Here is a 111,429-nt window from a genome sequence, read left to right as displayed (position 1 = left end):
GGGATTCGGTTAACCAGTACAGATCAGGCAAGAAATCAGGATTCAGTGGCGGAATCGACAAAACTGTATTGAGTTAATACAGTTGTTTTGAATCTGTAATGCTTTTTCGCGCCCGCGCATCATGGAACCTCTGGCTACCCAAGTAAACAGGAGCATCCAAGATGAACGGTTTGAGCGATGTGCGGCTGACGTTACACAGTCAGGAACTGGCGGCAGGGCAGAACAACGGCACGCGGGAGGCGGGCATGCACAATGTGTCGTCCGGCCAGAGTCGTTGGGATCAGTTCTGGCGTCGGCTGCACACGCGCAAGGCGTTGCTGGCGCTGACGGTCGACCAGCTCAAGGATATCGGGCTGACGCGGGAGCAGGCGCGAGAGGAGGGGCTGAAGCCTTTCTGGAGGATCTGAGTTTTGCGACGGCCTCCCGGGCCTCTTCGCGGGCAAGCCCGCTCCCACAGGTTTCGGCGGTGTACACACATCTTGTGAACACTATCAATCACTGTGGGAGCGGGCTTGCCCGCGAAGGCGTCTGAGCTGACACCGACAATCTTTCAGACCAACTCTTTAAGCCGATGCCACAGCATCCCCAACGCCAGCAACGGCGAACGCAAATGTTTGCCGCCGGGGAAGGTGATGTGCGGCACCTGGGCAAACAGATCGAAGCCGCCACTGTGCTGGCCGCTGATAGCTTCGGCCAGTAGCTTGCCGGCCAGGTGCGTGGCATTCACGCCATGACCGGAATAGGCCTGTGCGTAGTACACGTTCGGCTGGTCCTTGAGTCGCCCGATCTGCGGCAGGCGATTGGCGCCGATGCCGATCATGCCGCCCCATTGGTAATCGATCTTCACTGCGCTCAATTGCGGGAAAACCTCGAGCATTTTCGGGCGCATGTACGCGGCGATGTCTTTCGGGTCGCGGCCCGAGTAATGGCAGGCGCCACCAAACAGCAGGCGCCGGTCCGCCGAGAGCCGGTAGTAATCCAGCGCCACCCGCTGGTCACAGACCGCCATGTTCTGTGGCAGCAGGGCGTGGGCCAGTTCTTCGCTCAATGGTTCGGTGGCGATGATGTAGCTGCCGGCGGGCAGGACTTTACCGCTGAGTTCCGGATTGAGGTTATTGAGGTAGGCATTGCAGCCCAGCACCAGGGTCTTGGCGCGCACCGAGCCCTCGGCGGTATGGACCTTGACCTCGGGGCCATAGTCGATGCGGGTCACGGCCGACTGCTCGAACAACTGGACCCCCAGTCGTTGTGCCGCGGCTGCTTCGCCCAAGGCCAGGTTCAGTGGATGCAGGTGCCCCGAACCCATGTCGATCAGGCCACCGACGTAACGCGTGGAACCGACCACGGTGTGCATCTCATTGGCTTGCAGCAAACGGGTCTCGTAGCGATAACCGAGGCTGCGCAGTTCTTCGGCATCCTCGGCGAAGCCTTCAAGGTCACGGGGCTTGTTGGCGAGGTCGCAGTAACCCCAGGTCAGGTCGCAGGGGATCTGGCAGCGCTCGACCCGTTGCCGGACGATTTCCACGGCTTCCAGGCCCATGAGTTTCATTTGCCGCACGCCTTCGACACCGATGACATTGGTGAACTGATCGAGGCCGTGGCCGACGCCGCGAATCAGCTGCCCGCCATTGCGTCCACTGGCGCCCCAGCCGATCTTGTGGGCCTCAAGCAACACCACGCTGAGGCCACGTTCGGCGAGCTCAAGCGCCGTGTTCAACCCCGAAAACCCGCCGCCCACCACACAGACATCGGCCAGCACTTCGCCTTTGAGCGCCGGAAGTTCGGGCTGCGGCAGGCTGCTGGCGGCGTAGTAGGAAGCAGTGTGGTTCAGAGCAGGCTGTTGAGCACGGGCATTCATGTGCGTGATCCTGATTCTTGCGTTTGGAAAACCTGACGGAGCATAAGCCGGACCTTTCCGGACGGGCAACATTGGTCGGCTGGTGCTGYCTGGATCGAAGCTTTTGCGTCAGAATCCGGCTCTATTCCGCTATTGGTCACCGCTTCAATGAGCTGCAACAGCCAGACAATCCGTACCCTGCGCCAGCAGATTCCCTCGTTCGAGTGCGTTCCCGGATGCCATGACTGCTGCGGGCCGGTGACCACCTCACCGGAAGAAATGTCGCGCCTGCCGCGCAAGACCCGCGCCGAGCAGGATGCCGCCATGGAAGAGCTCAACTGTGTGCATCTGGGACCGAATGGTTGCACCGTGTATGACGAGCGGCCGCTGATCTGCCGGTTGTTCGGCACCACCAAGACCTTGCCGTGCCCCAACGGGCGCGGGCCGGTGGAGCTGATTCATCCGCGGGTGGAGAAGCAGGTGTTCGAGTACATGGCCAGCACTCGGCAGGTGTTGGTTTAAGCGGCGGCGTACTTCAGCAGAACCGAGTCGACTTCATCGCGGGCAAGTCGGATCGCCGCACCGCCGCTCCCACAGGTGCTGCACCGACCCTGTGGGAGCGAGCTTGCTCGCGATGGGGTCTGAACAGACACCGGAAAATCCTCAATCCGGAATCGGCAAGGTCAGGCTCTCTTTCACCTCTTCCATCACGATATAGCTCTTGGACTCGCGCACATGGGGCAGCTTGAGCAGGATGTCGCCCAGCAATTTGCGGTACGAGGCCATCTCGGAGATCCGCGCCTTCACCAGGTAGTCGAAATCCCCTGACACCAGATGGCACTCCAGCACATGGGGTAATTTCAGCACCGCGCGTCGGAACTCTTCGAAAGTATCGCCGGATTTGTAGTCCAGGCTGATCTCGACGAACACCAGCAGACTACCCTTCAGGTGCTGCGGATTGAGCCTGGCGTTGTAGCCCATGATGATCCCTTCGCGCTCCAGACGCCGGACCCGCTCAGTACAGGGCGTGGTCGAGAGCCCGACCTTTTCTCCAAGCTCCGTAAAGGAAATCCGCCCGTCCGCTTGCAGGATCCGCAGGATGTTGCGGTCGATCTTGTCCAGCTCACGTTTGGTCTGAGTGTTGGTACGCATAGGGGATGCGCCTCCGTGAAAAGGGTTTTTGCCGAGAATTGTCGCCAAATATAGGCGCTTATATAGTGAAAAGCACTGGCAGATCTTTTTTACACTGCGCGCATCTGAAGCTCTGAATAACAAACGTCAGCGGTTAGCCGCGATGAGGGATATGAAAATGCGCGTCATGGTCTTGGGTAGCGGCGTCATCGGTACCACCAGTGCTTATTATCTGGCCCGTGCCGGATTCGAAGTGGTGGTGGTCGACCGGCAGCCGGCTGCTGCCATGGAGACCAGTTTCGCCAACGCCGGCCAGGTGTCGCCGGGTTATGCCTCGCCGTGGGCTGCGCCGGGCGTACCGCTCAAGGCCATCAAGTGGCTGTTGCAGCGCCACGCACCCTTGGCGATCAAGGCTACTGCCGACATCGACCAGTACCTGTGGATGGCACAGATGCTGCGCAACTGCACCGCCAGCCGTTACGCGGTGAACAAGGAGCGCATGGTCCGTCTGTCCGAGTACAGCCGTGACTGCCTCGACGAACTGCGCGCCGAAACCGGCATTGCCTACGAAGGCCGCAGCCTCGGCACCACCCAACTGTTCCGCACCCAGGCTCAACTGGACGGCGCCGCGAAAGACATCGCTGTGCTGAAAGAGTCCGGCGTGCCGTTCGAACTGCTCGACCGCGACGGCATTGCCCGCGTTGAGCCAGCCCTGGCCAGCGTCACTGACATCCTCGCCGGTGCCCTGCGCCTGCCGAACGATCAGACTGGCGACTGCCAGATGTTCACCACCAAGCTTGCCGAGATGGCCGCAAACCTCGGTGTGCAATTCCGTTTCGACCAGGACATTCAGCGCCTCGACTTCGCCGGTGACCGCATCAACGGCGTGTGGATCGACGGCAAGCTGGAAACCGCTGACCGCTACGTGCTGGCCCTCGGCAGCTACTCGCCGCAACTGCTCAAGCCGCTGGGGATCAAGGCGCCGGTGTACCCGCTCAAGGGCTACTCCCTGACCGTGCCGATCACCAACCCGGCAATGGCCCCGACATCGACCATTCTCGACGAGACCTACAAGGTCGCGATCACCCGTTTCGACAACCGCATCCGCGTTGGCGGCATGGCTGAAATCGCCGGTTTTGACCTGTCGCTGAACCCGCGTCGCAGGGAAACCCTGGAGATGATCGTCAACGACCTTTATCCTCAGGGCGGCGATCTGGCCCAGGCCAGTTTCTGGACCGGCCTGCGTCCGACCACTCCCGACGGCACGCCGATCGTTGGCGCCACCCCGTTCAGGAATCTGTTCCTGAACACCGGTCACGGCACACTCGGCTGGACCATGGCGTGCGGCTCCGGTCGCTTGCTGGCTGATCTGATGGCAAAGAAAAAGCCGCAGATCAGCGCCGAAGGCCTCGATATTTCCCGTTATGGCAACAAAACCCAGGAGCCTGCAAAGCATGTCAGTCCAGCGCCAGCTCACCAATGAGCGCATGAGTCAGATCGTCACCCATAACGGCACGGTTTACCTGGCCGGACAGGTCGGCGATGACCTGAGCGCCGGGATTGAACAGCAGACCCGTGAAACCCTGGCCAATATCGAGCGTTTGCTCGATCTGGCGGGCACCGACAAAAACAATCTGTTGTCGGTGACGATTTACCTGAAAGACATCGACGCGCATTTCGAAGGCATGAACGCGGTGTGGGACAAGTGGCTGCCAAAAGGCGTCGCCCCGGCCCGTGCCACAGTCGAATCGAAACTGTGCGAACCGCAAATCCTGGTCGAGCTGTCGGTTGTCGCCGCTCTGCCATAAGCTTTCAGACAGATCCCTCTCCCGGTGCTGCTGGCGGTTCACGCCGTCAGTCAGCGCCGGTTTTTCTTCCCGATAACCCGACCAGAAGTCTGCCGCCATGCGTCCTGCCCGTGCCCTGATCGATCTTCAAGCCCTGCGTCACAACTACCAAGTCGCCCGTGAACTCACGGGGGCCAAAGCCCTCGCGGTGATCAAGGCCGATGCCTATGGCCATGGCGCGGTGCGTTGTGCCCAGGCGCTGGAAGCCGAGGCAGACGGGTTTGCCGTGGCCTGCATCGAAGAGGCCTTGGAGCTGCGGGCGGCGGGTATTCGTGCGCCGGTGCTGCTGCTGGAAGGTTTTTTCGAAGCCGACGAGTTGTCGCTGATCGTCGAGCATGATTTCTGGTGCGTGGTGCATTCGCTGTGGCAACTCGAAGCCATCGAGAAAGCCACATTGAGCAAGCCGATCACCGTGTGGCTGAAACTCGATTCGGGCATGCACCGGGTGGGGCTGCATCCGGCGGATTATCAAGCGGCCTATCAACGCCTGCTGGCCAGCGGCAAGGTCGCGAAAGTAGTGCTGATGAGTCACTTTGCTCGCGCCGATGAACTGCATGAGCAGGCCAGTGCCGATCAGGTGGCGGTATTTGAAGCGGCGCGCAAGGGCTTGTCCGCCGAGGTCAGTCTGCGCAACTCGCCGGCGGTGCTCGGTTGGCCGCAGATTCCGAGCGATTGGGTGCGCCCAGGCATCATGCTCTATGGCGCTACGCCCTTCGAAGAAGCCAACGAAGCAGCATCGCGCCTGCAACCGGTCATGACCCTGGAATCGAAAGTGATCAGTGTGCGCGAGTTGCCGGCTGGCGAGCCCGTCGGTTACGGCGCCAAATTCATCACCCCTAAACCGATGCGCATTGGCGTCGTGGCCATGGGTTACGCCGACGGCTACCCGCGCCTGGCACCGACCGGCACGCCAGTGCTGGTTGCCGGGCAGCGCAGCCAGCTGATTGGCCGGGTATCGATGGACATGCTCTGTATCGATCTGACCGATGTGCCGCAGGCCGGCCTCGGTTCGACCGTCGAGTTGTGGGGCAAAAACATCCTCGCCAGTGATGTGGCCATGGCTGCCGGCACGATTCCTTACCAGATCTTCTGCAACCTGCGTCGGGTGCCACTGCTCTATTCCGGGGCTTAGTGCGCGGGGCTCCAGACCGGAAGTCGCCTCGCTGAGCAGGATTCAGGTCAAAGTGTTGTAAATACTGAACGCTGTCGCCATGATAACGCTCACTATTCCAACAACCTGAATCCTGGAGGCGCAAGCTTTGGACGTCGGTGAACGACTGCAATCCATCCGTAGGCTCAAAGGCCTTTCCCAGCGTGAGCTCGCCAAACGGGCGGGGGTCACCAACAGCACGATTTCGATGATCGAGAAGAACAGCGTGAGCCCTTCGATCAGTTCGCTGCGCAAGGTGTTGGGCGGGATTCCCATGTCCATGGTCGAGTTCTTTTCCGAAGAAATCCTGCAGGAAAAACCGACTCAGATCGTCTACAAGGCCAACGAGCTGATCGATATTTCCGATGGCGCCGTGACCATGAAACTGGTCGGTCGGGCGCACCCGAGCCGGGCCATCGCATTCCTCAATGAAATCTATCCGCCAGGCGCCGACACCGGTGACGAGATGCTCACCCATGAGGGCGAGGAAACCGGCATCCTGGTCGAAGGAAAACTCGAACTGGTGGTCGGTCTCGAAACTTTTGTCCTCGAAGCCGGCGATAGCTACTACTTTGAAAGTACCAAGCCACACCGTTTCCGTAATCCGTTCGATGTGCCGGCGCGACTAATCAGCGCAGCCACGCCGGCGAACTTCTAAGAAAAGAGGCGTCCTGCCAGCATCGCGGAGGCGCCCGGGCTGTTTTTCCGCCGCAGCCTAAGACCCCTCCGACTTTGGGGTTGTTTCAGTGCGACGGGCTTACCGCTATACTTGCGCCCGCCTGCGAACCGTGGCCGTAGGCGTGACTAGCCACCATTGAGGGTGAACGCGTGAACCTAATTATGAAAATGCTGGCTGCACCAGCAACCGTATTGGCCCTATGGGCAGTCAGTGTCAGCGCTCAAGCTGCGACCAACGACGAAATCGCCAAACGCCTTGAGCCAGTCGGCCAGGTTTGTGTTCAGGGTAAAGAGTGCAAGGGGATGGAAGTGGCCACTGCCGCTGGCGGCGGTGGCGGTGCAAAAACTCCGGATGAAGTGATTGCGAAACATTGCAACGCTTGCCATGGCACCGGACTGTTGGGCGCACCGAAAATCGGTGATGCCGCCGCTTGGGGCGAGCGCGCCAAGAAAGAAGGTGGTGTTGACGGCCTGCTCGCCAAGGCGATCTCCGGCCTCAACTCGATGCCGCCAAAAGGCACCTGCGCCGATTGTGCAGACGCCGAGCTAAAAGGCGCCATCCAGAAGATGTCCGGCCTGAAATAAGCCTGAGTCTTGCTGCTGAAAAGCCGCTTGCGAGCGGCTTTTTTGTGCCTGTGATTTCTGCTTTGGTTTGTTGTGAACTCTTGTAGGAGCGAGCTTGCTCGCGATGAGTTCGAATGCGCCTCGGGGTGTCAGGTTCCATGCGTTATCGTTGACGACCATCGTCGGAGCGCCGCCCGGAGCAAGCTCGCTCCTACAGGGCTGTTCATTGCGGTAAAGACCCGGCAAGCTCGGACCAACCCCAATTCATGGAACGTGAGGGAGGATCCGATGGTTCAGCTGTGTTCTATCGAGCAGGCGGTCGATGACGTACTGGCGCGGTTGCCGGTCCACATTCACATGGGCCTGCCCCTGGGCCTGGGCAAACCCAACCACTTCGTCAACGCGTTGTATCGACGTATCGCGCAACTGCCCGAGCGGCGGCTGACGATCTACACCGCGCTGTGCCTGGGCCGTCCGCCCTTGGGCGACGGATTGCAAAAGCGATTTCTCGAACCCTTTATCGAACGGGTGTTCGGCGATTATCCGGAGCTGGAGTTTCTCGCCGATCTGCGTCGCGACCAACTGCCGGGCAACATTCACATCCAGCAGTTCTTCATGCAGCCTGGCAGCTTGCTCAACAGTGCCACGGCGCAACAGGATTACGTCAGCAGCAACTACAGCCATGCGGCGCGGGACATCAATGCCGCCGGGTTGAATCTGGTGGCGCAGCTGGTGGCCAGCGATGCCGAACATCCCGACCGCTTGAGCCTGAGCTGCAACCCGGACATCACCCTTGACCTGTTGCCGATGATCGCCAAGCGCCGCGCCGCCGGAGAAACCATCCTGATGGTCGGCCAGGTGCACAACGATCTGCCTTACATGCCCGGCGATGCGGAGCTCGACATCGACACCTTCGACTTGCTGATCGACCAGAAGGACAACACCACGCTGTTCTCCACGCCGAACATGCCGGTAGGATTTCAGGATCATTTCATCGGCCTGCATGCCAGCACCCTGGTACGTGACGGCGGCACGTTGCAAATCGGCATCGGCTCCATGGGTGATGCGCTGACGGCGGCGCTGCTGGCGCGACAGGCCGACAACGACGCGTACAAGGCGTTGCTGGCCGAGGTGAACCTCCGTCAGTGGGCGCAACTGATCGAGCGCGAGGGCGGCCTCGAGCCGTTCGCCAGCGGCCTGTATGGTTGCAGCGAGATGTTCGTCAACGGCTTATTGGTACTGGCGGATGCCGGGATCGTGCGGCGCAAGGCTTACCCGGACGTGGCGACCCAACAACAGGCGAATGCCGGCACCCTCGACGAGACTGCGCAAACCGACGGCATCTCTGTCCATGGTGGCTTCTTTCTCGGCCCGCGCAGCTTCTATGACCGCTTGCGCGAGTTGCCCCAGAGCAAGCGGCTCGAATTCAACATGACCCGCATCAGCTTCATCAACGAGCTCTACGGCCAGGAAGAACTCAAGCGCTTGCAGCGCCTCGATGCGCGGTTCATCAACACAGCCTTCACCGTGACGTTGCTGGGGGCCGCCGTGGCAGATCAGCTCGAAGACGGGCGTGTGCTCAGCGGCGTAGGCGGGCAGTACAACTTCGTGGTTCAGGGCCATGCGCTGCAAGGCGCGCGATCGGTGTTGCTGCTGCGCAGCTGGCGTGAATCCGGCGGCGACGTCAGCTCGAACATCGTCTGGGAGTATGGCCACTGCACGATTCCCCGGCACTTGCGGGACATCGTGGTCACCGAATACGGCATCGCCGATCTTCGCGGCAAGACCGATGCGGCGGTGATCGAGGCCTTGCTCAACATCAGCGACTCGCGTTTTCAGCCGGGATTGATTGAGCAGGCGCAGAAAGTCGGCAAACTGCCCAAGGACTTCCGTCTAGATCCGCGCTTTACCGATAACAGTCTGCAGCGTTTGCAGGCGATTCAGGCGCGGCACCCGCAGCTGTTTCCGGAGTATCCGCTGGGCTGTGATTTCACCGAGGTCGAGCGTGATCTGTTGCGGGCGCTGAACTGGCTCAAGAGCAAGTTCAAACTGAGCGAGGTGCTGGAATTAGGCAGGGCAGCGCTGGATGCGCCGGAGCCTGCGTTGTTCCCGGAGCATCTGCAGCGCATGCAACTGGCCAACCCGGAGGGGATGAAGGAGGATTTGTATCAGCGGTTGCTGCTCACAGGCCTCAAGGCGACTGCGCAGTAACTGATCACCGAAAACAACTGTGGGAAACAACTGTGGGAGCGAGCTTGCTCGCGATGAGGCCATCACATTCAACATCAATGTTGTCTGTCAGGCCGCCATCGCGAGCAAGCTCGCTCCCACAGGGGATGTGCGTTATGGCGGCTTACTCGATAAAGGTCACGACACCTTCGGCCAGCGACTTCACGCGAGCCAAGGACTCTACACGATAACCCTGCGAATCCAGCTCCGCACGGCCACCCTGGAACGACTTCTCGATCACGATGCCCAGGCCCGCCACGGTGGCGCCGGCCTGTTTGATGATCGAGATCAGTGCCTGGGACGCCTTACCGTTGGCCAGGAAGTCATCGATGATCAGCACACGGTCGCTGCTGGTCAGGTGGCGCGGGGAGATCGCGACGGTGCTTTCGGTCTGCTTGGTGAACGAGTACACAGTCGCCGACAGCAGGTTTTCGGTCAGGGTCAGGGACTGGTGCTTGCGGGCGAAAATCACCGGCACGCCGAGGTTCAGGCCGGTCATGATCGCCGGCGCGATGCCCGAGGCTTCGATGGTGACGATCTTGGTGATGCCCGAATCCTTGAACAGCGTGGCGAATTCGTCGCCGATCAGCTTCATCAGGGCCGGGTCGATCTGGTGGTTCAGAAAGGCGTCGACTTTCAGGACCTGGTCGGAAAGCACGATGCCTTCTTCGCGAATTTTCTTGTGCAGGGCTTCCATGAAGCTGTCCTCTTTTGGCGCCTGTGCGCCGAAGGTCATATAAAAGTGGTCAATTCTAGCGCTTTAACATCGCGCGTATATCCGCCAAAGCGTTGTTGCCTCGCACGGCTTTGACTTCGGTCGGTGTGTCGTCGTTGCCTTCCCAGGCCAGATCGTCCGGCGGCAGTTCATCGAGGAAACGGCTCGGTGCGCAATCGATGATCTCGCCGTACTGCTTGCGCTTGGCGGCGAAGGTGAAGGCCAGGGTCTGGCGCGCGCGGGTAATGCCCACGTAGGCCAGGCGACGCTCTTCTTCGATGGTGTCGGCTTCGATGCTGGAACGGTGCGGGAGGATTTCCTCTTCCATGCCCATGATGAACACGTAGGGGAATTCCAGACCCTTGGACGCATGCAAGGTCATCATCTGCACGCCTTCGGCGCCATCTTCCTCTTCCTGCTGACGCTCGAGCATGTCGCGCAGGACGAGTTTGCCGATGGCGTCCTCGACGGTCATCTCGCCTTCTTCGTCTTTCTCCAGGGTGTTCTTGAGCGCCTCGATCAGAAACCAGACGTTACCCATGCGGTAGTCGGCGGCCTTGTCGCTGGAGCTGTTGGTGCGCAGCCAGTTCTCGTAGTCGATGTCCATGACCATGCTGCGCAGGGCCGAGATCGGGTCTTCGCCGGCGCACTGCTCGCGCACCCTGTCCATGAAGCGTTTGAAGCGCGACAGACGATCGGTGAAACGCGAGTCCAGATGCTCGCCCAAGCCGATCTCGTCGGTGGCGGCGTACATCGAGATCTTGCGCTCGGTCGCATAGTTGCCGAGCTTCTCCAGCGTGGTCGAGCCGATCTCGCGGCGCGGCACGTTGATCACCCGCAGGAAGGCGTTGTCGTCGTCCGGGTTCACGATCAGGCGGAAGTAGGCCATCAGGTCTTTTACTTCCTGACGTCCGAAAAAGCTGTTGCCGCCAGACAGGCGATACGGCACCTGGTGATGCTGTAACTTCAGCTCGATCAGTTTGGCCTGGTAGTTGCCGCGATACAGGATCGCGAAATCGCTGTACGGGCGGTCGGTGCGCAGGTGCAGGCTGAGGATTTCCATGGCCACGCGCTCGGCCTCGGCGTCCTCGTTGCGGCAGCGGATCACGCGGATCTCGTCACCGTGGCCCATTTCACTCCACAGCTGCTTTTCGAACTCGTGGGGGTTGTTCGAGATCAGCACGTTGGCGCAACGCAGGATGCGGCTGGTGGAGCGGTAGTTTTGCTCCAGCATCACCACCTTCAAGGACGGGTAGTCATCCTTGAGCAGCATCAGGTTTTCCGGGCGAGCGCCGCGCCAGGCGTAGATAGACTGGTCGTCGTCGCCTACCACGGTGAACTGGTTGCGTTTGCCGATGAGCATTTTCACCAGCAGGTACTGGCTGGCGTTGGTGTCCTGGTATTCGTCGACCAGCAGGTAACGCACCTTGTTCTGCCACTTTTCCAGGATGTCGGCGTGCTCTTCGAACAGCTTCACCGGCAGCAGGATCAGGTCGTCGAAGTCCACCGCGTTGAACGCCTTGAGCGTGCGCTGATAGTGGGTGTAGACGATGGCGGCAGTCTGTTCCTTGGGGTTGCGCGCGTTTTCCAGGGCCTGGGCCGGCAGGATCAGGTCGTTTTTCCAGGCGCCAATCATGTTCTTGATCTCGTCGACGCCGTCGTCGCCCGAGTATTCCTTTTGCATGATGTCGGTCATCAGGGCCTTGACGTCGGTCTCGTCGAAGATCGAGAAGCCCGGTTTGTAGCCCAGCCGCACGTGTTCCTTGCGGATGATGTTCAGGCCCAGGTTGTGGAACGTGCAGACCGTCAGCCCACGACCTTCACCGGCACGCAGCAGAGTGCCTACCCGTTCCTTCATCTCGCGGGCAGCCTTGTTGGTAAAGGTCATGGCGACGATGTACTGGGCGCGAATGCCGCAGTTCTGGATCAGGTGCGCAATTTTGCGCGTGATCACGCTGGTCTTGCCGGAGCCGGCGCCGGCGAGCACCAAAAGAGGGCCGCCGACGTAGCTCACGGCTTCTTGCTGCCGGGGATTGAGTCGGGACATAGGTAAATTCAGGAGTCAGTCACAAAATGGGCCGGCATTTTAACAGGCTCAGTAAATTGTGCTGCTCTGTCCGACTTGTGACGTACCACGCTATCTGTAATTGCCGGTTTTGTTACTTTCACGCAGGATGCGCAATGAATTTGCGGCTAATGTTCGTAATTCCAGATGCAAAGGGCCGATTTGATAACTGATGTCATTGTCATTGGTTATCGGAACGGCATAATGCCCGTCGCCTACATCTTTGCAGAGTCTAGGGAGCTAGCTTGTCTACGCCTGTCGAACCCTTGCGTTTGCTGCTACTGGCTGAAGAGCCAGCGTGGGCAGCGTTGTTGCGCGAGTGTCTGGCTCCTATGGGGAATTCGGCCGTGCTCATCAGTGCGCCGAGTTGGGAGTCGGTCAGCAGCCTGTTCGATGACAACCGCAGCGCGGTGTTATTGACCATCCCGCAACTTCAACCGGCGCCGGGCCGTTGCAGCCTGCCGACGGTGTTGCTGCTCGACCATGAGCCGCTGACCCCGCCCGACGGTGTGAGTGACTGGCTGGTGCGTGATCTGCTCGATACCGGCATGTTGCGCCGCTGCCTGCGCCATGTGCGCGAGCGTGGCGTCCTGGAAAACACTCTGCAACGCCTGGCCGAGCAAGATCCGCTCACCGGCATCGCCAATCGCCAGGGCTTCCAGACCCTGCTGACCGCACGGCTGGCGGAAAACGACGGTCGCGGCCTGGCCCTCGGTCATCTCGATCTCGACAACTTTCGTTATGCCAACGATGCCCTTGGCCATCAGGCCGGTGACCGTTTGATTCTGCAAGTGGTGGCGCGGCTCAAGAGCCAGCTTGAGGCCGGCGATCAACTGGCACGCCTGGGCAGCGATGAATTCGCTCTGTTGATCGACACCCGCCGCGCTCCCCAGCGTGCCGAGTGGATGGCCGAACGCATCAGCGAAGCATTGGCCGAGCCTTATTGGGTCGATGGCGAAAGCCTGCTGATCGGTTCCAGCCTGGGCATCGCCTACGCCCGGGCCCAGACCGATGCGGATCCGCTGATGTGGCATGCACATATCGCCATGCAGCAGGCCAAAAGCACCCAGGGCTGCACCTTTCACATTTTCAACGAACGCATCAACCGCAATGCCCGCAGCATCGCCGACCTCGAAACCGAGCTGCGCCGGGCGCTGCGCCGCGATGAGCTGGAATTGCACTACCAGCCACGGTTGAACCTCGAAGACGGGCAGATCGTCGGCCTCGAAGCTTTGGTGCGCTGGCGGCATGCCGAGCGCGGCCTGCTGGCACCGAGCGAATTCGTGCCGCTGGCCGAGCAAAGCGGTCTGATCGTGCCGCTGGGCTACTGGGTGATTTCCCGGGCCTTGCGCGACATGCAGGCGCTGCTTGAGCTGGGTTTGCCACCGTTGCACATGGCGATCAACCTGTCGTTCCGGCAGTTCCAGGACAGCCAGTTGTTGTCGACCCTGAGTCGCCTGATTGCCGAGCGTGGCGTCGAGGCGCAGTGGCTGGAATTCGAGCTGACCGAAACCGCGGTGATGCGCCGCAGCGATCTGGTCAAGCAGACCATGGACGCCCTCGGGCGTCTCGGTGTGCGCTTCTCCCTCGACGACTTCGGCACCGGTTTCTCGTCCTTCGTGCACCTCAACAGCCTGCCGATCACCTTGCTGAAGATCGACAAGAGCTTTGTCGGCGGCATGGAACAGCGTGAGGAAAACCGCAAGCTGGTCCACGCGATGATCAACCTGGCGCACAACCTCAACCTCGAGGTGGTCGCCGAAGGTGTGGAAACGCCGGAGCAACTGGATCTGCTGCGCGGGTTTGAATGCGATCAGGTGCAGGGATATTTGATCAGCAAGCCATTGCCGCTGGATGAGTTGGTGGAATATCTGATGTTTGGCTCCAGTCAGCAGCAAGTGCTGGAAGTGGTGAGCTAACCGGTTCTGGAAACCACCACGAATCCCTGTGGGAGCAAGCTCGCTCCCACAGGTTTCTCAGTCAGGCTGAGCCATCTGGAAACCACTCTCTGCCGAAGGCTCCCGCCGAATCATCCGCTTCATCTTCCACTCAAACCCCAGCGTCAGGCTCACCGCCGCGCACGCCAGCCCCAGCGCCAGGCCCCACCAGACACCCGTTGGCCCCCACTGCAAATGGAACGCCATCCACCACGCCGCCGGTGCGCCGATCAACCAATAGCAACCCAGGCCGACGAGGAAAGTAGTCTTGGCATCCTTGAGTCCGCGAATGCAGCCCATGGCAATGGTTTGCACGCCGTCGAACAGCTCGAACCAGGCGGCCACCGTCAACAGGCTCACGGCAAGATTGATGACATCGCGAAATGCCGGGTCATTGTGGTCGAGGAACAGTCCGACCAACTGGTTCGGCAACAGCCAGAAGACCATGGCGAAACACAGCATCGCCGCCGCCCCGAAGGCAATACCGACCCGCCCGGCCAGCCGCGCATCCAGCAGTTGTCCGGCACCGTAGTGCTGACCGATACGCATGGTGATCGCGTAGGAAATACCCGCCGGGACCATGAATGCCACCGAGACGATTTGCAGGGCGATCTGGTGCGCGCCCAGTTGCGTGCTGCCCATGGTGCCCATGCACAGCGCAGCGAAGGCAAACAGTCCGACTTCCACGGCATAGGTACCGCCAATCGGCAGGCCCAGACGCCACAGCTCCTTCAGGTACTGGCGGTTCAGCCGCGACAGGCCCTGACGCAGCGGATAGGCCTCATAAGCCGGATGCCGACGAATGTGCCACGCCAGCGCAAGTGCCATCAGGTTGGCGACAATCGCCGTGACCAGCCCGATACCCGTCAGCCCGAGTTTCGGCAGGCCGAACATTCCGGTAATCAGCGCATAGTTGAGCAGGAAATTGGCGACCGTACCGCCAAGGCTGATGACCATCACCGGTGTCGCACGGCCAATGGCGCTGGTGAACCCGCGCAGGGCCATGAAGCTCAGGTAGCCGGGCAGGGCGAACGGCAGGAAGATCAAAAACTGCCCGGCCGCATGGACGTTGGTTTCGGTCTGGCCGAACAGCAGCAGCACCGGTTTGAGGTTCCACAGCAGCAAGCCGGCAACCAGCGCCATCAGCCATGCCAGCCACAGCCCGGCCTGGGTCAGTCGGGTAGCGCCGACAATATCACCGGCACCCTGACGGATCGCTACCAGTGTGCCGACCGCCGCGATCACGCCGATGCAGAAGATCGACACGAACGAATAGGTCGCCGCACCGAGTCCGCCACCGGCCAGTGCTTCGGGACTCAGGCGCGCCATCATCAGGGTGTCGGTGAGGACCATCAGCATGTGCGCCAACTGCGAGGCAATCAACGGCCCCGCCAGCCGCAGGATGGCCCGGAGTTCAGTACGTGCTGGATGCTGCATGATCATCACGCTCGATTGTCAGAGAAAACAGGAAGCCTCGATTCTCGGCGCTCTGCGGGGTTTGCACAAAGGGATAAAAAGGATGGGTGGCATGATTAAAACTCATATGAGAGAGTTTCCGATAAATTGAAGCAATCGCGTTGTAGGAGCTTTCCTGATGTCACGTCGTCTTCCTCCCTTGTATGCCCTTCGAGCATTCGAAGCGGCGGCGCGGCATAGCTCGTTTACTCGCGCCGCCGAAGAACTGTCGATCACTCAAAGTGCGGTCAGCCGACACATTCGTACGCTCGAAGAGCATTTCGCCTGTCGGCTGTTTCATCGCAGCGGGCGCAACCTGCAACTGACCGAATCGGCGCGGCTGATCCAGCCCGGCATACGCGAAGGCTTCACTGCCCTTGAACGGGCCTGCAATACCTTGCGCGCCGAGGACGACATCCTGCGCATGAAAGCCCCGTCGACCCTGACCATGCGTTGGCTGTTGGCGCGGCTCAGTCGTTTCCGGCACCTGCGACCGGGGAACGAAGTGCAATTGACCAGCGCCTGGATGGACATCGATACGGTGGACTTCAACCACGAACCCTTCGACTGTGCCGTCATTCTCAGCAACGGGCATTTTCCACCGGACTGGGAGGCTACTTGCCTATTTCCCGAAGAGCTGATCCCGGTGGGCGCGCCGAATCTTCTGAAGGATCAACCGTGGGACGTTGAGCGCCTGGCCAGTACCGAGCTGCTGCATCCGACTCCGGACCGCCGTGACTGGCGCAACTGGCTGGAGCGCATGGGCCTGACCGATCGAATCTCGCTCAAGGGCGGGCAAGTGTTCGATACGCTGGAGCTGGGCATGATCGCTGCCGCTCGAGGTTACGGCGTGTCCATGGGCGATTTGCTGATGGTGGCAGAGGATGTTGCGCAGGGACGTCTGAGTTTGCCGTGGCCGACCGCCGTCGCAAGTGGTGAGCATTATTACCTGGTCTGGCCAAAAACCCGGCCCGGCGGCGAGCGTTTGCGTCGACTCAGCGATTTCCTGCAAGGCGAGGTCCGGGCCATGGAGTTACCGGATGTCGAACACCTGGGCTGAATCGATGGAGCCGCCGCAATGGCGGCCTTGAGCCATATCCCGGTTTATCACTCAAGTATTCAGTTTTGCCGCCGAAAATCTGCTGATGGAACCTTCGTGCCAGGCTCCACGTTTACCCCACTATCAGAAATTTTGCCGAGTGCGACGGGATAAGGATGATCCGGCCCACTGGGTCAGGAGCTGTCATGTCTCAACCTCGTGCTCGGATTGCCTCACAGCTGGGTCTTGCGCTTGCCGTGATACTGGCGGTTGTCATCAGCGGCAGCACCGTGTTTGCCCTGCGCTCGCTGGACGCTGCCAACCTCGCTACCCGCGAAGAGCACCTGGCCAGCGAGGCACGGCTGCTGGCCGATCAGTTGAGCACGTTCCACGGCACGTTGCGTGAAAGTACCCAGCGTCTGAGCGGTCTGTTCGAGAAGCGCTTCAGCGCCGGTTTGAGCGTGCACCCGGATGAGCCGGTGGCCGTGGCGGGTGTGCAGACCCCGGGCCTGCACCTGGGCAGCGAAGTACTGAACAACAACTTCAAGGAAGTGGACGAGTTCAAGCAAATGACTGCCGGCGTCGCGACGCTGTTCGTGCGCAGTGGCGAAGACTTCATTCGGGTCAGCACGTCCCTGAGCAAACAGGACGGCACCCGGGCCATCGGCACATTGCTGGATCACGCCCATCCGGCCTATGCGCGCTTGATGGCCGGGCAGAGCTACGTCGGTCGCGCCTTGCTCTTTGAACGGTCCTACATGACTCAGTACACCCCCGTACGCGACAGCGGTGGTAAGGTGATTGCCGTGCTGTTTGTAGGATTCGATTACACCGACGCACAGAATGCTCAGTTCGAAAACCTCAAGCGCTTCCGCATCGGCCAGACCGGCTCCCTGGCGCTGCTCGACGAGCAGAACAAATGGCTGGTGCCGATCGCCGGTGTGCAGGCATTGGACGTGGCAGTCCCGGCCATCGTCGGTCTGGCCAAGACACCGGGCAAGGGCGATTTCTGGAGCGACAAGTCGCAAGACTTCTACAGCATTGCCGTGCCGTTCGAAGGTGGGCCGTGGTCGGTGGTGGCGAGCATGCCGAAAGCCGAAATCCGCGCGGTGACCTGGAGCGTCGGCATTCGCCTGGCCATCGGCAGTCTGCTGGCGATGTTGCTGGCGGTGGGTTCGGCGGTCTGGTTGCTGCGCAGCAAACTGGCGCCGCTGGGTGATCTGGTGCGTCAGGCCGAAGCCTTGGGCGCGGGTGATTTGAGCGTGCGCCTGAACGTGTCGAGCAACGACGAAATCGGTCAGTTGGCCCGCGCCTTCAACCAGATGAGCCAGGCGCTGTCGACCATGGTCGAGCACATTCGTAGAGCCTCGGAAGAGGTCAACAACCGCGCCCAGGCGTTGTCCGGCTTGTCCGGTGGTGCCTATGAAGGGATGGAGCAGCAATCCGGCGAAATCACCAGCATGGCCGGCGCCGTGGAAGAATTCAGTGCCACCTCGCTGAACATTGCCGACAATATGGGCAGCACCCAGCGTCTGGCGCAGGAAAACGCACAACAAACCCGGATCGGTCGTACGTCGATGGACGAAGCGTCCTCGTCCCTGGAGCAAATCGCCGGTGCACTGAACAGCACCGCGACGGTAATCAACACCTTGGGCCAGCGCTCCCAGGAAATCGGCGGCATTGTCGGGGTGATCACCGCGATCGCCGAGCAAACCAATTTGCTGGCGCTCAACGCCGCCATCGAAGCCGCCCGTGCCGGCGAGCAGGGGCGTGGGTTTGCGGTGGTGGCCGATGAGGTGCGCAACCTGGCCTCACGTACTCGCCAGGCCACTGATGAAATTTCCGGGATGATCCACAGCATCCAGCAGGAAACCGGCAACGCGATCAGTACCATGGAGCAGGGTAACGTGCTGATGCAGGAAGGCTTGTCGCGCAACGCCAACGTAGCCTCGGCCCTGGCGCGTATCGATGAGCAAAGCCGTTCCGCCGGTCAGCAATTCGCCGCCATCACCACCGCGACCCAGGAACAAAGCAGCACCGCCACCTTGCTCAGCAGCAACCTGCAAAGCATCGCCCTGGCGAACAGTGAGCAGCGGGAAGTGGTTTCGAACCTGGCGGTGACAGCCAAAGAGCTGGAGAAGCTCGCCGCGGATCTGCGGCATGAGGTTGACCGGTTTCGTTGAATCGCTGCCCAAATCGCCATCGACTCGATTCTGCGCGTTATCCACAAGCCCCGTATCGACGATCTCTTGGCGTTTGCCACCGTTATTTCGATTTTTATGCTTGCTGAAACGTTTCTGCAAGTCTATAAAAATGGCACAAATCCAAGAAAGGCTGCTGCCATGACCCCGCTCAAACTCTTCGTTGCCCTCAGCGCACTGTCCGCTGCCTCCCACGCCATGGCTTGGGATTACGTCCTGCTCGACACCGACAAAGCCGCCCAGAACTGGCAAATCACCAGCCAGCAACTCGGCGTAAAAACCGACAAGCCTTTCAGCGTGACCCTGCGCACCTTGCATGGCGGTCGGCAGGAAGGCGTCAGCATCGTCGACATCGATAACGGCACGATGAAACTTTCGGTAGTTCCAACTCGCGGCATGAACGTCCTGCAGGCCTCTGTCGGTAACGTGCGCATGGGTTGGGATTCGCCAGTCAAGGAAGTGGTCAATCCGTCCTTCATCGAGCTCAACGGCCGTGGTGGCCTGGGCTGGCTGGAAGGTTTCAATGAGCTGGTCACCCGCTGCGGCTACGAATGGGTCGGCCACCCCGGCATCGACAACGGCGAACTGCTGACCCTGCATGGCCGCGCCGCCAACATCCCGGCCAACAAAGTCACGCTGCATCTTGATGAGAAGCCGCCATACGCCATCAGCCTGCGCGGCGAACTGAAGGAGCAGGCATTCAAGAAAGTCGACTTCTCAGTCGCGACCGAACTGGTCACCGAGCCCGGCAGCGTAGCGTTCGCCCTCAATGACACCCTGACCAACAATGGCGACTATCCGAAGGAATACCAGGCGCTGTATCACAGCAACTTCAGCACGCCGTTCCTGGAGCAGGGCGCCCGCTTCGCCGCGCCGGTGAAACAGGTGTCGCCGTTCAACGACAAAGCCAAAGGCGATCTGCCGGACTGGCAAACCTACCGCGCACCGACCAAGGACTACGACGAAACCGTCTACAACGTGGTGCCGTACGCCGATGCCAAGGGCGATACATTGACCGTCCTGCATAACAAGGCCGGTAGTCTGGGCGTCTCGGTCGGCTTCAACACGCAAACACTGCCCGTGTTCTCCCTGTGGAAAAACACCGATACCCAAGGGCAGGGCTATGTCACGGGGCTGGAGCCAGGCACGAGTTTTTCCTACAACCGCCGGTATCAGCGGCCACTAAACCTGGTGCCGACGATTGGGCCGAAGGAGCACAAGCAGTTCCGCATCAGCTACAGCTTGCTGGCGGATAAGACCGCTGTGGATAAGGCGCTGAAGCAGGTGAGCGAGATTCAAGGTGGGCGGGAGACTGAGGTGCGGCAGACGCCGTTGGTTGATCTCAGCAAGGGGTGATGTCCCGTTTTGGCGGACGGCTCTGACGGGAGAACGAGTCGGATTGACGGGCAGTTAGCGGCGGGGGAATGCACAAGCCTCCCAAAAAGCCGCTTGACACTGCCCTACCTGGTTTTCAGCGCATTGGCCAGGCGCAGCATGGCCGCTTCGATTTCATAAGCGGTCAAGGACGAGTAGCCCAATAACCAACCTTGTTTTTTCTCCTGATCGCCGGCGTATAGCCGGCTGAGGCCGGAAAGCTGCACGCCAGCGCTGGCTGCTTGGCGGATGGTTTTCTCTTCCGACCAGCCATCGTGCAGCAGGCAGGGAATTTGCAGTCCGCCTTGGGGGCGCAAGGCGGTGACGATGCCGTCCAGGTGCTTGCCAATGGCGTCGAGCATGATGGATCGGCGCCCGGCATAGAGCTTGCGCATGGCCCGGACATGGGCGTTGTAATGGCCGTCTTCCATAAAACGCGCCAGGGTCAGTTGCAGGATCTGTGGTGTATGGCCGTCCATCATGCTGCGCGCGTAGGTGAAGGCTTTGATCAACTCGTAGGGCAGTACCATGTAACCCATTCGCAGGCCGGGGTAGAGGGTCTTGCTGAAGGTACCCAAATAGAGGGTGCGCTGATATTTGTCCAGGCCCTGCACGCAGGCGGTCGGCTGCCCGTCGTAGTGAAACTCGCTGTCATAGTCATCTTCGATAACCCACTTGCCCTTTTCTGCTGCCCAGTTGATCAGCTCAAGACGACGTTCCAGCGGCAAGGTCGCGCCGGTGGGGTATTGATGAGACGGCGTGACATAGACGCAATTGGCGCCGCTGCGGTCGGCGTACAGCAGGTCGGTGCGTATGCCCAGTTCATCGACATCGATAGGCAGGACCTTGGTCTCGGCGGTTTCAAAGGCTTTCCTGGCGCCATAGTAACCCGGGTTTTCCAGCAGGATCGGTTTACCGGCATCCACCAGCAACTGCGCACACAGAAAGAGGGCCTGGCGAGTGCTGCTCAGCACCATGATCTGGTCGGGAGAGCATTTGGCCCCGCGCTCGAGGTTCAAGTAGGTGGCGATGGCCTTGCGTAGCGGCTCGGCGCCTTGCGGGTCGCCGTGCAACAGCACGTTGGCGCGATAGTCCTTCATCACCTGGCGCTGCAGGCGCTCCCAGACATCGGTGGGGAAGGTGCGGGTTTCCGGCAGGCCGGTCGCAAATGCCTTGATCACCTGCTGATCGTTCACGCCGCCACTGTCGAGGATCATCCGCCCGCGCTGGCTCAACCCCGCCCCCGGTGCCGCCTGGCTGCTTTTGACCGCTTGTGCCTTGATGCGTCGGCGCGTCGCACCGCGCAATTCGGTGCCCAGCGTTTGGCAGACATAACTGCCCGACCCCTCGCGCCGCACGATAAAACCGTCCCGGTGCAGTTGCACGTAAGCGTTCTCCACGGTATCGCGGGCGATCCCGAGTGACTTGGCCAGGCCCCGGGTCGCGGGCAGCTTCAAGCCCGGGTCAAGGGCACCCTCGAGGATCAATGCCCGCAATGCGCGCTGAATCCGTTGGTGCAGATCCAACAGCTGAAACTCAACATCGTTGAGGCGCATTTTCAGCGTTTCCAGCTCGAACGTGTTCGCCATGCGGTCTGCCTGATCTTAATAAATTGGCCTGCAAAGGCAGGCCATCCTATCCGTAGAATCCGCCGCTCGCCACTGCCTTTGCGCTCGGCGATCACGTGCATTGCGAGCAATTTTGAACAGGGGTTGACCGACTTCATGAAGGGTTTTGCCCGCGTGCATGGCTGAGGCAAGGATCGCTTCAGTCACAGCAAGCGGTCCGGTAAGTGGTCTGCTCCTCAGCGAGAAAGTGTAGGGACGAAACGTGCCATTTCAGCGCTATAAATCACCCCTCACCGAAGCCAGCGCCTCGTTTTGCAAGGAGCAAAGCAATCATGTCTTCTACAGCATTCCCATCGCCCCTGCGTCCACGCGACCTTCTGCATCCGATTGTCGCCGGGCTGATTTCAGTCATCGTCAACTATGGCGGCACGTTTATCCTGGTCTTTCAGGCTGCCAAGGTTGCCGGGCTCAGCCCCGAGATGACGGCGTCGTGGGTATGGTCGGTGTCAATTGGCGTGGGTATTACCGGGCTGTTTCTCAGTTGGGTGAGTCGTGAACCGATCATCACTGCCTGGTCAACGCCCGCCGCAGCCTTTCTGGTCGTCGCACTGTCCAATACGCCCTACGCCGAGGCAGTAGGTGCGTACATCATTTCAGCCGCCGCCTTCGTGCTGCTGGGTTTGTCCGGCTGCTTCGAAAAAGTCATTCGCCTGATACCGCCGGGTGTGGCTGCGGGCCTGCTGGCCGGTATCTTGCTGCAGTTCGGTATTGGCGCGTTTGGTGGCATGAGCCTTGACCCAGTGTTGGTCGGGTTGCTGATTGCCGCTTACGTTGTGCTCAAGCGCTTTACCGCGCGCTATGCGGTGGTGGGCATTCTGGTGCTGGGGCTGGCGTTTCTTCTGACGCAGGGCCGTGTAGAGCTGTCGGGGCTGGCGCTGCAATTCGCGGCACCGGTATTCACCCAGCCTGAGTTTTCGATCAATGCGCTGCTCAGTGTGGCACTGCCGCTGTTCCTGATCACCCTCACCGGCCAATACATGCCAGGCATGCTGGTGCTGCGCAACGATGGCTTCAGTACCAGCGCTAATCCCATCCTGACTGTCACGGGGCTGGGCTCCTTGCTGATGGCGCCATTCGGTTGTCATGCCTTCAACATTGCGGCCATCACGGCGGCCATCTGCACCGGTAAAGAAGCCTCGGAGGATCCGTCCAAGCGATGGATCGCCGGGGTTGCCGCAGGCGTGTTCTACATCTTCGTAGGGATTTTCGGGGTGACCCTCGCCGCAGTGTTCATGGCATTACCGGCCACCTTCATTACGACGCTGGCCGGGCTGGCCCTGCTCGGCACTATCGGCGCCAGCCTGGCCAGCGCCATGGCCGACGTCAAAACCCGCGAAGCCTCGCTGATCACCTTTCTGGCATCCGCCGCGAACATCACCTTGCTGGGGGTTGGTGGGGCGTTCTGGGGGGTGCTGATCGGTCTGGCGGCCTACGCCTTGCTCAATGCCCGTTTACCGCGTCGTGAGACGGTGGTCATTCCGGCTGCCGACGCTGTTGTGACGACCAAAGGAGTCACCCATTGATGCTCGATCAACTGGAAGAAACCGTCACCCTGCACGAGCGTCATGGCCGTTACCCACAGGCCACCAGCGTCGAAGATTTTCGCCGCAACCTGGCGGCCGTGCAGCAGCGAATCACTAACGCCTGTCAGCGGGTCGGACGTGACCCGGCGAGTGTGCGTCTGTTGCCGGTCAGCAAAACCTTTGACGAAGCTCATCTGCGTCTGGCCTACGCCGCCGGCTGCCGCCTGCTCGGTGAGAACAAGGTGCAGGAAGCTCAGCGCAAGTGGCAAGCCATGAGCGACATTGCCGACCTGCAATGGTCGGTTATCGGCCACCTGCAAATCAACAAGGCCAAGCAGGTGGCGCGTTTTGCCAGTGAGTTTCAGGCGCTGGACAGCCTGCGAGTGGCCGAGGCCCTGGATCGTCGCCTGCACATCGAGGGGCGCCAACTGGATGTGTTCATTCAGGTCAATACCTCCGGTGAAGCCAGCAAATATGGCTTGGCGCCCGAAGCCGTCGCGGACTTTTTGTACACCCTGCCGACGTTCTCGGCGTTACGAGTACGCGGGTTGATGACGCTGGCGCTGTTTTCGGCCGACGTGGTCCGTGTCCGCCCTTGCTTTGTACGGCTGCGCGAATTGCGCGAGCGTTTGCGCCAGCACGCTCCGGCGGGCGTCGGGCTGGAGGAACTGTCCATGGGCATGTCCGGTGATTTCGAAGTCGCCATTGAAGAAGGGGCCACTGTGGTACGTGTCGGTCAGGCCATCTTCGGCGCACGTGCCATGCCGGATGCCTACTACTGGCCGACCGCGGATGCCTGTCCGGGAAGTGATGAGTAGTCGCCGCTGACACCCCCTTAACATCTTTGATCCAGCTCTACAGGAAGCCAATCCGATGTACGACTCAACGCTGACCCTTGAAGCATTCGACGCCGAGCTGTGTGAGGCGATTCATAACGAAGAACATCGTCAGGAAGACCACGTCGAACTGATCGCTTCCGAAAATTACGCCAGCCCTTTGGTGATGAAAATCCAGAGCACCGTGCTCACCAATAAATACGCCGAAGGTTATCCAGGCAAGCGCTACTACAGCGGCTGTGAGTATGTCGATGTGGCCGAACGCCTGGCCATCGAGCGGGTCAAGGCCCTGTTCAACTGCGACTACGCCAACGTACAACCGCATGCAGGTGCGCAGGCGAACGCCGCGGTATTCCTGGCACTGATCAATCCCGGCGACACGGTGATGGGCATGAACCTGGCCCAAGGCGGCCACCTGACCCACGGTAACCCTTCAAACTTCTCGGGCCGTCATTACAAGATCGTTCCTTATGGCCTTGACCCGCAGACGGGCCTTCTCGACTACGACGAGATGGAGCGTATCGCCCTGGAAACCCGGCCGAAGATGCTGATCGGTGGTTTTTCCGCCTACTCCCGGTACAAGGACTGGGCGCGCATGCGGGCCATTGCCGACAAGGTCGGGGCCATTTTCTGGGTCGACATGGCCCACGTCGCAGGGTTGGTCGCCGCGGGAGAATACCCGGACCCATTGCCGCACGCCCATGTGGTCACCAGCACCACGCACAAGACCCTGCGGGGCCCACGGGGTGGCTTGATATTGTCCAAGGGGCAAGATGAAGCGTTCTACAAAAAGCTCGATTCTGCGGTATTCCCGGGTGTCCAGGGTGGCCCATTGATGCACCAGATCGCCGCCAAGGCCGTCGCCTTCAAGGAAGCACTGAGGCCCGAGTTCAAAACCTATCAGACCCAAGTGGTGATCAACGCCCGGGCCATGGCGGCCGTGCTGCAAGAACGCGGTTACAAGATCGTTTCCGGTGGCACCGATAACCATATGATGCTAATCGACCTGTCCGACAGGACTTACACCGGCAAGGAAGCCGATGCAGCCCTGAGTAGTGCCTATATCACTGCAAATAAAAACTCGGTGCCCAATGACCCGCGCTCACCGTTCGTGACCTCCGGGCTGCGCATCGGTACCCCAGCCATCACCACCCGTGGTTTCGGCGTGATCGAATGTGAACAATTGGCGGGCTGGTTGTGCGACGTACTGGACGCCCTGGAAAACGGCGACAGCGAGAGGGTCGGGCACCACGTGCGCGAACAAGTGGTGGAGCTCTGCCGCCGTCATCCTGTCTATCGTTAACCCTGTTACCCCGGGCTACTACCAGGCTGATGTCATCATTGGGCGAAAAACCAGTCGCGCGGCAAGGCACCCGGGATGTACGGGCGCACTCGATGCCAATCTGTCGAGTCTCTAGCTGGAGGCTGATGGCCGATATTGCAGTGCTTCGGCTACGTGGCTGCGACCGATAGCGTCTACTTGTTCCAGATCCGCCAGGGTACGGGCGACTTTCAGTAGACGGTGAGCAGCACGAAGCGAAAGGGTCAGTCGCTCGCAGGCGCTTTCCAGCCAGCCTTCATCTGCTTTGGACAGCGCGCAATGCTGGCGTAGCCCTGGCAGGTCGAGAAAGGCGTTGGCGCAGCCCTGGCGTTGTTGCTGGCGCTCCCTTGCCTGGGCGACCAGGGCAGAAGCGCTGGTTGTGTCGTCACCGGTTTTGATCGGATTCAGCGCCGTGCTTTCCCGGGCTACGGTCAGGTGCAGGTCGATGCGGTCCAGCAAGGGCCCGGACAACTTGTTGCGATAGCGCTGAACCATGTCCGGTGTACAGGAGCAACGGCCGCTCGGTTCGCCAAGATATCCACAGGGGCAGGGATTCATCGCGGCGACCAGTTGAAAGCGCGCCGGAAAACGCACGCGGTCCTTGGCGCGGGAAATCACGATGTGGCCGGACTCCAGTGGCTCTCTCAACACCTCCAATACCTTGCGATCAAATTCCGGGAGTTCATCGAGGAACAGCACGCCATGGTGAGCGAGGGTGATTTCGCCGGGTTGCGGTTTCGAACCGCCGCCCACCAGTGCCGGGCCGGAGGCAGAGTGATGAGGTTGGCGAAACGGTCGTTGCGGCCAATGACTCAGCGGCACACAACTGGCGACCGATTGAATCGCTGCAACTTCCAGTGCTTCGTTCTCGGCCAGAGGTGGCAGCAGCCCTGGCAATCGGCTCGCCAATAGCGTCTTGCCCGTACCCGGTGGCCCGCTGAACAGCAGGTTATGTGCACCCGCTGCCGCAATCAGCAGTGCGCGTTTGGCTGCCATTTGCCCCTGAACTTCATTCAAGTCGGGATAGGGTTTGCTGGCGTAGAGCAACCCATTGGAAACGTAAGGCTCGATAGGTGTGTGCCCATTGAAATGCGCCACTGCCTGCAGCAGATGGTCCACTGCGATGACCTTCAACCCCGACGCCAGGCAGGCCTCCTCGGCATTCGCCTGCGGTACCATCAACCAGCGCCCGGCCTTGCGCGCCGCCAATGCCGCCGGTAACACCCCGCGGACCGGCCGCACTGCGCCGGAAAGCGCCAACTCGCCCAAACACTCCACATCATCCAGTGTCAGCGTCGGCACCTGCACGCTGGCCGAGAGAATCCCCAGGGCAATCGCCAGATCGAATCGCCCGCCATCCTTAGGCAAATCCGCCGGCGCCAGATTCAACGTGATGCGTCGCGCCGGAAATTGCAGCCCCGAATTGATGATCGCACTGCGCACTCGGTCCTTGCTTTCCTTCACTGCCGCCTCGGGCAGGCCGACCATGGTCAGCGACGGCAAGCCATTAGCCAGATGGACTTCAACAGTGACGGCTGGCGCTTCCACGCCGACCTGAGCGCGGCTGTGTACGATGGAGAGGGACATGGTCGTTCCTTGAGCTAAACGGGGCCGCTTCCTGCGGGTTGTTGAAGGGTAGTCGTGGAGTCTGGTCGGAGAGTAGGGAAACGTTCGCAGAATGTTGCAGAAGCCACGATCTTTAACAGCAGCCAAACGCTGCGTTCGGCTGCGGTGGCAAACCCATCTCCTGAGCAATCGCACTCCTCAACACCGTTTGCGAATTGCATAAGGATCGCCTGCGAAACTTATCGCACGTATTTGACCTCTCGGATTTATTCAGTTTGTAAAATAAAATAACTTATGTTGCGACAGTTTCTTTGGAAGGAATTATGTTGTCGAACAAGCTGCTGTCACCCTCTATGATTTTTCTGGTGAAGCTCTCGGTATCCATCTTGTTTTTACCTTCCGCGATATGCGTAAAATAGTTGAAGTCCAAATCTATCCAGTCATTAAGCTTGGTTTCGTAGTTGTTTGGATACTGAGCTTGCTCCACTGGGGGCAGACCCTTGTAATGGTCGAGGACACTTTGGAAGAATTTGGTGAGCTTTCCAGTGTTGTTATATTCATATTCTGCTTCGGCCACCACTTTCTTTCGCCATGCGTACTCTTGTTTGGCTGATTCTTCCAGTGCTGCCCGTCTTTCATTGACGGTAAAGGTGTCGCTGTCATCGTAAGTGATTAAGGCTAGTTGATCCATGGGCATTCCAGAAAACGGATTTCTGCCGAGCCCGTTTGTATACTGTGTTGCATTTTTGGCACGCGCTAATAATGTGGGGTTATCTGAGTCGGGAGCTTCAGCATCGTATTTTGATTTGTTGGCAGTGTAATTGGCGCTCTCCAACTCGTTGAGTGTATTTCTAGCCATCGAACCCAGTTCCGCTCTAGTGAGGCGCACATCCCGGGCCTGTGCGCGTACTGAGGCTTCGCTCAACTGGTTCGCTAGCGTGGAAACGGTACTGCTGTCTCGTACGTCGCCAGATGGGCCTTGGGGTGTGCTTTGGTTGACAGCTGGTGTTTTGCTGGGAGTCGCTGTCAATGTTTTTGCTCCAGCCAGCGCTGTGCCGCTGTTAGCTGCAAAGTTGATTGGTGAATTAACCATTTATTGCCACTCCCTGCTCGAAGACTAAAATATGATATATCGTCTAATGATGTTGATGCTTTAGCAAAACCTTACGCGCACCTTAGAGGTCGCTATATGCTTTACTTCATGGTGATTTCTACTGACCAAGCATAGGAGGACGGATTTGTTTTAGTCACTTTTATGGTGCAGGTGGCCCCGCCACTAGGTGTGGCCGTATTATTCCATTTTGGAATTTTGCTCGCGCCTGAGCCAGTAGCGGCCACAAATGTAGCCAGGTAAACGCATTTTTTGTTGCCAATTTGATATCGTAAGTTAGCATGGTTGTAATCAGGCGATATCAGGCTTTGTATGGTGTAGGTGTCTGTGCTATTTGCGATCACGGACGCTTGTGGAGTAGGTGATGCGTTTGCTTTCGTTATAGCTTCGTTGTTGGATATAGGGGTGTACGTTGCAGTCTGGGTTCCAAGATTCTTAAATGTGACCGTTACAGGTGGTCCCGCGACAACTGGGCCTGTATAAAGTGCAGTCAATGTGAAAGCGGCAATCAGAGCCTTATAGGTTTCCATGGGCATTGCTCCTTGTGGTGTTATGAACATTCCTTTGGGTGTATCGCACTTGTCATAATCCATTATTCAAGCTGGACTGAATTTTTTCCGAGCGAGTGCAGCGCTCGCGCTTTGAGAAGTGAGCTTAGAAAGGGTGGCTTTGAGGCGCAATCAGACCGCGGACGAGAACGTTGTAGGGCATTGCCGGGATTACTGCGGGCGGAAAGATCTCAGGCTCGGCAATTCCTACAGGTAAATCTGAAGGTCGTTCCGACTTTATCGCAAGCAGGCTCGCTCCCACGTAGATCTTCGATCTCCACCGGATAATCGCCTGGAAGCGTTGGAGGGAAATCGAAAAGGTCAGTACAGCATCCGTATCAACGCTCAATGGCGAATTTGCTTCATTTGGGGGGGGCTAGCGGACCAGAGAATGTCGAATTCGTCGATTATCACTGATGTGAGTAATGACTAAGAATGGTATGCGCCCGGTTCACCCTGGCGAGATCCTCAAAGAGGAATACCTGGAGCCTCTGAGCCTTACGGCTGCAGCATTGGCCAGAGCGCTGAGCGTTTCGACACCCACGGTGAACGATATCGTGCTCCAGCGTCGAGGAATCAGTGCTGATATGGCTCTCAGGCTTTCTATTTGTCTGGACACGACCCCTGAGTTTTGGCTGGACCTGCAATCGACTTACGATTTGCGCAAAGCCGAAATCGAACGAGGGGCTGCGATCCGGGATCAGGTTGAGCGACTTGCGCACTGCGCCTGATTGTTGTCTTGGATTTATTGAACCCCACGCCGAAAGCGTGGGGGTTTTTATTCAGAATGCGTGAAGCATCTTCGCGGCTCTTTTCCACCAAGGCGCATTGATAGCAGGCCTGGGAGTAACCGGATCAGGCAATAGTTGCGGCACATCCTGCAACCGAATCCACGGCTGGTTGTTCCAGTGCAGCAAACTCAACGACATTTCCGGCCAGTTGAGCAGGCTCAGTTGCGGGCGTTCGGTTGTGGTGGGGTATTGGGCATCTCGCAGGGCGGGAACAACTTCGTGGGTGAGCCATTCACGTAACGCTCGGTACTCGGGGCAGTAGTGATAGACGAGCATGGCGTAGACGCCGGATTCGCTGATCAGCAGGGTGTTTTCGATGTGTCCGTGGATTAGGGTTTTGGCTGTTTGGTATTGGTCGGGATCGAGTTTTCGGAGTTGGCGGTCGTTGAGGTAGATGCGTAGCAGACGGCCCAGGTCGCGGGCGCTGAACCAAGGTTGGTTTTGTATCAGGAGGGCGTGGAGGTGGAGCTTGTGGCGGGTGAAGACATGAGGGATTAGATAGCTTTCTTTCATTTTGCAACTCCGGATGCGTATGAAGGAAGCTGCCTCTGTTCGTCGCCAAACGAAAGGGTGGCAGCTGCGCGCGGGTTGGCGAACCGGTGCATCCGGACAAACCGGCAGACCTGAAGGTCTCCCACGCACAGCCGCCATAATTCGAGATGGGATAATTCCCTGAATCGAATGTGGTCGCAGTGCGTCGGATGCTATCCAGGTCGCCAAACCCGGTGCTGAATATTCAGCTGGGGATGAGCTTAGAGATCGGATACTTCGCGACGCAATCGGACGGCGGTGTGATTTTTGTAGGACGTTGCCGGGATTGTTGCGGGGCTTGAGATCAAAAGATCGCAGCCTGCGGCAGCTCTACAGGTGAAGCGCAAGGTCGTTCCGACCTTCAATTGCGAGCAGGCTCGCTCCCACAGGGATCGTGGTGTTACTCGGCTGGTGGATTGAGCTTCGCTTCAAGCTCGGCGACTTTCGCTTCAAGACTTTCCAGCCGAGCCCGCGTGCGTGCCAATACAACCATCTGGCTATCGAATTCTTCCCTACTCACCAGATCCAGTTTGCTGAAGCCGCTCTGCAGCAACATTTTGAACTGGCTTTCGATTTCAGCTTTCGGCAGAGGCGTGTCGCCGCTGAAGAGGCGGGAGGCGGTGCCGGTCAGGGCGTCGAGGAAGTCTTTTGGCGCGAGCATGGGCAATGTCCTGGAAACAATGACGGGCAGTGTACCACGCAGTGTCTATAGTCATTTTCGCGGGCAAGCGGTGCACGCTTTTCGCGCATGGGGACGGACGGCCTCGCACCGTTGTTGTGCGTAACGTGCCGGGTGTTGTCGCTAAGTATTCACTATCCGCCGGTAAAGACTTGAAAACAGTCAGTTTTGTGGAGATGGCAAGCTTTCTGCTTAGATGCTGGTAACCCATGCACTGATGCAGTCGCTGTGACGAATGCAGTGCGCCAGGCGGAACGCGGGGAGTGTTTCGCAAGGAGCGGTTAGCTGGCGTCGGACGGGCAGGTAAGGCCGACGATGCGTTACAAAGCCAGGCACTGCGCTTAGACTTGAGACGGGTTTGTTTTCCTGGGGCAAGTCCACCAATTCGGGAGAGAGTTTTCATGAAGCTAGTCACTGCCATCATCAAGCCGTTCAAGCTGGACGACGTACGCGAGTCGCTGTCCGAGATCGGCGTGCAGGGCATTACCGTCACTGAAGTCAAAGGCTTTGGTCGGCAGAAGGGTCACACCGAGCTGTATCGCGGCGCGGAATACGTGGTCGATTTCCTGCCCAAGGTGAAGATCGACGTCGCCATCGACGACAAGGATCTGGACCGGGTAATCGAGGCCATCACCAAGGCGGCCAACACCGGCAAGATCGGTGACGGCAAGATCTTCGTGGTCAATCTGGAACAGGCGATTCGCATCCGTACCGGCGAAACCGATACCGACGCAATCTAAGCGGCCACAAACCCAACGCCCCAGGAGAAAACAATATGACTCTGCGTAAATTCGCAGGGCTAGGAGCCCTGTTGTCCCTCGTAATGCCCAGCCTGGCCATGGCGGCAGACGAAGTGGCGGCCCCAGTCCTCAACTCCGGCGACACCGCCTGGATGATGACCTCGACAGCCTTGGTGCTGTTCATGACCATTCCCGGCCTCGCGCTGTTCTACGGCGGTATGGTTCGGTCGAAAAACATTCTTTCCGTGATGATGCAGTGCTTCGCCATTACCGGTCTGATCAGCGTCCTGTGGGTCATTTATGGCTACAGCATCGCGTTCGACACCACGGGCATGGAGCAGGGCGTCGTCAACTTCAACTCGTTCGTCGGCGGCATGGGCAAGGCATTCCTCGCCGGCATCACGCCAGCCAGCCTGACCGGGCCTGCGGCGCTGTTCCCGGAGGCGGTGTTCGTCACCTTCCAGATGACCTTCGCGATCATCACCCCGGCGTTGATCGTCGGCGCCTTCGCCGAGCGGATGAAGTTCTCCGCGATGCTGGTCTTCATGGGCGTGTGGTTCACCCTGGTTTACGCGCCGATTGCGCACATGGTCTGGTCCGGTAACGGTGGCCTGTTGTGGGACTGGGGCGTTCTGGACTTCGCCGGCGGCACCGTGGTGCACATCAACGCCGGTGTGGCCGGTCTGGTTGCCTGCCTGGTGCTGGGCAAGCGCAAAGGTTTCCCGTCCACGCCGATGGCGCCGCACAACCTCGGTTACACCCTGATGGGCGCGGCCATGCTGTGGGTCGGCTGGTTCGGTTTCAACGCCGGTTCCGCCGCTGCGGCCAACGGCACCGCCGGTATGGCGATGCTGGTGACGCAAATCGCAACCGCCGCTGCGGCACTGGGCTGGATGTTTGCCGAGTGGGTCACCCACGGCAAACCTAGCGCATTGGGTATCGCATCTGGCGTGGTTGCCGGTCTGGTGGCAATCACCCCGGCTGCCGGCACCGTTGGCCCGATGGGCGCGCTGGTCATCGGTCTGGCGGCTGGCGTGGTGTGCTTCTTCTGCGCGACCACCCTGAAGCGCAAGCTCGGCTATGACGACTCCCTGGACGCCTTCGGTGTGCACGGTATCGGCGGTATCCTCGGCGCAATCCTGACTGGTGTGTTCGCTGCGCCGTCCCTGGGCGGCTTCGGCACTGTCACCGACATCGCCGCACAAGTGTGGATTCAGTGCAAAGGCGTGGGCTTTACGGTGATCTACACCGCGATCGCCACATTCATCATCCTCAAGGTGCTGGATGCGGTCATGGGCCTGCGCATCAACGAAGAAGAAGAAGCGGTCGGCATCGATCTGGCGCTTCACAACGAGCGCGGCTACAACTTGTAAGCACGCCCGTAAAAAACTTGCCCGGCTTGCCGGGCATTTTTTTGTCTGGAATTTGTCATTGAAAGCTGAGCTGAAAGGTTTTTTCCTATAGGTTTTGCGATGTTTGCGCCGGGTGTTTTTGTGCGGTCGAAGGCTTACAGGAATGAAGGAATATTAGGGCCTTTGTTTTTTCCCAGAGCGCGCTAGAATGCGCCCCGAACGTGCGGAGAACTGTATGTGGCAACAGACTCTGATTACCTTGCGGGCGAGGCCCCGGGGCTTTCATCTGGTAACGGACGAGTTACTCGCCGGCTTGCCTGAACTCAAGGCGTGTCGGGTCGGTCTGTTGCATTTGTGGCTGCAGCATACCTCGGCGTCGTTGACCATCAACGAGAACGCCGATCCGGCGGTACGTCGCGACTTCGAACGATTTTTCAATCGTCTGATCCCACAAGGAACAGGCGGCTATGAGCATAACGACGAAGGCCTGGACGACCTCCCGGCGCATTTCAAGGCCAGCGTGCTTGGCTGTCAGCTCAGTTTGCCGATTTCGGCGGGCCGGTTGGCGTTGGGAACCTGGCAAGGCGTTTACCTGGGCGAGCACCGTGATCATGGCGGTGCCCGTAAAGTCCTCGCCACCGTGCACGGTGAAGGGGCATAACCGCTGGTCAGCAGCGGCTGTTGATTTTTTTCCGGCAGCCTTCGACAGAGGGCAAAGCTGGGCTATAACTAATCTGCTTTTCGCAAGTCATGAGGTAGAACATGAGCGACGATGATCTGGAAAACGACGACCTCGAAGTAGGCGACGAAGACGAAACCGAAGAAGGTCTGGAAGCTGCGGCGGAAGACGTCGCTGAAGACGACGGCGGTGATGCGCCGGTTCCGACCGCCAAAGGCAAGGCCAAGGCAGCGGTATCGATCGATGAGTTGCCGAGTGTCGAAGCCAAGAACAAGGAACGCGATGCTCTCGCGCGGGCCATGGAGGAGTTTTTGGCCAAGGGTGGCAAGGTGCAGGAAGTGGAGGCCAATGTGGTCGCCGATCCGCCCAAGAAACCTGACAACAAGTACGGCAGCCGGCCTATCTGAGGCTGCTACCTGCTTGCTGAAAAAGCCCGCCGTCGCTGCGGGCTTTTTCGTGCCTGAAACAATATTTTCGGGTTGAATACAGTTCACTGTGGGAGCGAGCTTGCTCGCGATGGCAATAGATCAGACGCCGATATGGTGACTGTCAGACCGCTTTCGCGAGCAGGCTCGCTCCCACAGGTGCTGCGTATCACTCGGGGTCAGCGTTGGGTGTTCCACCGCGCCAGCAACGCCGGCAAATCGGTCAGGCTGCGAATCTCCGCATCGGGCAAGCGCTCGGCTTCCCAGACCTTGCCCGCCGGGTTGAACCAGATCGCCCGCATTCCCGCCTGCTGCGCACCGGCAATGTCATCGCCTGGATGATCGCCAATGTGCACCGCCGATTCAGCGGTCGCACCACCGCGCCGCAAGGCCTCCTGGAACAGTCGCGCATCGGGTTTGGCGATGCCGATGTCTTCGGCGCACAGCGCAAATTTGAAGTAATCCGCCAGGCCCAGTCGACGCACATCGGCGTTGCCATTGGTGACCACGCCAAGGGCGTAATGGTTGGCGAGGATTTCCAGGGTCGGTTCGACCTCCGGAAACACATCGATCTGATGGCGGGCGTGCAGAAACACTTCAAAACTCTTGTCCGCCAGATCCGACGCCTCGTCATGCCCGTAACCGGACTCTTCCAGCGCATGGAACAGCACCCGCCGACGCAACGCGCTGATGCGGTGCTTGAGGCTTGGCTCGTTGCTCAATACACGCTCGCGAATAGCCCACAGATGCTCTACCGGCACAGCCCCAAGGTTGGGCGCGTGCTCGGTCAGCCACTCACGCAAAACGGCTTCGGCACTGACGATCACGGGGGCGGTGTCCCACAGGGTGTCGTCGAGGTCGAAGGTGATCAACTGAATACTCATGAATCGTCGCCTTTCATGCGTTTGGCCCGTGGGTGGGCGCTGTCGTAGACCGCTGCCAGATGCTGGAAGTCCAGGTGGGTGTAGATCTGCGTGGTCTTGATGTCCGAGTGTCCGAGCAGTTCCTGCACCGCGCGCAGGTCCTGGGAGGACTCCAGTAAATGGCTGGCGAAGGAGTGCCGCAGCATGTGCGGATGCAGGTTTTGCCCCAATTCGCGTTCGCCGGCAGCCTTGACCCGCACCTGGATCGCCCGCGGACCGAGACGGCGACCTTGTTGGCTGACAAACACCGCATCGTCTGCCGGGTTGGCCATGGCCCGCAGTGGCAACCACTGCTCCAGGGCTTCGCGGGCCTTTTTTCCTACCGGCAGCAGACGGGTCTTGCTGCCTTTGCCGAGTACCTGGACCATACCGTCAGCCAGGTCGAGCTGGTCGAGATTGAGCCCCGTCAACTCCGACAACCGCAGCCCGGAGGAATAGAACAGCTCCAGAATCGCCTGGTCCCGACGTGCCAGAAAGTCATCCTCGACCCCGCCCTCAAGCAGTTGCAGTGCGCGGTCGGTGTCGAGGGTTTTCGGCAGGCGGCGTTCGCCTTTGGGCGGCGCGAGGCCATTGGCCGGATCGTGGTCGCACAGGCCTTCGCGGTTCAGGTAATGATAGAGCCCGCGAACGGCCGACAGCAATCGCGCCAGGCTGCGGGACGATTGGCCCTGGGCATGCAAGCGGGCAATCAGGCTGCGCAGGCGCTGGATGTCCAGCGCCGCCCAGCTGCCGATGTTCTGTTTGACGCACCAGCCCAGCACTTTATCGAGGTCGCGGCGGTAGGCCGATAGCGTGTGCGGCGACACCTGCCGCTCACTGCGCAGGTGTTCGCAGTAAGCGTCCAGTTGTCGTTCCATGTTCAGCGTACCGAGCGCAGGGAGTTGTTGACCCGTGGCAACACGCGACCCATGACTTCAGCGATGTAGCTCAGGAACAGGGTGCCCACCGAGCTTTTGTAGTGCTGCGGATCACGGCTGGCGATGGCCAGGATGCCGTGGATGCCTTGGTGGCTGATGACAACGACGGCGGTGGAGCCAATCTGCTTGCGCTGTTCTTCACCGAACAGGAAGTCCAGTTCGTGCTCGCGCAGGCTGCCGCTGACGCTTTTGTCTTCCGAGAGCAAGCCGCCGATGGCCACTTGTGCTTCGTCGTGAGTGGCCCAGCGGCCGACCGGCATGGCGTTGTCGCCGAGCAGGATGAGGCTGACGAAGGGCACCTGGAACTCCTGGCGCAGGCTGTCTTCGACGCACATCACCACGTCTTCCAGGCTGGCGGCATCCATCAACGCCAGGATCAGGCGACGGGTCTTTTCGAACAGCCGGTCGTTGTCCCGGGCCACGTCCATCAAATGCGACAGGCGATGACGCAGTTCAATGTTGCGGTCGCGCAGGATGGTCATCTGACGTTCGACCAGCGACACGGTATCGCCGCGTCGATGGGGAATACGCAGGGACGGGAGCAGTTCTTCGTGCTCGACGAAGAAGTCCGGATGAGCCTCCAGGTACGCGGCAACAGCCGCCGCCTCCAGGCTTTCGGACGGTGATTCGTCAGCTTGTCGTGCGGGTACCTGAGGCTTGTCGGTCATGGATTTCGCTCACTCAAAGACGCACTTGTCCTTCATATACGCGCACTGCCGGGCCGGTCATCATCACCGGTTGGCCAGGGCCTGCCCATTCGATGGAGAGACGCCCGCCTGGCAGGTCGATCAATAGCGGCGAATCCATCCACCCCTGGCTGATCGCGGCCACTGCGGCGGCACAGGCGCCGGTTCCGCAAGCCTGGGTTTCCCCGGCTCCACGCTCCCAGACGCGCAACTGCGCGCGGCTCCGGTCGATGACCTGGAGAAAACCGACATTGACCCGTGCCGGGAAGCGCGGGTGATGTTCGATTTTCGGCCCCAGTTCATGCACCGGCGCATTGTTGATATCGCTGACCCGCAGCACGGCATGGGGGTTGCCCATGGACACGGCAGCCAGATCGACCGGGATGCCGTCGACGTCGACCTGATAACTCTTGGCCTGCTCCGGCGCCTGGAACGGAATATCCGCAGGCACCAGACGCGGGGCGCCCATATTGACGCTGATCTGGCCGTCGTTTCGCACGTCCAGTTCGATAACGCCGCTTTTGGTCTCGACGCGGATCTGCCGTTTTGCGGTCAGACGCTTGTCCAGTACGAAGCGGGCGAAACAGCGCGCACCGTTGCCACACTGTTCCACTTCGGAACCGTCGGAGTTGAAGATCCGATAGCGGAAGTCCACGTCCGGGTTGCTCGGCGCTTCAACGATCAGCAACTGGTCGAAACCGATGCCGGTGTGCCGGTCACCCCATTGCTTGGCGTGCTTGGGCAGAATGTGTGCGTGCTGGCTGACCAGGTCGAGGACCATGAAGTCATTGCCCAGGCCGTGCATCTTGGTAAAACGCAGCAGCATGGTTTTACTCCGGCAGCAGGCTTTCGCCAGCAAACAACTCGGCTACCGTCTCGCGGCGACGCACTTCAAATGCCTGATCACCGTCCACCAACACTTCAGCGGTACGGCCGCGGGTGTTGTAGTTGGAACTCATGACAAACCCGTAGGCACCGGCCGAATGCACGGCCAGCAGGTCGCCTTCTTCCAGTGCAAGTTGACGATCCTTGGCCAGGAAGTCGCCAGTCTCGCAGATCGGGCCGACGATGTCGTAGGCGCGGGCAGCGGAGGTGCGCGGGCGCACGGCAGTGACGTCCATCCAGGCCTGGTACAGCGCCGGGCGGATCAGGTCGTTCATGGCGGCGTCGACGATGGCGAAGTCTTTGTGCTCGGTGTGCTTGAGGTATTCGACCTGGGTCAGCAATACACCGGCGTTGGCCACGATGAAGCGGCCCGGCTCGAACACCAGCGCCAGGTCACGACCGTCGAGACGCTCGCGCACGGCCTTGATGTAGTCGGCAGCCAGTGGCGGCTCTTCGTCCTTGTATCGCACGCCCAGGCCACCACCGAGATCGATGTGACGCAGGTAGATGCCGCAATCGCCGAGGCGGTCGACCAGGCCCAGCAGGCGGTCGAGAGCGTCGATGAATGGAGGCAGGGTGGTCAGTTGCGAGCCGATGTGGCAATCGACGCCAACCACTTCCAGGTTCGGCAGTTGCGCGGCACGCACATACACGTCTTCGGCGTCGGCGATGGCGATGCCGAACTTGTTCTCTTTGAGACCGGTGGAAATGTACGGGTGGGTGCCGGCATCGACGTCCGGGTTAACGCGTAGCGAAATCGGCGCGCGAACACCCAGTTCTGCGGCGACCACCTGCAGGCGCTCCAGCTCGTCGGTGGATTCGACGTTGAAGCAGTGCACGCCGACTTCCAGTGCGCGACGCATGTCGTCACGGGTCTTGCCGACGCCGGAGAACACAATCTTGTCGGCGCTGCCGCCAGCGGCCAGTACGCGTTCCAGCTCGCCACGGGAGACGATGTCGAAACCGGCGCCCAGGCGCGCCAGGACATTCAGCACACCCAGGTTGGAGTTGGCCTTGACCGCGTAGCACACCAGGTGCGGCGTGCCGGCCAGTGCATCGGCGTAAGCCAGGTATTGGGCTTCGATGTGCGCGCGGGAGTAAACGTAGGTCGGTGTACCAAAGCGCTCGGCGATGGCAGACAGGGCAACACCTTCCGCGAACAGTTCACCGTCACGGTAGTTAAAAGCGTCCATGAGGTTCCCTTATTGGTAGACGTCGTGCTTGTGTGCTTTCGATGCAGGCTGCTGTTGCGACGATATGGCCTGCTCGGCAGGGTCCTGATTTTCGTCAGGCAGATACAGCGGGCCTTTTTGACCACAGGCCGACACAAGGCAGGCAACCGCGACGATTGCAGCAAGGGAAGAGATCAGGCGCTTCATGGCGAAATCCTTGAAAAAGCATTAATTGCGCCGGAGTATACCGGCCACCCGGCAGCTTGCCTATGCAACGGACCGCCCGTCCGGCGGGGCTTGGCCGCAAGCACATCGCTCCCACAGGTCGTTATCCTTTGCAATCGACGGGGCTCGGTCGTATCTTGCGGCGCTTGAGCCTGATCAGACACTTTTTGAGGTTGCCGTAATGAGTTTGTCCGAAGCGCGTTTCCATGACCTGGTCGATGCCACCCAGCAAACCCTGGAGGACATCTTTGACGAGAGCGACCTGGATATCGACCTCGAAAGCTCGGCCGGTGTGCTGACCGTCAAGTTCGAGAACGGCAGCCAGTTGATCTTCAGTCGCCAGGAGCCGCTGCGTCAGCTGTGGCTGGCGGCGGTGTCCGGTGGTTTCCACTTCGACTACGACGAAGAAAGCGAGCGCTGGATGTGCGACAAGAGCGAAGAGCAGTTGGGTGAGATGCTCGAGCGTATCGTCCAGCAGCAGGCTGGTGTCGAGCTCGATTTCGAAGGCCTGTGAGATCGTGACCCAGCCTGCACCTGTCCGTGCTCCCAAGCCGCTCTACAGCAACGTCAGCCCGGCGGTACCGTCGCCCTGCAGCGGTGTGTGCCGGCTGGACGAGCGGAAAGTCTGCCTGGGCTGTTTCCGTCACGTCGAAGACATCCGCGAATGGCGTTCGGCCGATGACGAGCGTAGACGCGTGATTTGTGCGCAGGCCTCGCAGCGCAAACAGGGCTCCGGGCCATGACTTGTATATTTTTTGAGCTGTGATAGTGTCCGGATATGCCTCAACCCATCGAGGCTTGTGAAAACCCCGCCTTTTCTGGCGGGGTTTTGCTTTTTTCGTGCAGAAGAAAGGAGTCTGCCCTGATCATGACCGCACCTTCCATCACACTTACCCGTCTGGACGTTCAGCGTCTGGAGCGTCTGATCGACAGCCTGGATGACACGCTGCCGGGCGTTATCGCGTTGCAAACCGAACTGGATCGCGCCGATACACTGGTCGGCCACGATGAAGTGCCGGCGGATGTCGTGACCATGAATTCCCGTGTGCATTGCCGTGAAGAAGGCAGTGGCAAGGACTACCACCTGACCCTGGTGTACCCCAAGGATGCGAACGCCGACGAAGGCAAGGTCTCGATCCTGGCGCCGGTGGGCAGCGCGCTGCTTGGCCTGAAGGTTGGCCAGCACATCGATTGGCCGGCTCCGGGCGGCAAGACCCTGAAGCTGACGCTGCTGGAAGTCGAATCGCAGCCGGCCAATGGCGGCGCGTTCCCCGAGTGACACCCCCTCAGACCTGATCGAGCGCCTCGTTCAATGCGTGTTCCAGGTCAGCCTTGTAGCGCAGGTACAGATGAGTGGAACTCTGCCCTTCGCCGACCAGGCCTGACAGGTCGAGGTCAGTGATGTAGCCGCGGTAGCGTTCGGTCTCCCGGCGCTGCCCGACGATTTCCCGGGCGACCACGCGGAACAACCGGTCGCCATGTTCCAGCTCGGAAAACTCCCGTTGATTGCAATACAACGTCACCTGCACCTGACCCGGTGCGGCTTTGCCGACGATCGCCTGCACGTCGTAGAACGGCTTGTTCACCGGCGTCTGCGGTGTCGGCCGGGCTTCGATGCGGCGCGCCCGGCCAGGGCCTGACGGCAGCAGCTGGCAATACAGGGTGTCGAGGTTCAAGGGGTGGGCCGCCTCCATTGGCAACAGGGCATCGCGGCGATACTGGATCGATTGCAGGAAACGCTGCAGTGGCACCAGCAGGCTTTGCTCATCATGCCAGGGCAGGCGTTGCTGCCACAGGGCATTGAACTCATCGAGCACGTACAGATCGGCCTGATCTTCGTTGACTCGATAGAACACTTGTATGCAGTCCGGCTGGCCCGTCGGCAGGAACAGCGCTAGGTCGTGGTCTTCCAGTGCCTTCGGATCCAGGTGCAACGGGCTGTAGCTGGCCATTTCCTCGCCCAGGTAATCGATCAGCGCCGGTAGAGTAGCCAGCGCGACGTGCTGGACCTGGCCCGACACCAACTCCAGCACGTGGTAGTGCTGCTGGACCTGGATCAGGTAGCGATGATTGAGCCGGCTCAACAGCAGGTTCTGCGCGGTATCGAGGATTTCTTCCACTCGTTGGGCGATGAACTGCGCGCGGTTATGGCAGAAGCAACGTACCCGCAGCTTCGGCTGATGTGGCCCGGCCGGCAGGTTGTTGAGGTAATCGCGGATGCAGTCGAGCAGGGCGTGGGGGCCGTCGTAGCGACCGACCAGCACTTCGTTCCAGCTGTTGAGCGTGACCTGGTCCAGGGTCAGCACCAGGTTTTCCCGGACACCGGCGTAGCTCAGGGAGTCGGTGCGCTCGGTAGTCATCAGGATGTTCAGGTCGCGATGGTGCTTGAGCGGATCGATGCCGACATTCACCAGAATCAGCACTTCACTCGGCACGCTGGCGCGCAGCAGCGGTTCTTCGGCGACGGTGGGCAAGGGCAGGGCGATGGTCTGTTGCAGGCTGCCGAGCAGGTTGAACAGTTCGAATTCGCTCAAGTCGCTGGTGCCGGGGTGCAGGGCCAGGCGGGTACTGCTGTCGATCACGCCATTGCGGTGGCACCAGGTCAGCAGCTCGAGCAAGTGATGACTGCGTTTGATCGGCGCGAAATGCTCCCACTCCAGTGCCGTCAGGCTGCCGTTGTACAAGCCCCACTGGCTTTGCCCCGGCTCTTTCCTGTTCGGTGCGTGCACCAGCGTCAGGGTGTCTTCAGCCAGGTCCGGGGCGATACCGGGGTTGATGAACTCGACTTTGCCGGCCTTGCGCTCGAACGCGGCGTACAGGCGACGGCCGAGGACACTCAGGTCGCGCTTGTTGATGCGGCTGACCGTTTGTTCGTGACGGGCAAACTGGGTGAGGAAGCGGTAGCTGTAGTTCAGCTCGTTGACGAGTGCCCGCCGCTCGGAGCTGACCTGGCGGACTTTCCATTGGCTGCGGCTGTCGAGCAGGGTCAGTTGGCGCTGGTCCCAGTGCCATTCGTGGGCCAGGCGCTCGAGCAACGAGCGCTGCCAGCTCTGGGTGCGGCTGTTGCCAGTGAGTTTACGATTGACCTTCAGGTACAGCGCGCGACGCACCAGTTCCAGCCGTTCCGGTTCGTTGCGGGCGATCAGGTATTCCTCGATACGCCGGTACACCACGACATACGGATCCAGTTCGTCGAGGTCGAGCTGGTTGGCGAACACCGCTTGCTTGAAGCGCAGGCTCAGGCAATGGACCCTGGGGTGTTCACTGGCGTAAACCTCTGTCAGCAGCAGCTTGAGTACCGACTTGTAGGGTGACTCGATGCCCTTGAACAACTGCCAGAGCCCGGCGCCGATAAATTCACCGGGCGGGATGAAGGCCAGGTTGCCGAGGTCGAGGGTTTCATCGGCGCGGATAAAGCGTTTGGAGATCAAGGTATGGGTGTAGCGGTCGTAGCTCGACTCTTCGTAGACCGGCACCAACCACCAGATCGGTGTGCGCCCGGCGAGCCAGATCGCGGTGCGGTAAAACTCGTCCAGCAACAGGTAGTGCTGGGTGGTGCCGCAATCTTCCGAACTCAGCTGGGTATCGCGCTCGCCACGGACGAAACGGATCGGGTCGATCAGGAAGAAGTGCGCTTCGGCGCCCTGGCTGGCAGCCCAGGTTTCCAGCAACTGGCACTTTTTGCGCAGCTCGGCGAGTTCGTTCTCGGTCAAGTCCGGCCCATGGCAGACCCACACATCCATGTCGCTCTGGTCGGCCTGCGCCAGGGTGCCGAGGCTGCCCATCAGGAACAGTCCGTGAATCGGCCTTGGCGGGTTGCTGCCGTGGCGCGGTTTGTAGGAAAACGAGCGGGTCAGGCGCTGGGCTTCAGCGAGGACATTGGCATCCGGTTCGAAATTCGACAGCCCGGCCGGCGTACTGCCGGAAACGTAGCCGGGCAACAGCGGATGATTAACGTGGAAAAACAGCGGCAGCAAGGTCAAGACCCCTTGCTGGCGGGTCGACAACCCTTCCATGGCGCGAGCCATGCGCCCTTCGTTGAGTTTCAGAAAACGTGCGCGCAGCTGGCCGAGAACCTTGCGGTCAATTCCCTCGTCCAGATCGGGGCGGATTTCATGGGTGCGCGTCATGTCAGCTCAAACCGGCTCGCAGGGCTCGGACGTGGGGCTCTTCGGATGAGGGGCAGTTTAGCGCCTTGAGGCAAGGACCTTTAAGCTGATTTTGTTTTTCTGGCGTCAGATTTCTATCGATTGGAGACAGAAATCAGGGGAGTGTGCCCGCGGAAATCCCTGGGTCGGGGTCTCCGTGGGCGATGCGGCAGAATTCAGGCTGTTACTTCGGCGTTAAGAATGGTCAGCACGGATTGCACATTTTGCGCGGCGTCACGACCCAGGCTGGTCAGGTAACCGCCATCAGGCTGGTCGGTCAGTTCTTTTTCAAAGAGGCGTTTGGCGGCGGCAATGTGTTTCGGGGCAGCGGTCTGATGAATTTTCAGACCTTCCTGGGAACTGTCCAGGTTGAAGAGTGCGAGGACTTCCAGTTCGGCAACCAACTCAGGGGTAAGCGACATAAGGACTCCAGACTTTCTAGGAATTGGACGACAGCGCCCCTAAGGTGAACCCGCTTGTCCGGCATGTCCAGTGCTCGCGACAGGGTTTTTTCTCTGTAGGAGCAGCCGGTCGACGCTCGATTGCTCGCGAAGGTCGTCAACGATGACGCGTAAACCAGATGCCCCGTGGCGCTCTCGGGTTTTTCGCGAGCAATCGAGCGTCGACCGGCTGCTCCTACAGGGAGGGCGTGGGTTTATTGCTTTTCCGGCGGCAACTCGGGCAATGCGCGCAGGGCAGCTTCATACCATTGGGTGTTGAACGCGCGGTCTTCTTCGAGGATCGCGTCGATTTCTACCGCCAGAACATGAGCCATCAGGTTGAGGATTTCTTCGCGCTCATAGCCCACCAGCGTCAGCTTGTTGAACGTCGCTTTGGCAGCTGGCGGGTTGTCGCTTTCGATCTGGTTTTCGATGGCCTGGATCAGGGTACTTTCGGCGAACTCTTCTTCGTCGTTGTCGATATCGGTTGGCTCGCTCATGGCAGGCTCCTCAGGGAAAGGTGGCCAGTTTACCCGCATTCAGTCGCGTGATGCTGCTGGCAAGAATCCCGGCAGCGCTCTATAAACAGACACCGCCCACCCCGCACGGCCTGGAGGCTTTGTGATGTTTAAACTTTATGGATTCTGTGTCAGCAACTACTACAACATGGTCAAACTGGCGTTGCTGGAAAAAGGTCTGCCGTTCGAGGAGGTCATGTTCGTCCCGACCCAGACCCCGGAGTCATTGGCGATCAGCCCGCGGGGCAAGGTCCCGGTGCTGGGCGTCGAGCAGGGCTACATCAACGAAACCAGTGTGATTCTCGAGTACATCGAACAAGCTCAAAAGGGCAAGCCGCTGCTACCGAATGAGCCGTTCGAGCGCGCGCAGGTGCTGGCGTTGGCCAAGGAAATCGAGCTGTACATCGAACTGCCGGCGCGAGCCTGCTTCCCGGAGGCATTTTTTGGCATGACGGTGCCGGAGGCGATCAAGGAAAAAACCAAAGCCGAACTGTTGCTGGGGATGGCATCGCTGGGCCGGCACGGCAAATTCAGCCCTTATGTGGCTGGCGATAGTTTGAGCGTGGCGGATCTGTATTTTCTGTTCAGTGTGCCACTGGCGTGTGGCGTAGCGCAAAAACTGTTCGGCATTGATTTGTTGGCTGAAATGCCGAAGGCCAAGGCGTTGCTGGAACGGTTGGGGGGTAACCCGAACGTGCAGCGTGTGGCGGCGGACCGGGAGGCCGCGCTGCCGGCGTTCATGGCGATGATTGCTGCCAAGAAGTAGTTCTGTGGGGTCTTGAGGTCAGTCATCGTCGGAACGCCGCCCGGAGCAAGCCTGCTCCCACAGGGTTGGATGTGCGAACACTATCCAGTGTGGGAGCGAGCCGGCTCCGGGCGGCGATCCGACGATGCTTTTGGCTTTTAACGGCTGGCCAGCAACGACTGGCCACGAGCCACGGCAGCCTTCACCTGCGCCGGCGCGGTGCCGCCGATGTGGTTGCGGGCATTGACCGAGCCTTCGAGGGTCAGCACGGCGAACACGTCCTGATCGATCTGGTCGCTGAACTTGCGCAGTTCTTCCAGGCTCATTTCCGCCAGGTCCTTGCCGCTGTCCACACCGTACTTCACGGCATGACCGACAATTTCGTGGCAGTCACGGAATGGCAGGCCGCGACGCACCAGGTAGTCGGCCAGGTCGGTGGCGGTGGAGAACCCGCGCAGCGCCGCTTCGCGCATCATCGCGTGCTTGGGCTTGATCGCCGGAACCATGTCGGCAAAGGCGCGCAGCGAGTCGCGCAGGGTGTCGGCGGCGTCGAACAGTGGTTCCTTGTCTTCCTGGTTGTCCTTGTTATAGGCCAGAGGCTGGCCTTTCATCAGGGTCAGCAGGCCCATCAGCGCACCGAATACGCGACCGGTCTTGCCACGCACGAGCTCCGGCACGTCCGGGTTTTTCTTTTGCGGCATGATCGAGCTGCCAGTGCAGAAGCGGTCGGGCAGATCGATGAACTGGAATTGCGCGCTGGTCCACAGCACCAGCTCTTCGGAGAAGCGCGACAGGTGCATCATCGCGATGCTGGCGGCCGAACAGAATTCGATGGCGAAATCGCGATCGGAGACGTTATCCAGCGAATTGCCGCCAACCGCGTCGAAGCCCAGCAGTTGGGCGGTGTACTCACGATCGATCGGATAGGTAGTGCCGGCCAGCGCGGCGCTGCCCAGCGGCATACGGTTGGTGCGCTTGCGGCAGTCGACCAGGCGTTCGTAGTCGCGGCTGAGCATTTCGAACCAGGCCAGCATGTGGTGCCCGAACGTCACTGGCTGTGCAGTCTGCAGGTGGGTGAACCCCGGCATGATGCTGGCGGCTTCGCGCTCGGCCTGCTCCAGCAGGCCTTTTTGCAGGCGGGTGATTTCGGCCAGGATCAGGTCGATCTCGTCACGCAGCCACAGACGAATGTCGGTGGCGACCTGATCGTTACGGCTGCGGCCGGTGTGCAGTTTTTTACCGGTCACGCCGATGCGGTCGGTCAGGCGCGCCTCGATGTTCATGTGGACGTCTTCGAGGTCGATGCGCCAGTCGAACTGACCGGCCTCGATTTCGCCCTGGATGGTCTTCAGGCCATCGATGATGCTGTCGCGCTCGGCATCGGTCAGCACGCCGACCTTGGCCAGCATGGTGGCGTGGGCAATCGAGCCCATGATGTCGTGGCGATACAGGCGCTGGTCGAAGGTGACGGAGGCGGTGAAGCGGGCGACGAAGGCGTCGACGGGTTCACTGAAGCGGCCGCCCCAGGACTGATTGGTCTTGTCAGTGCTCATGAATTCGCTCGTATCGGCTTGAAGTAGGAAGGCGTGGAACGCTGGCGCGGATAATAACAGGGTTGCCAATCCTGTCGCTGACGCTGGTCGACAGGTTTTTTTTGGGGACGAGTCCAGGCTTGGGCAAGCCCCGCGCATTTTTGCGCAACGATATTTTCCAATTGAGCTGTATCGTCCCGGCAACCGTCTACAGTTGGACAGTAGGATCAGCGCACTTTTCGTTGCAGCCGCTGATTATAAAAAGAGGGGGGTGTTCAGATTGCGTAACAACAAACCCTGTGGCGATGTATCGCCAATGCGGGCCTGGGCCGCCAATCGCCCGGCAGATGAAAATTTAGCCGCCGGACCAGCGGCACTTTTTGACGCTCGCGCTAGTCTTAGCGTGGATCGCGGTGACGGACGTCACTTCACCTGTCTACGCTATCCTTGTGCGAGACTCACGCAGGAATCCAGCGCAATATGAATGTCCTGATCGTTGATGACGAACCCTTGGCCCGCGAGCGCCTGAGCCGAATGGTTGGCGAACTCGAGGGATACAGTGTCCTGGAGCCTAGTGCCACGAATGGCGAAGAGGCGTTGGCACTGATCGACAGCCACAAACCGGATATCGTGCTGCTTGATATCCGCATGCCCGGCCTCGATGGCCTGCAAGTGGCTGCGCGGTTGTGCGAACGTGAAACCCCTCCCGCCGTGGTGTTCTGCGCCGGGCCCGATGAATTTGCCGTGGAAGCCTTACAGGCCAGCGCCGTAGGCTATCTGGTGAAACCTGTGAGAACTGAACAATTACATGACGCATTAAAGAGAGCCGAGCGCCCCAATCGTGCCCAGCTCGCCGCCCTGACCCGCCCTGCTGCCGAAAGCGGCAACGGACCGCGCAGCCATATCAGCGCCCGAACCCGTAAAGGGATCGAGCTGATTCCGCTGGATCAGGTGGTGTATTTCATTGCCGACCACAAATACGTGACCTTGCGCCACGAAGGCGGCGAAGTGCTACTCGATGAGCCGCTCAAGGCCCTCGAAGACGAATTCGGTGACCGTTTCGTGCGTATCCATCGCAATGCACTGGTCGCCCGCGAGCGTATCGAGCGACTGCAGCGCACCCCCTTGGGACATTTTCAGCTGTTTCTCAAAGGTCTCAACGGTGATGCACTGATCGTCAGCCGGCGCCATGTGGCTGGCGTACGCAAAATGATGCAACAGCTTTAAACAGCTGTTCGCAGGCGAATTTCACACCCGATTGCCGGACATCCGGGGCCAGGGAGGCCGAGTAGTATCTGATACAAGTCAAAGTGGATTTGGCTGAGATGTTATTATCCGCCGTATCTATTCAGTACGGATTGATCCATGTCCTCTCGTCAGATCCGCATCGCCACCCGCAAAAGCGCTCTCGCCCTGTGGCAGGCCGAATACGTCAAAGCCCGTCTTGAAGTGGCGCATCCGGGCCTGCTGGTCACCCTCGTCCCCATGGTCAGCCGTGGTGACAAGCTGCTTGACTCACCGCTGTCGAAAATCGGTGGCAAGGGCCTGTTCGTCAAGGAGCTCGAAACCGCGCTGCTGGACAATGAAGCCGACATCGCCGTGCACTCCATGAAAGATGTGCCGATGGACTTCCCCGAAGGCCTTGGTCTGTTCTGCATCTGCGAGCGGGAAGACCCGCGCGATGCGTTCGTTTCCAACACCTACGCCAGCCTGGATGAGTTGCCCCGGGGCAGCATCGTCGGCACTTCCAGCCTGCGCCGCCAAGCTCAATTGCTGACCCATCGTCCGGACCTGGAAATCCGCTTCCTGCGCGGCAACGTCAACACTCGCCTGGCCAAGCTCGATGCCGGCGAATACGACGCCATCATCCTCGCCGCTGCCGGCCTGATCCGTCTGGGATTTGAAGATCGCATCACCTCGGCCATCAGCGTCGACGACAGCCTTCCAGCCGGTGGCCAGGGCGCGGTGGGTATCGAATGCCGCAGCGCCGACCGTGAAATCCATGCTCTGCTGGCGCCCCTGCATCACCAGGACACCGCCACCCGCGTGACCGCCGAACGTTCTCTCAACAAGCACCTCAATGGTGGCTGCCAGGTGCCGATTGCCTGCTACGCCGTGCTGGAAGGTGAGCAGCTGTGGTTGCGCGGGCTGGTGGGCGATCCAAATGGTGGTCTGCTGCTCAGCGCAGAGGCCCGCGCTCCTCGCGGCGATGCCGAAGCGCTGGGTGTGCGGGTGGCCGAAGACCTTCTCAGCCAGGGGGCCGACGCCATACTCAAAGCGGTCTATGGCGAGGCTGGTCACGAGTGATCGGCTGGCGCTTGCTGCTGACGCGTCCCGCCGATGAGTCGGCGGCGCTGAGCAGTCTTTTGGCTGAGCAGGGGATATTCAGTAACAGTCTGCCGCTTTTGGACATCATGCCGATTGCGGTCACTGACACAATGCGCCAGGTGATTCTGGCGCTGGACCAGTTCTGCGCGGTCATTGTGGTCAGCAAGCCAGCCGCCCGGATCGGCGTCGATCTGCTCCAGCGATATTGGCCAGTGCCCCCCGGTGTGAAGTGGTTCAGCGTCGGCGCGGCGACTGCGCAGATCCTCGAGGATCACGGATTGGACGTGAGCTTCCCGGCAGAGGGCGATGACAGTGAAGCCTTGCTCGAATTTTCCCGACTACGCGAGGCTATCGCACATCCCGATGCGCGAGTGTTGATCCTGCGCGGGGAGGGCGGGCGCGAGTTGCTGGCGGAGCGTTTGCGTGAGCTTGGTGCTAGTGTCGAGTATCTGGAGCTGTACCGCCGGGCATTGCCGATTTACCCGCCGACACTGCTGCTGCAACGGATCCAGGCGGAACGCCTGAACGGGCTGGTGGTCAGCAGTGGACAAGGTTTTGAGCACCTGCATCAATTGGCCGGCGACGCCTGGCCGCAGTTGGCGCGGTTGCCGTTGTTTGTACCGAGCCCCAGGGTTGCCGAAATGGCGCGTGCCGCCGGGGCCAAAACAGTTGTGGATTGTCGCGGCGCCAGTGCCGCGGCCTTGCTGACGGCGTTACGGGAGCATCCCGTACCCGTTTTCTAATGCAAAGGATGGATACGTGAGCGAAACAGCCTTGCCTAAAGATGACTCGCGACCGGTGCTTGATGCACCTGTTGATGCCCCTGTTGATAAAATGCCGCCACCACCACCTGCCGCCGAGCAGCGTCGAGGCAATGGTCTGGCAGTCATCGCGCTGCTGTTGGGTGCGGCCGGTGTCGCGGTGGGCGGTTGGGGTGTCTGGCAGGTGCGTCACCTGCAAGCCAATAATCAGCAGCAACTGAGCCAGGTGCAGGCGCTGAATGACCAGGCGCAAAACCTCAAACTCAATGAGGAGCGCCTGAGCGCACGCCTGGCGCAATTACCTCCCGCCGATGAACTGGAAGCACGTAGCCGTCTGGTCATTCAGTTGCAAGGTGATCAGCAGCGGTTGAACCAGCGCCTGGAAACCATACTCGGTGCCAGTCGCAAGGACTGGCGTCTGGCCGAGGCGGAGCACCTGCTGCGTCTGGCCAGCCTGCGACTGTCCGCCTTGCAGGACATCAGCAGCGCCCAAGCGCTGGTCCAGGGTGCCGACGAGATTCTGCGCGAGCAGAACGACCCAGGCGCCTTTGCTGCTCGCGAGCAGGTGGCCAGGACCCTGATTGCCTTGCGCAGTACCGAACAACCGGATCGCACCGGGCTGTTCCTGCGTCTGGGCGCGCTGCGCGATCAAGTGGCCAGTCTCACCGAGCTGGCGCCGGAGTACAAGGACCGTGGCGATTCGTTGCTGGGCCTGACCGCCGATGGCGACGGTGCCAGTCGCTGGGCGCAATGGTGGGATCAGATTTCGCGCTACATCCGTATCGATTTCAATGCTGACAAAAACGTTCGTCCATTGCTGGCCGGCCAGAGCCTGAGTCAGGTACGCCTGGCCCTGAGCCTGGCGCTGGAGCAAGCGCAGTGGGCCGCACTCAATGGCCAGGCGGCGGTTTACTCCCAAGTGCTGGACGAAGCGCGGGACATCCTCAAGGGCAACTTCAACCCGGACAACGCACAAAGCAAAGTGATGCTTGAGCAGGTGGCCGAGTTGAGCAAGCAACCCGTCACCGTAGTCACACCAGATATGACCGGCACCCTGAGCGCGGTGCAGGGGTATCTGGAACGGCGCAACGTCAACGCCGAGGACTCGGTCAAGCCAATGGCCAGGCCTGCCGCGAACGCTACGCCGGAGGCCACGCCATGAGACGCCTCTATGTGATCGTGTTCCTTGTGATCGCCGCTGCCGCTGCGCTGGGGCTGGCGATTGCCGAACACTCCGGTTACGTGCTGATTGCCTACAAGACCTTCCGCTATGAGTCGAGCCTGTGGGCTACTTTGGCGCTGGTGGCTGTGCTCTGGCTGGTTTTCTGGGGCATCAAGTCGCTGGTCGAACTGGTGATGGCTTCCAGTGGCGTGGTCAATCCGTGGTCGCGGCGTAACCGCAGTCGTCGGGTGCAGGTGGCGATCGAGCACGGTCAACTGGACCTGGCCGAGGGTCGCTGGGCCAGTGCGCAACGTCACTTGCATCGGGCCGCCGAAGCCGAGCGCCAGCCGCTGCTTTACTACCTCGGTGCGGCCCGTGCCGCGAACGAACAAGGCAATTACGAAGAAAGCGACAACTTGCTGGAGCGCGCCCTGGAGCGTCAGCCTCAGGCCGAGTTGGCTATCGCCTTGAGCCACGCTCAGTTGCAGACCGATCGCGGTGATACCGAAGGTGCCCTCGCCACCCTGCAAGCCATGCGTGAACGCCATCCTCATAACGCACAGACCCTGCGGCAGTTGCAGCGCTTGCTTGAGCAGCGTGGTGACTGGTCGGCAGTGATTCGCCTGCTGCCGGAGCTGCGCAAAGACAAAATCCTGCCGGCGGCCGAGCTCGCCGAGCTGGAGCGTCGGGCCTGGGGGGCGAACCTGTCTCTGGCAGCGCAACGGGAAGAAGACGGAACGGTGGGGCAGCAATCGCTCGAACGTGCCTGGCAACAACTGACCTCGGCACAGCGTCAGGAGCCGCAACTGGTGCTCGCGTATGCCGAACAACTGCGGCAATTGGGGGCTCAGGTCGAGGCCGAAGAAGTGCTGCGTACCGCTCTCAAACGCAGCTACGACAGTCATCTGGCACGACTCTACGGACTGGTTCGCGGCAATGATCCGGCCCGCCAGTTGCAGGCTGCCGAAGGCTGGCTCAAGGACCATCCGGCTGATCCGGGCCTGCTGCTGACACTGGGTCGTCTATGCCTGCAAAACAGTTTGTGGGGCAAGGCCCGGGACTATCTGGAAAGCAGCCTGCGTGTACAACGCAATCCGGAAGCCTGTGCGGAACTGGCGCGCTTGCTGGCGCAAATGGGCGATACCGAGCGCAGCAACCAGCTGTTTCAGGAAGGCTTGGGGTTATTGGATGAACGCTTGCTCGCGGCCCCTCTGCCAGTGCCAGCCCGCGCTTGACCCGTTCGCTGGCGCCAGGTTCCGGCGTCTGAGCGATGACCTGCGGCGAAGGAGCGATCGTCCTCGCCGCAGTGCGATGATGAGTTGAAATTCAGTTGCCGCATCTCGTCGCAGGCAAAGTCCTACAGAGGACTACACTTTATCCTCTCGTCTGCGTCGGGATTTCCCTACACCTGTGCTGAAGTCTCTGTGGGCACTTGCCTTGTAAGGCCGTCGCGCTTTCCTCTACCGTAATGGTCTGTCACTACTTTTACGGAAAAGCCATGTCTTTGGCCTGCTCACGTTCCTTGTTTTTCATGGCCTTCATTGCGGGCGCTCTGGCGATGGGCGTTTCCTACTACCTGGAATATGCAGTCGGCCTGCGGCCTTGTGGATTGTGTCTGTTGCAACGGTTTTGCATGGCGCTCTTTGCCGGTGTCTGCCTGTTGGCTTCGGTCCATGGCCCTGGTCGCATCGGAAACGTTCTGTATTGGCTGCTCAGTCTTTGTTGCAGTCTCGCCGGCACTGTCACCGCGTGGCGACAGGTCCTGCTGCAAAGCCTTCCGACGGAACAGACAGCGGCGTGCTCGACCCATCTGGCGGACCTGTTGGCCAGTTCTCCGTGGCTATCCGTCGTACAACAAATGTTCAAGGGCGCTGCCGACTGTGTGGAAATTTCCTGGACGCTGTTCGATCTGAGTCTCACCGAGTGGAGCCTGTTGTTCTTCGTCGCGATGATGATTCTGGCCGTTTACCAGTCGTTGCGACTGGTCTGGATCAGCGATCAACGACCACTCAGCGGCGAGTCGTCGCACCGGGCCTTTGCGGGCGATTAAACACTTGTATGAACTTTATCGCCTGCGTACCTTGAAGCCAGTGTCGTGCGGGCATAATCTGGCCCGCACGTGTCATTGGAATTATGTTGCTCGATGACGCTCTGCCTGAAATCGCCCCCGACGTAACAAGAGGGCGACGGGCATAGAGCAGCTGACCCACAAGGGAAGAGAGATCACCATGCTCGAAAGTTGTCAGAATGCTCAGGAACGCTGGGGTGGAGTGCACCTGCTGATCGATCGCTGGTTGCAGGAGCGCAAGGAGCTGATCGATGCATACGACAAGCTCGGTGCCGATCCAGAGGCACTGTCCACGAATCGCAAGCCCTTGCAGGAATTCTGCGGCGTGCTGGTCGATTACGTGTCAGCCGGCCACTTTGAGATCTACGAACAACTTACCGGGGAAGCCAAGGCTTTCAACGACAAGCGTGGTCTTGAACTCGCGGAGACGATCTACCCGCGTATCGACGTAATTACCGAGAAGCTACTGGCGTTCAATGACCTGTGCGATGAGGGCAAATGCGTCGCCGAGAAGTTCAAGGAACTGGGTGGCCTGTTGCACGAACGCTTCGAACTGGAAGATTGCCTGATCGAAGTGCTGCACACGGCTCACAAGGAAACCGATCCGGTTCAGGCCTGAAGCACTTCCTGCAAGACCCCGAAACGGCGTGCCAAGGCACGCCGTTTTTCATTTCCGCTGTCAGCTGGTTGCACCACGCAATTCAACCTCGAACACCAATGGAGTGAACGGTGCGATCACGTCGCCGGCACCGTCGGCGCCATAGGCCTGAGCCGATGGAATCACCAGTCGCCATTTCGCCCCGACCGGCATGTTTTGCAATGCACTGCGCCATCCGGCGATCACGCTGTCGAGACTGAACCATTGTGGCTGGCTGTTCTGATCGAACACTGTGCCGTCGGGCAAGCGACCGATGTACAGCACCTGCACTTTGCCGTTCGGTCCGGCCTTGGCGCCAGTGCCTGGCGTCAACTCCTTGAGCAACACACCATCAGCCAGTTCGCGCACGCCGGGCTTGGCCTTTTCTGTGGCGAGAAAACGCTGTTCCTTTTCCAGTGCCATTTCGCTTTGCGGCTCGGCTGACTGCATGGCGATCCGGGCTTCGTGCTCGGTCAATATCTGCTGGATCTGCTCGTCCTTCAGCGCCAGCGGTTTGCCCTGATAGGCCTGCTGCAATCCTTCGACCAGTGCCTTGAGTTGCAGGTCGGGAGCCTCCTGGCGCAAGCGTTCGCCAAGGCTCGCACCCAAGCTGTATGCGAGATCGTGGGCTTCATTTTCCTGCGTTGTTGCGGCGGCTTGGGCCACCGAAAAAAACACACACAGAGATAAAAAAAGGCAGCGCGACATGGGCATTCTCCGACCTGAATTGCGGGCGATTATGCCAGTGAGAATGCGCGCAACGGTGAACTGCTTTTGCGTCGCGGCAGAAGTTTTTCGATCCTTTGCAACGCGGGGCTTTCGATAGTGTCAACATGCCCTAGCGGCGGTTGCAGCAGAGGTCTAGTATGAGCCGCACTCACTTCAGCCAGGAGGTAAACCATGTCGGCCACCAAGAAGCCAGTAAACACTCCATTGCACCTGCTCCAACAACTATCGAGCAGCCTGCTCGAGCATCTGGAAACCGCTTGTTCCGAAGCCTTGGCTGATGCTGAAAAACTGCTCGCCAAACTGGAAAAGCAGCGCGGAAAAGCGCAAGAAAAACTGCACAAATCCCGTACCAAATTGCAGGACGCTGCGGCGGCCGGAAAAGCCAAGGCACAAGCCAAGGCCAAGGACGCAGTGGCCGACCTTGAAGAGCTGCTCGATGCCCTCAAGGATCGTCAATCGGAAACCCGCGGCTACATTCTGCAACTCAAGCGCGATGCTCAGGAAAGCCTGAAACTGGCCCAGGGCGTCGGTCGTGTACAAGAGGCTGTCGGCAAGGCGTTGTCCCTGCGTGCAGCCAAACCTGCTGCGGCACCTGCGAAGAAAGCCGCTGCCAAACCGGCTGCTGCAAAAGCACCGGCCAAGCCTGCTGCCGCAAAACCGGCAGCTGCCAAACCAGTAGCGAAAACTGCCGCAGCCAGACCTGCTGCAAAACCGGCTGCGAGAAAACCGGCTGCTGCCAGCACCGCAAAACCTGCGGCTAAAACCACGGCTGCCAAACCAGCCGCTGCACGACCTGCCGCTGCAAAAGCCGCTGCTGCCAAACCAGCTGTGGCTAGAACCGCCGCCGCTAAACCGGCTGCAAAACCAACTGCAAAACCGGCCGCTAAACCGGCAGCCCGGACCGCTGCGGCGAAACCTGCTGCCAAGCCGGCCGCCAAACCCGTCGCTGCAAAACCAGCAGCCAAGCCAGCGGCAAAACCTGCTGTAAAAGCGGCTGCCAAACCTGCTGTTAAACCAGCCGCAAAACCAGCTGCAGCGAAACCAGCAGCTGTCGCCAAGCCAGCCGCTGCCAAACCAGCTGCGGCCAAGCCCGCTGCAAAACCAGCGGCCAAACCCGCTGCAAAACCTGCAGTGAAAAAGCCGGTTGCCGCCAAACCAGCCACCGCACCGGTTGCCAAGCCAGTCGCTCCGGCTGCGTCAGCAGCACCTGCTCCGGCAGCCACTACCTCGACAGTCGCGCCAGCACCTACGCCGACCGCAACTTCGAGCGCTGTAACCACCCCAACCAGCGCTTCCTAAGTGCCGGTTACCGCGACGCGCAGCTGATGCAGCGCGTCGCGGTGCAGGTGGGCGACCTCAGTCGTCGCACCTTCCAGCCAGGCCGATAGATCGGTCTCGGCACCTTGCGGCCAACTCTGCGCCGCTCTCTCCAGCCGCAACAACAGATGCCGTTCGGCTTCCAGCTCCAGCGCCTTCACTTGTTCACGCAGGGTATGCAAATCAGTGTCTGCCGTGGCCGCGGCCTTCCATTGTGTGCGCAAGGCGCGTAACGGCCGCACGACATCGGTGTCCCACGAGACGGCCACGCTGCGTAGTTGCTGCAAGCGCTGCTCATCGCAGGCCACGCCTCGTTGTCCCAGCCACGCACAACACAGCAACAGGCACACATTGACCCCCGCCGACTGCAATTGCAGGCATGCCTGCTCAACGCCCGGGCGGGCGTAAATGGTCAGGGAAAAGCTCCACAGGTCAGAGGACATAGTGCTACTCGCGCCAGTTGCGAGCGAAGCTGGTAGACTCCGCCGCCATTATGATTCGACTTCAGAACCTGACTTTACAGCGTGGCCCGCAACGTCTGCTAGAAGACGCCGAGCTGACCCTGCACGCCGGCCACAAAGCCGGTCTCATCGGTGCCAACGGCGCCGGCAAATCGAGCCTGTTCGCCTTGCTTCGGGGCGAGCTGCACCCGGACTCGGGTGATTGCTTCCTGCCGGCCGACTGGCGTATCGCCCACATGCGCCAGGAGGTCGACACCCTCGAACGCCTGGCGGTCGACTACGTGCTCGATGGCGACCTGCGCCTGCGCCAGGTGCAACGCGACCTGGCGGCAGCCGAAGCGGCCCATGACGGTGCCGCACAGGCCCGCCTGCACTCCGAACTCGACAGCGCCGACGGTTACACCGCCGACGCCCGGGCGCGCAAGTTGCTGGCCGGTCTCGGGTTCACCAACGAGCAGATGGATCGTCAGGTCGGGGATTTCTCCGGTGGCTGGCGGATGCGCCTGAACCTGGCGCAGGCCTTGATGTGCCCATCGGACCTGCTGCTGCTCGACGAACCGACCAACCACCTGGATCTCGACGCCATCATCTGGCTTGAGGAATGGCTCAAGAGCTATCCGGGCACCTTGATGCTGATTTCCCACGACCGCGACTTCCTCGATGCCGTGGTCGATCACGTGGCCCACGTCGATCAGCGCAAGATCACCCTGTACCGCGGTGGCTACAGCGCCTTCGAGCGCGCCCGTGCCGAACGCCTGGCCCAGCAACAGCAGGCGTACGAGAAGCAGCAGGTGCAACGTGCGCACATGGAAAGCTACATCGCCCGCTTCAAGGCCCAGGCCACCAAGGCCCGTCAGGCCCAGAGCCGGATCAAGGCGCTGGAGCGGATGGAAGAGCTGACCGCTGCCCACGTCGATTCGCCGTTCGACTTCGTCTTTCGTGAATCGCAGAAAATCTCCAGCCCGCTGATCGACCTGTCCGATGCCCGCCTGGGTTACGGCGACAAAGCCGTGCTGGAGAAGGTCAAGCTACAGCTGACCCCGGGTGCGCGAATCGGTCTGCTCGGCCCGAACGGCGCCGGTAAGTCGACCCTGATCAAGAACCTTGCCGGTGAGCTCTCGCCATTGGCCGGCCGCTTGACCCGTGGCGAGAACACCGTGGTCGGTTACTTCGCCCAGCATCAGCTCGACTCTCTGGATTCCAAGGCCAGCCCGTTGCTGCACCTGCAGCGCCTGGCACCGACCGAGCGCGAGCAGACCTTGCGCGATTTCCTCGGCGGCTTCGACTTCCGTGGTGCGCGAATCGACGAGCCGGTGTTGAATTTCTCTGGTGGCGAGAAGGCGCGTCTGGCTTTGGCATTAATTGCCTGGGACCGGCCGAACCTGCTGCTGCTCGACGAACCGACCAACCATCTGGACCTGGAAATGCGTCTGGCGCTGACCATGGCCCTGCAGGAATTCAGCGGTGCGGTACTGGTGGTCTCCCACGACCGGCATTTGCTCAAAAGCACCACCGACAATTTCTATCTGGTGGCGGACGGCAAGGTCGAGGAGTTCGACGGTGACCTGGAGGACTACACCCGTTGGCTGGTGGACTACCGTCAGCGCAATGCCCCGGTCAGCAACACCCCGGTCAACCCGGACAAGACCGACAAGAAAGCCCAGCGTCAGGCCGCTGCTGCGTTGCGCCAGCAACTGGCGCCGCACAAGCGTGAAGCTGACAAGCTTGAAACCGAGCTGGGCAAGCTCCACGAAAAGCTGGCGAAAATCGATGCCAGCCTCGGCGACAGTGACATCTACGAACCGGCACGCAAGAACGACTTGCGTGATCTGCTGGCCGAACAGGCCAAACTGAAGGTGCGTGAGGCGCAACTGGAAGAAGCGTGGATGGAAGCCCTGGAATTGCTGGAAAGCATGCAGGCGGAGCTGGAGGCGCTGTCCTGATGGACGCCTTCAAGCTGCCGCTGCCGGCGGTGTGGGCCGAGCCGATCTGGCTTGGCGTGCAAATCCTGCTGATCCTGCTCGCCGGTTACTTCGCCCAGCGCTTTGTTGCCAAATGCCTGACTCGTCTCGGTGAGCGCTACCCGTTTCCGCCGCAGTTGCTGATGCCGCTGCGCGGGGGCCTGCGCTGGCTGATCATGGGCAGTGCGCTGATTTTCGTCCTGGAGCGACTCGGTGTATCGGCCACGGTGCTCTGGACCGCGTTGTCCGGTTTCGTTGCGGTCGCGGCGGTGGCGTTTTTCGCCATGTGGAGCGTGCTGTCGAACCTGCTGTGCGCGATCCTGATCTTTACCGTCGGCCCGTTCCGCATCGGCGACGTGGTCGAGCTGGTGGACACCACCGACAAGCCTGGCGTCAAAGGTCGGGTGGTGGCGATCAATCTGCTCTACACCACGTTGATCGAGGCAGAAGAGCTGGGTACTGGCAGCACCATGGTGCAAGTGCCCAACAGTTTGTTCTTCCAGCGTTCTGTTCGGCGCTGGCGCGGGACGGATGTGTTTCCTTCCAGCGGGTTTGAGAAGTAAGCCTTCTGTTGCCTGATACACCGCCATCGCGAGCAAGCTCTCTCCCACATTGTTTTGTGTAGCACCCGGATATTGCGTCCGCAGCAGATCCCTGTGGGAGCGAGCTTGCTCGCGATGGGGGCCTCAAGTCAGCAGTCGCCATGTCCTGCAAAAAATCGGTAGTCATCGGCCCAAAGCCGCATTAGCTTAGACATCTGTCACGAGTCTGAGTCGAGGTGTGAAATGGAGCTTCAAACATGGCTGGCGTTTTTTGCCGCTTGCTGGGTGATCAGCCTGTCCCCCGGTGCCGGCGCCATTGCGTCGATGTCCAGCGGTCTGCAATACGGATTCTGGCGCGGCTACTGGAACGCCCTGGGTCTGCAATTGGGTCTTGCAGTGCAGATCGCCATTGTCGGCGCCGGTGTGGGCGCGATTCTGACGGCGTCGGCCACAGCCTTCTATGCGATCAAATGGTTCGGCGTGGCGTACCTGGTCTACCTCGCGATCAAGCAATGGCGTGCGCTGCCCAGCGATATGAGCGATGACGCGGCGGTGCGACAGATCGGCAAGCCTCTGGCGCTGGTGTTCCGTGGTTTCCTGGTGAACATCAGTAACCCCAAGGCGCTGGTGTTCATGCTGGCGGTGTTGCCGCAGTTCATCGACCCCCATGCTCCACTGCTGATTCAGTATCTGGTGATCGGCGTGACCATGATCTGCGTCGACTTGATCGTCATGGCGGGCTACACCGGTCTGGCGTCCAGGGTGCTGCGTCTGCTGCGCACACCGAAACAGCAAAAACGCATGAATCGGACCTTTGCCGGACTATTCATCGGTGCGGCAGCATTCATGGCGACGCTGCGCAAAGCTGCGATCTAAGCCCGCGGAAATCCAGGAGGGCGACCCATGAGGTCGCCTTTTTCATTGGTGTATCAATACCTTGGAGAGCCCGTGATTTCACCGGAAGTCCCGACAATGCTTGAGCGAAACCCGTTGGGCGTTAACAATATGTAACTTCGTTTTTCCAACTGAGATTCATTCATGATTGCCCCCTCCCGTTTGCTGGCCTGGTTGCTGCTGCCGCTGTTCGCGGCGTGCAGCGTTCAACTGCTGGCCGCCCCCGCCGAAGGTGCGCCGCAGGCGCTGCACTTGCTCGATTACATCGGCGCGGATTACCCGGACACGGTGCAGGCGGGCAGCATCACGGACCAGGCCGGATTTCGCGCGCAGCAAGAATCGGTCAAGACGCTGGAAAGTCTGATTGAAGCCCTGCCAGCCAAACCGGAAAAGACGGTGCTGGAGCAAAGCCTGACCGCGTTGGGTAACTCCATCAGTACCCGTCAGGACGGTGCCGACGTCACTCGCCAGGCTCGGCAACTGGGCGCGAAGCTGGCCGTGGCCTATGAAGTCAGCCAGGCCCCGGTCATTACGCCAGATCCGTCGCGTGGGGCGCCGCTGTACGCTCAGCATTGCTCGGTCTGCCATGGCGATTCAGGGGCCGGCGACGGCCCGGCGGGTGTCGGCATGACGCCACCGCCATCAAATCTGCGCGATACCAGACGACTGGATCGGCTGAGCCTCTACGCGATCTACAGCACCTTGGGCCAGGGTGTCGAAGGGACTGACATGCCGGCCTTTGCCGATCAACTCGATGATCGTCAGCGTTGGGACCTTGCCACCTATATCGCCAGCTTCAGTGTTGATCCGGCGACGGCCAAGGCTGAAAAGACCTACAACATTGCCGACCTGGCTCGTCAGACCCCGGCCGAAGTACAGGCCGCCGAAGGCCCGCAAACCGCCGCGACCTTCCGTGCCCAGCGGGCGCAACCGCCGCAGGTCAAGCGTGGCCCGGCACAACTGCTCGACTACACCGCAGCCACTCTGGACAAGAGCATCGCGGCGTATCGTGCCGGTGAGCATGACCAGGCTTATGACTTATCGGTAGCGGCGTACCTGGAAGGCTTTGAACTGATTGAAAGCTCGCTGGACAACGTTGATGCCAACACGCGTAAAGACACTGAAAAATCCCTGATGGCCTACCGTCAGTCGTTGCAGGACGGTCTGCCGGTGAGCGACGTCGAACAGCGCCTGGAAGCGGCCAAGGCCAAGTTGAAGGCATCGGCCGGCCTGCTCGGCAACGACGGTTTGAGCTGGTCGCTGAGTTACATTTCCGGCCTGCTGATTCTGCTACGCGAAGGTCTGGAAGCGATTCTGGTGCTGGCGGCGATCCTGGCTTTCCTGCGCAACACGGGTCAACAGGCGGCGGTGCGCAGCGTCAACGCCGGTTGGGGACTGGCGTTTCTGGCGGGGCTGGGTACCTGGGCGCTGGCAGCCTATGTGATCGATGTCAGCGGTTCGCAGCGCGAATTGCTGGAAGGTGCGACGGCGTTGTTTGCCAGTGTCATGGTGTTGTGGCTGGGCGTGTGGATGCATGACCGTCGTCACGCGGCGGCCTGGCAGGATTACATCAAGACCAGCCTGGTGGGTGGCGGTGGGCGTTTCGGCTTTGCGACCCTGGCGTTTTTCTCGGTGTATCGCGAACTGTTCGAAGTGATTCTGTTCTACGAAACTCTGTGGTTGCAGGCGGGTCCGGCGGGGCATAACGCGGTGCTGGCCGGCGGGGCCACGGCGCTGGTGCTGCTGGTCGGCCTGGCCTGGGTGATTTTGCGCGGTTCGGCGAAGCTGCCGCTGGCGCTGTTCTTCAGCATCAACGCCGGTCTTTTGTGCGCCTTGTCGGTGGTGTTTGCCGGGCATGGCGTGAAAGCGCTGCAAGAAGCCGGGATCTTCGGCACGCGGCCGGTTCCGTTCTTTGACTTCGACTGGCTGGGGATCCATGCCGATGCGTATTCGCTGAGTGCCCAGGCTTCGGCGATCATTGCGATTGTCGTGCTGTATGGTCGTAGCCGGGTGGTTGAGGGGCAGCGGGTGCAGGTTTCCTGAAAAGCATTCGCTTCGCTCACTTTCGCGGGCAAGCCACGCTCCCACATGGGCGATGTGTATCCTGTGGGAGCGTGGCTTGCCCCGGGCGGCGTTCCGACGATGCTTTTCAACAGAGGAAAATTCAATGCGTGTGTGGATCGATGCCGATGCCTGTCCGCGGGCAGCCAAGGATCTGGTGGTGAAGTTCGCCCTCAAACGCCAGTTCGAAGTGGTGCTGGTGGCCGGACAGCCGCAGACCAAACCGGGGCTGGCACTGGTCAAGTTGATCGTGGTGCCGAGCGGTCCGGATGCGGCGGACGATTATCTGGTGGAACACGCGGTGCCCGGTGAGTTGGTGATCTGTAGCGATGTGCCGCTGGCCGATCGTCTGGTGAAGAAGGGCGTGGCGGCGCTCGATCCGCGGGGCAAGGAGTTTGATGCGCAGAACATGGGAGAGCGGCTGGCGGTGCGCAACCTGTTCACCGATTTGCGCGAACAGGGGCAAATGGGTGGTGGACCGGCACCCTTTGGCGAACGTGAGAAGCAGGCGTTTGCCAATGCGCTGGACCGGATTCTCACTCGTTTGGCGCGCAAATCTTAAGACCAGTGGTGGACCCTGTGGGAGCGAGCTTGCTCGCGATAGCGGACTTACAGACAACATCAATGTTGAATGTGCTGGCCCCATCGTCGGAACGCCGCCCGGACCAAGCTCGCTCCCACACTTTTAGACGGTGTCAGGCGTCGTCTTCGTGGGTCAGTTCCAGTACCCGGTCCACCAGTTTGTTGATCCCCGATGCGGCCTCACTGATCGATTGCGCCAGCATGTAAGCCGGTGTGCTCACCAGTTTGCGTGCCTTGTCCTCGACGATGTCACTGACCGCGCAATCGGCATGGGTGGCGCCCATCTTGTTCATCGCGGCAGCGGTGTCGGTGTCATTGCCGATGGTGCAGGTGACGCCGGGGCCGTAGATCTTTGCCGCCAGGGCTGGGGAGATACACATCAACCCCACCGGCTTGCCGGCCTCGGCAAAGGCTTCGGTCAGTGCCAGGACATCCGGTTGAACGGTGCAGCCAGCACCTTCGATGGCGAAGTTGGACAGGTTCTTGGCCGAGCCGAAGCCGCCGGGCACGATCAGCGCATCGAACTCATCGACGTTCGCGTCACGGATATCCTTGATGTTGCCCCGGGCTATCCGTGCCGACTCCACCAGCACGTTGCGCGATTCGGGCATTTCTTCGCCGGTCAGGTGATTGATCACATGCAACTGCGCGATGTTCGGTGCGAAACACTGCACCTGGGCACCGCGCTGGTCCAGACGCAGCAGGGTGATGACGCTCTCGTGGAGCTCGGCGCCGTCGTACACGCCACAACCGGAAAGGATCACTGCAACTTTTTTGCTCATGGGCTTTTCTCCAGATTCATGGCGTTAAATGTCCACTAATTTGTCACTCGTTGCCATAGGGTTAATTCACGGCTACACATAGCATCTGTCCTCAAGATTCCGGTCAGGGCGCGTCATGGACTTCATTCTGTATGCGGTGCCGTTTTTCTTTGTGCTGATCGCCGTCGAACTGCTGGCCGACCGTTGGCGCGGGGTAAGTAATTATCGGGTGGCGGACGCGATCAACAGCATCAGCACCGGCGTGCTGTCGACCACCACGGGGTTGCTGACCAAAGGCGTGGGGCTGGTGACCTACGCGTTCGCCCTCAAGTACCTGGCGCTGTTCGAACTGTCGGTCGACAGTGTGTGGGTCTGGGTGTTCGCCTTTGTCTTCTATGACTTCTGCTACTACTGGCTGCACCGCATGGGCCACGAGCGCAACATCCTCTGGGCCGCCCATTCGGTGCATCACCAGAGTGAGGACTACAACCTGTCCACGGCGTTGCGCCAGACCAGTACCGGATTCCTGCTGAGCTGGATTTTCTATCTGCCGATGGCGGTGTTCGGCGTGCCGCTGCTGGTGTTCGTCAGCGTCGCGGCGCTGAACCTGCTGTACCAATTCTGGGTGCACACCCGGCACATTCCCAAGCTCGGCTGGTTCGAATGGTTCTTTGTCACGCCATCCAATCATCGGGCTCACCATGCACAGAACGCTCTCTACATGGATCGCAACTACGGCGGCGTGTTCATTATCTGGGACCGTCTGTTCGGCTCGTTCCAGGAAGAAGACGACAACGAGCCGGTGATTTTCGGCGTGACCACGCCGCTGGCGAGCTGGAATCCTGTGTGGGCGAACGTGCAGTTCTACGCGCAGTTATGGGCAGATGCGCGGCGTGCCGAGAGCACCTGGGACAAGCTGCGGATCTGGTTCATGCGCACCGGTTGGCGCCCGGCGGACGTGGCGGCCAAATACCCGGTGAACAAGCCGGACCTGAGCCAGTTCCGCAAATTCGAGGTGCCGCTGGACGGGCGTCAGCAGCTCTACGTCTTGTTGCAGTTCTGCGCCTACATCGCGCTGGGCAGCTACTTGATGAATCTTGAGCCGAAACTGCCAGTCGCCGCCCTGATGTTGGGCTGGGGGGTGGTGGCGTTCGGTCTGTTTGTGCTGGGCGTGGCCCTGGAGAGTCGCCCGTGGGCGTTGAAGCTGGAGTGGGTGCGGCTGGCGTCGAATCTGCCATTGGTATGGCTGGCCCCGATGGTGGGGTTGTGGCCGGCCAGCGCGGTGGGCTGGGTCGGCCTGCTCAGTTACAGCCTGTTCAGCGGCATCGGTCTCTACTGTTGCAGGAACCGCATCACTCGGTTGGCGTCGTAGGGCCTTCGGTATTGGTCTGTGCAGCTTTCAGGGCTTGTTCGTCGGCATAGACCTGCTTGGCCAGGCGGGCATTCTTGAAGCGCCGGCGCAGCCACAACACGAAGCCCAGGGCCAACAGGGCACCGAGTACCCAGAGTTCGTACTTCTTCACACTGCCGAGCATGCCTTCGAGCACGGCGCCGAAATGGTACGCGGCCGCCGCCAATGCGGCGGCCCAGATCGCCGCGCCAATTCCGTTGAGCAGCAGATAACGGCCCGGCGGATAGCCTGACAGCCCGATGGCCACCGGCATCACCGTACGCAAACCGTAGACGAAGCGGAAGCTCAGCACCCAGATGTCCGGATGCTTGCGAATGTGTTCCAGCGCCCGGTCGCCCATCATTTGCCAGCGCGGTTTGCGCGCCAGCAACTTGCGCCCGTGCTTGCGCCCCAGGAAATACCACAGTTGGTCGCCGGCATAGCTGCCGAAGAAGGCCACGACCACCACCAGGTTGATGTCCATGTATCCACGGAACGCGAGGAAGCCCGCGAGTACCAGAATGGTTTCGCCTTCGAAGAACGTGCCTAGGAAAAGGGCAAAATAGCCGAAGTCATGCAGAAATTGTTGGAGCATTGTCTGGGTGCTGGCGAAATGAACGCGCAGCCTAACCCTTCGGACACATTCAGGAAAGTGTCCAAATGTGTCTCGACGTGAACATTTCCTACAAGGACAATGGAATGCGGCTACCTGTCGCAGCGTGCACATAACTGTCACACGTTCGTCATAATGGCCGCTTATAACTGTCACGCTCGCACGTCTGCGGGCTCAGGAGTCTGCCGTGAGCTTTACCCCCGCCAATCGTTTGTTCCCCGCAACCCGCCTGCGCCGCAACCGTCGTGACGACTTCTCGCGTCGTCTGGTCCGTGAAAATGTCCTGACCGTCGATGATCTGATCCTGCCTGTATTCGTGCTGGATGGTGAAAACCGTCGCGAAGCGGTGGCCTCGATGCCGGGCGTCGAACGCCTGACCATTGACCTGTTGCTGGAAGAGGCAGCCAAGTGGGTCGAACTGGGGATTCCGGCGCTGGCGCTGTTCCCGGTAACACCCTCGGAGCTCAAGTCGCTGGACGCCGCCGAAGCGTGGAACCCGCAAGGCATCGCCCAACGCGCGACCCGTGCGCTGCGTGCGCAATTCCCTGAGCTGGGCGTGATCACCGACGTCGCCCTGGACCCGTTCACTACCCACGGCCAGGACGGCATTCTTGATGAAGAAGGCTACGTGCAGAACGACATCACCGTCGACGCACTGGTCAGGCAAGCCCTGTCCCATGCCGAAGCCGGCGCCCAGGTCGTGGCGCCATCGGACATGATGGACGGCCGCATCCAGGCGATCCGCGAAGCCCTCGAGGTGGCAGGTCACGTCAACGTGCGGATCATGGCCTACTCGGCCAAGTACGCCAGCGCCTATTATGGCCCGTTCCGCGATGCGGTCGGTTCGGCGCTGAACCTGGGCAAGGCCAACAAGGCCTCCTATCAGATGGACCCGGCCAACAGCAACGAAGCCCTGCACGAAGTGGCGGCGGACTTGTCAGAAGGTGCAGACATGGTCATGGTCAAGCCAGGCATGCCGTACCTGGACATCCTGTGCCGGGTAAAAGAAGAATTCAAAGTGCCGACGTTTGTTTATCAAGTCAGCGGCGAATACGCCATGCACATGGCGGCAATCCAGAATGGCTGGTTGAGCGAAGGGGTTATCCTCGAGTCCCTGACCGCTTTCAAACGTGCAGGGGCAGATGGCATCCTGACGTACTTTGCCGTTCGTGCCGCTCAATTGTTACGAGAGCAGAAATAGCCCTCCCAGGAACATTCGATGAATACCGAAGTACTCACTGAAGTTGCCGTTAAAGACGCTCAACCCGTGGTGGAGCAGGTCGACGAGACCCCGCCGGAGCTGGAGCCAGCTCCGCCCGCGGCGGTCGTCGAAACCGCTGCCGCTGCGCCAGCGCCGGCGGTGGCCATTCCCGGTCTGGATGACAGCAGCCTGTACATCCACCGCGAGCTCTCGCAACTGCAGTTCAACATCCGCGTGCTGGAGCAGGCGCTGGACGAGTCCTACCCGTTGCTGGAGCGGCTGAAGTTTCTGCTGATATTCTCCAGCAACCTGGACGAGTTCTTCGAAATTCGTGTCGCCGGCCTGAAGAAGCAGATCACCTTCGCCCGTGAACAGGCTGGCGCCGATGGTCTGCAACCGCACCAGGCCCTGGCCCGCATCAGTGAACTGGTTCACGGTCACGTCGATCGCCAGTACGCGATCCTCAACGACATTCTGTTGCCGGAGCTGGAAAAACATCAGGTCCGCTTCATCCGTCGCCGCTACTGGACGACCAAGCTCAAGACCTGGGTGCGTCGTTATTTCCGCGACGAGATCGCACCGATCATCACTCCAATCGGCCTCGACCCGACGCACCCGTTCCCGTTGCTGGTGAACAAGAGCCTGAACTTCATCGTCGAGCTCGAGGGCATCGACGCCTTTGGCCGCGATTCCGGCCTGGCGATCATCCCGGCGCCACGCCTGCTGCCGCGCATCATCAAGGTGCCGGAAGAAGTCGGCGGCGCAGGCGACAACTATGTGTTCCTGTCGTCGATGATCCACGCCCACGCCGATGACCTGTTTCAGGGGATGAAGGTCAAGGGCTGCTACCAGTTCCGCCTGACCCGGAACGCCGACCTGGCGCTGGATTCCGAAGACGTCGAAGACCTGGCCCGCGCCTTGCGCGGCGAACTGTTCTCCCGTCGCTACGGCGATGCGGTGCGCCTGGAAGTGGCTGACACTTGCCCGAAACACCTGTCCGACTACCTGCTCAAGCAGTTCAACCTGAGCGAGACCGAGTTGTATCAGGTCAACGGTCCGGTGAACCTGACGCGGCTGTTCAGCATCACTGGCCTCGACAGCCAGCGCGAGCTGCAATACCTGCCGTTCACCCCGCAGATTCCGAAACTGCTGCAAAACAGCGAGAACATTTTCAGCGTGATCAGCAAGCAGGACATCCTGCTGCTGCACCCGTTCGAGTCGTTCACCCCGGTGGTCGACCTGCTGCGCCAGGCCGCCAAGGACCCGCACGTATTGGCGGTGCGCCAGACGCTGTACCGTTCCGGCGCCAACTCGGAAATCGTCGATGCGCTGGTGGATGCGGCGCGTAACGGCAAGGAAGTCACGGCGGTGATCGAACTGCGTGCGCGGTTCGACGAAGAATCCAACCTGCAACTGGCCAGCCGTCTGCAAGCGGCCGGTGCAGTGGTCATCTATGGCGTGGTCGGCTTCAAGACCCACGCCAAGATGATGCTGATCCTGCGCCGCGAGGCCGGCGAGATCGTGCGTTACGCGCACCTCGGCACGGGTAACTACCACGCCGGCAACGCCCGCCTGTACACCGACTACAGCCTGCTGACCTCCGACGATGCCTTGTGCGAAGACGTTGGCAAACTGTTCAGCCAGTTGATCGGCATGGGTAAGACGCTGCGCATGAAGAAGTTGCTGCATGCGCCGTTCACCCTGAAAAAGGGCATGCTCGACATGATTGCCCGCGAGACCCAGTTCGCCCTCGACGGCAAACCGGCGCACATCATCGCCAAATTCAACTCGCTGACCGATCCGAAGATCATCCGCGCGCTGTACAAGGCCAGCCAGTCAGGCGTGCGCATCGATCTGGTGGTGCGTGGCATGTGCTGCCTGCGGCCGGGTATCACCGGGGTTTCCCACAACATCCACGTGCGTTCGATCATTGGCCGCTTCCTGGAGCACACCCGGGTCTTCTACTTCCTCAATGGCGGTGACGAGCAGATGTTCCTGTCCAGTGCCGACTGGATGGAGCGCAATCTCGACAAGCGCGTCGAGACTTGCTTCCCGGTGGAAGGCAAGAAGCTGATCATGCGGGTCAAGAAAGAACTGGAGTTGTATCTGACCGATAACACCCACAGCTGGAGTCTGCAGTCGGACGGTCGTTATGTCCGTAACACGCCGACCGGCAACCAGAACCCGCGCAGCGCCCAGGCTACGTTACTGGAGCGTTTGGGCAGCCCGATCCTGGCCGTCCGGTAACGCATATACCCTGTAGGAGCGAGCCTGCTCGCGATAGCGGAGTGTCAGTTGACATCAATGTTGGCTGATCCGACGCCATCGCGAGCAGGCTCGCTCCTACAGGTTTAGCTGTGTCTGCAGAATCTCGAATACAAAAAAGGCCTTCCGAAGAAGGCGTTTTTCAATTTCAGCGTGCGTTCAGCACAATATCGACGCGAGTGAGCCATTCCGCTTCGATGGCGAAGTCGGCCTGGGTCAGCTGGTTTTCGTCCAGCCAGTTGTCCGGGAACACCACTTCCAGGCTGTTGCCATAGGCATTCAGTTCCACCTGAGGCATTTGCTGGGTGCCACGGATGTGGTGGAACAGGATCGCAAATCGCAGCAGCACGCACAGGCGAATCAGCTTGGTGCCGTCATCGCCGAACTCGGCGAACTTGTCCTTGGGAATGTTGCGACGATGGCCACGCACCAGTAGCGCGAGCATCAACTGGTCTTCGCGGGAGAACCCGGCGAGGTCGGAGTGCTCGATCAGGTAGGCGCCGTGCTTGTGGTACTGGTAGTGAGCGATGTCCAGGCCCACTTCATGGACCTTGGCCGCCCAGCCGAGCAGTTCGCGCCAGACGCCGTCTTCCAGATCCCAGTCCGCGGCCACCTGATCGAACGCATGCAGCGCCTTGCGCTCGACCCGTACCGCTTGCTCTTGATCGACGTGGTAGCGCTCCATCAGCGAAGTGAGGGTGCGCTCGCGCACGTCTTCGTGATGATGGCGGCCCAGCAGGTCATAGAGCACGCCTTCGCGCAGGGCGCCTTCGCAGTGATCCATGCGTTGCAGTTCGAGGGCATCGAAGATCGCTTCGAGGATCGCCAGGCCGGCCGGGAAAATCGCCCGGCGATCCGGTTTGATTCCTTCGAAATCGATTTTCTCGACATCGCCCAGCTTGATCAGTTTGCGCTTGAGCCAGGCCAGGCCTTCGGCATTGACCTCGCCGGTGCCGTGGCCGCCAGCCTTCAGCGCCAGACCGATGGCGCGGATGGTGCCCGAGGAACCGATGGCTTCATCCCAGGTCAGGCGGTGCAAGGCGTGCTCGATGCTCATGATCTCCAGCCGCGCCGCGGTGTACGCCTGGGCGTAACGGGCCGGGGTGATCTTGCCGTCCTTGAAATAGCGTTGGGTGTAGCTGACGCAACCCATCTGCAGGCTTTCGCGCAGCAGCGGTTCGAAGCGCTGGCCAATGATGAATTCGGTACTGCCGCCGCCGATGTCGGCCACCAGGCGCTTGCCCGGGGTATCGGCGAGGGTGTGGGACACGCCGAGGTAGATCAGGCGCGCTTCTTCACGACCGGAAATGACTTCCACCGGGTGGCCGAGGATTTCTTCGGCGCGACGGATGAAATCGGCGCGGTTGCGGGCTTCACGCAAGGCGTTGGTGCCGACGATGCGAACGGCGCCGGTGGGCATACCGCTGATCAGTTGGGCGAAGCGCTTGAGACAGTCGAGCCCGCGCTGCATGGATTCTTCGCTGAGATGGCGTTCTTCGTCGATGCCGGCGGCCAGTTGAACCTTCTCCCCGAGACGTTCGAGAATACGGATTTCACCGTTCTGGGCCTTGGCCACGACCATGTGAAAGCTGTTGGAGCCCAGGTCGATTGCGGCGATCAGGGACAGATTCTTGGCTTGGGATTGCGGCATGGTCAGGAGTCTCGGTCGATAACCTCGACATCGTGCCACGATCAAGGGCTGGCGCCAACGCACAGTGTTCAATGCCTTGATCCAGTGCAGCAAAGTCGGTGACCGCTGCGCGGTCAATCGCGAGCAAGCTCGCTCCCACCGTTTTTTGCGTCGGACACACAATCCTGTTCCAACATAGAACCCTGTGGGAGCGGGCTTGCCCGCGATGGGGCCATCACAGGCCCTCAAGAACTTTCAGACTGTCGCTTCCACAGTACCAATGAAATTCGCCAGCTCCGCCGTCTGCGGGTTGGCGAACAGTACTTTCGGATCCCCAACCTCATGCACCTTGCCCTGGTGCATGAACACCAGCTTGTCCCCAACTTCCCGGGCGAAGCGCATTTCGTGGGTGACCATGATCAGTGTCATGCCTTCCCTGGCCAGTTGCCGGACCACGCTCAGTACTTCATTGACCAGCTCCGGGTCCAGGGCTGAGGTGATTTCATCGCACAGCAGCACTTTCGGCGACATCGCCAGGGCACGGGCAATCGCCACCCGCTGTTGCTGGCCACCGGACAGCCGATCCGGGAAGGCATCGAACTTTTCCCCCAGCCCGACCCGTTCCAGCATTTGTCGCGCCAGTTCGGCGGCCTTGGCTTTCGGTACTTTTTGCACCACTTGCGGCGCGAGCATGACGTTTTCGCCCACGGTCAGGTGCGGGAACAGGTTGAACTGCTGAAACACCATGCCGACCTTCTGCCGCAGGCTGCGCAGATCGGCACGGGCAGCGTCGAGGTATTCGCCGTCGACTTCGATCACGCCGTCGTTGATCGACTCCAAGCCGTTGAGGGTGCGCAGCAGGGTGGATTTGCCCGAACCACTACGGCCGATGATCGCCACCACCTGGCCTTCCTCGATGCTCAGGTCGATGCCTTTGAGCACATGGTGATCGCCGTAGTATTTATGCAGGGCGGAAATTCTAAGCAGAGGCATGCAGTCTCCTTTCCAGGTAGCGCGCACTGAGCGACAAGGGATAACAGAGCAGGAAATAGCCGAGAGCGACGAGGCCGTAGACCATGAAGGGTTCGAAGGTGGCGTTGGCGAGCATGCCGCCGGTCTTGGTCAGTTCGGTGAAACCGATGATCGAGGTGACGGCGGTGCCTTTGATCACTTGCACGGAGAAGCCCACCGTCGGCGCCACGGCGATACGCAGGGCTTGCGGCAGGATCACGTAGCGCAACTGCTCCAACGGATTCAGCGCCAGGCTCGACGAAGCCTCCCATTGGCCGTTGGGAATCGACTCGACGCAACCGCGCCAGATCTCCGCCAGGTAAGCACTGGTGAACAGCGTCAGCGCGATTGCGGCCGCCATCCACGGCGAAATCTCCAGCCCGGCCAGCGCCACGCCGAAAAACACCAGGAACAGCTGCATCAACAGCGGCGTGCCCTGGAACAGTTCGATGTAAGTGCGGGCGAAACTGCGCGGCAATGACTTTTTCGAAATGCGCATGACCATGATCAGTAAGCCGATCAGCCCGCCGCCAATGAACGCCACCAGCGACAGCGCCAGCGTCCATTGCAGACCCATGAGCAGATTGCGCACGATGTCCCAGAAGGTGAAGTCGCTCATCGGCTGCTCCTTGTAATGAAGCGGTGGCCGATCCAGTTCAGCAACTGGCGGATCAGTAGCGCCATGCACAGGTACAGCAGCGTGGTCAGGGCGTAGGTTTCAAAAGCGCGGAAGTTGCGCGATTGAATGAAGTTGGCAGCGAAACTCAGCTCTTCGGTGGCGATCTGCGAGCACACCGCCGAGCCGAGCATGACGATGATGATCTGGCTACTCAGCGCCGGCCAGACCTTGCCCAGTGCTGGTAGCAGCACCACGTGGCGGAAGGCTTCGAAACGTGTCATTGCCAAAGCCGCCGCGGCTTCCAGTTGACCCCGGGAGATTGCTTGAATGCCCGCGCGGATAATCTCGGTCGAATAGGCGCCGAGGTTGATCACCATCGCCAGCACCGCAGCCTGCCATTCGGAAATCTGCACGCCCAGGGATGGCAAACCGAAGAAGATGAAAAACAACTGCACCAGAAATGGTGTGTTGCGGATCAACTCGACATAGAACGCGAAAATCCCCGCGAAAGGCCGGATGCTCCAGGCCCGCACCAGCGCCCCGACGATGCCCAACCCCACGCCGAGCACAGCGCCGATGGCCGTCAGCTCAAGAGTAAACAACGCACCACGCAGCAACAGATCGGTGTTATTCACCACCGGCAAGAAATCGAACTGATAAGCCATAGCGTGTCTCCTGCGCGCCGAATCAGAGATCGGCCGGCAGCGGTTCTTTGAGCCAGGTCAGGGCGTTTTTCTCCAGTGCGCCGTCGCTCTTGGCGGTGACGAGGATCTGGTTGACCTTATCCAGCAGCGCCGGCTCGTTCTTGTTAACGCCGATGTAGACCGGCGAATCCTTGAGCTTCACTTTCAGCGCCGGCACGCGTTTCGGACTTTTCTCGCTGATCGCCACCATCACCACGTTGCCGCTGGCGATCAGGTCGACTTGCCCGGCCAGATACGCGGCGATGGTCGAGTTGTTGTCTTCGAAGCGCTTGATGGTCACGCCTTCGGGGGCGACCTTGGTCAGCTCGATGTCTTCGATGGCGCCGCGGGTGACGCTGATGGTCTTGCCCTTGAGATCGCCCAGACCTTTGACATTGGCGTCTGGCGGGCCGAACACGGCGAGGTAGAACGGCGCGTAGGCGCGGGAGAAGTCGATGACTTTTTCGCGTTCCGGGTTCCTGCCGAGACTGGAGATCACCAGGTCGACCTTGCCGGTGGTGAGGAACGGGATGCGGTTGGTGCTGTTGACCGGGGTCAGTTCGAGTTTGACCTTGAGCTGGTCGGCCAGCAGTTTCGCGGTGTCGATGTCGAGTCCCCGGGGTTGCATGTCCGGGCCGACCGAGCCGAAGGGCGGGAAGTCCTGGGGCACGGCGACCTTGAGGACGCCGCGCTTGACCACATCGTCCAGACCGTCGGCGTGGGCGGGGACCTGGCTCAACAGCAGGCTGGCAAACAGGGCAGCGAGGAGGGCGCGGTAACGCTGGGTCATGGCAAATCTCCGAATCGGCGAGGAGTGATTTCTGCGGATCGACAGAGCATGGGCCATGCCAACTTAGGGTTTTGGGGGCGCCAGAGCGCGGTTTTGCTGGTGTCGAACGGTCTTACTGGTCTGAACAGTCAGGTTGTATTTCGCACCCCGATAGCGCAGCCAGGAAAATTGCCGAACCCCCATGGGGCACGACTTGCCGGGCGTAGTGAATAGCTTTACAACTGAGCGCACATTGTCTTGGTTCGTTTGGAAAACCATGAATTCGATCTCCCGTGCCGTACCTGAAGTGGCGCTGCAGGCCATCCGCAAACTGATTACCGAGCAGGGCTTCGGACCGGGGGATGCCTTGCCCTCGCAACGGGACCTGGCGGTGCAATTGGGGGTTAGTCGGGCGTCGTTGCGCGAGGCGTTGTCATCGTTGAGTGCGCTGGGCGTGATCAGCATCCAGCCGGGCAAAGGCGTGTTCGTGCAGGCGCCGGTGGAGCTGCCGCGAGGCGAAGCAGCGCCAGGCTGGCCGTTCGCGGCGCAGGCTTCTCCGCTGGATATCTTCCAGTTGCGCTACGCGCTGGAGGGGTTTGCCGCGGGGCTGGCGGCCGTGACCTTGAGCACCGATGAACTCGATGCGCTGCAAGACAATGTCGCCGCCATGCGCAACGAACTGAAAGCCGCCGACTTCGAAGCGGCGGCGCGGCTGGACTTTGAATTCCACCGACGCATCCTGCTGGCCAGCGGCAATCAGGCGATGCTGAGTATCCTGACTGCCAGTGCCGACATCTTCCTGGAGAGTCAGAAGCTACCGTTTATCCGGGCCGAACGGGCCATGGAAACCTGGCAGGAACACCGCAAGATCCTTCGCGCGCTGGCTCGCCGAGCCTCTGGCGCCGCGCAAAAGGCCATGCAAGAGCACGTACGCAATGCCGCGTTACGTACCGGAATCGCGTTCATCGCTCCCGTCACTTCATGACCTGAGCTATACCCAAACTCATGAATCACCATAGCGAGACTCAATCATCTGCACCTTCCTGAACGAGGGAAGGACCGCTATGATGGGCCACGTTTTTTTTGCTTACAACCCTGGAGAATTCCATGAGCAGCGATCTTATCAAACACGTTAGCGACGCTAGCTTCGAGGCCGACGTACTCAAGGCTGAAGGCGCTGTACTGGTCGATTACTGGGCTGAGTGGTGCGGCCCTTGCAAAATGATCGCTCCTGTTCTGGACGAAATTGCCGAGACCTACAAAGGCAAGCTGACCGTTGCCAAGCTGAACATCGACGAAAACCAGGAAACCCCGGCCAAGCACGGCGTGCGCGGTATCCCGACCCTGATGCTGTTCAAGAACGGCAACGTTGAAGCGACCAAGGTCGGCGCACTGTCGAAGTCGCAACTGGCTGCTTTCCTCGACGCCAACATCTAAGCGTCGCTGCAAAGTGTCCTGAATAAGCCCCGCAAATAGCGGGGCTTTTTGCGTATTCAGGGCTAGACGCTCCTAAACTCAGGTGGTACATTCGGCCCCGCACTGGTTTCTCCATTGCCCCCTGCTAGCCGTCGCCGACGCACTCCTTTTCGAATAAGTACGCGATCCTGTCGCCTTCTCCGCGGCGCGGCCTCATTAAGCCAAAAGCTTAATTTCCCCCCTCCATAAATGATTACGTCATTCCTATATGAATCTGACTGAACTCAAGCAAAAGCCGATTACCGAACTGCTCGAATTGGCCGAACAGATGGGCATAGAAAATATGGCCCGTTCGCGCAAGCAGGACGTGATTTTCTCCCTGCTCAAGAAGCACGCGAAAAGCGGTGAGGAAATCTCCGGTGATGGCGTGCTGGAGATTCTCCRGGACGGCTTCGGCTTCCTGCGCTCCGCTGACGCTTCCTATCTCGCCGGTCCAGACGATATCTACGTCTCGCCGAGCCAGATCCGTCGTTTCAACTTGCGCACCGGTGACACCATCGTTGGCAAGATCCGTCCTCCGAAGGAAGGCGAGCGTTATTTCGCGTTGCTCAAGGTCGACACCATCAACTTCGACCGTCCGGAAAACGCGAAAAACAAGATTCTCTTCGAGAACCTGACCCCGCTGTTCCCGACCGTGCGTATGAAGATGGAAGCCGGTAACGGTTCCACCGAAGACTTGACCGGTCGTGTCATCGACCTGTGCGCCCCGATCGGTAAAGGCCAGCGCGGTCTGATCGTTGCACCGCCGAAAGCGGGCAAGACGATCATGCTGCAGAACATTGCCGCGAACATCGCGCGTAACAACCCTGAAGTTCACCTGATCGTGCTGCTGATCGACGAACGTCCGGAAGAAGTAACCGAAATGCAGCGCACCGTGCGCGGCGAAGTGGTTGCCTCGACGTTCGACGAGCCGCCAACCCGCCACGTGCAGGTTGCCGAAATGGTGATCGAGAAGGCCAAGCGCCTGGTCGAGCACAAGAAAGACGTGGTGATCCTGCTCGACTCCATCACCCGTCTGGCTCGCGCCTACAACACCGTGATCCCGAGCTCCGGCAAGGTGCTGACCGGTGGTGTCGATGCCCACGCCCTGGAGAAACCGAAGCGTTTCTTCGGCGCCGCGCGGAACATCGAAGAAGGCGGCTCGCTGACCATCATCGCCACCGCGCTCGTAGAAACCGGCTCGAAGATGGACGAAGTGATCTACGAAGAATTCAAAGGCACCGGCAACATGGAGCTGCCGCTGGATCGTCGTATCGCTGAAAAGCGCGTATTCCCGGCCATCAACATCAACCGTTCCGGCACCCGCCGCGAAGAGTTGCTGACCGCCGACGACGAGCTGCAGCGCATGTGGATTCTGCGCAAGCTGCTGCACCCGATGGATGAAATCGCTGCCATCGAGTTCCTGGTCGACAAGCTGAAAACGACCAAGACCAACGATGAGTTCTTCCTGTCGATGAAGCGCAAGTAAGTCGAGCAGGCACAAAAAGCCGGGGAAACCCGGCTTTTTGCTATCCGATTTTTGATCAGGTGGCAGTTCGTGGTTCTGAACAGAAGGGTTCGGCGCTAAACTGCCTGCCCCGAACGCCACGGCCAACACGAGGCTCACGCATGCAGTATCGCGACTTGCGCGACTTTATCAGCGGCCTGGAACAGCGCGGTGAACTCAAGCGCATCCAGGTTCCGGTGTCCCCAGTACTGGAAATGACCGAGGTCTGCGACCGCACCTTGCGCGCCAAGGGTCCGGCCCTGCTTTTCGAAAAACCCACCGGTTATGACATTCCCGTGCTCGGCAACCTGTTCGGCACCCCCGAGCGCGTGGCATTGGGCATGGGCGCCGAGGCAGTCAGCGAACTGCGCGAAATCGGCAAGCTGCTGGCGTTCCTCAAAGAACCCGAGCCGCCGAAAGGCTTGAAGGATGCGTGGTCCAAGCTGCCGATCTTCCGCAAGATCATTTCGATGGCGCCGAAAGTCGTCAAGGACGCGGTGTGCCAGGAAGTGGTCATCGAAGGCGACGACGTCGACCTGGCCATGTTGCCGGTGCAGACCTGCTGGCCGGGCGACGTTGGCCCGTTGATCACCTGGGGCCTGACCGTCACCAAAGGCCCGAACAAGGATCGCCAGAACCTCGGCATCTATCGTCAGCAAGTGATCGGTCGCAACAAGGTCATCATGCGCTGGCTGAGCCATCGTGGCGGCGCGCTGGATTACCGCGAATGGTGCGAGAAGCATCCCGGCCAGCCGTTCCCGGTATCCGTGGCATTGGGCGCGGACCCGGCGACCATCCTTGGTGCCGTGACTCCGGTTCCCGACAGCCTTTCCGAATACGCTTTCGCCGGCCTGTTGCGCGGCAACCGCACCGAGCTGGTGAAATGCCGCGGCAATGACCTGCAAGTGCCGGCCACCGCCGAAATCATCCTCGAAGGCGTGATCCATCCGGGCGAAATGGCCGATGAAGGCCCGTACGGCGACCACACCGGTTACTACAACGAAGTCGACAGCTTCCCGGTATTCACCGTCGAGCGCATCACCCACCGGATCAAACCGATCTACCACAGCACCTACACCGGCCGTCCACCGGATGAACCGGCGATTCTCGGCGTTGCGCTGAACGAAGTGTTCGTGCCGATCCTGCAGAAGCAGTTCCCGGAGATCACCGATTTCTACTTGCCGCCCGAAGGCTGCTCGTACCGCATGGCCATCGTGACCATGAAGAAGTCGTATCCGGGCCACGCCAAGCGGGTAATGCTGGGTGTCTGGTCGTTTTTGCGACAGTTCATGTACACCAAGTTCGTTATCGTCACCGACGACGATATCAACGCCCGGGACTGGAACGACGTGATCTGGGCCATCACCACGCGCATGGATCCCAAGCGCGACACGGTGATGATCGACAACACGCCGATCGACTACCTGGACTTCGCTTCGCCGGTGTCCGGCCTGGGTTCGAAAATGGGCCTCGATGCCACACATAAATGGCCGGGCGAAACCACCCGCGAGTGGGGCAGGGTCATCGTCAAGGACGATGCCGTGACCCAGCGGATCGATGCCATCTGGAATCAGTTAGGAATAGATTGATGCGTGTAACCTTGCAGCCCTCCGGAGCAGTGCTTGAGATATTGCCCGGCGAGCGGATTCTCGATGGCGCACGACGTCTGGGCTACGAATGCCCGCAAAGCTGCCGCAACGGCAATTGCCACGTGTGCGCCGCGCTGCTGGTGGAAGGGCGGGTCGAGCAGGCCGGCAATGTGCGTGATCATGGCGAGTTCTACACTTGCATAGCGGAGCCGCTGGAAGACTGCATCGTGCTGTGGGATGGCGTGCTCGCCTTGGGAGAACTGCCGGTGCGCAGCGTGTCGTGTCAGGTCATTGAGTGCAAGGACGTGGGCGGCGACACCTGGCGCGTGCGTCTGCGGGCTCCGGCCGGTAAACCGCCACGCTACCACGCCGGTCAGTACCTGATGATCGAACGCGAGAACGGCGAAAAGTCCGCCTTCTCCCTCGCCTCGGCACCGCATGCGGGACGCGACCTGGAAATCCACGTGCTGGCGCGCGAATCCAGTGCGCTGGGTCTGATCGAACAGCTTCAGCGCAACAGCATGGTGCGGGTCGAGTTGCCGTTTGGCGATACCCACCTGGAAGAGTTGCCGGACGGTCCTCTCGTGCTGATCGCCGCTGGCACCGGCATGGGCCAGATCCATGGCCTGATCGAACATTGCCGGGCCTCGGGTTTCAAACATCCGGTGCACCTGTATTGGGGCGTGCGTCGTCCAGAAGACTTTTATCAAGTCGAGCATTGGGACGAATGGCTGAAGCTGCCCAATCTGTTCCTGCACAAGGTCGTCAGCGATCAATGCAACTGGGAAGGGCGTTGCGGCATGTTGCATGAAGCGGTCTGTGAAGACTTCCCTGACCTCAAGCCGCTGCACGTGTACGCCAGCGGCTCTCCGGCCATGGTCTACGGCACGCTGGATGCGCTGGTGGAAGCGGGAATGGATGCGCATCAGATGCGTGCCGACGTTTTTGCCTACGCACCACGCTCGTAGGTCAGCGAGGGGTCAGAAGCGCACGCCAGTGGTCACCATGGCGGCGTTGAAGCCGAGCAACACCAGCTCGGCTGCCACCGGACCGTAATGTGTGCCCAGTGAGGGGATGATCGCCGGTGCGACCCCGAAGCGATTCAGGGGGATCTTGTCCTTATGTTTGCCACGGTAGCCTTCCAGCAGGCCGCCCGTGAATTTGATATACACGGGATAGGAGGCGCTTTCGTAGCGTTTACCCGCGTAGACATAATGTGAGCGCTGACTGTACGAATTGCGAAAAGTGGCAGCGCCAAACAGCCAATCGGACGCATCGATACGTTCAAGACCAATAAGATCCTGATTGTTGTTGTGCCTGGGGTCGGGCGAATAGTGCTTCGTATAAACACTGGTCTGCAAATACCAGGAACCGGTGTCGTTTGAGCTTGCATGCTGTGCCAGCGCCAATGGCGCCAAGACCATCGACAGCACTGCGTAAAACCATGGTTTTTTCATCGGCGGCCCCCTGTGAAGGCAGTCTGGCTTGCGCCTGTGTGGCCGTTATACGCGACGCCCGATGGAGGCCGGAAGGCGACAAATCTGAAGGGGGAGTAGGACGTTTCTGGCAGGCGGCTTTATTCCCGGAAGGACTCAATGCTTATGCATATTTCATTCTGGTATTTAAGATATTTGCAGAATGACATTAGGGTATATAGACAGTCAGGTAAACGTCCTTTATCACTTTTAGTTTTACCTTTACTGCTATATGTTCTATTACATTAATAGTGTTTACATTTTGTAATGCTTGCGGGGCCGAACAACTGTTGCCATGAGCGCCATTGAATCTGCTTTTTTGAATCTGGCTTACCCTCCGCGGCTCGATCTGGGGCCGCAGCTCACTCACGAACAACTGCTCAGCTCGATGCAATCGACCATGGCGCGCCACAAGGGCGGGCCGGTGTGGCTGTTTGCGTATGGTTCGCTGATCTGGCGACCTGAATGCACGGCGGTTGAACGGGTTCGCGGCCGGGTGCATGGCTACCATCGCGGGTTATACCTGTGGTCCCACGAACATCGCGGCACACCGGAAATGCCCGGCCTGGTGTTTGGCCTGGATCGCGGCGGTTCTTGCAGCGGTTTCGCCTATCGCTTGCCCGAAGAGCAACTCGAAGCATCGCTTTATGCACTTTGGCAGCGCGAGATGCCATTCCCTTCCTACCGCCCGCACTGGCTCAACTGCCGTCTCGAAGATGGCAGCCAGGTACAGGCATTGGGTTTTGTGCTGGAGCGACACCTGCCCAGTTATGCCGGCAACTTGCCGGACCATGTTCTGAGCCATGTGTTCGAAAACGCCTGCGGGCGCTACGGAACCACTCGCGATTATGTCGAGCAGACCGCGCATGCCCTGCGCAGCCACGCCATGCCAGACCGGAATCTGGAGGCGCGGCTCAAGCGCTGTAAATCGAAGTCTGACCAGGCGAATGTCGCGCGGCCCTGACTGGAGACTGGTTCGCAACACATGAGCTTTTTGCCTGAAGATCTTCGCCAGTTGCTTTGATCTACGTGCCAATGAAAAGCGATCTGAATGACGTCTTTCGAAGTTCAGATCGCTTGCCTCGCTCAGCGAACCTGCACAACAACCTTCCCGACCGCCTTGCGTTGGCCAAGATCATTGATGGCTTGCGCCGCATTGCTCAATGGATAAACCCGCGACACCAGCGGTTTCAACTTGCCTTCGGCAAACCAGCCGAACAGTTGCTGGAAGTTCGCCGCGTTGTCTTGCGGCTGACGTTGGGCGAACGAGCCCCAGAACACGCCGAGCACTGCTGCGCCCTTGAGCAGGGCCAGGTTCACCGGTAGCTCAGGAATGCGCCCACTGGCAAAACCGACCACCAGCAGGCGGCCGTTCCAGGCGATGGCGCGGATGGCCTGGTCGAACAGGTCGCCGCCTACCGGATCGTAGATCACGTCAGCGCCCTGGCCGTCGGTCAGGCGCTTGATTTCGTCCTTCAGGCTGGTTTCGCTGTAGTTGATCAGTTCGTCGGCGCCGGCGGCCTGGGCCACGGCGAGTTTCTCTGCGCTGCTGGCTGCGGCGATCACCCGGGCGCCCATGGCTTTGCCGATTTCCACCGCCGCCAGGCCGACACCGCCGGAGGCGCCAAGCACCAGCAGGGTTTCGCCAGGTTGCAGGTTGCCGCGCTGCTTGAGGGCGTGCATCGAGGTGCCGTAGGTCATGCTGAAGGCGGCGGCGGTGTTGAAGTCCATGGACGGCGGGATCGGCAACACGTTGTAGCCCGGCACGACGACCTGTTCGGCAAAGCTGCCCCAGCCGGTCAGGGCCATGACCCGGTCACCGACTTTCAAGTGGCTGACCTTTTCGCCCACGGCGCTGACCACACCGGACGCTTCGCCACCCGGAGAGAACGGGAAGGGCGGCTTGAATTGGTATTTGCCCTCGATGATCAACGTGTCGGGGAAGTTGACCCCGGCGGCGTGCACGTCCAGCAGGATTTCATTCTTCTTCGCGACAGGACTGGCGACGTCTTCCAGCACCAGCGATTCGGCAGGGCCGAAGGCTTTGCACAGCACGGCTTTCATCAGGGCTATTCCTTTGGGAGTGATGGCCGATAAGTGTAGGTGTGTGAGTTGATGGGTCAACGAGCATGCCTGGCCCTGATAGTCAGCCATAAGCTTGTGCTGGCGTGACGGGTCGTTATGCTAGGCCGCAAACCGGATAAGGAGCGAATTTTGAAAGCGTGGATCATGTTGATGCTGGCCCTGTCTCTGCCTGTGACAGCGGTGGCCGAAGAAGCCAAAGAGGATGCAGCTCCGAAGGTCAGTTACATCACCCTGAGCCCGCCGTTCGTGGGTAACTACGGGCTGGACGGCACGCCGAAACTGAAGGTCTACAAGGCCGATGTGGCGTTGCGGGTGACCGGTGACGAGGCGGCCAAAGCGGTGAAGGCCAATGAGCCTTTGATCCGCAATCAATTGGTCGCGCTGTTCGCCCAGCAGACTACCGAGACGATGAACAACGTCGAGGCCAAGGAAAAGCTGCGTCAGGAAGCGTTGAAGCAGACCCAGCAGGTGATGAACGACGAAACCGGTAAGCCGGTGGTTGAGGACTTGTTGTTCAACAACTTGATCATTCAGTAAGTTTTTCGCTGCTCCTGCCGGCCTCATCGCGAGCAAGCTCGCTCCCACAGGGTTCTGTGATGGATATGTGATTGTGCTTCAACACAAATCCACTGTGGGAGCGAGCTTGCTCGCGATTAGGCCAGTCTTGGCGATAAATGACTCAAGGTTTTAAAGCGATCACCGCCGCCCACTGCTCCGGGGTTACTGGCATCACCGACAGCCGCGAACCTTTCTGCACCAGCGGCAACTCGGCCAGCGCCGTCTGCTGCTTCAGGTAATCCAGCTTCAACACCCGGACAAACGTCTCGACATGCGCGACATCGATCGCGCTCCAGGCATTTTTGTCCGGGGTGGCCTTCGGGTCAAAATAATGGCTCTGCGGCTCCAGTGCCGTCGGGTCCGAATACGCGGCTTCGATAATTTTGCCGATTCCGGCAATACCAGGCTCAGGGCAGCTGGAATGATAGAAAAAGAACTCGTCCCCCACCGCCATGGCCCGCAGGAAATTGCGTGCCTGATAGTTGCGAACCCCGTCCCAGCGCGCTTTACCGAGCTTTTCCAGTCCTTTGATCGAGAGTTCGTCGGGCTCGGATTTCATCAGCCAATAGGCCATGTCTGTTGCTCCTTGCGTGGTGATTGAGCAGCTTGTCGGCAATTTTATGACAAACCGACAGTCGGTTGACGTCAGCATTTGCGCAGCGGTTCACGTTGTCGCAAAATGCCGGCCTTTAAAGCTTGACGCTGCTGCACGGCCTACAAACGGAAACCGCTGCTGTCATCGTGTAGATATGCCTTTGGGGGGTAATCGATGAAACGCAAACCGGATTTACTATGGATTTTGGTCATTTTGTTTGGCCTTGGCGTCGTGACCACTGGCTATGCCCAAAGCCTGTGGGCCAGCAAGACCGATGCACCAGTCGAGCTCGCCCAATTGCAGCAACAGTCGACAGCCTTCAAGCGCTGATCCTGTTGCCTCGGCGTCGCTCTACCCTGCGTAATACCAGGCCTTGTCCGTCACCGTTCCTTGTAGCGGCACATCCCAGCTTGCCTGAGCCAATCGCCCCACCTTCTGACATTCATGGGCAAGTCCCAACAGCGTCGGCTTGCGCCAGTCGTTTCGTCGCGCCAGGTAGGCCAGGCTCCGATCATAGAAACCGCCGCCCATCCCCAAGCGTCCGCCGACATCGTCAAACCCCACCAAGGGCAACAACACCAGGTCCAGCGCCCAGATCTTGCGTTGCCGGGCGAGGTTGGCCCGTGGTTCGAGAATGCGGAAGCGGTTGGGTTTGAGCTTTTCCCCGGGTCGGATGCGCTGGAACACCATTTTGGTTCGCGGCCAGGCGCTCAGGACCGGCAGATAGGTGGCCTTGCCCCGGCGCTGTGCGGCACGCAGCAACAGGCGTGGATCGATTTCACCGTCGGTCGGCAAGTAGAGCGAGATGTGTCTGGCGCGGCGGAACAGCGGTTGCTGGGCCAATTGCCTGTACAGCCCGCGAGCGGCCTGGCGCTGCTGGCTGGGGGTCAGTGCGCGGCGGGCCTTGCGCAGCATGCGTCGAAGTTGCGGGCGGGGGAGCAGCGCAGGTTCGGTCATGTATTCGGGCTTCAACAGTGCGGATACGTGAAGCGTACCCGTAAAAACGCCAATGCCGGTATCAAAACCGGCATTGGACTGGAAATCAGGCTCCCCGAATGTGCCGCTGTCGACTTAGCCCTTGAACCCGAAAGTTCAAGGTGGAAGATGCAGTAGGCTTTAAGGCTTTCCGTCTAGCGGACATGCACACCAGCCCAACGTGCAACCTCCAGGGTATAGCAAATCGGCTCAGGGACATCGCCAACTGGCAAGCACCCCAGGGAGTGAGGGGATTATACCGCAAGCGGCGGCGCGAATCAGCCCTTGGTGACGTCCGGATCGGTGGCGAGCACCAGATCGACACGATCGAGCAGGTCACGCACCTGTTCGCGGGTCGAACCGCTGGCCTGGATATCCGGGCGTTCTTCCTTGTGTAGCAGGTCGTGGGTGATGTTCAGCGCTGCCATCACGGCGATACGGTCGGCGCCGATGACTTTGCCGCTGCTGCGGATCTCGCGCATCTTGCCGTCCAGATAACGGGCAGCGCTGACCAGATTACTGCGCTCTTCCTGAGGGCAGATGATCGAATACTCTTTGTCGAGGATCTGCACGGTGACGCTATTGCTTGAACTCATGAGTCTTGCTCCAGGGCCTTGAGGCGCGAAATCATCGATTCGACCTTACGCCGGGCGATTTCGTTTTTTTCAATGAGGTGCGCGCGTTCCTCGCGCCAGGTCTTTTCCTGAGCTAGTAAGAGTCCGTTTTGACTCTTAAGTTGCTCGACTCGTGTAATCAGCAGCTCGAGTCTGGCCATCAGCGCTTGCAGGTCGGTGTCTTCCATTGTCTTCACTGTCTGATGGGTGTTGGACTTGTAGGAGCGAGCTTGCTCGCGATGGTCGCCAACGTTAACGCCGGGTCCCTGACACCCCGTGGTGTTCTCGGGTTCATCGCGAGCAAGCTCGCTCCTACAGGGGTAGTCGATGTAGGATACAAGGCCTTCATTCTAGACATAGCGCCGTCTGGCGCCTAGCTGCCCATGACCATTCAGAATTCCCCGTACCAAGGCTTCGCCACCCTGCTGACTTCCAGCGGTCACAACGTCTCGCCTGCCGAACTGCATGGCCTGTTGCTCGGTCGCAGCTGCGCCGGCGCCGGTTTCGACGCCGAAGGCTGGCTGATCGACGCCGCCGAACTGCTCGAAAGCGAGCCGCAGGACAACGTTCGCAACGCCCTGATCGGCCTGCAAGAGATGGTCAAGGGCGAGCTCACCGGCGATGACGTGACCGTCGTTCTGCTGTTGCCGACCGACGACGCCCCGCTCACCGAGCGTGCCGTCGCACTGGGCCAGTGGTGCCAGGGCTTCCTCAGCGGTTTCGGCCTGAATTGCCGTGACAGCAGCATGCTGAGCACCGAGGCCACCGAAGTGTTGCAGGACCTCGCGGCCATTTCCCAGGTGCAGGATGCCCTGGAAGAGTCCGAAGACGGCGAGAGCGACTACATGGAAGTCATGGAATACCTGCGCGTCGCACCGCTGCTGCTGTTCTCCGAGACCAAAAAAGACGTGTCGGCCGCCGCCAAGCCGTCTCTGCACTAATCGTTTGCCAGGGAACGCCATCTGCCCATGATCCACATCCCGAAATCGGAATACAGCCGTYGCCGCAAGGCCCTGATGGCGCAGATGGAACCCAACAGCATCGCCATCCTGCCCGCCGCCGCGGTGGCCATTCGTAACCGCGACGTCGAGCACGTTTACCGTCAGGACAGCGACTTTCAGTACCTCAGCGGTTTTCCCGAGCCCCAGGCCGTGCTGGTGTTGATGCCGGGGCGTGTGCATGGCGAATACATCCTGTTCTGCCGCGAACGTAACGCCGAGCGCGAGCTGTGGGATGGTCTGCGTGCCGGGCAGGAAGGCGCGATTCGCGACTTCGGCGCCGACGACGCCTTTCCCATCACCGATATCGACGACATCCTGCCGGGCCTGATCGAAGGCCGTGACCGGGTGTATTCGGCCATGGGCAGCAATCCCGAATTCGACCGCCACCTGATGGAGTGGATCAACGTGATCCGCTCCAAGGCCAACCTTGGTGCCCAGCCGCCGAACGAATTCGTTGCCCTGGATCATCTGCTGCACGACATGCGCCTGTATAAATCGGCGGCAGAAGTAAAAGTGATGCGCGAGGCGGCGCGGATTTCCGCCCGGGCGCACGTACGGGCAATGCAGGCCTGTCGCGCCGGGTTGCACGAATTCAGCCTGGAAGCCGAGCTCGATTACGAATTCCGCAAGGGCGGGGCGAAGATGCCGGCCTACGGGTCGATCGTCGCGGCGGGGCGCAACAGCTGCATCCTGCATTACCAGCAGAATGACGCGGTGCTCAAGGACGGTGATCTGGTGCTGATCGATGCCGGTTGCGAGATCGATTGTTACGCCAGCGACATCACCCGGACCTTTCCGGTCAGCGGCAAGTATTCAGCGGAACAGAAAGCGATTTACGAATTGGTGCTGGCCTCACAGGAGGCTGCCTTTGCCGAAATCGCCCCGAACAAACACTGGAACCAGGCTCACGAAGCGACGGTCCGGGTCATAACGGCCGGGCTGGTCAAGCTGGGGCTGCTTCAGGGCGATGTTGGCGAACTGATCGCCAGCGAAGCCTACAAAGCGTTTTACATGCACCGCGCCGGTCACTGGCTGGGCCTGGATGTACATGACGTCGGCGAATACAAGGTCGGCGGCGAATGGCGCGTGCTGGAAGTCGGCATGGCGCTGACCGTGGAGCCGGGGATCTATATCGCTGCGGACAACCAGAGCGTGGCGAAGAAATGGCGCGGCATTGGCGTGCGCATCGAGGACGACGTAGTGGTCACCAAAACCGGCTGTGAAATATTGACGAACGGCGTGCCGAAAACCGTCGCCGAGATCGAGGCCCTGATGGCCGCCGCGCGGACACAAGCGGCATGAGTCGAGTCAATCTGGCAATCATCGGTGGCGGGCTGGTCGGTGCGAGTCTGGCGCTGGCCCTGCAAGCTGGAGCCAAGGCCCGGGGCTGGAAGATCGTGCTGATCGAACCGTTCGCCCCCGGCGACACGTATCAACCGAGTTACGACGCCCGTTCTTCGGCGTTGTCCTTCGGTTCCCGGCAAATTTATCAACGGCTGGGCGTCTGGCAGGAAGTCTCCCGCCGCGCCGAACCGATCAAGCAGATTCATGTTTCCGACCGTGGGCGTTTCTCGACGGCGCGGTTGTCGGCGATGGAAGAGGGCGTTCCAGCACTGGGTTATGTCGTTGAAAACGCCTGGCTCGGCCAATGCCTGTGGCAAGGCCTGGACAAGGACGTGATCAGTTGGCGCTGCCCGGCGGAAGTCACCCGCATGGAGCCGCTGACCGATGGCTATCGCCTGACCCTCAATGATGAAACCACCCTGGAATGCGACCTCGCAGTGCTCGCCGATGGTGGCCGCTCCGGCCTGCGCGAGCAATTGGGGATCGGCATCCGCAAGCGTCCGTACAACCAGAGCGCGCTGATCGCCAACATCACCCCGAGCGAAGCCCACAACGGCATGGCTTTCGAGCGTTTCACCGACGAAGGCCCGATGGCGTTGCTGCCGCTTCCGGATAATCGCTGCGCACTGGTCTGGACCCGCCTGGGCATGGACGCGCAACGCCTGGCGGCCCTTGATGAGCGCAGTTTCCTCAGTGAATTGCAGGGCGTATTCGGTTATCGCCTCGGCACGTTGAAGCAGGTCGGTGCACGGCACTTGTATCCGCTGACGCTGGTCGAAGCCGAAGAACAGGTGCGTCCGCACCTGGCGGTGCTCGGCAATGCGGCGCACAGCCTGCATCCGATTGCCGGCCAGGGGTTCAACCTGTCCCTGCGCGATGCCGATGCCTTGGCCGCAGCACTGCTCGCCAGCGACAAACCGCTGGGCGACTTCGCCACGTTGCAGGCTTATCGCGAGCGTCAGCGTCTGGATCAAAATCTCACCGTAGGCTTCTCCGATCAGGTCACGCGCCTGTTCGGCAGTACTCAGCCGCTGGTATCCCTGGGGCGCAACATCGGACTGCTCGGCCTCGATCTGTTGCCACCGGCCAAACGCTGGTTTGCCCGACAGGCGATGGGTCTGGGTACGCGACCGGATGCGTAACGGGTCGATCCGCCGGTTCGGCAAGGCGCGATTGATAAAAATACCTGCCGCAATTGCAGGTCGACATTCATGACGACGCCGGCCACCTGGTGGCGCGGGTCGGGAAAACCCTTTACGTGCGGCTCAAGCCGCAAGAGAGACAGGCTTAAAGCATGGAAATGCGCGCAGATCTGCTGATTGTCGGGGCCGGAATGGTCGGCAGCGCCTTGGCGCTGGCGTTGCAGAACAGCGGGCTGGAAGTCCTGCTGCTGGACGGCAGCCCCATGAGTGTCAAACCCTTCAACGCTCAGGCCGCGTTTGAACCGCGGGTGAGCGCCCTGTCGGCCGCCAGCCAGCGGATTCTCGAACGCCTGGGTGTCTGGGATGGCATCGCCGGGCGGCGCAGCAGCCCCTACACCGACATGCAGGTCTGGGATGGCAGCGGCACCGGGCAAATCCATTTTTCGGCGGCCAGCGTGCATGCCGAAGTGTTGGGGCATATCGTCGAAAACCGCGTGGTCCAGGATGCCTTGCTTGACCGCCTGCACGACTGCGACCTGGGGTTGCTGGCCAATGCGCGACTGGAACAGATGCGCCACTCCGGCGATGACTGGCTGCTGACCCTGGCCGATGGCCGCACCCTGCGCGCTCCACTGGTGATCGCAGCGGATGGCGCCAACTCGGCGGTGCGGCGCCTGGCGGGGGTCGCAACCCGCGAATGGGATTATTTGCACCATGCCATCGTCACCAGCGTGCGTTGCGCCAAACCGCATCAGATGACGGCCTGGCAGCGCTTCACCGATAACGGTCCGTTGGCGTTTCTGCCCCTTGAGCGCGATGGCCAACAGGATTGGTGTTCGATCGTCTGGTCGACCACACCTGGCGAGGCCGAACGCCTGATGGCGATGGATGACCAGAGTTTCTGCAAGGAGCTGGAGCGCGCCTTTGAAGGTCGACTCGGCGAAGTACTGAGCGCCGACCCGCGCCTGTGTGTGCCCCTGCGCCAGCGACATGCCAAGCGTTATGTGGCGCAAGGCCTGGCGTTGATCGGCGACGCGGCCCACACCATTCACCCGTTGGCCGGGCAGGGGGTGAATCTCGGATTCCTCGATGCCGCCGTGCTGGCCGAAGTGTTGCTGCAAGCGGTAACACGTGGCGAACGTCTGGCAGATGTGAAAGTCCTCAGTCGTTACGAGCGTCGGCGCATGCCTCACAACCTGGCACTGATGGCGGCGATGGAAGGCTTCGAGCGCTTGTTCCAGGCCGATCCGTTGCCGGTGCGCTGGTTGCGTAATACCGGATTGAAAATGGTTGAGAAGATGCCGGAAGCCAAGGCCTTGTTCGTGCGTGAAGCGCTGGGGTTGACCGGGGATTTGCCGGCGCTTGCCAAGCCCTGAGATTTTCGCTGTGGCTTATGGCCCCATCGCGAGCAAGCTCGCTCCCACAGGAATTCAGGTGTTAATGCAATTTGTGTGAGCGCTGGAGAACCCTGTGGGAGCGAGCTTGCTCGTGATGGCGGCAGCTCAGGCACCTCATATTCCAGCTCAAGCAACATCTGGTAACTCCTCCACAGCCAGCTTCGATTGAGAAGCTAAATGTGAGTCCTTATCATTTGCCCTCATTTTCAACCGAGGGACCGCTCCCATGTTGGCACCAAAGCGTCTACTGACCGCACTGGCCCTGACCCTGATCGGCAGCACCGCCGCCCAGGCCGCTGACGAGGTGGTGGTCTACTCCTCGCGTATCGACGAGCTGATCAAGCCAGTATTCGATGCCTACACCGCCAAGACCGGCGTGCAGGTGAAGTTCATCACCGACAAAGAGGCACCGCTGATGCAGCGGCTCAAGGCCGAGGGCGCGAATACGCCGGCCGACCTGCTGCTCACCGTCGATGCTGGCAACCTCTGGCAAGCCGAGCAGATGGGCATCCTCCAGCCGTTCACCTCGAAAACCATCGACGCCAACATTCCGCTGCAATACCGGGCTGCCTCTCATGCCTGGACTGGCCTGAGCCTGCGGGCGCGGACCATCGCCTACTCCACTGACCGGGTGAAGCCGGGCGAACTGACCACCTACGAAGCGCTGGCCGACAAGCAATGGGAAGGCCGCCTGTGCCTGCGCACGGCGAAGAAGGTCTACAACCAGTCCCTGACCGCGACCATGATCGAAGTGCACGGCGCCGAGAAGACCGAGGAGATCCTCAAGGGCTGGGTCAAGAACCTGTCCACTGACGTGTTCTCCGACGACACCGCCGTGCTGGAGGCGATCAACGCCGGCCAGTGCGACGTCGGTATCGTCAACACCTACTACTACGGCCGCCTGCACAAGCAGAAGCCAGACCTGCCGGTGAAACTGTTCTGGCCGAACCAGGCTGACCGTGGCGTACACGTCAACCTGTCGGGTATCGGCCTGACCCGACACGCGCCGCACCCGGAAGCGGCCAAGGCCCTGGTGGAGTGGATGACCACCCCTGAAGCGCAGAAAATCTTTGCCGACGTGAACCAGGAGTTCCCGGCGAACCCGGTGGTTGCACCTTCTGAGGAAGTGGCGGCCTGGGGCAAGTTCATTGCCGATACCTTGCCGGTGGAAATTGCCGGCAAGCGCCAGGCTGAGGCGATTCGTATGATGGATCGGGCTGGCTGGAACTGAGCCTGCTGTTTTAAAGGTCAAAAGATCGCAGCCTTCGGCAGCTCCTACAGGTTGATCACCAACCCAATGTAGGAGCTGCCGAAGGCTGCGATCTTTTTGTGCTTTCTCTACACTTCAAAATTTCGCGAGAGATTTTCCTTGGCCCACCCCGCCCAACGCCGCTGGTATCCCGTCGTCTTCGCCATCGCTGCGCTGGTCCTGTTGCCCCTGAGCGTCCTGCTGCTGTCCTGGCAAACCGTCGACACTCAAATCTGGTCCCACCTGTGGGACACGCAGATGCCGCGCCTGCTGGGCAATACCCTGACGCTGGTGCTCGGTGTCGGTGCGGGTGTCACCCTGCTGGGCGTCAGCCTCGCCTGGCTGACCAGCCTCTGTGAATTCCCCGGCAGGCGCTGGCTCGATTGGGCGCTGATGCTGCCCTTCGCGATACCGGCCTACGTGCTGGCATTCGTGTTTGTCGGCCTGCTGGATTTCGCCGGGCCCGTACAAAGCCTGCTGCGCGAGTGGTTCGGTAGTGGCCTGCGGCTGCCGCGCGTGCGTTCCACGGGCGGGGTGATTGTGGTGTTGGTGCTGGTTTTCTATCCCTATGTATATCTGCTGGCCCGCACGGCCTTCCTCGCCCAGGGCAAAGGCCTGATGGAAGCCGCGCGGGTCCTTGGCCAATCGCCCTGGCAAGCGTTCTGGCGGGTGGCAATGCCCATGGCGCGGCCGGCCATCGGTGCGGGTGTGGCATTGGCATTGATGGAAACCCTGGCGGACTTCGGCGCAGTGTCGGTGTTCAACTTCGATACCTTCACCACCGCCATCTACAAGACCTGGTACGGTTTCTTCAGCCTGTCTTCCGCCGCGCAACTGGCCAGCCTGTTGCTGCTGGTGGTAATGCTCGTGCTCTACGGCGAGCGGCGTGCCCGTGGGGCCAACCGGGCGAGCAACGAGCGACCACGGGTCAAGGCGCTGTATCACCTGCGAGGTGTCAAGGCACTGGCAGCCACGACGTGGTGCTGCCTGGTGTTCGCCTGTGCTTTCGTTATCCCGATGCTGCAATTGGTGGTGTGGTTCTGGTTACGCGGGCGCTTCGATCTCGACGAGCGCTACACCGGCTTGATCATCCATACCTTGTACCTGGGGGCGATAGCGGCGTTGATCACCGTCAGCGTCGCCTTGTTACTGGCGTTTGCCCGACGATTGGCGCCCACCCGGGTCATTCGTTCCGGGATCAGTCTGGCCAACCTGGGCTACGCCTTGCCCGGTTCGGTGCTGGCGGTGTCGATCATGCTGGCGTTCAGTTACCTGGATCGCGAACTGGTGATCCCGCTCTCGAGCTGGCTTGGTGGCGCGGGCAAGCCGCTGCTGCTGGGCAGTCTGTCAGCGTTGTTGCTGGCCTATCTGGTGCGCTTCATTGCGGTGGCCTACGGGCCACTGGAAAGCAGCCTGGCGCGTATACGGCCATCTTTGCCCGAAGCGGCACGTAGCCTGGGCGTCAGTGGGCCACGACTGTTTTTCAAAGTGTATCTACCGTTGTTGTTACCCGGCACGTTGAGCGCAGGGCTGCTGGTGTTCGTCGACGTGCTCAAGGAAATGCCCGCGACCCTGCTGATGCGCCCGTTTGGCTGGGACACGCTGGCGGTGCGGATCTTTGAAATGACCAGCGAAGGCGAATGGGCGCGGGCATCTTTGCCGGCGTTGACCCTGGTGCTGGTCGGGCTGTTACCGGTCATCGGATTGATCCGGCGCTCGGCACATCGAAACAGCTAGGTGTCAGTCCTACACCTTGCGGCTACAATGCGCGGCATTCGGTGCGGTCCGTCTGACAGACCAGGTAGCTGAAATCGGCTAAAGGCCTTTTGTTTCAAGGCATTCAGTCCGTGCAGCGCTTGTCCGCACCTTCGCCACGCCCGGAAGGAGAAACCCATGGGACAGCGTACGCCTCTGTATGACCTTCATCTCGCACTTGGCGCGAAGATGGTCGATTTTGGCGGTTGGGACATGCCTCTGCATTATGGATCGCAGGTCGAGGAACACCATCAGGTGCGCCGCGATTGCGGTGTCTTCGATGTATCCCACATGACCGTGATCGACGTCGGCGGCTCCCAGGCAAAAGCCTGGCTCCGGCATTTGCTGGCCAATGATGTCGAACGCCTGCACAGCCCCGGCCGTGCGTTGTACAGCACCATGCTCAACGAACAAGGCGGGATCGTCGACGATATGATCGTCTACCGTCTCGATGCGGGTTATCGCTTGGTGGTCAACGCCTCCACCCGCGATCAGGACATAGCCTGGATGCAAGCGCATCTCGACGGTTTCGACGTGCAACTTCGCGAGCGTTCCGAGTTGGCGATGCTGGCCATCCAGGGCCCCCACGCCCGGCAAAAAATTGCCGAGCTGGTCAACCAGTCCCGCGGCAACCTGATCCAGCTCCTCAAGCCCTTCGAAGGCCTGCCTGATGGTGACTGGTTCATCGCGCGCACCGGTTATACCGGCGAAGACGGCCTGGAAATCATTCTGCCGGCCGATCAGGCGCCAGGCTTTTTCAACGATCTGGTCGGTGCCGGGATTTCTCCCATCGGCCTTGGCGCGCGGGATACCTTGCGGGTCGAAGCCGGCATGAACCTTTACGGTCAGGACATCCAGCAAGATGTTTCACCATTGGCCTCCAATATGGCCTGGACCATCGCCTGGGAACCTGCCACCCGACAGTTCATCGGGCGCAAGGCGCTGGAAGCCGAAAAGGCCGCCGGTGTGCAGCACAAACTGGTCGGTCTGGTCCTTGAGGAACGCGGTGTTTTGCGTGCTCATCAGGTGGTCCGCATCGCCGATGTTGGCGAAGGGGAGATCACCAGTGGTAGTTTCTCTCCTACGCTAAGCAAGTCGATTGCACTGGCGCGCGTGCCGATGGCAACAGCCGACCGCGCTGAAGTGGAAATCCGTGGCAAGTGGTACCCGGTCCGAGTGGTCAAACCGACCTTCGTACGCCACGGCAAAACCTTGATCTAACCTTTTCTGGCGGGCATGCTCGCCGACCATTTCCTGAGGATACAGAACATGAGCGATATCCCTGCCGACCTGCGTTTTGCCGAAAGTCACGAATGGGCACGTCTGGAAGCCGATGGCACCGTCACCGTGGGCATCAGCGATCACGCGCAGGAAGCGCTGGGTGATGTGGTGTTTGTTGAGCTGACTGAAGTCGGCAACGTGTTTGCTGCCGGTGATCAGTCGGGTGTCGTTGAATCGGTTAAAGCCGCTTCCGACATTTATGCGCCGATCAGCGGTGAAGTGATCGCTGTCAATGAAGCGCTGAGCGGTGAGCCTGAGCTGCTCAACTCCGATCCGTACGGCGCGTGGATCTTCAAGCTCAAGCCAAGCAACACCGCCGAGCTGGAAAAACTGCTGGATGCCGCCGGCTACAAGGCCGCCATCGGCGAATAAGCCTGTCGCAACATCCCAAAGCCCCGATCCGTCGGGGCTTTTTCATTTGCGGGCTCAGGCGTCGCGTAAAACCGCTTTCACGGCCGCTACCGAACGTTCGACATCCGCTTTGCTCATCGCCGTGAACATTGGCAACGAGACAATCAGCCGACCGACCCGCTCAGCGACCGGGAACATGCCTTCCTTGAAACCGCGTTCGCGGTAAAGGCTCAACAGGTGAATTGGCGGGTAGTGATAGCCGATCCCGACACCCAATGCCTGCATCTGCTCCATGAAAGTCGCCCGCGTCGGTTTGCCGTCCGTACGTTCCGGTAATACCAGCTGGAACAAATGCCAGTTGCTGTGGGTGAAATCCGCCGGAGGCAATTGCGCCCCGTACTGCGCTTCGAAATCCGCGCCAAAACAGGCGAAATAGTGCCGGGCCAGGTCACGGCGATGAGCGGTGATGGCTTCGAGATGAGCAAACTGACCCAGGCCAATGGCCGCGGCGACGTCGGTCATGTTGAATTTGCCACCCAGCACGTCGACATCCAGGCCATCGAAGCCGTTGCGGGTAACGCCCTGCAGCCGGTACTTCTCTGCCAGTCGTACTTCTTCGGCCGTATTCAGCACCAGGCAACCGCCCTCGGAGGAGGTGACGTTCTTGTTCGCCTGGAAACTGAAGGACACGAAATCACCCGTCGAGCCAATGCGCTGGCCGTTCCAGCTGGAACCCAGCGCCTGGGCTGCATCTTCGACGATCCGCAGGCCGTGCTTTTTCGCCAGGGCGTACAACCGCGTCATGTCCACCGGCAACCCGGCGAGGTACACCGGGATGATGGCTTTGGTGCGCGGAGTGATTGCTGCTTCCAGTTGATCCAGATCGATGTTGCGGGTCACCGGGTCGATGTCGGCAAACACCGGGGTGGCGCCGACTTCCAGGATGACGTTGGCGGTGGCCACCCAGGAAATCGGCGTGGTGATCACTTCATCGCCCGGCCCGACCCCGGCAATGCGCAAGGCGATTTCCATGGTGCAGGTGCCGGAATTGAAGGTGCGTACCGGGCGCCCGCCAAAAAACTCCGAAAGCTGCGCTTCGAATGCCTGGACCTTGGGGCCGCTGGTAATCCAGCCCGAGCGCAATACGTCGCCGACAGCGGCAATCGTGGCTTCATCGATGGTGGGTTTGGAAAACGGCAGGAAAGGCAGTTGGCTCATGGATACAGTCACCCGATCAGCGGACATTAAGTTGGCGCCGGACATGATGATCCGGATTGGTCGAGCGCGCCACGTCATCCACGCGGATATCGACTGCTATGCTGGTTTGACTGTGTTGCATCGACGTTGAGCGCCAGTCAAGAGAGAGCCCGTCATGTCCAAGATGCCGTCCCTGAGCCAGTTACGCGACCCCAATACCTTTCTGCGCCGCCACCTCGGACCCGATGCCGCCGAGCAACAGGCAATGCTCGACAGCCTCGGTCTGGGCAGCCGGGTTGAATTGATCGAGCAAACGGTGCCGCCGGGCATCCGCCTCAACCGGGCGCTGGACCTGCCCCCGGCACTCGATGAGGAGGCCGCACTGGCCAAGCTGCGAGGTTATGCCGAGCAGAATCAGGTCTGGACCAGCCTGATCGGCATGGGCTACCACGGCACCCTCACACCGGCGGTCATTGTGCGTAATGTGCTGGAAAACCCCGGCTGGTACACCGCGTACACCCCCTATCAACCGGAGATCGCCCAGGGGCGACTTGAAGCGCTGCTGAACTTCCAGCAACTGACCATCGATCTGACCGGTCTGGAACTGGCCAACGCCTCGCTGCTCGATGAGGCCACTGCCGCGGCGGAAGCCATGGCCCTGGCCAAGCGGGTCGCCAAGTCCAAAAGCAACTTGTTCTTTGTCGACGAAAACTGCCACCCGCAAACCATTTCCGTGGTGCAGACCCGCGCTGAAGGTTTCGGCTTCGAGCTGATCGTCGACGCTGTGGATAACTTGAAGCAACACCAGGTGTTCGGCGCACTGCTGCAATACCCTGACACCCACGGCGAGATCCACGACCTGCGGCCGCTGATTGCTCACCTGCACGCGCAACAGGCCCTGGCCTGTGTCGCCACGGATTTGCTGAGCCTGTTGTTGCTGACCCCGCCGGGTGAGCTGGGCGCCGATGTGGTGTTCGGCTCTTCCCAGCGATTTGGCGTGCCCATGGGCTACGGCGGGCCCCATGCGGCATTTTTTGCCAGCCGCGATGAATACAAGCGAGCGATTCCCGGGCGGATCATCGGTGTTTCAAAAGATGCGCGGGGCAACACCGCCCTGCGCATGGCCCTGCAAACCCGCGAGCAACACATCCGCCGGGAGAAGRCCAACTCCAATATCTGCACGGCCCAGGTGCTGTTGGCCAATATCGCCAGTTTCTATGCGGTCTACCACGGCCCGGAAGGGCTCAAGCGGATCGCCCAGCGGGTTCATCGGCTGACCTGCATCCTTGCCGCCGGGCTTGAGCGCAACGGTATCAACCGGGTCAACCGGCACTTCTTCGACACCCTGACACTGGAGGTCGGCGGAGCCCAGACCGCGATCATCGAAAGTGCCCGGGCCGCACAAATCAATCTGCGCATTCTCGGGCGCGGTCAACTGGGCTTGAGCCTCGACGAGGCCTGCGACGAAGCCACCGTGGCGAAGCTGTTCGACGTGTTTCTGGGGGCCGATCACGGGCTCAGCATCGAGGACCTGGATGCCGAAGCCTTGCCTGGCGGAATTCCCGAAGGGCTGGCGCGAACCTCGCCTTATCTGCGCCATCCCGTGTTCAGCGCCCATCACAGCGAAACCGAGATGCTGCGCTACCTCAAACAACTGGAAAACAAGGACCTGGCGCTCAATCAATCGATGATCCCACTGGGGTCCTGCACCATGAAGCTCAACGCCACCAGCGAGATGATCCCGATTACCTGGCCGCAGTTCGCCAACCTGCATCCGTTCGTGCCCAAGGAACAGGCTGCCGGTTATGGGCTGATGATCGAAGAGCTGGAGCGCTGGTTGTGTGCGATCACCGGTTTCGACGCGATCTGCATGCAGCCCAACTCCGGCGCTCAGGGCGAATACGCCGGGCTGCTGGCAATCCGCAAATACCATGAGAGCTGTCAACAGGGTGGCCGCGACATTTGCCTGATTCCTTCGTCGGCTCACGGCACCAATCCCGCGTCGGCGCAAATGGCCGGGATGCGCGTGGTGATCGTCGAGTGCGACGAGGCGGGCAACGTCGACCTCGATGACCTCAAGGAAAAAGCCGCGCAGGCGGCAGATAAACTTGCCTGCCTGATGGCGACTTACCCTTCGACCCATGGCGTGTATGAGGAAGGCATCAGCGAAATCTGTGAAGTGATCCACCAGCACGGCGGTCAGGTGTACATGGATGGCGCCAACCTCAACGCTCAGGTCGGGCTGGCGCGGCCCGCTGATATTGGCGCCGATGTCTCGCACATGAACCTGCACAAGACCTTCTGCATTCCCCATGGTGGCGGTGGGCCGGGCATGGGACCGATCGGGGTGCGAGCGCATCTGGCGCCGTTCGTGGCCAACCATCCGGTGGTGCCGATCGATGGGCCGCACCCGCAAAATGGCGCCGTCAGCGCAGCGCCCTGGGGCAGCGCAAGCATTCTGCCGATCAGCTGGATGTACATCGCCATGATGGGGCCGCAATTGGCGGACGCCAGCGAAGTGGCGATCCTGGCCGCGAATTACCTGGCGCGGCATTTGTCCGGTGCCTTCCCGGTGCTGTACACCGGGCGCAACGAACGGGTGGCGCACGAATGCATCCTCGACCTGCGGCCGCTCAAGGTGTTGACCGGCATCACCGAAGAGGACGTCGCCAAGCGCCTGATGGACTACGGCTTCCATGCCCCGACCATGTCGTTTCCGGTGCCGGGGACGCTAATGGTCGAGCCGACCGAAAGCGAGTCAAAGGCAGAGCTGGACCGGTTCATCGGGGCGATGCTGAGCATCCGTGCGGAAATCAACGAGGTTCAGAACGGTAACTGGCCGGCTGAAGAAAACCCGTTGAAAGGTGCGCCGCATACGTTGGCCGATATCACTGGTGTGTGGGAGCGGCCGTACAGCATTGTGCAAGCGGTCACGCCGGACGCGCACACCAAGGCTCACAAGTATTGGCCGGTAGTGAATCGGGTGGACAATGTGTATGGGGACCGGAACCTGTTTTGCGCGTGTGTGCCGGTGGATGATTACCGCTGACATTTCAGGCTGCACATACCCCCTGTGGGAGCGAGCTTGCTCGCGAATGCGGTGTGACAGTCAATGAAGTTTTTACTGATCCACCGCTATCGCGAGCAAGCTCGCTCCCACAGGGGGGCTCGGGGAACATGGGGCTTGTGTTCGCAAGGCAAAAAAATGCCGCTCAATTGAGCGGCATTTTTCATTCGCAACGCTTACTTCGAAGCCACGGCATTCTTCGCCAGGATCGCGTTCGCCAGTTCCATGTCCGTGGCTTGCAGGCCCGGGTTATCGGCGCGGACCTTCTGCATGGCCGCTTCCAGGTACGGGCCGCGGATGCCGCCGTCACTGGCGACGAAGCTGCTGGCGTCGTCCTGGGCCGCGACGACCAGCTTGTTATCCTTGGACGTCAGATAGCTCGAACCGGTGGTTGCACCGGACGTAAGAACGTTACGCCAAAAAGTATCGGCCATCGCCGAACCGACAGGCAGGGACAACAGCGCGACGGTAGCGACAGCAAGTTTGAAACGCATGACAGGGTGACTCCACTGGGTTGACTACGCCGTTGGATTGCCAACCCCCAATCGAGTTCCGTGGTCGCCTATTCCGCCGCTTCGACCAGCAGGATCGCGCCTTGCTGGCCGACCACCCGCACGCGGCTGCCAATGGCAGTGTCCGGCCCGCGGGCCATCCACACGCCGTCGGCCACCTTGATTTTGCCGCGGCCATTGATAATCGCTTCATGCACCACGAAGGTTTTGCCAATCAGTTCCTGGCCGCGCAGATTCAGGTGCGGCTGATCGCTCGGGCGCGCCGCCGTGCGCTGACGCCGCCACCAGTAAAACGCGGTAGCGATCGACAGCAGGCCGAACAATAGAAACTGCCATTCCCAGGGCAGGCCCGGCAGGAAGAAGGTCAAGACGCCCACGGTCGCTGCCGCCATGCCGATCCACAACAGGTAGCCGCCGGCGCCGAACACTTCGAGAATCAACAGTACTGTGCCCAGCGCCAACCAGTCCCAGAACGAAAGATGCTGCAAAAATGCCCACATGGCACGCCTCAGGCTTTCTTGTTATCGAAAGTGGCCTTGACGATTTCGCCAATGCCGCCCACCGCACCGATCATCGAACTGGCCTCCAGCGGCATCAGGATCACTTTGCTGTTGTTGGCCGAAGCCAGCTTGCCCAGCGCATCGATGTACTTCTGCGCCACGAAATAGTTGACCGCCTGCACGTTGCCGCTGGCGATGGCTTCGGACACCACTTTGGTCGCCTGGGCTTCTGCCGCGGCTTGTCGCTCGCGGGCTTCGGCCTCAAGGAAGGCGGCCTGGCGACTGCCTTCGGCTTCGAGGATCTGCGCCTGCTTCTTGCCTTCTGCGGTCAGGATCGCTGCGGCACGCAGGCCTTCGGCCTCGAGGATCTGTGCACGTTTGATCCGCTCGGCTTTCATCTGCCCCGACATCGCCGCCATCAGATCGGCGGGCGGGCTGATGTCCTTGATCTCGATCCGGGTGATCTTGATGCCCCACGGCGCGGTCGCTTCATCGACGGTGCGCAGCAGTTTTTCGTTGATCCCGTCACGCTGGCTGAGCATGGCGTCGAGCTCCATCGAGCCGAGTACCGTACGGATGTTGGTTTGCAGCAGGTTGCGGATGGCATGTTCGAGGTTGTTCACTTCGTAGGCAGCCTGGGCTGTGTTGACCACCTGGAAAAAACACACGGCGTCGATCTGCACCGTGGCGTTGTCGGCGGTGATGACTTCCTGCGGCGGAATGTCCAGCACGCTTTCCATCACATTCATCTTGCGACCGATACGGTCCATGACCGGGACGATGACGTTCAGCCCTGGCTTGAGCGTGTTGGTGTAGCGCCCGAAACGTTCGACGGTCCATTCAAAGCCCTGGGGCACCACCTTGAAACCCATGAACAGAATGGCGACCACCAGGCCGACAAAAAGCAAAAGCACACTACCGATCTGCATAACGATTCCTTGTTGATGTGTGGATCTGTGGAGTTGCAATCGTTGGAGTGTAGCGGTGCCGATGCCGGGTAAGAAAAATCGGGCTCAGTTCTGCTCGCTCTGGGGTGTCACGCGCAGTACCTCCTCGATGGTCGTCAGCCCGGCGCCGACCTTTTGCGCTCCTGACAGCCGCAGGCTGCGCATGCCTTCCTTGAATGCCTGACGCCGAACGGCCAGCAGATCGGTATCGGGACTGATCAGCGCTTTGAGGCTGTCGCTGAGCTGCATGATTTCGTAGACCCCGGCGCGACCGTGATAACCGGTGTCGCGGCATTCCACGCAACCGATGGCACGCTGGGCATTGGCCGGCAACGGTGCTTGCCAGGGCCGGGTCAGGGTTTGCCAGTCGTCTTCGCCCAGCGTCAGCGGCGCCTTGCAGTGCGGGCACAGGGTCCGCACCAGGCGCTGGGCCATGACGCCGAGCACCGTGGCCTTGATCAGGTAGTGCGGCACGCCGAGTTCCAGCAGACGGCTGATGGCGCTGGGCGCATCGTTGGTGTGCAGGGTCGACAGCACCAGGTGCCCGGTGAGTGCAGCCTGTATCGCCATCTCCGCGGTTTCGAGGTCGCGGATCTCGCCGATCATGATGATGTCCGGGTCTTGCCGCATCAGCGCACGCACGCCGGCGGCGAAGGTCAGGTCGATGTTGTGCTGGACCTGCATCTGGTTGAACGCCGGCTCGACCATTTCGATCGGGTCTTCGATGGTGCAGAGGTTGACCTCCGGTGTCGCCAGTTTTTTCAGGGTGGTGTAGAGGGTAGTGGTCTTGCCCGAACCCGTCGGCCCGGTGACGAGGATGATGCCGTGGGGCTGGCGGGTCATGTCCTGCCAGCGGCGCAGGTCGTCGACGGAGAAACCAAGCTGGTCGAAGTCCTTTAGCAGGACTTCCGGGTCGAAGATCCGCATGACCATTTTTTCGCCGAAGGCCGTGGGCAGTGTCGACAAACGCAATTCGACTTCGCCGCCGTCCGGGGTCTTGGTTTTCACCCGGCCGTCCTGGGGTTTGCGTTTCTCCGCGACGTTCATGCGACCCAGGGTTTTCAGGCGACTGACGATGGCCATGGTGACCTGAGGGGGGAATTGGTAGACGTTGTGCAGCACGCCGTCGATGCGAAAGCGCACCGTGCCTTGCTCGCGCCGGGGCTCGATGTGGATGTCGCTGGCGCGCTGCTGGAACGCGTACTGGAACAGCCAGTCGACGATATTGACGATGTGTGCGTCGTTGGCGTCCGGCTCCTGGTCGCTGGCGCCGAGGTTGAGCAGCTGTTCGAAATTGCCCAGGTTGCTGACCTGGGGATCGGCGCTGTTCGCCCCGGTGACCGATTTGGCCAGGCGGAAGAATTCGACGCTCAAGCGCTGGATGTCCACCGGGTTGGCCACCACGCGCTTGATCGGCAACTTGAGCACGTGGGTCAAGTCAGCCTCCCAGCCACTGACATAAGGCTGGGCGCTGGCCACGGTGACCGCGTCGCGGTCGATCGCTACCGCGAGAATCTTGTGGCGCTGGGCGAAGGCATAGGACATCAGCGGGGTCACGGCCGCGACGTTGATTTTCAACGGATCGATGCGCAGGTAGGGTTGGCCGGCCTGCCGAGACAGCCACAGGGTCAGGCTTTCGAGGTCCAGCGGTTTGCCGGGACGGCTGAGGTCATCCAGCTGTTGACTGGCGATGAACTCCAGTGGATGCACCTGGCCATGGGTGGCGTTGCGGCGGCGGGCATTGAGTGCGTGTTCGGCCGAATCCTGGCTGATGAAGCCCTGGGCGACCAGTTCGCGCAGCACATCATTGAGATCCAGCCAGCGGTCCTGAAGGGCGATATGTACGGACATGCGGGCTCCTTTTGAACGACAGTCGGCAAAGGATAGCCGTGGCCTGGCTGACCGCTGGGCCACTACCCGACGAAGCCGTTTCGGAGTTTTTCAACCCGCCGCTTGAACCGCTTCGGCCCAGGCAGAATCAGCTTCTTGCAACTCCACCGAGCAGACGCTGATCAGGTTACGAAGTTTTTCCGCAATCACTTGCGCGCGGTGCCAGCTCAAACCGTCGATAACGATCTCGATGGCCAGCCAGTCGTCCTGGCGCTGCACGTTGACCTGTTCCGGCGTGAGCAATTGCAAGGCGAACAGATTGAGGGCGCGACACAGCAGGTCCGGTTCTGCCTCGGCCTGCATTTGATAGCGAACCCGGCAGTGGGCGTTGCCGACGTTCCAGACATCGGCGCGGGCAGGTGGGGTGTTCACGGCTTCGAGATACGGCATGGTCTGGCTCCAAAATCATTGGAGAAATGTTTACATCCTGTGCCGGGTATTTCTTCTCTATGATTGGATTGATTGCAGAAATGAAGAATCAATCAATTCACTTTTTACTAGGTTAAAGGTTTTTTTATGCAAAGCGAACTGGACAGCTACGACCGCAAGATCCTCGCCTTGCTGCAAGAGGATGCCTCGCTTTCCAGCGCACAGATCGCCGAGCAGGTGGGTCTCTCGCAATCGCCGTGCTGGCGGCGGATTCAGCGGATGAAAGAGGAGGGCATCATTCGCGGCCAGGTGACCTTGCTCGACCGCAAGAAAATCGGCCTGAACACACAGATCTTCGCGGAGGTGAAACTCAATGCCCACGGGCGTTCGAACTTCACTGAATTCACCGAGGCGATTCGCGGCTTTCCGGAGGTGCTGGAGTGTTATGTGCTGATGGGGGCGGTGGATTTCTTGCTGCGGATTGTCACGGCGGACATTGAGGCCTACGAGCGCTTTTTCTTCGAGAAGCTGTCGATGGTGCCGGGGATTCAGGAGGTCAATTCGATCGTGGCGTTGTCGGAGATCAAGTCGACGACCAGTTTGCCGGTCTGAAATCTTGTGGTGACTTTACTGGCCTCATCGTCGGAACGCCGCCCGGAGCAAGCTCGCTCCCACAAGGACCGCATAAATCCTGTGGGAGCGAGCTTGCTCGCGATGGCGGTATTACAGACGCAGCAGCATTTTCCAGGCACGGTTCTGATACACCGCAATCGCCTGCTGCTTGCGCGCATCCAGGACTTCGTCGGTGATCGATTCGTTGGCCAGTTGCGCCAGTTTGTTCAGCTCACCGTACAGGCGATCCATTTCCGGGATCTCCAGCACGTTACGCGCATGGTGCAGCCAGACCTGGATGCGTTCGATGCGCGGCAGTTGTTCGGCCAGGTCTTCCGGTTGTTGCTGGTAGCGCTGCAATTGCAGCGAGTTGGCTTCTTCACCCAGCAGGCGCGGCAACCAGCTGCCCAGTTGCGCAGCGCCCTGGCGATTGCCACGGGTGTTACGGTCGGCGGCCCAGGTGCGGGCCAGCAGCCAGCGCGAGGTAGTCAGGGAGAACAGGCCCCAGCGCGGGTCTTCGAGTTCTTCGAGGAACTGCTCGGGCGCGGCTTTGCGCACGTCTTCATCTTCCAGGCCGGCCTGGACCAGCGGGCGCCAGTCTTCCAGCAAGGCATCGAGGGCGATACGCATGTCGTGGGTCGATTGACGCGGAGCGGCCTGGCCCAGGCTGCTGATCAGCGCGCGCATTTCCGCGAGGTTTTCGACCCAGTCCTGCAACAGACGCCAGTGACCATTGAAGCGATACTGTTCGGCCAGACGCTGGCTGCTGCCCAGCAAATGCCAGCTCAGCGCGGCGAACGCGTCGTCCAGCGGCGTTTCGGCGGTAATCTGCGGCGCCGGCAGGCTCAACGAGTAACTGTGGGCGTCGTACAGGCGATAACCGCGCTCGGCCTTGCTGATGTCGCACGGCATCAGGGCCAGTTTCTCGGCCAGCTCGGCAGCCAGTTCCAGCAACGCGGCCGGTTCGCCTTCGCGCAGTTCCAGTTCCAGCTCGCAGATTTCTTCTTTCTGCTTGCCGACCACGACGTGACCCAGGTCCAGCGCGGCTTCGATGACCACTTTGGTCTTGCCGCGACCCCAGGCGATTTCCGCCCGTTCGCGGACGAAGTCGGTGGTGAAGATCGGCTTCAGGGTTTTCTTGTCAAGCGTGGCCAGTTCCTCGGGCCAGCATTCGCCGTCGAGTTTCTTCAGGTCGAGCTTGGCCTTGGGCAGGTTCCAGTCGTACTCGTTACGCACCGACAGACCGGCGACGCTCTGGCCGCGGGTCTTGAGGGTCTGAATCACGTCGTCACCATCCTTGCGCAGGCGCAGGGCGACTTTGGCCTGGGCCAGGTCGCGCTCTGGGGTGTCGAAGTACTGGTTCATCAACTCACGGCGTTCCCAGCCACTTTTGTTGCGTTTTTTCAGTAACGGGTGCTCGCGCAGGGCGGCGAGGGTTTCGCGGCTGACGCGGAGTTTGATTTCGGTTTCTTTCTGCATGGCCGGAAAATCCAGGATCGGGAGCGCAGCCGGGGGAATGTGTGGCTGCCAAGGTCGTGCAGTGTACAGGACTCAAGGTTAGTACGCGCCGAGACGGTTTATTCCTGTCATCGGTTGGTTCTATGATGGACTTCAATTCGGGTGCCGGGAGTCAGCGATGCCATTGCCGTCGATGAAAGAACAATTCGCAGCGTTGATCGCTACACCGTCGGTCAGTTGCACCCAGCCCGGTCTCGATCAAAGCAACGGCCCGGTCATCGATCTGCTGGCGACGTGGCTCGGTGAGCTGGGTTTTACCTGCGAGATCCAGCAGGTCAGCCCCGGCAAGTTCAACTTGCTGGCCAGTTTCGGTTCCGGTCCCGGCGGCCTGGTGCTGGCCGGGCACAGCGACACCGTGCCGTTCGACGGTGCGCTATGGCAAACCGACCCGTTGAAGCTGATTGAAGTCGATGGTCGCTGGGTCGGCCTGGGCAGTTGCGACATGAAGGGTTTTTTCGCCCTGGCGATCGAGGCGGTCAAACCGCTGCTCGACCAACCGTTCAAACAGCCGTTGCTGATTCTCGCCACCTGCGATGAAGAAAGCTCGATGTCCGGGGCCCGCGCACTGGCCGAAGCAGGGCGACCGCTGGGGCGGGCGGCGGTGATTGGTGAGCCGACCGGGCTCAAGCCGATTCGCATGCACAAAGGCATCATGATGGAGCGCATCGACATCCTCGGACAGAGCGGTCATTCCTCTGACCCGCGCCTGGGCCATAGCGCCCTGGAAGCCATGCACGATGCCATCGGTGAATTGCGTGGCCTGCGCTTGTTATGGCAGCGCGAATTCCGCAATCCTCAATTCGGCGTGCCGACACCAACGATGAATTTCGGCTGTATCCATGGCGGCGACAACCCCAACCGAATTTGCGGCCAGTGTTCGCTGGAATTCGATTTGCGGCCGTTGCCCGGCATGGACCCCAAGGTCCTGCGCGCCGAGATCCTGCAAAAGCTCAAGCCGGTTGCCGAGCGGCATCAGGTCAAGATCGATTACGCGCCGTTGTTCCCCGAAGTGCCGCCGTTCGAGCAGGCCGAGGACGCCGAACTGGTGCGCCTTGCCGAAAAGCTCACCGGTCACAGCGCCGAAGCAGTGGCGTTCGGCACTGAAGCACCTTATCTTCAGCGCCTTGGCTGTGAAACGCTGGTGCTTGGCCCGGGTGATATCGCCTGCGCCCATCAGCCGGGGGAATACCTCGAAATGTCACGTTTGCAGCCTACGGTGCATCTATTAAGGCAACTGATTGAACATTACTGCCTGACAGTCCGCTGACCTGTAGGAGCGAGCTTGCTCGCGAAGGGCGTCAACGATTGCGCGATCTTTCTGAATGGACGCGTCGTCCTTGCGTTCATCGTGAGCAAGCTCGCTCCTACACAGGGTCTGTGATTTGCCTGACAAGCCGTATAAATTGCCGGTACCCAAACCCGTATTCATGAGGAGAGCGCGCGTGTCGCCAAGCCTGTTCCGACGATAACCATCAGCCCGCTGTGCATTTTCAGTTTCGCCCTTTTTTCGGCTGCTATTTATTACAGGCCCAGGTTCATGCCCGAATACGTCAATTGGCTTCGTCACGCTTCGCCTTACATCAACGCCCACCGCGATTGCACCTTTGTCGTCATGCTGCCCGGCGACGGCGTTGAACACCCGAACTTCGGCAATATCGTCCACGACCTGGTGCTGTTGCACAGCCTGGGTGTGCGTCTGGTGCTGGTTCACGGTTCCCGGCCGCAAATCGAAGCGCGCCTCGCTGCCCGGGGCTTGACCCCGCATTACCACCACGGCATGCGCATCACCGATGCCGCGACCCTGGAGTGCGTGATCGACGCGGTCGGCCAGTTGCGCATTGCCATTGAGGCTCGCCTGTCGATGGACATGGCTTCGTCACCGATGCAGGGCTCACGCCTGCGGGTGGCCAGCGGCAACCTGGTGACGGCACGGCCGATCGGCGTGCTTGAAGGCGTCGACTATCACCACACTGGCGAAGTGCGCCGGGTCGACCGCAAGGGCATCAACCGTCTGCTGGACGAGCGCTCCATCGTGCTGCTGTCGCCGCTGGGCTATTCGCCGACCGGGGAGATTTTCAACCTCGCTTGCGAAGACGTCGCCACGCGCGCGGCTATCGATCTGGGCGCGGACAAGCTGCTGCTGTTCGGCGCTGACCTGGGCCTGATCGACGAACACGGGCGCCTGGTGCGCGAATTGCGTCCGCAGCAAGTGCCAGCGCATCTGCAACGGCTGGGCAGCAACTATCAGGCAGAATTGCTCGATGCCGCGGCCGAAGCTTGCCGTGGCGGCGTGGCTCGTAGCCATATCGTCAGTTACGCCGAAGACGGTGCACTTTTGACCGAGCTGTTCACCCGCGACGGTGGCGGCACCCTGGTCGCCCAGGAACAGTTCGAAGTGGTGCGCGAAGCGGCCATTGAAGACGTCGGTGGTTTGCTGGACTTGATCAGTCCGCTGGAAGAGCAGGGCATCCTGGTGCGCCGTTCCCGTGAGGTGCTGGAGCGCGAAATCGAGCAGTTCAGTGTGGTTGAACGCGAAGGCATGATCATCGCCTGTGCGGCGCTGTACCAAATCGCCGATTCGGACGCGGGCGAGCTGGCGTGCCTGGCGGTGAATCCGGAATACCGCCATGGCGGTCGCGGCGATGAGTTGCTGGAACGCATTGAAAACCGCGCGCGGGCTCAGGGGTTGAAAACCTTGTTCGTCCTCACCACCCGCACCGCGCACTGGTTCCGCGAACGTGGCTTCGAACCCAGCAGCGTCGACCGACTACCGTCGGCGCGGGCGTCGCTATACAACTATCAGCGTAATTCGAAGATCTTCGAAAAAGCCCTGTAACCCAGCAGCTTTTTGTGCCAGTTGGCGAATGAATCCAGAGTGACTCTGGCGAACTCTGCCATGACCTCCGGATGATTTTCGGCGTAATCCTTGCGCGCCACCCAGACCTCAGCGGTTGGCGCCCCCCCATCGGCCTGGGGACTTTGCTCGGGTCGATGCCGGTTTGGTAGCCGACGGTAAGGTTCGCCGCATGAGCGGCGAAAGAAAATGCGGACAAATACACAAACTGTAACAATTGATCCGGATAGTGCGCGTTTGGACGTCATGGGGTCGCCTTTCGGTAAAGGATTTGTTTCCGAATTACGTCAGAAACTAATCGATCTAAAAAAGCGAAAATAAATACCGTTTATGAATTAGCTTATGAGCCAAACCGTCTATTCTGGGATGGTTAGGGCATGGGGAGCTAAATTCCTAAACGGTATTGGAAAAGAATCGGGTAATTCTTTTCAGGTTCATGACGAATTCATGACCCTGCAGGGACCAAAAAACCGGGGGATTAGACTATGGTCGTAGACACACATGGTTACGATTGACTTGTGAGTCACGCTCTGGCGCTAATCGCACATCTTAGGATTTCGGGCGTCGACTCGAGACCAGGAACACAAGAATTAGAATCGAGAGGAGCTACACAATGAACAAGTCCACCTTGGCTTTGGCCGTGGCCGTTGGGGTTTTGGCGCAGCAGGCAGGCGCCGCCGGTTTCCTGGAAGACAGCAAGGCATCCATCAGTTCCCGCACCATGTATTACGACGCCGATATGCGCGAAGGTGCGAGCATTCCTGCCAACCGTCAGCGAGAAACCGCTGAGGGTCTGAAGTTCGATTACCTGTCCGGTTTCACCCAGGGTACTGTCGGCTTCGGTATCGATGCCCAGGCACTCGTAGGCATCCACCTGGATGGCGGCAAGGGTCACCACCCGGCCAACAACTCCTTCTTCCCAAGCGATGGCAATGAGGCGGCCGACGAGTGGAGCCGTCTGGATGGCAACGTCAAGGCGCGCTTCTCGAAGACCGAAGCCCACCTGGGTGGCGCTCTGGCACCTAACCTGCCGATCCTGATCGCGAACGACAGCCGTCTGCTGCCACAGACCTTTGAAGGTGGCACCATCACCTCCAAAGAAATCGACAATGTGACCTTTAACTTTGGTCAACTGGAGCACGCGTCGGGTCGCGCCTCCTCGAACTCCACTGGCCTGTCTGTGGCTGGTGCTAGTCAGGACAGCAACAAATTCCTCTACGGCGGTGCTGACTGGAAGGTCACCAAAGACCTCTTGCTGCAGTACTACTATGCGAATCTGGAAGACTTCTACAAGCAGAACTTCCTCGGTCTGGTGCATGTCTACCCGATCGCGGCCAATCAGTCGTTCAAGACCGATATCCGTTATTTCGATAGCAGCTCCGACGGCAAGAACGGGGATCCGGGCTTCCAGTTCAACAACAACGGTGGCTTCGCTAAAGAAAAGGGCGTGGTTGATAACAAAACCTGGAGTGCCATGTTCACCTACACCCTGGGTGGCAACGCGTTCCTGATCGGGCATCAGCGTGTCAGCGATGACGGCGGCTTCGTATTCTTGAACCAGGGCAACGTTGTCGATGGCAATGGCAACCTGGAAGGTGCTGGCGGCGCCAGCTTCTACTCGTTTACTGATGCCACTGTTGGCAGCTTTATTCGTGCCGGTGAAAACACCACGTTCGGTCAATATTCCTATGACTTCGCCTCCCTGGGCGTACCAGGCTTGAAAGCTTCGATTTCTTACCTGAATGGTCAAGACATCAAGCCTGCCAGCGGTGTGGGTAAAGACATGAGTGAGCACGAGACCGACGCGCGTGTGGATTACGTGATTCAAACGGGCATGCTGAAAGGGTTTGGTACGACGCTGCGTCACGGTACCTATCGCGGCAACGCCACCGGTATCTCTGATCAAGACCAGACCCGTCTGATCTTCAACTACACCTACAGCTTCATGTAATAGCCGCAAAGAAAAAGCCCCGTCGGTTGGCGGGGCTTTTTTTCGTGCCGAGTTTTATATTCCATAAACAAAGGTACTATTTCTTTTTTATTCTTTTTGGTTTTTTAATCCGCGCCTTAAAGTGCACCTGTCCGACACTCATCCACGAGCTCGGATTTGGCATTTTCCTCCCTCGACAATTGATCAGTTACAGGAATTGGCCTCGCTGCCGATACCTCGGATCTGTTGTGGGAAGTCATATTCCAAAACGGCATTAAAAAACAGTAAAAAATTCTTTTTGGATTTAAGGCCATGTATCCTGCGGCCCGCCAAACGACCGGCCTAGACGGTTTGCCGCAAATTTATGGATTCAGGATCCCGGGCAATCGATTCGGGACCAGGAACATCAGAATTAGAAACGAGAGGAGCGAAACATGAACAAGTCCACCCTGGCCATGGCTGTGGCCGTTGGGGCATTGGCCCAGCAGGCAAACGCCGCGGGTTTTATCGAAGACAGCAAGGCAACACTGGGGCTGCGTAACTTCTACATCAACACCGACTACCGTGACGGCACCGGCCCGAACAAAAACGAAGAATGGGGCCAAGGCTTCGATCTGCGTTTCATTTCCGGTTACACCCAAGGCACTGTCGGTTTTGGTGTGGATGCGATCGGCCTGTTGGGCGTCAAACTGGATTCCGGTGGTGGCACCAACGGCGCGAGCAACAACTCGTACGGCGGCACCGTGTTCCCGAGCAAGTCCAACGGCGAAGCGGTTGATGACTTCTCCAGCCTGGGTTTGACTGCCAAAGCCAAGATCTCCCAGACCGAACTGAAGCTGGGTACCTTGCAGCCAAAACTGCCGGTGATCGTGACCAACGATGGCCGCCTGCTGCCGCAAACCTGGCAGGGTGGCCAGATCAGCTCCAGCGACATCAAGGACCTGACCCTGATCGGTGGTCAGATCGAAGCCGTCAAAGGCCGTAACTCCAGCAACAATGAGCAGATGTCGATTTCGGGCGCGAACACTCGCGGCACCAAATTCCGCGACAGCAACAAGTTCATCTATGCCGGCGGCGACTACAAGATCACCAAGGACCTGACTGCCCAGTACTACTACGGCAATCTGGAAGAGTTCTACAAACAACACTTCCTGGGTCTGGTGCACAACTGGGCTATCGGCCCTGGCGTGTTGAAGTCGGACTTCCGTTACTTCAACAGTTCCGACGACGGTGCCAACGGTCACGACCCTCTGTTCTTCACCACTGGCAACTACAGCGGTGCGGCCAACGGTAAAGGCAAGGTCGACAACAACCTGTACAGCGGCCTGTTCCTGTACTCCGTTGCCGGTCACACCTTCGGCGCCGGTTACCAGGCCAGCAACGGCAGTAGCGACTTCCCTTGGCTGAACCAGGGTGACGGTTCGTCGAACTACACCATCACCGATTCGCAAATCCAGAAGTTCGGCCGTGCCGGCGAGAAAACCTGGCTAGCACGCTACTCGTTCGACTTCGCCAAGGTCGGCGTACCCGGCCTGACGGCGGGCCTGGTGTACCTGCATGGCGACAACATCGATACCGTTAACGCCAAGGGTGGCGAGGCGGCCAATGGTGCTTCCGAGTGGGAGCGCGATCTGAACGTGGCTTACGTCGTTCAGGAAGGTCCGCTGAAAAACCTGGGACTGGCGTGGAAAAACGCTACCTGGCGCACCGACCTGCCGAACACTCGTTCGCAGGACGAAAACCGCCTGATCCTCAGCTACTCGATCCCGCTGTTGTAATAGCGCTCGCGTAAACGAGACAAAAAAAGCCCCGCCCGGTTTTGCACCGGGCGGGGCTTTTACATGTTCAAGACGGGTTCACCCCCGTAATCCCGCCTTGAAGTTCCCTCTTTGCAGCAACTCAAGGCCTTCTCGAACCTTGTGGCCGATGTTCGGCGGGTTGTGCGTGCACGTCCAGTGAACAGATCTTTAATATTTCTTTATGATCTAAATAAATCGATATTTATTCTTTTTAATAGATAAAAAACACAGGCACAGTTGAACCCATCAAGCACTCACAAGGAGCAGCACCATGGGCCTCAGACTTGGCGATATCGCCCCCGATTTCGAACAGAACTCCAGCGCCGGCATTATCCGTTTCCATCAGTGGCTGGGCGATAGCTGGGGCGTGCTGTTTTCCCATCCGGCGGATTTCACGCCAGTGTGCACCACCGAGTTGGGCTTCACCGCCAGGCTCAAGGATGAATTCGCCCAGCGTGGCGTCAAGGCCATCGCCTTGTCGGTGGATCCGGTAGAGTCGCATCACAAGTGGATCGAGGACATCAACGAGACGCAGAACACCGTGGTCAATTTCCCGATCCTCGACGACGCCGACCGCAAGGTCTCGGACCTCTACGACCTGATCCATCCCAACGCCAATGACACCCTGACCGTGCGCTCGCTGTTCGTGATCGACCCGAACAAAAAGGTCCGCTTGACCATCACCTACCCGGCGAGCACCGGGCGCAATTTCAATGAAATCCTGCGGGTGATCGACTCGCTGCAACTCACCGACAACTACAAAGTGGCCACACCGGCCAACTGGCAGGACGGTGATGAGGTGGTGATTGTGCCGTCGCTCAAGGATGAGGATGAAATCAGGCAGCGCTTTCCCAAGGGCTATCGGGCGGTCAAGCCATACTTGCGCCTGACGCCGCAGCCGAACCGGTGAGCCTTCAGCATTTTCGGCGCAGCTGATGCCGCCATCGCGAGCAAGCTCGCTCCCACAGTTGACCGCGTACCCCTGTGGGAGCGAGCTTGCTCGCGATGGCGGCCGATCAGGCGCAGCAGGATTCAGAGTTTGCACCCACAAAGCAGGGGATTTCAGGCCGTTCCGACGGCCTGTTTTTTTGTGCGCCCAGCATGGGCGCAATCTTGCGGGTGAAAGTCCCGTCGTAAGCTGACCACAGCGAACGAAGTGAAGCGCAACTGCATGAGGGCGACCGAGTGTGGGGAGGAAGCGTGAATCGAAACCGCGAGCCGATGGACAAGAACCGGATATAAGGCGAAGCCGATCAGGGCGAGCGAGCAAAAG

At 60.2% G+C, this 111,429-nt stretch carries 107 protein-coding genes, 1 other RNA gene and 4 pseudogenes; 66 read left to right on the top strand and 46 right to left on the bottom strand.

The annotated features are described in order from the left end of the window. Positions 1-161: 161 nt before the first annotated feature. Entirely contained in the window at positions 162-407 is a 246-nt protein-coding gene (locus AC1DU9_RS05795; protein WP_223460441.1) for a DUF1127 domain-containing protein, read from the top strand. A 143-nt stretch (positions 408-550) separates the two neighbouring features. Here the strand turns inward: AC1DU9_RS05795 and AC1DU9_RS05790 are convergent, their stop codons facing one another. Then, positions 551-1,858, bottom strand: a complete 1,308-nt coding sequence (locus AC1DU9_RS05790; protein ID WP_223460439.1) for an NAD(P)/FAD-dependent oxidoreductase — start codon at positions 1,856-1,858, stop codon at positions 551-553. A gap of 147 nt (positions 1,859-2,005) precedes the next feature. Between AC1DU9_RS05790 and AC1DU9_RS05785 the strand changes: the two genes are divergently transcribed. Beyond that, positions 2,006-2,359 (top strand): YkgJ family cysteine cluster protein, encoded by a 354-nt coding sequence (locus AC1DU9_RS05785; protein WP_007975156.1) that lies wholly within the window; start codon positions 2,006-2,008, stop codon positions 2,357-2,359. 141 nt (positions 2,360-2,500) lie between these two features. Here AC1DU9_RS05785 and AC1DU9_RS05780 read toward each other — a convergent pair whose 3' ends face one another. Continuing rightward, entirely contained in the window at positions 2,501-2,989 is a 489-nt protein-coding gene (locus tag AC1DU9_RS05780) for an Lrp/AsnC ligand binding domain-containing protein (protein WP_007975155.1), read from the bottom strand. Between the two features lie 157 nt (positions 2,990-3,146). Here AC1DU9_RS05780 and dadA point away from each other — a divergent pair, with 157 nt between their 5' ends. The 6 genes from dadA (at position 3,147) to AC1DU9_RS05750 (ending at position 9,418) form a co-directional block, all read left to right on the top strand. After that, positions 3,147-4,451, top strand: coding sequence for a D-amino acid dehydrogenase (dadA, locus tag AC1DU9_RS05775; RefSeq protein WP_223460437.1), 1,305 nt, complete (start codon positions 3,147-3,149; stop codon positions 4,449-4,451). Next, positions 4,423-4,776 (top strand): RidA family protein, encoded by a 354-nt coding sequence (locus AC1DU9_RS05770; RefSeq protein WP_223460435.1) that lies wholly within the window; start codon positions 4,423-4,425, stop codon positions 4,774-4,776. The genes dadA and AC1DU9_RS05770 overlap by 29 nt, the downstream gene beginning before the upstream one ends. Before the next feature lie 97 nt (positions 4,777-4,873). Next, the gene (gene alr, locus AC1DU9_RS05765; RefSeq protein WP_223460433.1) at positions 4,874-5,947 is read left to right on the top strand and encodes an alanine racemase; all 1,074 of its coding nucleotides are present in this window, start codon (positions 4,874-4,876) and stop codon (positions 5,945-5,947) included. 127 nt (positions 5,948-6,074) lie between these two features. Then, positions 6,075-6,623: a cupin domain-containing protein gene (locus AC1DU9_RS05760; RefSeq protein ID WP_008023455.1), complete on the top strand. Its 549-nt coding sequence runs from the start codon at positions 6,075-6,077 to the stop codon at positions 6,621-6,623. Positions 6,624-6,805: 182 nt separating this feature from the next. Then, on the top strand, positions 6,806-7,228 hold the full coding sequence (locus tag AC1DU9_RS05755) for a c-type cytochrome (RefSeq protein WP_223460541.1): 423 nt from the start codon (positions 6,806-6,808) through the stop codon (positions 7,226-7,228). 267 nt (positions 7,229-7,495) lie between these two features. Continuing rightward, positions 7,496-9,418, top strand: coding sequence for an acetyl-CoA hydrolase/transferase C-terminal domain-containing protein (locus tag AC1DU9_RS05750; protein WP_223460431.1), 1,923 nt, complete (start codon positions 7,496-7,498; stop codon positions 9,416-9,418). Positions 9,419-9,560: 142 nt separating this feature from the next. On the opposite strand, the gene AC1DU9_RS05745 is transcribed toward AC1DU9_RS05750, so the two are convergent. Beyond that, positions 9,561-10,133 carry a xanthine phosphoribosyltransferase gene (locus AC1DU9_RS05745; protein ID WP_223460429.1) on the bottom strand — a complete coding sequence of 191 codons (573 nt, stop codon included), beginning with the start codon at positions 10,131-10,133 and terminating at the stop codon, positions 9,561-9,563. A 55-nt stretch (positions 10,134-10,188) separates the two neighbouring features. Further along, positions 10,189-12,198: a DNA helicase Rep gene (rep, locus tag AC1DU9_RS05740; protein ID WP_007989511.1), complete on the bottom strand. Its 2,010-nt coding sequence runs from the start codon at positions 12,196-12,198 to the stop codon at positions 10,189-10,191. A 263-nt stretch (positions 12,199-12,461) separates the two neighbouring features. On the opposite strand from rep, the gene AC1DU9_RS05735 reads away from it, so the two are divergent. Further along, complete coding sequence (locus AC1DU9_RS05735) at positions 12,462-14,135, top strand: putative bifunctional diguanylate cyclase/phosphodiesterase (protein WP_223460427.1); 1,674 nt, start codon at positions 12,462-12,464, stop codon at positions 14,133-14,135. A 57-nt stretch (positions 14,136-14,192) separates the two neighbouring features. Here AC1DU9_RS05735 and AC1DU9_RS05730 read toward each other — a convergent pair whose 3' ends face one another. Further along, positions 14,193-15,590, bottom strand: a complete 1,398-nt coding sequence (locus AC1DU9_RS05730; RefSeq protein ID WP_223460425.1) for a NorM family multidrug efflux MATE transporter — start codon at positions 15,588-15,590, stop codon at positions 14,193-14,195. Between the two features lie 157 nt (positions 15,591-15,747). Here AC1DU9_RS05730 and AC1DU9_RS05725 point away from each other — a divergent pair, with 157 nt between their 5' ends. From AC1DU9_RS05725 to AC1DU9_RS05715, 3 genes are all read left to right on the top strand, one after another. Then, entirely contained in the window at positions 15,748-16,668 is a 921-nt protein-coding gene (locus AC1DU9_RS05725) for a LysR substrate-binding domain-containing protein (RefSeq protein ID WP_223460423.1), read from the top strand. A 185-nt stretch (positions 16,669-16,853) separates the two neighbouring features. After that, positions 16,854-18,830, top strand: a complete 1,977-nt coding sequence (locus AC1DU9_RS05720; protein WP_223460421.1) for a methyl-accepting chemotaxis protein — start codon at positions 16,854-16,856, stop codon at positions 18,828-18,830. A 159-nt stretch (positions 18,831-18,989) separates the two neighbouring features. Beyond that, positions 18,990-20,204 (top strand): aldose 1-epimerase family protein, encoded by a 1,215-nt coding sequence (locus AC1DU9_RS05715; RefSeq protein WP_477809891.1) that lies wholly within the window; start codon positions 18,990-18,992, stop codon positions 20,202-20,204. Positions 20,205-20,308: 104 nt separating this feature from the next. On the opposite strand, the gene pdxR is transcribed toward AC1DU9_RS05715, so the two are convergent. Beyond that, complete coding sequence (gene pdxR, locus AC1DU9_RS05710) at positions 20,309-21,811, bottom strand: MocR-like pyridoxine biosynthesis transcription factor PdxR (RefSeq protein ID WP_223460417.1); 1,503 nt, start codon at positions 21,809-21,811, stop codon at positions 20,309-20,311. A gap of 311 nt (positions 21,812-22,122) precedes the next feature. Here pdxR and AC1DU9_RS05705 point away from each other — a divergent pair, with 311 nt between their 5' ends. From AC1DU9_RS05705 to glyA, 3 genes are read left to right on the top strand one after another with little or no spacing between them, the layout of a single operon-like run. Next, positions 22,123-23,373: a benzoate/H(+) symporter BenE family transporter gene (locus tag AC1DU9_RS05705; protein ID WP_223460415.1), complete on the top strand. Its 1,251-nt coding sequence runs from the start codon at positions 22,123-22,125 to the stop codon at positions 23,371-23,373. Beyond that, positions 23,373-24,191 carry a YggS family pyridoxal phosphate-dependent enzyme gene (locus AC1DU9_RS05700; RefSeq protein WP_223460413.1) on the top strand — a complete coding sequence of 273 codons (819 nt, stop codon included), beginning with the start codon at positions 23,373-23,375 and terminating at the stop codon, positions 24,189-24,191. The genes AC1DU9_RS05705 and AC1DU9_RS05700 overlap by 1 nt, the downstream gene beginning before the upstream one ends. A gap of 55 nt (positions 24,192-24,246) precedes the next feature. Continuing rightward, a complete protein-coding gene (gene glyA / locus AC1DU9_RS05695) occupies positions 24,247-25,512 on the top strand; it encodes a serine hydroxymethyltransferase (protein WP_223460411.1) in 1,266 nt (421 codons plus the stop codon). A gap of 111 nt (positions 25,513-25,623) precedes the next feature. Here glyA and AC1DU9_RS05690 read toward each other — a convergent pair whose 3' ends face one another. From AC1DU9_RS05690 to AC1DU9_RS05680, 3 genes are all read right to left on the bottom strand, one after another. Then, the gene (locus AC1DU9_RS05690; protein ID WP_457265670.1) at positions 25,624-27,117 is read right to left on the bottom strand and encodes a YifB family Mg chelatase-like AAA ATPase; all 1,494 of its coding nucleotides are present in this window, start codon (positions 27,115-27,117) and stop codon (positions 25,624-25,626) included. A 271-nt stretch (positions 27,118-27,388) separates the two neighbouring features. Next, a complete protein-coding gene (locus AC1DU9_RS05685; protein WP_223460353.1) occupies positions 27,389-28,189 on the bottom strand; it encodes a hypothetical protein in 801 nt (266 codons plus the stop codon). A gap of 101 nt (positions 28,190-28,290) precedes the next feature. Next, a complete protein-coding gene (locus AC1DU9_RS05680) occupies positions 28,291-28,737 on the bottom strand; it encodes a hypothetical protein (RefSeq protein WP_223460351.1) in 447 nt (148 codons plus the stop codon). Positions 28,738-29,020: 283 nt separating this feature from the next. Here AC1DU9_RS05680 and AC1DU9_RS05675 point away from each other — a divergent pair. Then, positions 29,021-29,172 (top strand): annotated as a pseudogene (locus AC1DU9_RS05675) (type II toxin-antitoxin system RelE/ParE family toxin); the annotation flags it as partial. Positions 29,173-29,180: 8 nt separating this feature from the next. Next, positions 29,181-29,486, top strand: a complete 306-nt coding sequence (locus AC1DU9_RS05670; protein WP_223460349.1) for a HigA family addiction module antitoxin — start codon at positions 29,181-29,183, stop codon at positions 29,484-29,486. A 51-nt stretch (positions 29,487-29,537) separates the two neighbouring features. Here AC1DU9_RS05670 and AC1DU9_RS05665 read toward each other — a convergent pair whose 3' ends face one another. Both AC1DU9_RS05665 and AC1DU9_RS05660 read right to left on the bottom strand, forming a co-directional pair. After that, a complete protein-coding gene (locus tag AC1DU9_RS05665) occupies positions 29,538-30,059 on the bottom strand; it encodes a BRO-N domain-containing protein (RefSeq protein WP_223460347.1) in 522 nt (173 codons plus the stop codon). A 418-nt stretch (positions 30,060-30,477) separates the two neighbouring features. Beyond that, positions 30,478-30,738, bottom strand: a complete 261-nt coding sequence (locus AC1DU9_RS05660; RefSeq protein WP_008015521.1) for an accessory factor UbiK family protein — start codon at positions 30,736-30,738, stop codon at positions 30,478-30,480. Between the two features lie 419 nt (positions 30,739-31,157). On the opposite strand from AC1DU9_RS05660, the gene glnK reads away from it, so the two are divergent. The 4 genes from glnK (at position 31,158) to sutA (ending at position 33,934) form a co-directional block, all read left to right on the top strand. Further along, positions 31,158-31,496, top strand: a complete 339-nt coding sequence (gene glnK, locus AC1DU9_RS05655) for a P-II family nitrogen regulator (RefSeq protein ID WP_002555808.1) — start codon at positions 31,158-31,160, stop codon at positions 31,494-31,496. A 35-nt stretch (positions 31,497-31,531) separates the two neighbouring features. Further along, positions 31,532-32,869 (top strand): ammonium transporter, encoded by a 1,338-nt coding sequence (locus tag AC1DU9_RS05650; RefSeq protein ID WP_223460345.1) that lies wholly within the window; start codon positions 31,532-31,534, stop codon positions 32,867-32,869. 214 nt (positions 32,870-33,083) lie between these two features. Continuing rightward, entirely contained in the window at positions 33,084-33,509 is a 426-nt protein-coding gene (locus tag AC1DU9_RS05645) for a secondary thiamine-phosphate synthase enzyme YjbQ (protein ID WP_223460343.1), read from the top strand. 101 nt (positions 33,510-33,610) lie between these two features. Continuing rightward, on the top strand, positions 33,611-33,934 hold the full coding sequence (gene sutA, locus AC1DU9_RS05640) for a transcriptional regulator SutA (RefSeq protein WP_223460341.1): 324 nt from the start codon (positions 33,611-33,613) through the stop codon (positions 33,932-33,934). A 197-nt stretch (positions 33,935-34,131) separates the two neighbouring features. Here the strand turns inward: sutA and AC1DU9_RS05635 are convergent, their stop codons facing one another. From AC1DU9_RS05635 to lptM, 6 genes are read right to left on the bottom strand one after another with little or no spacing between them, the layout of a single operon-like run. Continuing rightward, positions 34,132-34,836: an HAD family hydrolase gene (locus AC1DU9_RS05635; protein ID WP_477809890.1), complete on the bottom strand. Its 705-nt coding sequence runs from the start codon at positions 34,834-34,836 to the stop codon at positions 34,132-34,134. After that, positions 34,833-35,732: a tyrosine recombinase XerC gene (gene xerC, locus AC1DU9_RS05630; RefSeq protein ID WP_008015515.1), complete on the bottom strand. Its 900-nt coding sequence runs from the start codon at positions 35,730-35,732 to the stop codon at positions 34,833-34,835. The genes AC1DU9_RS05635 and xerC overlap by 4 nt, the downstream gene beginning before the upstream one ends. A gap of 2 nt (positions 35,733-35,734) precedes the next feature. Continuing rightward, a complete protein-coding gene (locus tag AC1DU9_RS05625) occupies positions 35,735-36,460 on the bottom strand; it encodes a DUF484 family protein (RefSeq protein WP_223460337.1) in 726 nt (241 codons plus the stop codon). A gap of 13 nt (positions 36,461-36,473) precedes the next feature. Continuing rightward, on the bottom strand, positions 36,474-37,304 hold the full coding sequence (gene dapF / locus AC1DU9_RS05620) for a diaminopimelate epimerase (protein WP_223460335.1): 831 nt from the start codon (positions 37,302-37,304) through the stop codon (positions 36,474-36,476). A gap of 4 nt (positions 37,305-37,308) precedes the next feature. Beyond that, complete coding sequence (gene lysA, locus AC1DU9_RS05615) at positions 37,309-38,556, bottom strand: diaminopimelate decarboxylase (RefSeq protein WP_457265669.1); 1,248 nt, start codon at positions 38,554-38,556, stop codon at positions 37,309-37,311. 9 nt (positions 38,557-38,565) lie between these two features. Beyond that, positions 38,566-38,742 (bottom strand): LPS translocon maturation chaperone LptM, encoded by a 177-nt coding sequence (gene lptM / locus AC1DU9_RS05610; RefSeq protein ID WP_218431702.1) that lies wholly within the window; start codon positions 38,740-38,742, stop codon positions 38,566-38,568. 199 nt (positions 38,743-38,941) lie between these two features. Between lptM and cyaY the strand changes: the two genes are divergently transcribed. From cyaY to rnk, 3 genes are all read left to right on the top strand, one after another. Next, positions 38,942-39,274 carry an iron donor protein CyaY gene (cyaY, locus tag AC1DU9_RS05605; RefSeq protein WP_008050853.1) on the top strand — a complete coding sequence of 111 codons (333 nt, stop codon included), beginning with the start codon at positions 38,942-38,944 and terminating at the stop codon, positions 39,272-39,274. Positions 39,275-39,278: 4 nt separating this feature from the next. Then, entirely contained in the window at positions 39,279-39,503 is a 225-nt protein-coding gene (locus tag AC1DU9_RS05600; protein WP_223460331.1) for a DUF1289 domain-containing protein, read from the top strand. Between the two features lie 125 nt (positions 39,504-39,628). Continuing rightward, the gene (gene rnk, locus AC1DU9_RS05595; protein ID WP_008050852.1) at positions 39,629-40,039 is read left to right on the top strand and encodes a nucleoside diphosphate kinase regulator; all 411 of its coding nucleotides are present in this window, start codon (positions 39,629-39,631) and stop codon (positions 40,037-40,039) included. Between the two features lie 7 nt (positions 40,040-40,046). On the opposite strand, the gene AC1DU9_RS05590 is transcribed toward rnk, so the two are convergent. From AC1DU9_RS05590 to AC1DU9_RS05580, 3 genes are all read right to left on the bottom strand, one after another. Next, the gene (locus AC1DU9_RS05590; RefSeq protein WP_477809889.1) at positions 40,047-42,890 is read right to left on the bottom strand and encodes a class I adenylate cyclase; all 2,844 of its coding nucleotides are present in this window, start codon (positions 42,888-42,890) and stop codon (positions 40,047-40,049) included. A gap of 194 nt (positions 42,891-43,084) precedes the next feature. Further along, entirely contained in the window at positions 43,085-43,330 is a 246-nt protein-coding gene (locus tag AC1DU9_RS05585) for a TIGR02647 family protein (protein WP_007980796.1), read from the bottom strand. A 233-nt stretch (positions 43,331-43,563) separates the two neighbouring features. Further along, positions 43,564-43,848: a hypothetical protein gene (locus AC1DU9_RS05580; RefSeq protein ID WP_223456453.1), complete on the bottom strand. Its 285-nt coding sequence runs from the start codon at positions 43,846-43,848 to the stop codon at positions 43,564-43,566. A gap of 124 nt (positions 43,849-43,972) precedes the next feature. Here AC1DU9_RS05580 and AC1DU9_RS05575 point away from each other — a divergent pair, with 124 nt between their 5' ends. After that, positions 43,973-44,632 (top strand): glutathione S-transferase family protein, encoded by a 660-nt coding sequence (locus AC1DU9_RS05575; protein ID WP_223456455.1) that lies wholly within the window; start codon positions 43,973-43,975, stop codon positions 44,630-44,632. A gap of 137 nt (positions 44,633-44,769) precedes the next feature. On the opposite strand, the gene argH is transcribed toward AC1DU9_RS05575, so the two are convergent. Then, positions 44,770-46,164: an argininosuccinate lyase gene (argH, locus tag AC1DU9_RS05570; RefSeq protein ID WP_223456457.1), complete on the bottom strand. Its 1,395-nt coding sequence runs from the start codon at positions 46,162-46,164 to the stop codon at positions 44,770-44,772. A gap of 340 nt (positions 46,165-46,504) precedes the next feature. On the opposite strand from argH, the pseudogene AC1DU9_RS05565 reads away from it, so the two are divergent. The 8 genes and pseudogenes from AC1DU9_RS05565 to rsd all read left to right on the top strand — a co-directional run. After that, a pseudogene (locus AC1DU9_RS05565) lies at positions 46,505-46,627 on the top strand (sensor histidine kinase); the annotation flags it as partial. Then, on the top strand, positions 46,624-47,370 hold the full coding sequence (locus AC1DU9_RS05560) for a LytR/AlgR family response regulator transcription factor (protein WP_223456459.1): 747 nt from the start codon (positions 46,624-46,626) through the stop codon (positions 47,368-47,370). The pseudogene AC1DU9_RS05565 and the gene AC1DU9_RS05560, both read left to right, overlap by 4 nt. Positions 47,371-47,508: 138 nt before the next feature. Further along, positions 47,509-48,450 (top strand): hydroxymethylbilane synthase, encoded by a 942-nt coding sequence (hemC, locus tag AC1DU9_RS05555; protein ID WP_223456461.1) that lies wholly within the window; start codon positions 47,509-47,511, stop codon positions 48,448-48,450. After that, positions 48,447-49,214 carry a uroporphyrinogen-III synthase gene (locus AC1DU9_RS05550; RefSeq protein WP_223456463.1) on the top strand — a complete coding sequence of 256 codons (768 nt, stop codon included), beginning with the start codon at positions 48,447-48,449 and terminating at the stop codon, positions 49,212-49,214. The genes hemC and AC1DU9_RS05550 overlap by 4 nt, the downstream gene beginning before the upstream one ends. A gap of 16 nt (positions 49,215-49,230) precedes the next feature. Next, positions 49,231-50,394, top strand: a complete 1,164-nt coding sequence (locus AC1DU9_RS05545; protein WP_223456464.1) for a uroporphyrinogen-III C-methyltransferase — start codon at positions 49,231-49,233, stop codon at positions 50,392-50,394. Then, positions 50,391-51,629, top strand: a complete 1,239-nt coding sequence (locus AC1DU9_RS05540; protein WP_223456466.1) for a heme biosynthesis protein HemY — start codon at positions 50,391-50,393, stop codon at positions 51,627-51,629. The genes AC1DU9_RS05545 and AC1DU9_RS05540 overlap by 4 nt, the downstream gene beginning before the upstream one ends. Before the next feature lie 263 nt (positions 51,630-51,892). Then, positions 51,893-52,444, top strand: a complete 552-nt coding sequence (locus tag AC1DU9_RS05535; RefSeq protein WP_223456469.1) for a disulfide bond formation protein B — start codon at positions 51,893-51,895, stop codon at positions 52,442-52,444. Between the two features lie 178 nt (positions 52,445-52,622). Next, positions 52,623-53,081: a sigma D regulator gene (gene rsd, locus AC1DU9_RS05530; RefSeq protein ID WP_223456471.1), complete on the top strand. Its 459-nt coding sequence runs from the start codon at positions 52,623-52,625 to the stop codon at positions 53,079-53,081. 60 nt (positions 53,082-53,141) lie between these two features. Here rsd and AC1DU9_RS05525 read toward each other — a convergent pair whose 3' ends face one another. Then, the gene (locus AC1DU9_RS05525; protein ID WP_223456473.1) at positions 53,142-53,807 is read right to left on the bottom strand and encodes an FKBP-type peptidyl-prolyl cis-trans isomerase; all 666 of its coding nucleotides are present in this window, start codon (positions 53,805-53,807) and stop codon (positions 53,142-53,144) included. 192 nt (positions 53,808-53,999) lie between these two features. Here AC1DU9_RS05525 and AC1DU9_RS05520 point away from each other — a divergent pair, with 192 nt between their 5' ends. Further along, positions 54,000-55,127 (top strand): AlgP family protein, encoded by a 1,128-nt coding sequence (locus AC1DU9_RS05520; RefSeq protein ID WP_223456475.1) that lies wholly within the window; start codon positions 54,000-54,002, stop codon positions 55,125-55,127. On the opposite strand, the gene AC1DU9_RS05515 is transcribed toward AC1DU9_RS05520, so the two are convergent. Further along, complete coding sequence (locus AC1DU9_RS05515) at positions 55,124-55,588, bottom strand: TIGR02444 family protein (RefSeq protein WP_223456477.1); 465 nt, start codon at positions 55,586-55,588, stop codon at positions 55,124-55,126. The two genes, AC1DU9_RS05520 and AC1DU9_RS05515, sit on opposite strands and share 4 nt — an antisense overlap. Positions 55,589-55,638: 50 nt before the next feature. Between AC1DU9_RS05515 and AC1DU9_RS05510 the strand changes: the two genes are divergently transcribed. The 5 genes from AC1DU9_RS05510 (at position 55,639) to AC1DU9_RS05490 (ending at position 61,626) form a co-directional block, all read left to right on the top strand. Beyond that, a complete protein-coding gene (locus AC1DU9_RS05510; protein ID WP_223456479.1) occupies positions 55,639-57,549 on the top strand; it encodes an ATP-binding cassette domain-containing protein in 1,911 nt (636 codons plus the stop codon). Then, positions 57,549-58,130: a mechanosensitive ion channel family protein gene (locus tag AC1DU9_RS05505; protein ID WP_223456481.1), complete on the top strand. Its 582-nt coding sequence runs from the start codon at positions 57,549-57,551 to the stop codon at positions 58,128-58,130. Before AC1DU9_RS05510 ends, AC1DU9_RS05505 begins: the two co-directional genes overlap by 1 nt. A gap of 222 nt (positions 58,131-58,352) precedes the next feature. Beyond that, a complete protein-coding gene (gene rhtB, locus AC1DU9_RS05500; RefSeq protein WP_108217186.1) occupies positions 58,353-58,985 on the top strand; it encodes a homoserine/homoserine lactone efflux protein in 633 nt (210 codons plus the stop codon). Between the two features lie 162 nt (positions 58,986-59,147). After that, a complete protein-coding gene (locus tag AC1DU9_RS05495) occupies positions 59,148-61,046 on the top strand; it encodes an FTR1 family protein (protein WP_477809888.1) in 1,899 nt (632 codons plus the stop codon). 124 nt (positions 61,047-61,170) lie between these two features. Then, on the top strand, positions 61,171-61,626 hold the full coding sequence (locus AC1DU9_RS05490) for a YaiI/YqxD family protein (protein WP_477809887.1): 456 nt from the start codon (positions 61,171-61,173) through the stop codon (positions 61,624-61,626). Between the two features lie 133 nt (positions 61,627-61,759). Here AC1DU9_RS05490 and elbB read toward each other — a convergent pair whose 3' ends face one another. Further along, on the bottom strand, positions 61,760-62,428 hold the full coding sequence (gene elbB / locus AC1DU9_RS05485; protein WP_108217183.1) for an isoprenoid biosynthesis glyoxalase ElbB: 669 nt from the start codon (positions 62,426-62,428) through the stop codon (positions 61,760-61,762). Positions 62,429-62,543: 115 nt separating this feature from the next. Here elbB and AC1DU9_RS05480 point away from each other — a divergent pair, with 115 nt between their 5' ends. Continuing rightward, entirely contained in the window at positions 62,544-63,779 is a 1,236-nt protein-coding gene (locus AC1DU9_RS05480) for a sterol desaturase family protein (protein ID WP_223456490.1), read from the top strand. Here the strand turns inward: AC1DU9_RS05480 and AC1DU9_RS05475 are convergent. Continuing rightward, positions 63,760-64,392, bottom strand: coding sequence for a DedA family protein (locus AC1DU9_RS05475; RefSeq protein WP_223456492.1), 633 nt, complete (start codon positions 64,390-64,392; stop codon positions 63,760-63,762). The genes AC1DU9_RS05480 and AC1DU9_RS05475 overlap by 20 nt on opposite strands. 205 nt (positions 64,393-64,597) lie before the next feature. Between AC1DU9_RS05475 and hemB the strand changes: the two genes are divergently transcribed. Together hemB and ppk1 are read left to right on the top strand one after the other, a co-directional pair. Beyond that, a complete protein-coding gene (gene hemB / locus AC1DU9_RS05470) occupies positions 64,598-65,611 on the top strand; it encodes a porphobilinogen synthase (protein ID WP_223456495.1) in 1,014 nt (337 codons plus the stop codon). Between the two features lie 18 nt (positions 65,612-65,629). Then, complete coding sequence (gene ppk1, locus AC1DU9_RS05465; protein ID WP_223456497.1) at positions 65,630-67,858, top strand: polyphosphate kinase 1; 2,229 nt, start codon at positions 65,630-65,632, stop codon at positions 67,856-67,858. 166 nt (positions 67,859-68,024) lie between these two features. On the opposite strand, the gene ppx is transcribed toward ppk1, so the two are convergent. The 5 genes from ppx to AC1DU9_RS05440 form a co-directional block, all read right to left on the bottom strand. Further along, positions 68,025-69,527, bottom strand: a complete 1,503-nt coding sequence (ppx, locus tag AC1DU9_RS05460; RefSeq protein ID WP_223456500.1) for an exopolyphosphatase — start codon at positions 69,525-69,527, stop codon at positions 68,025-68,027. A gap of 234 nt (positions 69,528-69,761) precedes the next feature. After that, positions 69,762-70,499 carry an amino acid ABC transporter ATP-binding protein gene (locus AC1DU9_RS05455; RefSeq protein WP_477809886.1) on the bottom strand — a complete coding sequence of 246 codons (738 nt, stop codon included), beginning with the start codon at positions 70,497-70,499 and terminating at the stop codon, positions 69,762-69,764. Continuing rightward, positions 70,486-71,136, bottom strand: a complete 651-nt coding sequence (locus AC1DU9_RS05450) for an amino acid ABC transporter permease (RefSeq protein ID WP_223456504.1) — start codon at positions 71,134-71,136, stop codon at positions 70,486-70,488. The genes AC1DU9_RS05455 and AC1DU9_RS05450 overlap by 14 nt, the downstream gene beginning before the upstream one ends. Continuing rightward, positions 71,133-71,801 (bottom strand): amino acid ABC transporter permease, encoded by a 669-nt coding sequence (locus AC1DU9_RS05445; RefSeq protein WP_477809885.1) that lies wholly within the window; start codon positions 71,799-71,801, stop codon positions 71,133-71,135. The genes AC1DU9_RS05450 and AC1DU9_RS05445 overlap by 4 nt, the downstream gene beginning before the upstream one ends. Positions 71,802-71,823: 22 nt before the next feature. Further along, positions 71,824-72,609, bottom strand: coding sequence for a transporter substrate-binding domain-containing protein (locus tag AC1DU9_RS05440; RefSeq protein ID WP_477809884.1), 786 nt, complete (start codon positions 72,607-72,609; stop codon positions 71,824-71,826). A gap of 256 nt (positions 72,610-72,865) precedes the next feature. On the opposite strand from AC1DU9_RS05440, the gene AC1DU9_RS05435 reads away from it, so the two are divergent. From AC1DU9_RS05435 to AC1DU9_RS05415, 5 genes are all read left to right on the top strand, one after another. Then, positions 72,866-73,573 carry a FadR/GntR family transcriptional regulator gene (locus tag AC1DU9_RS05435; protein ID WP_477809883.1) on the top strand — a complete coding sequence of 236 codons (708 nt, stop codon included), beginning with the start codon at positions 72,866-72,868 and terminating at the stop codon, positions 73,571-73,573. A 122-nt stretch (positions 73,574-73,695) separates the two neighbouring features. After that, on the top strand, positions 73,696-74,025 hold the full coding sequence (gene trxA / locus AC1DU9_RS05430) for a thioredoxin TrxA (RefSeq protein ID WP_003206727.1): 330 nt from the start codon (positions 73,696-73,698) through the stop codon (positions 74,023-74,025). Between the two features lie 247 nt (positions 74,026-74,272). Beyond that, positions 74,273-75,532, top strand: a complete 1,260-nt coding sequence (gene rho / locus AC1DU9_RS05425; protein ID WP_477809882.1) for a transcription termination factor Rho — start codon at positions 74,273-74,275, stop codon at positions 75,530-75,532. A gap of 140 nt (positions 75,533-75,672) precedes the next feature. Then, a complete protein-coding gene (gene ubiD / locus AC1DU9_RS05420) occupies positions 75,673-77,139 on the top strand; it encodes a 4-hydroxy-3-polyprenylbenzoate decarboxylase (protein WP_108217171.1) in 1,467 nt (488 codons plus the stop codon). Further along, the gene (locus AC1DU9_RS05415) at positions 77,139-78,107 is read left to right on the top strand and encodes a CDP-6-deoxy-delta-3,4-glucoseen reductase (protein ID WP_223456512.1); all 969 of its coding nucleotides are present in this window, start codon (positions 77,139-77,141) and stop codon (positions 78,105-78,107) included. The genes ubiD and AC1DU9_RS05415 overlap by 1 nt, the downstream gene beginning before the upstream one ends. Before the next feature lie 12 nt (positions 78,108-78,119). Here the strand turns inward: AC1DU9_RS05415 and AC1DU9_RS05410 are convergent, their stop codons facing one another. After that, on the bottom strand, positions 78,120-78,596 hold the full coding sequence (locus AC1DU9_RS05410; RefSeq protein ID WP_223456514.1) for a sn-glycerol-3-phosphate transporter: 477 nt from the start codon (positions 78,594-78,596) through the stop codon (positions 78,120-78,122). Between the two features lie 313 nt (positions 78,597-78,909). Here AC1DU9_RS05410 and AC1DU9_RS05405 point away from each other — a divergent pair, with 313 nt between their 5' ends. Then, a complete protein-coding gene (locus tag AC1DU9_RS05405) occupies positions 78,910-79,578 on the top strand; it encodes a gamma-glutamylcyclotransferase (protein ID WP_223456517.1) in 669 nt (222 codons plus the stop codon). A 122-nt stretch (positions 79,579-79,700) separates the two neighbouring features. On the opposite strand, the gene AC1DU9_RS05400 is transcribed toward AC1DU9_RS05405, so the two are convergent. Continuing rightward, on the bottom strand, positions 79,701-80,678 hold the full coding sequence (locus AC1DU9_RS05400) for an NADPH:quinone oxidoreductase family protein (RefSeq protein WP_223456519.1): 978 nt from the start codon (positions 80,676-80,678) through the stop codon (positions 79,701-79,703). A 150-nt stretch (positions 80,679-80,828) separates the two neighbouring features. Between AC1DU9_RS05400 and AC1DU9_RS05395 the strand changes: the two genes are divergently transcribed. Beyond that, a complete protein-coding gene (locus AC1DU9_RS05395; protein ID WP_223456521.1) occupies positions 80,829-81,236 on the top strand; it encodes a flagellar basal body-associated protein FliL in 408 nt (135 codons plus the stop codon). 142 nt (positions 81,237-81,378) lie between these two features. On the opposite strand, the gene AC1DU9_RS05390 is transcribed toward AC1DU9_RS05395, so the two are convergent. Beyond that, a complete protein-coding gene (locus AC1DU9_RS05390; protein ID WP_223456523.1) occupies positions 81,379-81,831 on the bottom strand; it encodes an EVE domain-containing protein in 453 nt (150 codons plus the stop codon). Between the two features lie 195 nt (positions 81,832-82,026). Here AC1DU9_RS05390 and AC1DU9_RS05385 point away from each other — a divergent pair, with 195 nt between their 5' ends. Continuing rightward, a complete protein-coding gene (locus tag AC1DU9_RS05385) occupies positions 82,027-82,182 on the top strand; it encodes a hypothetical protein (RefSeq protein WP_007978897.1) in 156 nt (51 codons plus the stop codon). A 21-nt stretch (positions 82,183-82,203) separates the two neighbouring features. On the opposite strand, the gene AC1DU9_RS05380 is transcribed toward AC1DU9_RS05385, so the two are convergent. The 4 genes from AC1DU9_RS05380 to AC1DU9_RS05365 all read right to left on the bottom strand — a co-directional run bounded on the left by AC1DU9_RS05380 (position 82,204) and on the right by AC1DU9_RS05365 (position 83,629). After that, a complete protein-coding gene (locus AC1DU9_RS05380) occupies positions 82,204-82,809 on the bottom strand; it encodes a 5-formyltetrahydrofolate cyclo-ligase (RefSeq protein WP_223456525.1) in 606 nt (201 codons plus the stop codon). Between the two features lie 87 nt (positions 82,810-82,896). Then, positions 82,897-83,075: non-coding RNA, 6S RNA (ssrS, locus tag AC1DU9_RS05375), on the bottom strand. 30 nt (positions 83,076-83,105) lie between these two features. Further along, positions 83,106-83,423, bottom strand: coding sequence for a cell division protein ZapA (locus AC1DU9_RS05370; RefSeq protein WP_008055229.1), 318 nt, complete (start codon positions 83,421-83,423; stop codon positions 83,106-83,108). Then, positions 83,420-83,629: a TIGR02449 family protein gene (locus AC1DU9_RS05365; protein ID WP_007982902.1), complete on the bottom strand. Its 210-nt coding sequence runs from the start codon at positions 83,627-83,629 to the stop codon at positions 83,420-83,422. The genes AC1DU9_RS05370 and AC1DU9_RS05365 overlap by 4 nt, the downstream gene beginning before the upstream one ends. A gap of 195 nt (positions 83,630-83,824) precedes the next feature. Here AC1DU9_RS05365 and AC1DU9_RS05360 point away from each other — a divergent pair, with 195 nt between their 5' ends. From AC1DU9_RS05360 to gcvH, 9 genes and pseudogenes are all read left to right on the top strand, one after another. After that, positions 83,825-84,382, top strand: coding sequence for a YecA/YgfB family protein (locus AC1DU9_RS05360; RefSeq protein WP_223456527.1), 558 nt, complete (start codon positions 83,825-83,827; stop codon positions 84,380-84,382). Positions 84,383-84,409: 27 nt separating this feature from the next. After that, positions 84,410-85,744 (top strand): Xaa-Pro aminopeptidase, encoded by a 1,335-nt coding sequence (gene pepP, locus AC1DU9_RS05355; protein WP_477809881.1) that lies wholly within the window; start codon positions 84,410-84,412, stop codon positions 85,742-85,744. After that, positions 85,741-86,928 (top strand): 2-octaprenyl-6-methoxyphenyl hydroxylase, encoded by a 1,188-nt coding sequence (gene ubiH / locus AC1DU9_RS05350; RefSeq protein ID WP_223456532.1) that lies wholly within the window; start codon positions 85,741-85,743, stop codon positions 86,926-86,928. The genes pepP and ubiH overlap by 4 nt, the downstream gene beginning before the upstream one ends. Positions 86,929-86,966: 38 nt before the next feature. Beyond that, a pseudogene (locus AC1DU9_RS05345) lies at positions 86,967-87,077 on the top strand (tetrameric acyl-CoA thioesterase); the annotation flags it as partial. A 9-nt stretch (positions 87,078-87,086) separates the two neighbouring features. Next, the gene (locus AC1DU9_RS05340) at positions 87,087-88,304 is read left to right on the top strand and encodes a 2-octaprenyl-3-methyl-6-methoxy-1,4-benzoquinol hydroxylase (protein WP_223457000.1); all 1,218 of its coding nucleotides are present in this window, start codon (positions 87,087-87,089) and stop codon (positions 88,302-88,304) included. Between the two features lie 247 nt (positions 88,305-88,551). Then, positions 88,552-89,556 carry an extracellular solute-binding protein gene (locus AC1DU9_RS05335; RefSeq protein ID WP_223456534.1) on the top strand — a complete coding sequence of 335 codons (1,005 nt, stop codon included), beginning with the start codon at positions 88,552-88,554 and terminating at the stop codon, positions 89,554-89,556. Between the two features lie 138 nt (positions 89,557-89,694). Next, on the top strand, positions 89,695-91,311 hold the full coding sequence (locus AC1DU9_RS05330) for an ABC transporter permease (protein WP_223456535.1): 1,617 nt from the start codon (positions 89,695-89,697) through the stop codon (positions 91,309-91,311). A 156-nt stretch (positions 91,312-91,467) separates the two neighbouring features. After that, a complete protein-coding gene (gene gcvT, locus AC1DU9_RS05325) occupies positions 91,468-92,550 on the top strand; it encodes a glycine cleavage system aminomethyltransferase GcvT (protein WP_223456536.1) in 1,083 nt (360 codons plus the stop codon). A gap of 48 nt (positions 92,551-92,598) precedes the next feature. After that, a complete protein-coding gene (gene gcvH / locus AC1DU9_RS05320) occupies positions 92,599-92,982 on the top strand; it encodes a glycine cleavage system protein GcvH (protein ID WP_150716298.1) in 384 nt (127 codons plus the stop codon). A gap of 54 nt (positions 92,983-93,036) precedes the next feature. Here the strand turns inward: gcvH and AC1DU9_RS05315 are convergent, their stop codons facing one another. Next, positions 93,037-94,179 (bottom strand): DegT/DnrJ/EryC1/StrS family aminotransferase, encoded by a 1,143-nt coding sequence (locus AC1DU9_RS05315; protein ID WP_223456537.1) that lies wholly within the window; start codon positions 94,177-94,179, stop codon positions 93,037-93,039. A 154-nt stretch (positions 94,180-94,333) separates the two neighbouring features. On the opposite strand from AC1DU9_RS05315, the gene gcvP reads away from it, so the two are divergent. Continuing rightward, positions 94,334-97,207, top strand: coding sequence for an aminomethyl-transferring glycine dehydrogenase (gene gcvP / locus AC1DU9_RS05310; protein WP_477809880.1), 2,874 nt, complete (start codon positions 94,334-94,336; stop codon positions 97,205-97,207). Positions 97,208-97,401: 194 nt separating this feature from the next. Here the strand turns inward: gcvP and AC1DU9_RS05305 are convergent, their stop codons facing one another. The 5 genes from AC1DU9_RS05305 to AC1DU9_RS05285 form a co-directional block, all read right to left on the bottom strand. Continuing rightward, positions 97,402-97,719 carry a DUF2388 domain-containing protein gene (locus tag AC1DU9_RS05305; protein WP_477809879.1) on the bottom strand — a complete coding sequence of 106 codons (318 nt, stop codon included), beginning with the start codon at positions 97,717-97,719 and terminating at the stop codon, positions 97,402-97,404. Between the two features lie 68 nt (positions 97,720-97,787). Beyond that, complete coding sequence (locus AC1DU9_RS05300; RefSeq protein WP_477809878.1) at positions 97,788-98,237, bottom strand: NfeD family protein; 450 nt, start codon at positions 98,235-98,237, stop codon at positions 97,788-97,790. Between the two features lie 8 nt (positions 98,238-98,245). Next, entirely contained in the window at positions 98,246-99,166 is a 921-nt protein-coding gene (locus AC1DU9_RS05295; protein ID WP_223456540.1) for an SPFH domain-containing protein, read from the bottom strand. 84 nt (positions 99,167-99,250) lie between these two features. Beyond that, complete coding sequence (tfpB, locus tag AC1DU9_RS05290) at positions 99,251-101,035, bottom strand: type IV pilus assembly ATPase TfpB (RefSeq protein ID WP_477809877.1); 1,785 nt, start codon at positions 101,033-101,035, stop codon at positions 99,251-99,253. Between the two features lie 90 nt (positions 101,036-101,125). Beyond that, positions 101,126-101,464, bottom strand: coding sequence for a hypothetical protein (locus AC1DU9_RS05285; protein WP_477809876.1), 339 nt, complete (start codon positions 101,462-101,464; stop codon positions 101,126-101,128). Between the two features lie 126 nt (positions 101,465-101,590). Here AC1DU9_RS05285 and AC1DU9_RS05280 point away from each other — a divergent pair, with 126 nt between their 5' ends. Further along, positions 101,591-102,055, top strand: coding sequence for an Lrp/AsnC family transcriptional regulator (locus AC1DU9_RS05280; protein WP_008015415.1), 465 nt, complete (start codon positions 101,591-101,593; stop codon positions 102,053-102,055). A 111-nt stretch (positions 102,056-102,166) separates the two neighbouring features. On the opposite strand, the gene AC1DU9_RS05275 is transcribed toward AC1DU9_RS05280, so the two are convergent. After that, complete coding sequence (locus tag AC1DU9_RS05275) at positions 102,167-103,534, bottom strand: CYTH domain-containing protein (RefSeq protein WP_223456546.1); 1,368 nt, start codon at positions 103,532-103,534, stop codon at positions 102,167-102,169. 157 nt (positions 103,535-103,691) lie between these two features. On the opposite strand from AC1DU9_RS05275, the gene argE reads away from it, so the two are divergent. Further along, positions 103,692-104,840 carry an acetylornithine deacetylase gene (argE, locus tag AC1DU9_RS05270; protein ID WP_477809875.1) on the top strand — a complete coding sequence of 383 codons (1,149 nt, stop codon included), beginning with the start codon at positions 103,692-103,694 and terminating at the stop codon, positions 104,838-104,840. A gap of 270 nt (positions 104,841-105,110) precedes the next feature. Beyond that, positions 105,111-106,409 (top strand): amino-acid N-acetyltransferase, encoded by a 1,299-nt coding sequence (gene argA, locus AC1DU9_RS05265; RefSeq protein WP_223456551.1) that lies wholly within the window; start codon positions 105,111-105,113, stop codon positions 106,407-106,409. 17 nt (positions 106,410-106,426) lie between these two features. Here the strand turns inward: argA and tauA are convergent. Beyond that, positions 106,427-106,534 (bottom strand): annotated as a pseudogene (tauA, locus tag AC1DU9_RS05260) (taurine ABC transporter substrate-binding protein); the annotation flags it as partial. Between the two features lie 506 nt (positions 106,535-107,040). Here tauA and AC1DU9_RS05255 point away from each other — a divergent pair. The 3 genes from AC1DU9_RS05255 (at position 107,041) to AC1DU9_RS05245 (ending at position 111,066) form a co-directional block, all read left to right on the top strand. Next, complete coding sequence (locus AC1DU9_RS05255; protein WP_477809874.1) at positions 107,041-108,378, top strand: OprD family outer membrane porin; 1,338 nt, start codon at positions 107,041-107,043, stop codon at positions 108,376-108,378. A 413-nt stretch (positions 108,379-108,791) separates the two neighbouring features. Beyond that, positions 108,792-110,135, top strand: a complete 1,344-nt coding sequence (locus AC1DU9_RS05250; RefSeq protein WP_477809873.1) for an OprD family porin — start codon at positions 108,792-108,794, stop codon at positions 110,133-110,135. Positions 110,136-110,427: 292 nt separating this feature from the next. Continuing rightward, complete coding sequence (locus AC1DU9_RS05245) at positions 110,428-111,066, top strand: peroxiredoxin (protein ID WP_477809872.1); 639 nt, start codon at positions 110,428-110,430, stop codon at positions 111,064-111,066. Positions 111,067-111,218: 152 nt separating this feature from the next. Here the strand turns inward: AC1DU9_RS05245 and AC1DU9_RS05240 are convergent. Continuing rightward, positions 111,219-111,429, bottom strand: a 211-nt coding sequence (locus AC1DU9_RS05240) for a hypothetical protein (RefSeq protein WP_477809871.1), incomplete at its 5' end; no start/stop codon positions are given.

The organism is Pseudomonas sp. P4_C1, from assembly GCF_056402155.1.
This window is presented reverse-complemented; position numbering and strand designations above follow the sequence as displayed.

Bases quoted from the DNA above. Each gene is read 5' to 3' on its own strand.
- rsd (WP_223456471.1), top strand. From the start codon at position 52,623: ATGCTCGAAAGTTGTCAGAATGCTCAGGAACGCTGGGGTGGAGTGCAC.
- AC1DU9_RS05380 (WP_223456525.1), bottom strand. From the start codon at position 82,809: ATGACCGAACCTGCGCTGCTCCCCCGCCCGCAACTTCGACGCATGCTG.
- AC1DU9_RS05670 (WP_223460349.1), top strand. From the start codon at position 29,181: ATGACTAAGAATGGTATGCGCCCGGTTCACCCTGGCGAGATCCTCAAA.
- sutA (WP_223460341.1), top strand. From the start codon at position 33,611: ATGAGCGACGATGATCTGGAAAACGACGACCTCGAAGTAGGCGACGAA.
- rnk (WP_008050852.1), top strand. From the start codon at position 39,629: ATGACCGCACCTTCCATCACACTTACCCGTCTGGACGTTCAGCGTCTG.
- AC1DU9_RS05625 (WP_223460337.1), bottom strand. From the start codon at position 36,460: ATGACCGACAAGCCTCAGGTACCCGCACGACAAGCTGACGAATCACCG.
- AC1DU9_RS05730 (WP_223460425.1), bottom strand. From the start codon at position 15,590: ATGCAGCATCCAGCACGTACTGAACTCCGGGCCATCCTGCGGCTGGCG.
- elbB (WP_108217183.1), bottom strand. From the start codon at position 62,428: ATGAGCAAAAAAGTTGCAGTGATCCTTTCCGGTTGTGGCGTGTACGAC.
- tfpB (WP_477809877.1), bottom strand. From the start codon at position 101,035: ATGTCCGTACATATCGCCCTTCAGGACCGCTGGCTGGATCTCAATGAT.
- AC1DU9_RS05770 (WP_223460435.1), top strand. From the start codon at position 4,423: ATGTCAGTCCAGCGCCAGCTCACCAATGAGCGCATGAGTCAGATCGTC.
- trxA (WP_003206727.1), top strand. From the start codon at position 73,696: ATGAGCAGCGATCTTATCAAACACGTTAGCGACGCTAGCTTCGAGGCC.
- AC1DU9_RS05650 (WP_223460345.1), top strand. From the start codon at position 31,532: ATGACTCTGCGTAAATTCGCAGGGCTAGGAGCCCTGTTGTCCCTCGTA.
- rhtB (WP_108217186.1), top strand. From the start codon at position 58,353: ATGGAGCTTCAAACATGGCTGGCGTTTTTTGCCGCTTGCTGGGTGATC.
- AC1DU9_RS05440 (WP_477809884.1), bottom strand. From the start codon at position 72,609: ATGACCCAGCGTTACCGCGCCCTCCTCGCTGCCCTGTTTGCCAGCCTG.
- xerC (WP_008015515.1), bottom strand. From the start codon at position 35,732: ATGGAACGACAACTGGACGCTTACTGCGAACACCTGCGCAGTGAGCGG.
- argH (WP_223456457.1), bottom strand. From the start codon at position 46,164: ATGAGCACTGACAAGACCAATCAGTCCTGGGGCGGCCGCTTCAGTGAA.
- AC1DU9_RS05715 (WP_477809891.1), top strand. From the start codon at position 18,990: ATGACCCCGCTCAAACTCTTCGTTGCCCTCAGCGCACTGTCCGCTGCC.
- AC1DU9_RS05340 (WP_223457000.1), top strand. From the start codon at position 87,087: ATGCGCGCAGATCTGCTGATTGTCGGGGCCGGAATGGTCGGCAGCGCC.
- AC1DU9_RS05525 (WP_223456473.1), bottom strand. From the start codon at position 53,807: ATGTCGCGCTGCCTTTTTTTATCTCTGTGTGTGTTTTTTTCGGTGGCC.
- AC1DU9_RS05690 (WP_457265670.1), bottom strand. From the start codon at position 27,117: ATGTCCCTCTCCATCGTACACAGCCGCGCTCAGGTCGGCGTGGAAGCG.
- AC1DU9_RS05255 (WP_477809874.1), top strand. From the start codon at position 107,041: ATGAACAAGTCCACCTTGGCTTTGGCCGTGGCCGTTGGGGTTTTGGCG.
- AC1DU9_RS05390 (WP_223456523.1), bottom strand. From the start codon at position 81,831: ATGGCCTATTGGCTGATGAAATCCGAGCCCGACGAACTCTCGATCAAA.
- AC1DU9_RS05335 (WP_223456534.1), top strand. From the start codon at position 88,552: ATGTTGGCACCAAAGCGTCTACTGACCGCACTGGCCCTGACCCTGATC.
- AC1DU9_RS05540 (WP_223456466.1), top strand. From the start codon at position 50,391: ATGAGACGCCTCTATGTGATCGTGTTCCTTGTGATCGCCGCTGCCGCT.
- AC1DU9_RS05300 (WP_477809878.1), bottom strand. From the start codon at position 98,237: ATGTGGGCATTTTTGCAGCATCTTTCGTTCTGGGACTGGTTGGCGCTG.
- AC1DU9_RS05295 (WP_223456540.1), bottom strand. From the start codon at position 99,166: ATGCAGATCGGTAGTGTGCTTTTGCTTTTTGTCGGCCTGGTGGTCGCC.
- AC1DU9_RS05700 (WP_223460413.1), top strand. From the start codon at position 23,373: ATGCTCGATCAACTGGAAGAAACCGTCACCCTGCACGAGCGTCATGGC.
- hemC (WP_223456461.1), top strand. From the start codon at position 47,509: ATGTCCTCTCGTCAGATCCGCATCGCCACCCGCAAAAGCGCTCTCGCC.
- AC1DU9_RS05510 (WP_223456479.1), top strand. From the start codon at position 55,639: ATGATTCGACTTCAGAACCTGACTTTACAGCGTGGCCCGCAACGTCTG.
- AC1DU9_RS05725 (WP_223460423.1), top strand. From the start codon at position 15,748: ATGTCACGTCGTCTTCCTCCCTTGTATGCCCTTCGAGCATTCGAAGCG.
- AC1DU9_RS05755 (WP_223460541.1), top strand. From the start codon at position 6,806: ATGAAAATGCTGGCTGCACCAGCAACCGTATTGGCCCTATGGGCAGTC.
- AC1DU9_RS05365 (WP_007982902.1), bottom strand. From the start codon at position 83,629: ATGGAAGACACCGACCTGCAAGCGCTGATGGCCAGACTCGAGCTGCTG.
- AC1DU9_RS05680 (WP_223460351.1), bottom strand. From the start codon at position 28,737: ATGGAAACCTATAAGGCTCTGATTGCCGCTTTCACATTGACTGCACTT.
- argA (WP_223456551.1), top strand. From the start codon at position 105,111: ATGCCCGAATACGTCAATTGGCTTCGTCACGCTTCGCCTTACATCAAC.
- AC1DU9_RS05315 (WP_223456537.1), bottom strand. From the start codon at position 94,179: ATGAGCCAACTGCCTTTCCTGCCGTTTTCCAAACCCACCATCGATGAA.
- AC1DU9_RS05250 (WP_477809873.1), top strand. From the start codon at position 108,792: ATGAACAAGTCCACCCTGGCCATGGCTGTGGCCGTTGGGGCATTGGCC.
- rep (WP_007989511.1), bottom strand. From the start codon at position 12,198: ATGTCCCGACTCAATCCCCGGCAGCAAGAAGCCGTGAGCTACGTCGGC.
- AC1DU9_RS05505 (WP_223456481.1), top strand. From the start codon at position 57,549: ATGGACGCCTTCAAGCTGCCGCTGCCGGCGGTGTGGGCCGAGCCGATC.
- gcvT (WP_223456536.1), top strand. From the start codon at position 91,468: ATGGGACAGCGTACGCCTCTGTATGACCTTCATCTCGCACTTGGCGCG.
- gcvH (WP_150716298.1), top strand. From the start codon at position 92,599: ATGAGCGATATCCCTGCCGACCTGCGTTTTGCCGAAAGTCACGAATGG.
- AC1DU9_RS05305 (WP_477809879.1), bottom strand. From the start codon at position 97,719: ATGCGTTTCAAACTTGCTGTCGCTACCGTCGCGCTGTTGTCCCTGCCT.
- AC1DU9_RS05665 (WP_223460347.1), bottom strand. From the start codon at position 30,059: ATGAAAGAAAGCTATCTAATCCCTCATGTCTTCACCCGCCACAAGCTC.
- AC1DU9_RS05720 (WP_223460421.1), top strand. From the start codon at position 16,854: ATGTCTCAACCTCGTGCTCGGATTGCCTCACAGCTGGGTCTTGCGCTT.
- AC1DU9_RS05785 (WP_007975156.1), top strand. From the start codon at position 2,006: ATGAGCTGCAACAGCCAGACAATCCGTACCCTGCGCCAGCAGATTCCC.
- glnK (WP_002555808.1), top strand. From the start codon at position 31,158: ATGAAGCTAGTCACTGCCATCATCAAGCCGTTCAAGCTGGACGACGTA.
- AC1DU9_RS05585 (WP_007980796.1), bottom strand. From the start codon at position 43,330: ATGTCGCTTACCCCTGAGTTGGTTGCCGAACTGGAAGTCCTCGCACTC.
- ppk1 (WP_223456497.1), top strand. From the start codon at position 65,630: ATGAATACCGAAGTACTCACTGAAGTTGCCGTTAAAGACGCTCAACCC.
- ubiH (WP_223456532.1), top strand. From the start codon at position 85,741: ATGAGTCGAGTCAATCTGGCAATCATCGGTGGCGGGCTGGTCGGTGCG.
- AC1DU9_RS05795 (WP_223460441.1), top strand. From the start codon at position 162: ATGAACGGTTTGAGCGATGTGCGGCTGACGTTACACAGTCAGGAACTG.
- alr (WP_223460433.1), top strand. From the start codon at position 4,874: ATGCGTCCTGCCCGTGCCCTGATCGATCTTCAAGCCCTGCGTCACAAC.
- AC1DU9_RS05535 (WP_223456469.1), top strand. From the start codon at position 51,893: ATGTCTTTGGCCTGCTCACGTTCCTTGTTTTTCATGGCCTTCATTGCG.
- AC1DU9_RS05660 (WP_008015521.1), bottom strand. From the start codon at position 30,738: ATGCTCGCGCCAAAAGACTTCCTCGACGCCCTGACCGGCACCGCCTCC.
- glyA (WP_223460411.1), top strand. From the start codon at position 24,247: ATGTACGACTCAACGCTGACCCTTGAAGCATTCGACGCCGAGCTGTGT.
- AC1DU9_RS05645 (WP_223460343.1), top strand. From the start codon at position 33,084: ATGTGGCAACAGACTCTGATTACCTTGCGGGCGAGGCCCCGGGGCTTT.
- AC1DU9_RS05285 (WP_477809876.1), bottom strand. From the start codon at position 101,464: ATGCCGTATCTCGAAGCCGTGAACACCCCACCTGCCCGCGCCGATGTC.
- AC1DU9_RS05705 (WP_223460415.1), top strand. From the start codon at position 22,123: ATGTCTTCTACAGCATTCCCATCGCCCCTGCGTCCACGCGACCTTCTG.
- ppx (WP_223456500.1), bottom strand. From the start codon at position 69,527: ATGCCGCAATCCCAAGCCAAGAATCTGTCCCTGATCGCCGCAATCGAC.
- AC1DU9_RS05455 (WP_477809886.1), bottom strand. From the start codon at position 70,499: ATGCCTCTGCTTAGAATTTCCGCCCTGCATAAATACTACGGCGATCAC.
- AC1DU9_RS05780 (WP_007975155.1), bottom strand. From the start codon at position 2,989: ATGCGTACCAACACTCAGACCAAACGTGAGCTGGACAAGATCGACCGC.
- AC1DU9_RS05745 (WP_223460429.1), bottom strand. From the start codon at position 10,133: ATGGAAGCCCTGCACAAGAAAATTCGCGAAGAAGGCATCGTGCTTTCC.
- lptM (WP_218431702.1), bottom strand. From the start codon at position 38,742: ATGAAGCGCCTGATCTCTTCCCTTGCTGCAATCGTCGCGGTTGCCTGC.
- AC1DU9_RS05515 (WP_223456477.1), bottom strand. From the start codon at position 55,588: ATGTCCTCTGACCTGTGGAGCTTTTCCCTGACCATTTACGCCCGCCCG.
- AC1DU9_RS05405 (WP_223456517.1), top strand. From the start codon at position 78,910: ATGAGCGCCATTGAATCTGCTTTTTTGAATCTGGCTTACCCTCCGCGG.
- AC1DU9_RS05520 (WP_223456475.1), top strand. From the start codon at position 54,000: ATGTCGGCCACCAAGAAGCCAGTAAACACTCCATTGCACCTGCTCCAA.
- AC1DU9_RS05495 (WP_477809888.1), top strand. From the start codon at position 59,148: ATGATTGCCCCCTCCCGTTTGCTGGCCTGGTTGCTGCTGCCGCTGTTC.
- dadA (WP_223460437.1), top strand. From the start codon at position 3,147: ATGCGCGTCATGGTCTTGGGTAGCGGCGTCATCGGTACCACCAGTGCT.
- lysA (WP_457265669.1), bottom strand. From the start codon at position 38,556: ATGGACGCTTTTAACTACCGTGACGGTGAACTGTTCGCGGAAGGTGTT.
- AC1DU9_RS05400 (WP_223456519.1), bottom strand. From the start codon at position 80,678: ATGAAAGCCGTGCTGTGCAAAGCCTTCGGCCCTGCCGAATCGCTGGTG.
- AC1DU9_RS05450 (WP_223456504.1), bottom strand. From the start codon at position 71,136: ATGAGCGACTTCACCTTCTGGGACATCGTGCGCAATCTGCTCATGGGT.
- AC1DU9_RS05360 (WP_223456527.1), top strand. From the start codon at position 83,825: ATGACCATTCAGAATTCCCCGTACCAAGGCTTCGCCACCCTGCTGACT.
- AC1DU9_RS05480 (WP_223456490.1), top strand. From the start codon at position 62,544: ATGGACTTCATTCTGTATGCGGTGCCGTTTTTCTTTGTGCTGATCGCC.
- AC1DU9_RS05410 (WP_223456514.1), bottom strand. From the start codon at position 78,596: ATGAAAAAACCATGGTTTTACGCAGTGCTGTCGATGGTCTTGGCGCCA.
- AC1DU9_RS05445 (WP_477809885.1), bottom strand. From the start codon at position 71,801: ATGGCTTATCAGTTCGATTTCTTGCCGGTGGTGAATAACACCGATCTG.
- AC1DU9_RS05415 (WP_223456512.1), top strand. From the start codon at position 77,139: ATGCGTGTAACCTTGCAGCCCTCCGGAGCAGTGCTTGAGATATTGCCC.
- AC1DU9_RS05280 (WP_008015415.1), top strand. From the start codon at position 101,591: ATGCAAAGCGAACTGGACAGCTACGACCGCAAGATCCTCGCCTTGCTG.
- AC1DU9_RS05685 (WP_223460353.1), bottom strand. From the start codon at position 28,189: ATGGTTAATTCACCAATCAACTTTGCAGCTAACAGCGGCACAGCGCTG.
- AC1DU9_RS05245 (WP_477809872.1), top strand. From the start codon at position 110,428: ATGGGCCTCAGACTTGGCGATATCGCCCCCGATTTCGAACAGAACTCC.
- AC1DU9_RS05575 (WP_223456455.1), top strand. From the start codon at position 43,973: ATGTTTAAACTTTATGGATTCTGTGTCAGCAACTACTACAACATGGTC.
- AC1DU9_RS05475 (WP_223456492.1), bottom strand. From the start codon at position 64,392: ATGCTCCAACAATTTCTGCATGACTTCGGCTATTTTGCCCTTTTCCTA.
- AC1DU9_RS05560 (WP_223456459.1), top strand. From the start codon at position 46,624: ATGAATGTCCTGATCGTTGATGACGAACCCTTGGCCCGCGAGCGCCTG.
- AC1DU9_RS05790 (WP_223460439.1), bottom strand. From the start codon at position 1,858: ATGAATGCCCGTGCTCAACAGCCTGCTCTGAACCACACTGCTTCCTAC.
- AC1DU9_RS05590 (WP_477809889.1), bottom strand. From the start codon at position 42,890: ATGACGCGCACCCATGAAATCCGCCCCGATCTGGACGAGGGAATTGAC.
- cyaY (WP_008050853.1), top strand. From the start codon at position 38,942: ATGAGTTTGTCCGAAGCGCGTTTCCATGACCTGGTCGATGCCACCCAG.
- AC1DU9_RS05635 (WP_477809890.1), bottom strand. From the start codon at position 34,836: ATGAGTATTCAGTTGATCACCTTCGACCTCGACGACACCCTGTGGGAC.
- pdxR (WP_223460417.1), bottom strand. From the start codon at position 21,811: ATGGCGAACACGTTCGAGCTGGAAACGCTGAAAATGCGCCTCAACGAT.
- AC1DU9_RS05385 (WP_007978897.1), top strand. From the start codon at position 82,027: ATGAAACGCAAACCGGATTTACTATGGATTTTGGTCATTTTGTTTGGC.
- argE (WP_477809875.1), top strand. From the start codon at position 103,692: ATGCCATTGCCGTCGATGAAAGAACAATTCGCAGCGTTGATCGCTACA.
- AC1DU9_RS05580 (WP_223456453.1), bottom strand. From the start codon at position 43,848: ATGAGCGAGCCAACCGATATCGACAACGACGAAGAAGAGTTCGCCGAA.
- AC1DU9_RS05750 (WP_223460431.1), top strand. From the start codon at position 7,496: ATGGTTCAGCTGTGTTCTATCGAGCAGGCGGTCGATGACGTACTGGCG.
- AC1DU9_RS05370 (WP_008055229.1), bottom strand. From the start codon at position 83,423: ATGAGTTCAAGCAATAGCGTCACCGTGCAGATCCTCGACAAAGAGTAT.
- ubiD (WP_108217171.1), top strand. From the start codon at position 75,673: ATGCAGTATCGCGACTTGCGCGACTTTATCAGCGGCCTGGAACAGCGC.
- AC1DU9_RS05490 (WP_477809887.1), top strand. From the start codon at position 61,171: ATGCGTGTGTGGATCGATGCCGATGCCTGTCCGCGGGCAGCCAAGGAT.
- AC1DU9_RS05435 (WP_477809883.1), top strand. From the start codon at position 72,866: ATGAATTCGATCTCCCGTGCCGTACCTGAAGTGGCGCTGCAGGCCATC.
- dapF (WP_223460335.1), bottom strand. From the start codon at position 37,304: ATGCTGCTGCGTTTTACCAAGATGCACGGCCTGGGCAATGACTTCATG.
- AC1DU9_RS05275 (WP_223456546.1), bottom strand. From the start codon at position 103,534: ATGCAGAAAGAAACCGAAATCAAACTCCGCGTCAGCCGCGAAACCCTC.